A 109,233-nucleotide genomic window follows, 5' to 3' on the forward strand; every position below is an offset into this window, starting at 1 on the left:
TTGGCCGACCGCGCGAACAGGTTCTTCTTCACCGCCGTCTCGATCGAAGCCCGCGAGGCTTCGACCCAGAGCCCCCGGCCCGGCAGCTTGCGCGCCAGGTCGGGCGCGACCGAGCCGTCCGGCGCCGGCACGAAGCGGATCAGGCGAGATTCATCGAGAACCTGGCGGGTCACCAGGTCCTGACGGTCTCTATCGATCAGCGCCTCGTTCGGGGTCATGGACGGCTGCGGCTCCCATCAGTCTTGCGACGGCTCGAGGTCTTCAGCGAAGACCTCCGCATCAGCATCAACGGCTTCAACCTCGTATTCGGCGCCCTCTTCGCCGGCCTCGGCGAAAATTTCTTCCTCATACTCGGGCTCTTCGACCTGCGGCAGCTCCGAGGCGTCGATCCAGCCGGCGGCCACGCGGGCCTGCAGGATCAGCAGCTCGGCGTCCTGTTGCGACAGGTTGAAGCTCTCCAGCACGCCGGCGACCTTCACGCGCTCGCCGTTGCGGACTTCATAACCGCCGCGGATTTCGTCGGTGGCCAGGTCGGCCAGGTCCTCGACCGTCTTCACCCCGCCTTCGCCCAGGGCGACGGCGATGGCGCCGGTCACGCCCGGGACGTCCAGAACGGCGTCCTCGACGCCGAGGGCGACGCGCTTGGCGTCCAGCTCAGCGGCCTTGCGGTCCAGGAATTCGCGGGCGCGGGTCTGCAGCTCTTCGGCGGTCTCCTCGTCGAAGCCCTCGATCTCGGCGACTTCGTAGGATTCCACGAAGGCCAGGTCCTCGATGGTGGCGAAGCCTTCAGTGACCAGCAGCTGGGCGATGGTCTCGTCGACGTCCAGGGCTTCCTGGAACAGGGCGGTCCGCTCGGCGAACTCCTTCTGGCGACGCTCGCTGTCCTGCGACTCGGTGATGATGTCGATCTGCCAGCCGGTCAGCTGTGAAGCCAGGCGCACGTTCTGGCCGCGACGGCCGATGGCCAGCGACAGTTGCTCGTCCGGCACCACGACTTCGACGCGGTCAGCCTCTTCATCCATGACCACCTTGGCCACTTCGGCCGGGGCCAGGGCGTTGACGATGAAGGTGGGCTCGTCGTCGTTCCACTGGATGATGTCGATCTTCTCGCCCTGCAGTTCGGCGACGACCGCCTGAACGCGCGAGCCGCGCATGCCGACGCAGGCGCCGACGGGGTCGATCGAGCTGTCGTTCGACAGGACGGCCATCTTGGCGCGCGAACCGGCGTCGCGGGCGGCGGCGCGGATCTCGATTACGCCGTCATAGACTTCCGGCACTTCCTGGGCGAACAGCTTGGCCATGAAGCCGGGGTGGGCGCGCGACAGCATGACCTGCGGCCCCTTGGCCTCGGGACGGACGTCGTAGATGTAGGTGCGGACGCGGTCGCCGACGTTGAACACCTCGCGCGGGATCGACTGGTCGCGGCGCATGATGCCTTCGCCACGGCCCAGGTCGACAATGGTGTTGCCGTATTCGACGCGCTTGACCGTGCCGTTGACGATCTCGCCGACGCGATCCTTGAACTCTTCGTACTGGTTGGCGCGCTCGGCTTCGCGGACCTTGCCGGTCACGACCTGGCGAGCCATCTGGGTCTGGACGCGGCCGAACTCGAACGGCGGCAGGACCTCGACGTATTCCTTGCCGACCTCGGCTTCCGGGTCGCGCTTGGAGGCGTCGCGCAGACGCACCATGGCGCTGTCGTTGAACTCTTCCAGTTCGTCTTCCGGCTGCCAGTCGTCCGGCACGATGGTGACGTGGCGGGTCAGCGACAGTTCGCCGGTCTTGTGGTCGATCTTGGCGCGGATGTCGTGATGGGCGCCGTAGCGCGACTTGGCGCCCTTCTGGATCGCCTCCTCGATCGCCTCGATGACGATTTCCTTGTCGATGTTCTTCTCACGCGCGACGGCGTCGGCGATCGAGAGCAGTTCGAGACGGTTGGCGGAAATACCGGTGACGGCCATCAGGCTTTGTCCTTGGTCGAGGTCGGGGTGGTTTGTTCGTCTTCAGCCGCACCTTCCGGCAGGCCGTCGTCTTCAGGTTCGCCGCGCGCCGCGCGCAGGGCCGCGCCCCGCTTCAGCAGTTCGTCGGTCAGCACCAGCTTGGCGTCCGCAATCCATTCGAAGGGGATCAGGGCCGTGTCCTCCTCGCCGTCCAGATCGATGGCGACGTTGTCGCCCTCGGTCCCGGCCAGGATTCCCTTGAAGCGCTTGCGCCCCTCGACCATGCGGTCGGTTTCCAGGCGGGCCTCATAGCCTTCGAACAGGTCGAAATCGATCAGGCGGGTCAGCGGGCGGTCGATGCCGGGCGACGAGACCTCCAGCAGGTACTCGCCCGAGATCGGATCGGCGGCGTCGAACACTTCCGACACGGCGCGCGACAGGCGGGCGCATTCCTCGACCGAGATGTCATTGTCGATCACGCGCTCGGCCATGATCTGCAGACGGCGACGCAGGGTGCCGCCCATCAGGCGCACGCGCACGACGGCCAGCCCCAGGCTCTCGGCCACGGGGTCGATCATCTCCAGCAGGGCGCGGTCTTCAGCGGTCTTGGCGCGCAAGGGTCAGGTCCAAATACAAAAGCGGCGGTCCGTCCGGGCCGCCGCTTGAAACGACGCCGTTGGACGCCGGTCTAACGATGTGAGCGGTCATATAGGCGAAAGCGGGGGCCGTGTCAGCCCCCGCCGTCGTCGCAAAGGTTCAGAACTCCTCCCAGCCGTCTGAGACCACCACCAGAGACGGCTTGCGGGCGCCGCTGCGCAGGGCGGCCACCGTCTGGGCCACCGGCTGCGGAGCGCGGACCGGGGCCGGCTTCTTCGCGGCGACAGGGGCTGCGGCCTGGCCGGTGCGGAAGCGCGACACCGAGGCGGCCAGGACGTCGGCCTCCTGCGACAGCGAGTGGCTGGCGGCGGTCGACTGCTCGACCATCGCAGCATTTTGCTGAGTGACCTGATCCATCTGGTTCACGGCGGTGTTGACCTGTTGCAGGCCGGTGGCCTGCTCCTGGGCCGAGGCCGAGATTTCCGAGACCAGGCCGTCGATCTCGGCCACGCGGCTGACGATGCGCTGCAGGGCCTCGCCGGTCTGGCCGACCAGGGTCACGCCCGCCCCGACCTGCTGGCCCGAGGCCGAGATCAGGGTCTTGATCTCCTTGGCCGCCTCGGCCGAGCGCTGGGCCAGGGCCCGCACTTCCGAGGCCACCACGGCGAAGCCGCGGCCGGCGTCGCCCGCGCGAGCCGCCTCGACGCCCGCGTTCAGGGCCAGGAGGTTGGTCTGGAAGGCGATCTCGTCGATCACCCCGATGATGTTGCCGATCTGGGCCGAGGACTGCTCGATGGCGTTCATCGCCTCGACCGCGTCGCGGACGATGACGCCGCTCTTCTCGGCGTCGCCGCGGGCCGACTGGACCACGCCCGAGGCTTGCCGGGCGCCGTCCGCGGTGCGGTTCACCGTGGCGGTGATCTGGTCCAGGGCGGCGGCGGTTTCCTCCAGCGAGGCCGCCTGCTGCTCGGTGCGGCGCGACAGGTCGTCCGAGGCCTGGCTGATCTCGCTCGAACCCGAACGGATGGCCGCCACATTGTCGACGACCACGGCCACAGCCTGCTCCAGTTGGGCGATGGCGGTGTTGAAGTCGGTCTTCAGCTGCTCAGAACGGGCCGCCACCTGGGCGGTCATGCGGTGGGTCAGATCGCCGTTAGCCATGGCCTGCAGACCCTGGCCCAGGGCCGTGACGGCGATGCGGTCCTCCTCGGCGGTGCGGGCCTTCTCGGCCTCGACGCGCGCGCGCTCTTCCTCGGCGGCGGCGCGCTGGACCGCCGCTTCCGCTTCCAGACGCTCGTTGGCGATGGCCGCGTCGCGGAACACTTCCAGAGCCCCGGCCATGCGGCCGATCTCGTCATGACGCGCCAGTCCCGGAATGGCCGAAGCCTTGTCCCCGTCAGCCAGCCGCTTCATGCGGTCGGCCAGGGCCACGACCGGCCCGGCGACCGAACGCCCCAGCATCCAGCCGGCCACGCCCATGGCCACAGCCACGGCCAGGGCCATCCCGCCCAGGGTCAGGGCGGCGCCGGCCACGGCCGCGACGATCTGATCCGTATAGACGCCCGAACCGATGACCCAGCCCCAGGGTTTGAAGGCCTTGACGTAGGAGACCTTGGACGCCGGCTCTTCCTGCCCAGGCTTGGCCCAGCGGTAGTTGAGGAAGCCCGCGCCGTCTCGGCGGGCGATTTCGGTCATTTCACGGAACATGAAGACGCCGTCGGCGTCGGTCTTGGCGCTCAGGTCCTGACCTTCCAGCTGCGGGCTGAAGGGGTGCATGACCATGCGCGGCTGCATGTCGTTGACCCAGAAATAATCGTCCTGGCCGTAGCGCAGGGCGCGCAGGGTCGACAGGGCCGCCGCCTGGGCCTGGGGCCGCGTCATGACGCCCGCCTGTTCCTGGGCCTGATAGTGGGACACGACGCTATGGGCGACCTCGACCGTCTTCCTGGTCCGGTCGGCGATCTCGGCGCGCATCACGCCGTCGAGCTTCAACAAGGAGAGGCCCGTCACCAGAAGCAGGCCGGCCACCGCCAGCACCGACAGCAGGTTCACCCTGCCGCCGATCGTCAAACTACGCATCGTCATATCCCCTGACTGTCAGGGGGAGAATGAAGAACGCCGGTAAACGCAGCGGAAAACCGGCGGTGCGTAGAAATCCCTGCGTACAATTCCCTATTGCCGCGACGTCAAGATGGATGGCCGCAGACCGAGGGACGCCGACGACGAGGAGCGCAAGCCGCCCCTCGTCGTCTCAGCCGTGATCAGAACTCTTCCCAGCCGTCTTCAATGGGCTGCGCCTTAAGAGCGGCGCCGCCGCGGCCGACGGTCTTGAGGGCGGCGATGGTCTGGGCCACCGGCTCGGGCGTGCGGGCCACCGGCTGCGGAGCGCGGACCGGGGCCGGCTTCTTTGCGGCGACAGGCGCGGCGGCCTGGCCGGTGCGGAAGCGCGACACCGAGGCAGCCAGGACGTCGGCCTCCTGCGACAGCGAGTGGCTGGCGGCGGTCGACTGCTCGACCATCGCAGCATTTTGCTGAGTGACCTGATCCATCTGGTTCACGGCGGTGTTGACCTGTTGCAGGCCGGTGGCCTGCTCCTGGGCCGAGGCCGAGATTTCCGAGACCAGGCCGTCGATCTCGGCCACGCGGCTGACGATACGCTGCAGGGCCTCGCCGGTCTGGCCGACCAGGGTCACCCCCGCGCCGACCTGCTGGCCCGAGGCCGAGATCAGGGTCTTGATCTCTTTCGCGGCCTCGGCCGAGCGCTGGGCCAGGGCCCGCACTTCCGAGGCCACGACCGCGAAGCCGCGGCCGGCGTCGCCCGCGCGGGCCGCCTCGACGCCCGCGTTCAGGGCCAGGAGGTTGGTCTGGAAGGCGATCTCGTCGATCACCCCGATGATGTTGCCGATCTGGGCCGAGGACTGCTCGATGGCGTTCATGGCCTCGACCGCGTCGCGGACGATGACGCCGCTCTTCTCGGCGTCGCCGCGCGCCGACTGGACCACGCCCGAAGCCTGACGGGCGCCGTCCGCGGTGCGGTTCACCGTGGCCGTGATCTGATCCAGGGCGGCGGCGGTTTCCTCCAGCGAGGCCGCCTGCTGCTCGGTGCGGCGCGACAGATCGTCGGAGGCCTGCGAGATCTCGCTCGAACCCGAACGGATGGCGGCGACGTTGTCGACGACCACGGCCACAGCCTGCTCCAGTTGAGCGATGGCGGTGTTGAAGTCCGTCTTCAGCTGCTCCGAGCGCGACGCCACCTGGGCGGTCATGCGGTGGGTCAGATCGCCGTTAGCCATGGCCTGCAGACCCTGGCCCAGGGCCGTGACGGCGATGCGGTCCTCCTCGGCGGTGCGGGCCTTCTCGGCCTCGACGCGCGCGCGCTCTTCCTCGGCGGCGGCGCGCTGGGCCGCCGCTTCCGCTTCCAGACGCTCGTTGGCGATGGCCGCGTCCTTGAAGGCCAGCAGGGCGCCGGCCATTTCGCCGACCTCGTCCTTGCGGCCCACGGCGGGCACGATGATGGTCTTGTCGCCACCGGCCAGACGGCGCATGGCCGAGGTCATGGCCGCGATCGGCGTGGCGATCATCTTGGCCAGCCCCAGACCGAACAGGATCGACAGGGCCAGAGCCGAAAGGATGCCGACGCCCAAGGCGACCTTGGTGGCGGCGAAGGCCTGGCTCTGATCCTCGACCGCCGCCTTCTTACGATTGGCCTGGGCCTCAACGATCGCATCAAAGGCCGCGTCGACGGGTTCCATGAACTGGTCGGGGATCGCGCTTTCCGTCAGCGCCATGGCCTCCGCCCGCGTTTCCGGACGGCTGGCCAGACGCACCTCGGGATCAATGACTGCAGCCTGATAGGCGCTCACGGCCTTCACCAGATCATCGATACGCTCGCCGGCGCCCGGAAGATGCGCGGTCATGGCTCTCATTTCCGCGACGCCGTCACGGAAGCCGCCCTTGTGCCGCTCGATCCGCTCCAGGTGATCCGGCTTTCCGGTCAGGATATAGGCCAGGACGGCGCTTTCCTGCTGATCCACCGAGCGCTTGAGCTGGCTGGTCTTGGCGGTGACCGCCTCGGCCAGAGCCACCGTCTCCTTGGCCTTCTCCAGCGCGCTCACCTGCATGAAGACCACCACGCCGAGCGCGATGATCACCGCCACGATCAGGGCGAAGGCGCCCGCCAGCTTCCGCGAAATTCTTACGTTGTCCAGATTCACCGGGATTAGTCCTGTTACTGCACGCGCACCGGCGCGCGCCGACACGATGGATCAAGCTTGAAAAAGGTCAGGCGTCGCCGACGGCCCGGGGCGGCCGCGCGGAGGTCCCGTCAGAAGACGAGCGACGACGCGCCTCCCCTGACGAAATTTCAGCGAAAATCGTTGATACGGGTAAACGGCAGGCGAAGCGGCGCCTGCGGAATATCCCTTGCGTAATTTCCCGTAACGCCCGACGCCTCAGCATCGGACTTCAGACCGTTCAGGCGCGCCGGAACTCAAGGAAGATCGGCGTGGTGTCGCCCAGCTTCTTTTCCTCATAGCGAGTGACGACGTGGTCGGCCGGGACGGCGAACCAGTCTTCGCCCTCGGCCATGATCCGCGTCAGGCCAGGCGTGCGATCCAGCCGCTCCAGGGCCCATTCGGCATAGTCCAGCCAGTCGGTGACGAAACGCACGCGACCGCCGGGCTTCAGCAGGCGGGCGATCTCCACCGCCGTCTCGTCCTGCAGGAAGCGGCGCTTGTTGTGGCGCGCCTTGTGCCAAGGGTCGGGGAAGAGGATCATCACCCGGTCCAGGGAGGCGTCCGGCAGGGCCGTCATCACGGCGCGGGCGTCGTCGGCGTGCAGGCGCACGTTCTTCAGACCGCCCTCCTCCACATGACGCAGGGCCGAGGCCACGCCGTTGAGGAAGGGCTCGCAGCCGATCATCAGGGCGTCGGGGTTGCGCGTCGCCTGTTCCGCCAGATGCTCGCCGCCGCCGAAGCCGATTTCCAGCCAGACTTCCTTGGCTTCGGGCATCAGGGCGACCGGGTCAATCGCGCCCTTGGCAGGGTCCGGCACGGCGATCTGAGGCATCAGGGTGTCGAACAGGGCCGCCTGGCGCGCCTTGATCGGCCGCGACTTGATGCGCCCGAACGAGCGCAGCGGGCCGTGAGCCTGGGCCCACTCGGGGCGGTCGCTGTCGAAGACGGGCAGATCGGCGGGTTCGGACTTGTCGGTCATGCGCGCGCTCTAACCGTTTACGCCCGAAGGCGCAAAGGCGATCAGCCCCAGGGACCGCGCGGCGCGCTCGGCGCAGAGGGCGTCGTCGGCACGCTGGTCCGGGGCGCGCCGCCCGACGGGGCGGCTGCGACAGGAGCCGCCGCCGGGGGTCGGCTCATGCCCATCTTCGCCCCCATCTCCATCAGGGCGCGGACGCGGTTGCCGGTGGCCGGGTGGGTCGAGAACAGGTTGTCCGCGCCCTTCCCGTTCAGCGGATTGATGATGAACATATGGGCCGTGGCCGGATTGCGTTCGGCCGGAGCGTTCACCGCCCCCCGCGCATAGGCCTCGATCTTCTGCAGGGCCGAGGCCAGGGCCTGAGGGTCGTTGGCGATCTCGGCCCCGACGCGGTCGGCCTCGTATTCACGGGCGCGGCTGATGGCCATCTGCACCAGACCCGCCGCCATGGGCGCCAGCAGCATCAGGGCGATGGTCCCGATCATGCCGCCCGGCCGCTCGCGGTCGTCGCCGCCGCCGAAGAACATGGCGAAGTTGGCCAGCATGGCGATGGCCCCCGCCACTGTCGCCGTCACCGTCATGGTCAGGGTGTCGCGATTCTTCACATGGGCCAGTTCGTGCGCCATCACCCCGCGCACCTCCTCGCGCGTCAGCATGTCCAGCAGGCCGCTGGTCGCGGCCACGGCGGCGTTCTGCGGATTGCGGCCCGTGGCGAAGGCGTTGGGCTGGTCATTGGGAATGATAGTGATGGTCGGCTGCGGCAGCCCCGCGTCGGCCGCCATCTGCCTGATGTCCGCGACATAGGCGCGGACCACGGCGTTGGGATGGGTCTCATCCACCGGCTGCGCCTTGTACATCTTCAGCACGATCTTGTCGGCGTTCCAGTAGCTGAACAGGTTCATCCCCGCCGCCACGAGCAGGGCGATCATCATGCCGGTCGCGCCGCCGATCAGATAGCCGATCCCCATGAACAGGGCGGTCATCACGGCCAGCAGGGCGAAGGTCTTGAGATGGTTCATCGGGTCCGGGCGTCGTCAGGGGTGGCGAAGAAGTCCTGAACGTCTATGTGAGGCCCTGTATCCTCGCCCTCAAGGCAGTCCCCCTGTGACCGAACAGCCCACCCCGCCCCCCGCGGACGACGACGCCGCCGAAGAAGGCGCCCCCGCCTTCAACGCCGATGTCCCCCACGCCACGCCCGAGCGGCCCCTGAACGCGATCGCACGTCGCGCCCTCATGGAAGCGGCCGAACGTCGCAAGGCGGCCGAAGCGCCGGTGCTGGATACCGAGCACGGCGGCCCGCGCGGCCCCGAGCCGACCCGTTACGGCGACTGGGAGAAGAAGGGCCTGGCCGTCGACTTCTGAGCCGGACGCCGTTCGCCCGAGGGGAGAATAGTGAACGCTTCGGCCGAAACCGCATTAACCTTTGCGGCTGAAACAAGGAGCGTGGCCATGAAGGCAGTCGCATACATCGCCGTCGGCGCGGCCCTGCTGGCCGCCGGAACCGCCGAGGCCCATCAGCGCCAGGTGCGCCATAACGCCGCCTCCGGCTACGCCCAGCAGGCCTATGCCCATCGCGGCCCCATCGTCGAAAGCCGGGTCCAGACCTATTACAGCGACACCGGCTGGCAGGGCGGCTACGGCCCGGTCGAGGCCTATGGCTACGGCTACGGTTACGGCGGCGCCGGTTATCGCCCGCCCGTCGTCGTCGCCCCGCAACAGCAGCCGATCCGCCACGGCGGCTACGCCTACAGCGGCGTGTCCCGCTCCATGCCCTTCGGCTATGTCGTCGACGGCTATGGCCGCTATCCCTGGGCCCGCGGCGGCTACCAGCAGACCCAATACGCGCAGGGCCAATACCAGCAGGGCGGTTATGCCTCGGACTGTCGCTGCGGCCCGCCGCCTCAGCCGGTCCATTACCGTCCCGAGCCGGTCTATGTCAGCCAACCCCCGGTCTATGTCTCGCAGCCGCCCGTCTATGTGGAATCCCCGCCGGTCTATGTGCAGCCGGCCCCGGTCTATGTCGAACCGGCGCGCGTCCATGTCGCCCCGCCGCCCGTCTATGTGGCGCCCGCCGATGTCCGCGTCGCCCCGGCTCAGGTCGAGGTCGCCCGGCCCCAGGTCCATGTCGCCCCGCCGCGCGTCGAGGCCGCGCCTCCGGTGGTGAACTTCGAACAGGGATACTACGCCGTGCCCGACGCGCCGCCTCCCCCGCCCCCTCCGCCGCCGCACCATCACCGGTCGCCGACCGAGCGGCCCTATATGCAGGAGCCCGGCGAGCGGGGCTGATCAGGACAAAGGGCGGCCTCCGCGAGGAGGCCGCCCTTTTTGTTTCACGTGGATCAACAGGTTGCGCGCGATCAGATCAGCGCGATCTCGGCCGAAATGGCTTGCGCCGCCGCGCGCGGATCAGCCCCGGCGGTGATCGGACGCCCGACCACCAGATGGGTGGCGCCGGCTTGCAGGGCGCTGGCCGGGGTGGCCGCCCGCGCCTGATCATCCTGGGCCGCGCCGGTCGGACGCACGCCCGGCGTCACGATCAGGAAGTCCTCGCGGCCGGCCGCCAGGGCGATCTCGCGCACGCGCGCCGCCTCGTGCGGGCTGGAGACGACGCCGTGGATCCCGGCCTCCATAGCCTGCCGCACCCGAAGCTCGACCAGATCCGCCGCCGACAGGCTGTGATCGTCCGCCTTCAGGTCCGCCTCGGTCAGGCTGGTCAGGACGGTGACGCCCAAAATCTTGAGATCCGAGCCCGCCGCCCCGCGCGCCGCCGCCGCCATCACCTGCGGCCGGGCGTGAACGGTCAGCAGGTCGCAGCCCGCGCCCGCCAGAACCGCCGTCGCCTTCTCCACCGTCGCGCCGATGTCGTGCAGCTTCCAGTCGAGGAAGACCTGAGCCCCCGCCGCCTTCAGCTCGCGCGCCAGGCCCATGCCGTCCGAGGCGAACAGCTGCAGCCCGACCTTGTAGAAACCGACCGCGTCGCCGATCCGCTCGACCAGGGCGCGGGCCTCGTCCGTCGTCGGCACGTCCAGGGCGCAGATGACGCGGGGATCAAACGGGCGGTTGGCCAGGTCAATTGGATGGGCTTCGGACATTTCCGGCTCTCGGCGGGTTGCAGGCGCGCGCGGATGCCCCGATAGGTGAGACCAAGGGTCGCGGGTCGCGCGGCGGGATTTAAGGCGGGGGCAAGCAATGAACGCGGTCGATCTGGGGGTCAACCTGTTCGTGGCGCTGTTCGCCTTGCTGGACCCCATCGGCAATGTGCCGATCTTCGCCGCCGCCACCGCCGGGGCCTCGCTGCGCCAGCGCATCACCGTCTCGGCCATGATCTGCGCCTTCGCGGCGGTCTTCCTGGGCTTCTTCTTCTTCACGGGCCTGGGCCTGCTGCAGTTCTTCGGCATCTCCCTGGCCGCCTTCCGCATCGCCGGCGGCATCCTGCTGCTGCTGCTCGGCCTCGACATGGCGCGCGAGGACTTCCTCAAGATCTTCGCCGACGCCGACGCCGTGACCGACGCCAAGGACGTGCGCGGCTACGCCAAGCGCCGCTTCAAGCGCCTGATCGTGCCCTTCGCCATTCCGCTGATGATCGGCCCCGGCGCCATCTCGGCCATCATCATCAACGCCGGCGAGGCCCAGAAACTGGGCGCGGCGGGCACGGCCTCGTCGCTCGCAGCCATGGCCGCCGCCTGCGTCGTCACCTTCATCTGCTTCGCCTGCACCGGCCCGATCAGCCGCATCCTCGGCGACGTCGGCATGGCCATCGTGGTCCGCGTCCTGGGCCTGATCCTGTGCGCCCTGGCCATCCAGTTCATCATCGCCGGTCTGGGCGAAGCCATCCCCGGCATGTTCAGCCTGGGCGTCACCGCCCCCTACCCCGCCGGCGGTCACTAGGGACGTTAGAGGCGGTCCAGCCGTTTGGCGTGGCCGCCGACCATCTTTAACGCCAGGGCGTCGGGCAGCATCCCCCCGAGCGCCGCCAGCACATTATTGGCCACGCCCGGCGTGACGCGCGGCCGGTTGGCCTCGACCGCGTCCCAGCCAATGCGGGCCACGCGGTCGGCCTCCATCCACATCCATTTCGGATAGGCGCTCGAGACCTGTTCGCGCGAGCCGTTGACGTCGTGGAACTCAGTATAGGTGTAGCCGGGGCAGAGCGCCGTGACGTGAACCCCCGTCCTCCGGGTCTCCAGCCACAGGCCCTGCGAGGCCCTGATCAGGAAGCTCTTGATCGGGCCGTACAGGGTGTCCCCGCCGGTCGCCGGCATCTGACCCGCTAGCGAGGCGACGTTCAGCACCCGACCCCAGTTGCGTTCGACCATGCCGGGCAGCAGCAGGCGCGACAGCTCGACCGGCGCGGTCAGCATGACGCGGATCATGGCGGCGTGATCGGCCGGATCGGTCGCCAGAAAGCCCGTGGTGCGGCTAAAGCCGGCGTTGTTGACCAGGCCGTCGACCTTGAGGCCCCTCGCCGCAATGGCCGCGACCAGAGCGGCTGGCGCACCAGACTCGGCCAGGTCAGTCGTGATCACGCTGACGGTCACGCCGTGCTGCGCCGTCACCTCCTCGGCCAGGGCCTGCAACGGTCCCTCGCGTCGCGCCGTCAAGATCAGGTCGTATCCTCGCGCGGCGCAAACGCGGGCAAGCGCCGCGCCGATGCCGGCGCTGGCCCCCGTGATCAGGATGGTTCGGCGATGCTCCCCCAAGCGACGCGCGTCAGGCGGCGACGGGACAGGAGGAATGCGGCGCGAAGTCGCGCAGCGAGGCCGGGTCGGCCTCCAGCAGGTCGGCGATGGTGATCTTGGACAGGGCCGCGCCCGCGGCCTGATCGGCGGCGGTCAGGGCCTTGGCCACCTGACGCGGGATATGCTCGCCCACCGGGCAGCCCTTGGCCCCCGCGGGGGTCGAACCCAGATGGGCGCAGCCGTTCACCGCCTTCAACACCTCGTCCAGGCGGATGGTCTCGGGCTGACGCAGCAGCCAGGATCCGCCCGAGGCGCCCGGCCGCGTGGCGATCAGGCCCGCCTTGGCGAGCAGGGCCGTCACCCGGCGGATGACCACCGGATTGGTCGGCACCGAGGCGGCCAGTACGGCGCTGGGCGCGGCGTCGGCGGCCGAATAGGCGCCCTTGTGGGCCAGATAGGCCAGGGCGTGTGCGGCGACGGGGAATCTTTGGCTGTCAGACATCTTGATCAATGCTCCAGACCGGAAGGTAGGGCTTCCGCCGCCGTTTCACAAATCCAACCGCAACAAAAACTGTTTTAATTATCGCCAAGCTTCACGCCCCGGCCTTCCGGGCGAAGCTCCAGGCCGCGTCCGACAGGGGCTCGACCTGGGCCGCCATGGTCCTGGCGTGGGCGCTGGCGGCGGTGCCGTCGCGCACCCGACCGGCGATTCCCTGACAGATGGCCGCCAGCCGGAACAGGTTGTAAGCGAACAGCCAGTCCAGGTTCTGGAGCGGCGCCGTCCCGGTCTTTGCGGCGTAGCGTTCGACCGTCTCCTCGACCGAGGGAATGCCCAGGGCCTTCAGGTCCGCCCCCGCCAGACCATTCCTCAGCGACGCCGGAATAACCCAGGCGATCAGCAGGTAGGAGAAGTCGGCCATCGGGTCGCCCAGGGTCGACAGCTCCCAGTCCAGCACCGCCCTCACCTGCGCCGCGTCGGGGGCGAGGATCATGTTGTCGAGGCGAAAATCGCCATGAACGATCCGCGTCGGTCCCTCCGGCGGCAGGCTGTCGGGAAGGAAGGCGATCAGCCGGTCCATGGCCGGGATCGGCTCGATCTCCGAGGCGCGATATTGCTTGGTCCAGCGCCCGACCTGACGGCCGAAGTAGTTGCCCGGCTTGCCGTAGTCGCCCAGACCGATGGCGGCCGGCTCGAAGGCGTGCAGCGCCGCCAGCGTATCCGTCTGCGCCTCATAGATGGCCCGACGCTCGGCCGGGGCCAGCCCGGGCAGCTTCAGGTCCCAGAAGACCCGCCCCTCGATCTTGTCCATGACATAGAAGATCGAGCCTATGACGGTTTCATCCGCACACAGAACATAGGGCCGCGCCACCGGAAAGCCCTTGGCGTGCAGGGCCGAGATGACGGTGAACTCGCGGTCCACGGCGTGCGCGCTGGCCAGCAGGGTCCCCGGCGGCTTGCGGCGCAGGACATAGGTCCGGCTCGGCGTGGTCAGTTCATAGGTGGGGTTCGACTGGCCGCCCTTAAACTGGCGGATCGTCAGCGGCCCGGCGTAGCCCTCGACGTTTGCGGTCAGCCAGGCGTCGAGCGCCGCCTCGTCGAGGCGATAGCGCTCGTCCACCTCGCGCGTGCCGGAAAAGGCCGATTGCGCATCCAGACTGTCGGTCATGGTTCGTCTCCCTCGCCGGCGCTCTGCGGCGCGCGTGCGATCATTCGGCGGCGATGATGGCGGCCTTCACCGCCCCGCGCCAGCCCTTCAGCAGCCGCGCCCGTTCCTCGTCGCCCATGCGCGGCCACCAGACGGCGGGGGCCTCAAGCGGCGCGGTCCACAGTTCGCTGGTAAGGCCGACGCCGAAGGCCGCCAGCCTGGCCGCCCCCATGGCCGTCATCTCCTGGAAGGCCGGACGTTCGACTTCGACCTGGCAGATGTCGGCGACGAACTGCATGGCGAAGGCGTTGGCTGTGACCCCGCCGTCGACCTTCAACCGCGTCAGCGGCGGCGCCCCGTCCGCCTTCAGGGCGTCCAGCAGATCGCGCGTCTGATAGGCCAGACTCTCCAGCGCCGCGCGAACGAAGTGGGCCGGGCCGCTGTCGCGGGTCAGGCCGATGACCGTCCCCCTCGCCTCGGGCTGCCACCAGGGCGCGCCCAGGCCGGTGAATCCGGGAACCAGATAGACCCCGCCATTGTCCTTCAGCGTCTGGGCCATGGCCTCGGACTGGCGCGAGTCCGAGATGACCTTCAGCCCGTCGCGCAGCCACTGGATCGCCGACCCGGCCGAGAAGATGGAGCCTTCGAGGGCGTAGGCGACCTGACCATCGGCGGCGTAGCCCAGCGTGCCCAGCAGCCGCGAGGTCGAAGCCACCGGCTGATCCCCGACATTGGCGACCAGAAATGCCCCGGTGCCGTAGGTGATCTTGGCGTCCCCGGCCGCCAGCGCCCCATGCCCGACCAGGGCCGCCTGCTGATCCCCCGCCGCCCCGTGGATCGGCAGGGCCCGCCCAAACAGGCTGGCGTCGCAGTCGCCCAGATGATCGGCGCAGCCCCGAATCTCGGGCAGGGCCTCAATCGGCACATCGAACAGGTCGCAAAGATCAGACCGCCACTGCAGCGTCTTCAGGTCCATCAGGCTGGTGCGGCTGGCGTTGGTGGCGTCGGTGACGTGGCTGGTGCCCACTCCCCCTTCTCTGGCCGTCAGCTTCCAGATCAGCCAGGCGTCGATGGTGCCCAGCTTGACCTCGCCCTTGACCGCCCGCTCGCGCGCGCCCGGCACGGCGTCCAGCAGCCAGGCGTATTTCGAGGCCGAGAAATAGGGGTCGAGGATCAGGCCGGTGGCGCCCTGCACCGCCGCCTCATGCCCGTCCGCCGCCAGCCGCGTGGTCACGTCCGCCGTGCGCCGGTCCTGCCAGACGACGGCCCGGTGCAGCGGCTCGCCCGTCGTCGCATCCCACAGCACCGAGGTCTCGCGCTGGTTGGTGATGCCGACAGCGGCGAAGCGACCGACGCCGCCGGCCTTGCGCACTACCTCGCGACAGGTCTGCAGGGTCGCGCGCCAGATCTCGGCCGCGTCGTGCTCGACCCAGCCCGACTGCGGGAAATGCTGCGCCAGTTCGATCTGGCTGACCGCGACGGCGGAGAAGCCCCCTTGAGGCGTGACTTCAAACGCGATGGCCCGCGTCGAGGTCGTGCCCTGGTCGATGGCGAGGATGAGACGGGTCATGGCGCGCGGCTTCTCCAGGTTTCGACCAAGGCGAGTGCTGAACTCAGAAGGCTGTCAAACTCGGCCACACCTCCACGCCAGGTCTGCTCGAATTCCTGATCGTCGTTGCTGTCCACCGAACGGGCGGTCACGACAACCGCGTCGGCGGCGGGCGGATCAATCACAATCTGAAAGCAGTCAAAAGGCGCGCGGCCGCCGATGTAGAAAAATCTGGCTGGCGCCTCCGCCCATTCCTTGACCACGGTCCAGCCATTCTCGGCGGCCCGGCGGTCCAGTTGCGCGTCTATGATCGAATAGGGGTCCATGACGGCGATCCTGCGGGGTGCAGGCCGTATCGACAAGCGAGCAGATGGGGGTATTGGCATCCTATGCACACGCCCTCCTTCTCCGGCGTCCTCGACGCCGCCCGCCAGATCGCCCCCGCCGCCGTGCGCACGCCGCTGATCGAGCATCCGGCCCTGAACCAGGCCGTCGGCGGGCGCGTCCTGATGAAGGCCGAGACGTTTCAGGTCGCGGGCGCCTTCAAGTTTCGCGGGGCCTACAACCGCATCAGCCGCCTGACGGACGCGGAGAAAACGCGCGGCGTCGTGGCCTATTCCTCGGGCAACCACGCCCAGGGCGTGGCGGCGGCGGCGCAGGCCGTCGGCACCCGCGCCCTGATCGTCATGCCGTCCGACAGTCCGACGGTGAAAGTCGAGGGCGTGCGGGCCTTTGGCGGCGAGGTGCGCTTCTACGACCGCTGGAGCGAGAGCCGCGAGGCCATCGGCGCCGAGATCGCGGCGGAACGCGGCTCCATCCTGGTCCCGCCTTTCGACGATCCCTTCATCATCGAGGGCCAGGGCACGGTGGGCCTGGAGATGCTGGAGCAGGCCGGGATCGAAATGGACCAGCTGCTCTGCGGCGCCTCGGGCGGCGGGTTGATCGCGGGGCTCAATCTGGTCATGGCCGAACAGAGCCCCGACACCCGCGTCATCGTCGTCGAGCCCGAGGCCTTCGACGACACCCGCCGCTCGCTGGAGGCCGGAAAGCGCGTCGCCTGTCCGCAAGGAGCCCCCTCCATCTGCGACGCCCTGATGGCCCCCATGCCGGGCGAGATCACCTGGCCGATCAACCGACGCCTGGCGGGCGCCGCGACCGTCACCGACGCCGAGGTGGCCGAGGCCATGCGTTTCGCCTTCCGCTGGCTGAAGCTGGTCATCGAGCCGGGCGGCGCCGTGTCCCTGGCCGCGCTTCTGTCCGGCAAGGTCGCAGCCAGGGGCCTGACCACCGGGATCATCCTGTCCGGCGGCAACGTCGATCCGGGCCTGTTCAGCGCCGTCATCGAGGGGCGGCTCAGCGCATAAATCGTCATCCCGGACGCCCGCAGGGCGATCCGGGACCGCCCAAGACGCCGCCGTCCGCGCTTCCGGCGGTCCCGGATCATCGCTAACGCAATGTCCGGGATGACGCAGGATGCGCCTCTTGCGCCCGCCCCCGACGCAGGCAAGGCTGCATCAAACGGAGGGGCCCGATGACAAAGCCGAGCGATCTGCCATCCCTGATCGGACAGGAGGTCGGCGTCAGCCGCTGGATCGAGGTCGATCAGGCCCGCATCGACGCCTTCGCCCGCATCACCGAGGACGAGCAGTTCATCCACGTCGACCCGGAACGGGCCAGGGCGACGCCTTTCGGCGGAACCATTGCTCACGGCTTCCTGACCCTCAGCCTGGCCTCGGCCATGAGCTATGACGCCGTCGCGCCGCTGGACGGCGTGGTCATGGGGGTCAACTACGGCTTCGACAAGCTGCGCTTCCTCGCTCCCGTTCCGGCCGGATCGAAAGTGCGCGGCCGCTTCAAGCTGCTGTCCGCCGAAGACAAGGGAGGCGGCCGCTGGCTGCTGAAGCACGAACTCACCGTCGAGATCGAGGGTGGCGACAAACCCGCCCTGATCGCCGAATGGCTGGGCATGCAGATGGTGAAGGCCTGAATCTCACCCGTTTCCGGTGCTGGACAAGGACAGGATAACGGCGCTCCAGTAACCATAGTCCGGGCACGGTCAGATCGAGGGAGGCTGGACAGTGCACCTTCACGGCGTTTCCGTCTTCGACGGCCTGTCCTTTCTGGTCGCCGTCTTCGCCGCCTGGACGGCGCTGGACCTGTTCCAGCAGGTGCGGTCCCACCAGGGCGGCGAGCGCCTGGCCTGGCTGGGCACTGCGGCCACGGCCATGGGCGGCGGCGTCTGGTCGATGCATTTCATCGCCATGCTGGGCTTCGATCCGGGTTCGCCGGTCCGCTATGACCTGACGCTGACCGTCATCTCCTTCCTTCTGGCGGTCGCCGGATCCAGCCTCGCCTTCCTCATCGCGGCAGGACGCGCAAACTCTCCTCGCATGATCCTGGCGGGCCTGGTCATGGGCGCCAGCATCTGCGCCATGCACTATGTCGGCATGGCGGCCCTGCAGACTTCGGCCGTCCTGACCTATGCGCCCGGCCTGGTCGCCGTGTCGGCGGCTGTCGCTCTTCTGGCCTCGATCGCCGCCTTGTTCGCAGTCAATCAGGACCGCTCACGGCTGTGGCGGCTGACGGCGGCCCTGGTCCTGGGCATGGCTGTGGTCGGGATGCACCATGTGGCCATGGCGGCCCTGACGGTCGCGCCGAGCCAGACCGCCGCCACGCTCGCCCCCCCCGGCGCCCCGCCCCTGCTGCTGGCCGTCGGCGTCGCCGGGGTGACGATCCTCATCCTGTTTCTGGCCCTGGCGGTCGCCATGGTGGACCAGCGCGACAAGCTGATCGCCATCATCGACGCGGGCGGGGTCGGCTACTGGGAGCTGGCCCTTCCACGGCAGGACCTCTGGCTGTCCGGCCGGGCGCGCAAATACCTCGGCCTGGCCCGCGGCGAGCCCTTTTCGGCGCGCGACCTCCCCCGCAAGCTGAAGCCCGAGGACATGGCACGACGAACGGAAACCCTGGAGCGCGCCCTCAGGGGAGAGGGCGACTACGCCGCGGAATATCAGATCCGCGACAGCGGCCGGTGGCTTCAGGTGCGCGGTCGGCTGATCCGCTCGCGGTCGGGCAAGCCGATCAAGCTGGCCGGGGTCATCACCGACGTCACCGACCGCCATCAGGCCTTCGCCGCCCTGGCCACCAGCGAGCATCGCCAGCGCCTGCTGATCAATGAGCTGAACCACCGGGTGAAGAACACCCTGGCCACCATCCAGTCGATCGCCGCCCTGACCGCGCGCCGCTCCAGCAGCGTCGAGGACTTCATGCGCCTGTTCGAGGCGCGGCTGATCGCCCTGTCGGACACCCATAACCTGCTGACCGCCAACGGCTGGGAAAAGGCGCGGTTAAGCGATCTGCTGGTTCAGGAATTCCGCCCCTACGCCGAGGATCGCCTGCGCATGACAGGGCCGGACGTGACCCTGGGCGCCGAACAGTCCCTGTCCATGGGCCTGATCCTGCATGAACTGGTCACCAACGCCGCCAAATACGGTCCGCTGAAATGTCCAAACGAGGCGGCGGGCTGGGTCGAGGTCCGTTGGAGCGGCCTTGACGACGGCGGCCTGGTCTCGCTGGACTGGATCGAGCACGGCGGCCCGGAGGTCGAGCCGCCGACGCGCACAGGCTTCGGCTCGCGCCTGATCGACACCAGCATCCGCACGACGCTCGCCGGGTCGGCGACCATGGACTATGCTCACGGTCGCCTGCATTGCCGCCTGACCTTCCGGCCCGGCGGCGCGCCGAACGCCTAGGGCTCGCCCAGGCAGCGCAGGGCGACTTCCAGATTGCGCAGACCGTCTTCGCCCGAAACCGCCGCCGTCTCGCCGCTGCGGATGGCGTGGACGAAGGCCTCGTGCTCCTTCTTGAGCGGCTCGGCGGGCCACGAGTTCAGCATCCGCGTCGAGTAGGAACCGTCCGGCTGCTGGCCGAAATACTCCGTCACCTGACGGGTGATTAGGTCGGCGACGATGAAGCGGTTCTTGGTGGCGACCTGCAGGGTGCGGGTCTTGTAGGGCGTGACCCAGTTGGTGGTGATGTGGGCGATCACGTCATTGGCCATGCGGAACTGCAGCAGGGCCGAGTCCTCGCGCGAGGCGTGGGTGTGGCCCAGCAGCGACTGGACCTCGACGACCTCGGAGCCCGTCAGGTGGCGGATGATGTCGATGTCGTGCACGGCCAGGTCGATGACCACGCCAACCTCGCCCATGCGCGGCGGGAAGGGGCCGACGCGGGTGATCTGGATGGAGATAATCTCGTCGCCGTCGATGGCGCGCTTGACCGTGTCCACCGCCGGGTTGAAGCGCTCGACATGGCCGACCATCAGGACGCGGTTGTTGGCCTTGGCCGCGTCGATCATGGCCTGGGCGTCGGCGGTCGTGGCCGCGATGGGCTTTTCGACCAGGACATGCACGCCCGCGTTCAGCAAGGCCACGCCCAGCTCGGCGTGGAAGCGGTTCGGCGTGGCGATGACGGCGGCGTCCAGACCGGCGGCGACAAAGGCCTGAGCGGTCGTCACAGCGGTCGCGCCGTAAGCCTCGGCCACGCCCTCAGCCGTCACCGCGTCGGGATCAAACACGGTCGTCAGCTCGACGTCGCGCAGTTCGGACAGGACGCGGGCGTGGTTGCGGCCCATGACGCCGGCGCCGGCGACGCCGATCTTGAGGGGAGTGTGCTGGGTCATGAGGATCAGGCCTTGAAGCTGGCGACGGCGGCGATGATGCGATCCTGGGTCGCTTCGTCCAGATCCGAGTGCATCGGCAGGCTGATGACGCGCTCCATCAGGCGTTCGGTCACCGGCAGGCCCTGCGGTCCGCGCGGATACATCTCATAGGCGGGCTGCAGGTGCAGCGGGATCGGATAATAGACCGCCGTGGGGATGCCCTCGGCCTTCAGGTGGGCGGCCAGACCGTCGCGGTCCTCGTGCTCGATGGTGTATTGCGCCCAGTTCGAGACATTGCCCGTCGGCACGTCCGGCACGGCCGCAACGTGGGGACGCAGGCCCTCGTTGTAGCGAGTGGCGATGCGGTTGCGCCATTCTATCTCCTGACCGAAGACCTTCAGCTTCTCGATCAGGACGGCGGCCTGGATGGTGTCCAGACGGCTGTTCAGGCCGATGCGCATGTTCAGGTATTTGGGGTCGTGGTCGAAGGTCTTGTCCTTCAGGTCGACCGCCACCGCCTTGCCGTGGACGCGGATGGAATCGATCAGCTGGGCCAGTTCGTCGTCATTGGTCAGCACCGCCCCGCCGTCGCCGTAGCAGCCCAGCGGCTTGGCCGGGAAGAAGCTGGTGGTGGTGATGTCGGCCCACTTCAGCGGGTGCTCGCCGTTGATGGTGCAGCCAAAGCCCTGGGCCGAGTCCGAGATCAGCTTCAGGCCATGCTTGTCGCAGATCGCCTTGATCGCCGGATAGTCGGCGGGCTGGCCGAACAGGTCGACAGCGATGACCACGCGCGGCTTCAGACGGCCTTCCTTCAGCGTCGCCTCGATGGCGGCCTCCAGATGGGCCGGGCTCATGTTGTAGGTGGCCTCGTCCACGTCGATGAAGACCGGCTCGGCGTCAAACCAGGGCACCACCTCGGCGGTGGCGGCGAAGGTGAAGCTGGGCACGAAGACGGCGTCGCCGCGTCCCACGCCCCACGCCATCAGCGGCAGGGCCAGGGCGTCGGTGCCGTTGGCGCAGCCCAGGGCGTGCTTGGCGGCGCCGAAGGCGGCCAGATCGGCCTCGAACTGGCGCACCTGCGGGCCCATGACCCACGCGCCGCCGACGACGGCTTCCTGAACGGCGGCCTCGATCTTGCCGCCGAGGCGAAGCCGCTGGGCCTGAAGGTCGATGAAGGGAATGGTCATGAAGGGTCGCTCTCTCGGTAGGGGCCGCGCAGGCGGAACTCGGGTTCGGCGGGCGGGCGCGAAGGCGGATCAACTATCTTGAGCGCCTCCTACCAAAGCCCGGGGGCTCTCGACAAACCCGCGAGGGTCACTTCGCGTTGCCGGTTGCAACGAAAGCCATGCTTGGCAAAACTGGCGACCCTGCCTAAGCCCGGCTGACCATGACGCTTTCGAACGCACAGAACCGGGCCCGTGACTGGCTGTTCCACCAGGCCCTGCCGCTGTGGGCGTCGGCCGGGATCGACGCCGAGGGCCGTTTTTTCGAGAAGCTGGATTTCGACGGCCGCCCGATCACCCGCGTCCCCCGCCGCACGCGGGTGCAGGCGCGCCAGGTCTATGTCTTCGCCGAAGCCGCGGCGCTCGGCTGGCCAGAAGAGGAAAATGGGGGCGAAACGATCGCCCGACGCGGGCTGGACGCCCTGATCCGCGACCACCGCCGTGACGACGACCTGTGGGTGCGCGCCGTTGACGACGCGGGCGCCGTCATCGACGCCACGCCCGACCTCTACGACCTGGCCTTCGTCCTGTTTGCCTTGTCCGCCGCCCATCGCGTGCTGAAGGACGAACGCGCCCTGCCCCTCGCGCTTTCGACCCTCGCCGCCATCGAGGCGCGGATGGCCGATCCGGCCTATGGCGGCTGGCAGGAAGCCCTGCCTCCGGTCCTGCCGCGCCGTCAGAACCCGCACATGCACATGCTGGAGGCTGTTCTGGCCTGGCAGGTGATCGCCCCCGAGCCCGCCTTCGAGGCGGCGGCGCGCCGCGTGCTGGACCTGTTCGCCGCCCGCTTCTTCGACCGCGAACACCTGATGCTGGGCGAGTTCTTCACCGCCGACTGGGCCATCGCGCCCGGCGGCGCCGGTCAGGTCATCGAGCCCGGCCACCACATGGAATGGGTCTGGCTGCTGGATCAGGCCCGCCGCCTGGGCCTCGACGGCCACGACCGCAAGGCCGACGCCCTGTTCGCCTCGGCCCTCACCAACGGCTTCGACGCCCAGGGCATGGCGATCCGCGAGGTCGACCGCATCGGCGCGGTCCGCGACGACGGTCGTCGTCTATGGGCTCAGACCGAGGCCCTGCGCACCCTCCTCCTGCGCGGTCGCACCGACCACGCCCTGCGCCTGATCGAGGGCGTTTTCGCCACCCATCTGGCCACGGCGACGCCCGGCCTCTGGGTCGACAGCTACGACGCGCAAGGCCGCCCGCAGGACGCCTCGGTCCCCGCCTCGACCCTCTATCACCTGATGACCGCCTTCTCGGCCCTGCTGACGGAACCCGCATGAGCCGACCGGCTGCCTTCCTCGACCGCGACGGCGTCCTGATCGTCGACTGCGGCTATCCCCACCGCCCCGACCAGCTGGTGCTGATCCCCGGCGCCGCCGAGGCGGTGAAGCGGCTGAACGACGCGGGCTATGTCGTCGTCATCGTGACCAACCAGTCGGGCGTGGCGCGCGGCCTGTTCAGCGAAGAGACCATGCACGGCTTCAACGCCCTGCTGGTCGAGCGTCTGGCTGAAAGCGGCGCCCGCATCGACGCCGTCTACGCCGCCCCCCACCATGCCGAGGCCGTGGACGAACGCTACCGCCACCCCGACCATCCCGACCGCAAGCCCAATCCCGGCATGCTGCTGCGCGCCATGACCGAGCACGATCTGGACCCGGCCCGCTCGCTGATGATCGGCGACCAGCCCTCGGACATGGAGGCGGCGCGCCGCGCGGGCGTGGCCGGGCATCGCTTCCCCGAAGGCGGCGACCTCGATCAATTCGTCGCGGCCATCCTTTCGACCTGATCGCAATTCTTCATCTGGTGAATTACTCTGCCGCCAAGGTCAGAAGAAGCCGCCGGAGAAGACGCCCATGCCCGCCCATGCCTCGCCCTTCGCAGATCGCTACGTCGAGCGTCGCTGGACCTCGCCGGACGGCCTGAGCCTCTACGCCCGCGACTACGCCCCCGCCGAGGGTCCGGCCACGCTGCCCGTCATCGCCATCCACGGCCTGACCCGCAACAGCGCCGACTTTGGCGTCATCGCCGGGTTGATCGCTCAAACCGGCCGCCGCGTCCTGGCGGTGGACGTGCGCGGACGCGGCCTGTCCGACCGTGCATCCGACCCCATGACCTATACGCCCGACGTCTATGCCCGCGACGTCATCGCCCTGATGGAGCAGACCGGAATCGAGAAGGCGGTCTTCCTCGGCACCTCCATGGGCGGCCTGATCACCATGGCCCTGACGGCGATCAGGCCTCAGGGCGTCGCCGCCACCGTTCTCAACGACATCGGGCCGGAGGTGGCGTCCGAGGGTCTGGCCCGCATCGCCGAATACACCGGCCGCAAGATCGAGATCCACGACTGGGCCGACGCCGCCGCCTACGCCCTCGACATCAACGCCGTCGCCTTCCCCCATTACGACGACGCCGACTGGGACGCCTTCGCCCGCCGCATCTTCCGCGAGGGCGAGGATGGTCGACCGGTGCTGAACTACGACCCCGACATCTCGGTCCCGATCCGGGCGGCGGGGGCCGCAGCCCTGGTCCCCGACCTGTGGCCGGCCTTTATGGGCCTGGCGACCGGGCGCCCGACCCTGCTGGTGCGCGGCGGAACCTCGGACCTGCTCAGTGCAGACATCGCCGGCCGGATGCGCGAAGCGGCGCCGTCCATGGCCTATGTCGAGGTTCCCGGGATCGGCCACGCCCCCATGCTGGACGAGCCCGAGGCCCGCGCGGCGATCCTGACCTTCCTGGCGAGCTTAGCTAATATCCGCAGTCATTCCGGGGCGGCGAAGCCGAACCCGGAACCCAGGCGGTTGTGCAACCGGCATGGCCCGTGTTGATCTCGACCGTCTGGGCCCCGGACAGCCCTGCGGGCTTCCGGGGTGACGGCAAGAGGGGTCGCTCTAGCCCTATGCCTTCTTCACAAACTCCGTCCGCAGGACCAGGCCGCGCACCTTCTCGACATTGGCCTCGATCTCGTCGGGGTCGCCGGTTAGGCGGATGTTCTTGACCAGGGCGCCGCGCTTCAGCGTCACCCCGCCCGAGCCCTTGACCTTCAGGTCCTTGATCAGGGTCACGCTGTCGCCGTCGGCCAGGATGTTGCCGTTGGAGTCCTTGGTCACGTCGTCGGTCATGGTCGTCTCTTTCTCGTCATCCCGGCAGAAAGCCGGGGCGACGGTCCTACTCAATCGGGGACGTTATTGTCGAGTTCGTCGAGCCAGACCCGCGCGCTGCTGTCCGACGGCGCCCGCCAGTCGCCGCGCGGCGACAGCGAGCCCCCCGTCACCACCTTGGGCCCGTTCGGCACGGCCGAGCGCTTGAACTGGCTGGTCTGGAAGAAGCGGATCAGGAACTTGCGCAGCCAGGCCTTGATGGTGGGCAGGTCATAGGCGACCCGCTCGGCCTGCGGCAGACCGGCAGGCCAGGCGCCCGTCGCCGCATCGCCCCAGGCCTGATGCGCCAGATAGGCGACCTTGGACGGCTTCAGCCCGAAGCGGCTGATGTAGAAGAGGAAGAAATCGTTCAGCGCATAGGGGCCGACAATAGACTGCGTCGACTGGATCGCCCCGTCGGCGCCCGCCGGGACCAGTTCGGGCGAGATCTCCGTGGCCAGGATGGCGTGGAGCGTCGGGGTCGCCGCCTCGCCCACCAGACCGCGCTCGGCCACCCAGCGGATCAGATGCTGGATCAGGGTTTTCGCCACCCCGCCGTTGACGTTGTAGTGGCTCATGTGGTCGCCGACGCCATAGGTGCACCAGCCCAGGGCCAGTTCCGACAGGTCTCCGGTGCCCAGGACGAAGCCGTGGTTCTGATTGGCCAGACGGAACAGATAGTCGGTGCGCAGGCCCGCCTGCACGTTCTCGAAGGTGATGTCATGCACCGGTTCGCCATTCGAGAAGGGATGGCCGATGTCGCGCAGCATCTGTTCGGCGGCGGGACGAATATCGATCTCGGCCCCCGTCACCCCCAGCGCCTTCATCAGCGCCCAGGCGTTCGACTTGGTGCCGTCCGAGGTGGCGAAGCCCGGCAGGGTGAAGGCCAGGATGCCGGTGCGCGGCAGCTTCAACCGATCAAAGGCGCGGCAGGCCACCAGCAGGGCCTGGGTCGAATCCAACCCGCCCGAGACGCCGATCACCAGGGTCTTCGCCCCGGTCGCCGTCATCCGCCGCATCAGGCCCTGAACCTGGATGTTGAAGGCCTCGAAGCAGTCCTGATCCAGACGCGCCGCATCGTCCGGCACGAAGGGGAAACGGTCCAGCGGACGGATCAGGGCGTCGCCCGGCCCCTCTCCGGCCTCGAACGGGACCACCGTCGCGGCCTCGCCTTCCAGCCGGGCGCAGTCGGCGAAGGTGCCGTTGCGCAGGCGATCCAGACCGATGCGGTCCACGTCCACGTCGGCGACGGTCAGATGGCTTTCCAGCGCGAACCGCTCGCCCTCAGCCAGCCGCGCGCCCAGTTCGTGGATGGTCGCCTGACCGTCCCAGGCCAGGTCCGTGGTGCTCTCGCCCCATCCCGAGGCGGCGAAGACATAGGCCGACAGGGTGCGGCTGGACTGGCTGGCGCACAGCAGGGCGCGCTCGTCCGCCTTGCCGATGACGATGTTGGAGGCCGACAGGTTGCACAGGATGCGCGCCCCCGCGAGCGCCGCCCGCGTCGAGGGCGGCTGCGGCGCCCAGAAGTCCTCGCAGATCTCGACCGCGAAGACGAAGCCGGGCCGATTGCTTGCCTCGAACACCAGACCCGGCGCGAAGTCGACGCTCGTACCGTTCAGGACGATGGCGTCCTCGCTGCGGCTGGCGGCCGGCGCGAACCAGCGCTTTTCGTAATATTCGCGGTAGTTGGGCAGGTAGGTCTTCGGAACCACGCCCAGCACCTCGCCCCCGCCCAGCACAACCGCGCAGTTGAACAGGGCGTCGCCGTTGCGAAGCGGCGCGCCGATGACGGCGATCACGCCCGCTTCGTCCGCGACCTCGGCCAGTTCAGCGATCCGGCGCTCGACCTCTTCCAGCAGAGCCGCCTGCATCAGCAGGTCGTCGATGGCGTAGGCGCTCAGCGACAGTTCGGGGAAGACCAGCAGGTCCACGCCCTGCTCCCCCGCCTGACGGATCAGCCGTTCGTGCTCCTCGGCGTTGGCGGCCGGGTCGGCGACATGGACCACCGGGGTCGCGGCGGCGACGCGCACGAAGCCGTGGCGGCGCGGGGGGTGGAAGGGATGCGTCTTCGTCATCGATTTTTCGCTCCTTTCGAACGCGCTCGGTCCAAGGCCTCCGGCCGCGCGTCCCCTCCGCCGTCATCCCCGGCCTTGTGCCGGGGATCCATGGACTCGAGGTCGGCCGACAGCGCCCCCCCGTCAACCCCGACGTTTATGGATTCTCGGGACAAGCCCGAGAATGACGTAAGAAAAAGGCGTCGCAAGGATCGCGCGTGACCTGAGAACCGGCGTCGGCTAAGGCTCGCACCATGAGCGATACGCCCAAAAAAGGCTGGTTCCAGCGACTGAGCGCGGGTCTGTCCCGGTCTTCCAAGCAGATGACCGAACAGGTCGTCTCGACCTTCGTGAAGGAGCCCCTGTCCGAAGAGGCGCTGGAGCGTCTGGAAGAGCACCTGATCGAGAGCGACCTGGGGCCCGCCGCCTCGGCCCGCATCGTCGAGCGCTTCCGCGCCTTACGCTTCGGCAAGAGCTCGGACGAGCGCGAGATCAAGGAGGCCCTGGCCGAGGCCGTGGCCGCCGAGCTGACGCCGCGCCAGGCCACCTTCGATCCCCTGTCGGGACCCAAGCCCTATGTCGTCCTCTTCGTCGGGGTGAACGGCTCGGGCAAGACCACGACGCTGGGCAAGATCGCCTCGGACCTGACGGCCAGGGGCGCAAAGGTCATGATCGTCGCCGGCGACACCTTCCGCGCCGCCGCCCGCGAACAGCTGAAGGTCTGGGCCGAACGCGCCGGGGCCGATTTCGAGAGCCGCCGCGACGGCGCCGACGCCGCCGGTCTGGCCTTCGACGCCTATACGAAGGCGAAAGCCGAGGGCTATGACGTGGTCCTGATCGACACCGCCGGGCGCCTGCAGAACAAGTCGACCCTGATGGACGAACTGCTGAAGATCGTCCGCGTGCTCAAGAAGGTCGACGCCGAGGCCCCGCACGAGACCCTGCTGGTGCTGGACGCCACCGTGGGCCGCAACGCCCTGGAGCAGGAAAAGATCTTCGGCCGCACCGCCTACGTGTCGGGTGTGGTGATGACCAAGCTGGACGGCACGGCGCGCGGCGGGGTCCTGGTCCCCGTGGCCCAGGCCTCGGACGCCCCGATCAAGCTGATCGGCGTCGGCGAAGGCGTCGAGGACCTGCAACCCTTCGACGCGCGCGCGTTTTCCCGATCACTGGTCGGGCTTGAGGACTAAAGCGTATGAGTGAAGCCGTCGAAACCAAGCGTCCGCAGTGGATCCGTCAGGCCGTCGATTTCGGCGCCCTGATCGCCTTCATGGCCGCCTATTTCATCACCCGCGACATGATCAAGGCCACCTGGGTCCTGGTCATCGCCTCGATGATCGCCCTGGCCGTCGGCTTCATCATCGAGCGTCGCCTGGCGCCCATGCCCCTGATCACCGGCGGCTTCGCCCTGGTCTTCGGCGCCCTGACCATCCTCACCGACGACGACCTGTTCGTGAAGCTGAAGCTGACGGTGCAGAACGGCCTGCTGGCCGCCGTGCTTCTCGGCTCGCTGCCGTTGAACAAGTCCCCTTTCAAGGCCCTTCTCGGCTCGGCCATCAAGGTGACGGACGCCGCCTGGCGCACCCTGACCTTGCGCTACGGCCTCTATTTCCTGGCCGTCGCCATCGCCAACGAGGTCTTCCGCAGTCCGGCCGCCGTCACCGCCATCTGGTCGGCGCTGAACCTGGGGACGCCCGACCCCAACGGCGTCTGGACCGCCTTCCGCGGCGTCCTGTGGATCGCCGCCTCCATCTTCGGCCTGTGCCAGGTGCCGCTGATCATGAAGAACATGATCAAGGACGAGGAGCCCGGCCCCATATCGCCCGACACGGGACTTTAAGCTCCGTCATCCCGACCAAGCCCGCCAGGGCGCCGAGCCGGGACCGCTACAAGCGCAACCTTGGCCTGCGCGTGGCGTTCCTCTGCGGTCCCGGATAGCGGCTACGCTGCTTCCGGGATGACGATGACGTTGCGCCTCAAGTAGCGCGAAGCGCGGTAGGACCAGACAAAATGTCTTCAAACCGTCAGGCTTTCCGTCGTCAAAGCGTAAAGCGCGACTGTTAGCTGTCGCGCCATATCCGGCCCTCTCCTCGCGGCCGGAACGGGGATCGAAGACGATGGTCAAGTCGGGCAAGCAGGCGAAGATCAAGGGCGGGCTGGCGGAATCGCCCAGCCACCTGATGCACCGGGTTCTGCAGCTGGCCCTCGACATCTACGCCGAAGAGGCCGGTCCCGACGGCCTGACCCAGCGCCAGTTCGCCGTGCTGGAGGCGGTCTCGGTGCGCTCAGGCCTGACCCAGACCGATCTGGTCAAGGCCACCGGCATCGACCGTTCGACCCTGGCCGATCTGGTCGCCCGCATGACGACCAAGGGCCTGCTGGAACGCGAACGCTCGGCGCTGGACGCCCGCGCCAAGGCCGTGCGCCTCTCTGAGCTCGGTCAGGCCGCGCTGGAGGCCGCCCGCCCCCGCGTCGCCGCCGCCGACAAGCGCATCCTGGCCCTCCTGCCCAAGGCCCGCCGCGAGGGCTTCCTCGACCTGCTGACCAGCCTGACCGACGCCGCCGACGCCGCCCCCGAACAGGCCAGGGCCGAAGCCAAGATCGCCAAGAAGGCGGCCAAGGAGGCCCGCAAGGCCGAGAAGGCCGCCAAGAAGGCGCTGGACGGCGCCAAGCCGAAAAAGAAGAAGAAGGTCGTCGAACCAGCGGCTGACGCGGTTACGACCGACGCAGTGATCATCCCGCTCAAGGACGTGGCGAAAGCCTAGACCCGAATATCCAGCAGCGAGCCCGGCCGCTGATAGCGCGCGGTCGACGGGGCTTCCTGCGTCGACACCGACCGCACCGGCGTATCCGCGCGCGTCTCGACCGGAGCGGCGGCGGGCGTCGGCGCGCTCATGCCCATGGCCGCCCGGAAGAAGGCGGACTGGGAGGTTCTCAGCGCATGGGCCGCGCCGCCTGCGGGGGGCGGAAAGGCCGGACGGTCTGAAGGAATCGCGGACATGGACCGACGATCCGCCCAAAGACTCTAGATATGGTTAATGCGCGATTCACCCTGTTTCACGCGGGCGGGCTTTAGCGAACCGGCGCCTTCAGGGCATCGACCATCTTCTGCAGATCGGCGTCGGTCAGCACCGGCCCCGACGACTTGGCCACGATGGTCCCGTAGGCGTCCACGGCAAAACTCTCGGGCACGCCCGAGACCCCCAGGTCCAGCCCCGCCCGCCCCTCGCGGTCCACCAGGACCAAGGCGTAGGGATCGCCCAGTTCGTCGAGGAAAGCGCGCGTGGCGACCGGCTCGTCCTTGTAGGCCACGCCGATGACATTGATCCCCTGCGCCTTCAGCTTCATCAGCTGCGGGTGCTCCAGTCGGCAGGGCGCGCACCAGCTGGCGAACAGGTTGACGATCATCGGCTTGCCGACGCCCGCCGTCTTCAGGTCCAGCCGCTGATCGGTCTCGACCTCGCCCTGCAGGATGGGCAGGACCGTCTCGGGAATGGGCTGGCCGACCAGGGCGTCGGGCTTGTATTCGCGCCCCTCGCCCGGCGCGCCGGACATCGTGTTCAGTTGCACCATCAGGAAGACGCCCAGCGCCGCCAGGGCCGCGATGGGGATCAGGGCGAACCAGCGGTTCATTTGCGGGCCTCTTCCAGACGGGTCAGCTCTCGCTTCCAGCGTCGGGCGGCGAGCAGGGCGCGCAGCGAAATGGCGGCGAGAGCGACCGCGCTGATGGCCCAGGACGACCAGACGAAGACGCCGTAGGGGCTCATGTCGAGATCCAGCATCGGCGGCTCCTTAGGCTTCCAATCAGGCTTCTTGGGCGGCGCGGGCGCGCAGCGTCAGGACGCGGCGACGACGCACCTCGGTGCGGATCGAGGTCAGCCAGATGGCCCCGAACAGCATCCCATAGGCCGCCATCATGGTCAGCAGGGGCGCAAGGTAAGCCGGGTCCAGACTGGTCCCGCCCGCGCGCAGCAGCGAGGCCGGCTGATGCAGGGTGTTCCACCAGTCGACCGAAAACTTGACGATAGGCAGGTTGATCAGCCCGACCAGGCCCAGGACCGCCGCAGCGCGCCCGGCCTTGGCCTCGTCGTCGATCGAGGCGCGCAGGGCCATGTAGCCGAGGTAAAACAGGAAGAGGACCAGCACCGAGGTCAAACGCGCGTCCCAGACCCACCAGGTCCCCCACATGGGCTGGCCCCACAAGGAGCCGGTGATCAGGGCCAGACCCGTCAGCACCGCGCCCGGCAGGGCGGCGGCGCGCGCCGCGGCGTCGGCCAGCGGATGACGAAACACCAGGGCGAAGAAGCTGGAGACGCCCAGGGCCGCATAGGCGCCGAGGCCCAGGGTCGCGGCGGGGACATGGATGAACATGATCCGCACCGTGTCGCCCTGCTGATAGTCGGCGGGCGCGGCGAAGCTGAGCCAGATCCCCGCCGCCAGCAGCACGACGGCCAGCCCCCACAGAACCGGGGTGAGCGGGCGGGTGAAGCGCATGAAGCGGTCGGGATTGGCGAGGCCGAACATGGTCCGCCGATTACGCGGCGCGACGGGGAACGGCAAGCGCCCCCCGCGCGTGGCCCTTGGTTGCTATCAGAGCTTGAGCCCGTGCTCGCCGGCCAGGGCCTCCAGCTTGACCATGGGACGCGGGCCCCAGTGGGCGATGACTTCCGAGGCGGCCAGCGACCCCAGGGCGCCGGCCTCAGCCAGCGACAGGCCGCGCGCGAGACCCAGCAGGACGCCGGCGGCGTACTGGTCGCCCGCGCCTGTGGTGTCGACCACCTTGTCGACGGGGAAGGCGGCGACCTCGACCCGTTCGTCGCCACGGAAGATGACCGAGCCCTTTTCGCCGCGCGTCACGGCGGCGACCTCGACGATGCGGCCCAGGTGGGCGGCGGCGTGGTCGAAGTCCTCGGTCTCGAACAGGGCGTGCAGTTCGCCTTCATTGGCCAGGACGATGTCCGCCGAGGCCTCGATGAAGGCCAGCAGCTCGGCGCGCCAGCGGTGGACGACAAAGCTGTCCGACAGGGTGATGGCGACCTTGCGGCCCGCCGCATGGGCGGCGGCGGCGGCGGCCTCGAAGGCGGCGCGGGCCGGGGCCGGGTCGAACAAATAGCCTTCCAGATAGACGATCTCGCTGGCGCCGATCAGCTCGACGTCGATGTCGGCGGTCGTCAGCTGGTTGGCCGCGCCCAGGAAGGTGCACATGGTGCGCTGGGCGTCGGGCGTGACGTTGATCAGGCAGCGGCCGGTGCCGAAGCCCGAGCCCGCGCCGCCTTCCAGCACCGGGGTGTCAAAGTGGACGTGGGCGGCGCGGATGTCGTGGGTGAAGACCTCGCCGAGGGTGTCCCTGGCCACCTTGCCGATATAGGCCGCGCGACCGCCGAACGAGCCGACGCCCGCCACCGTGTTGCCGGCCGACCCGCCCGAGGCCTCGACCCCCGCCGCCATGGCGTCATAGAGGGCCGCGCTTTGGGCCTCGTCCACCAGCTGCATCGAGCCGGGCGTCAGGCCTTGGGCCTCGAGGAAGGCGGGCTCGCACGGGCTCAGCACGTCGACGATGGCGTTGCCGACGGCGCAGACGTCGAAGCGGGCGGTGGAGATGGCGTTCTGGGTCATGCGCGCCCCATAGCGGGACAAGGGCCGCGACGCCAGCGCCGGGCTTTTCGACGCCGCCGAAAACAGCCTATGCAGGTCGCCTCCGAGGAGCAATCGCATGACCGAAGTCGCCGTCCTGACCCCCGACCCCGCCGACCCCTCCTACGCGGGGCAATGGCCGGGCGTGCTGGACCGACTGGCGGCGGCCCTGGCCACGGCGGGGATCAAGGCGCGTCCGACGCCCTGGACCGATCACATCGAGAACGCCCACGGCCTGATGGACTTCCCGCTAGTCCTGCCCCTGATCGTCTGGGGCTACCACCGCGACCATGAGCGCTGGATGCAGGCCTGCGCGACCTGGGCCGACGCGGGCGCGCCCCTGGCCAATCCGGCGGAAGTCCTGCGCTGGAACTCGGACAAGCGCTACCTGGCCCGGCTGGCGGAAAAGGGCGTGGCCATCCCGCCGACCATCTGGACCGACCACGCCAGCCCCGCCGTGGTCGAGGCCGCCTTCGCCGCGACCGGCGCCGAACAGCTGATCGTCAAGCCGACCGTGTCCGGCGGCGCCTGGCGCACGCTCAAGGTCGCGGCCGGCGACCTGCTGGAGGACGTCCTGTCGGACGCCCCGCAGGGTGGGGCCATGATCCAGCCCTTCCTGCCGACCATCGCCACGGCCGGCGAGACCTCGCTCCTCTTCTTCGGCGGCGAACTCAGCCACGTGGTCAACAAGCGCCCGGCCCACGCCGACGAGTTCCGCATCCAGGTCCAGTACGGCGGTCAGTACCAGCGGCTGGATCAGGCCCCCGAGGGCGCGCTGGCCCTCGCCGAGCGGACGCTGGCCGCCATCGACGAGCCCCTGCTCTACGCCCGCATCGACATGGTGCCCGACGCCGACGGCCAGTGGCTGCTGATGGAGGCCGAACTGATCGAGCCCGACTTCTATCTCGGCGCCGCGCCTGAAGCCGGCGCCCGCTTCGGCCGCGCCGTGGCGGAGCGGCTGGGGCTCTAACAGCCCGTCCCCTCTTCTTCCGTCATCCTCCGGCGAGCGTAGCGAGACCGGGGGACCCAGCGGCGCCGAAGGCGATCTTCACGACAAGCGCGGCGTGCGGAGCTTTCGCCCTCCGGGCGCCGCTGGGTCCCCCGGTCTCGCTACGCTCGCCGGAGGATGACGACAGAAGTCAAACGCCCACAAAGCTTGCCCGCGACGGGCACAGGTCCGCGATGACGCAGGCCCCGCACTTGGGCCGCTGCGCCAGGCAGGTGTAGCGGCCGTGCAGGATCAGCCAGTGGTGGGCCTTGGGCAGCCAGGCCTCGGGCACCACCTTGTGCAGTTGCTGCTCCACCTTGTCCGGCGTCGCCGCATTGGCCAGACCCAACCGGTGCGAGACGCGGAACACGTGGGTGTCCACCGCGATGGCCGGCTCGATGCCCAGTTCGTTCAGCACCACGCTGGCGGTCTTGCGCCCCACGCCGGGCAGGGCCTGCAGATCGGCGCGGTTCAGCGGCACTTCTCCGCCGTGCTGCTCGACCAGCATCCGCGCTGCGGCGATGACGTTCTTCGCCTTGGTGCGATAGAGGCCGATGGAGGCGATCAGGGGGATCAGCCCCTCCTCGCCCAGGGCCAGCATCTTCTGCGGCGTGTCGGCCACCGCGAACAGGGCCTTGGTCGCCTTGTTGACCCCTACGTCGGTCGCCTGGGCCGACAGGGCGACGGCCACGACCAGGGTGTAGGGATTGACGAAGTCCAGCTCGGTCCTGGGATCGGGCATGACCCCCGACAGCCGGGTGAAAATCTCCTCCACCCGGTCCTCGTCCGGCGGCCAGCCGATCACCGCCCCGACCGGCGCCTTCTTCGGCGCGCGCGACCGCTTGCCCGGCGGCGGGCTGAGGGCGGCGCGGACAGCCTTGGACGGGGGACGTTGGCGGACGGTCATGCTCCCGCTTCGCCTTCCGCGAACGCGGCGTCAACCGAACGGAATCGACACGGTGCGACAAAATCGCGCAGACGCCTCTTGATTTATGGACGCTTCTGTCCATTTTACGCGCCGAAATCGAAGCGAGCTGTCTCCCCATGGCCCTCCCCGCCACTCTCAAGAAACGCCTGCCCCTGATCGTCGGCGGCGTCGTCGGCCTCGCCCTGATCGCCGGCGGCGTGGTCTGGTGGCAGGGCAAGCAGCGCTGGGAGGCGACCGACAACGCCTTCGTCCAGGCAGACACCGTCTCGGTCAGCCCCCGCATCAGCGGTTCGGTGATCGAGGTCCTGGTCAGGGACAACCAGCGCGTCGAGGCCGGTCAGGTCCTGGCCCGTCTGGACGACGCCGACGCCAAGGCGGCGCTGGCCCAGGCCCAGGCCAATCTGTCGGCCCTGACCGCCGCCGTGGCCAATGTCGACGCCCGCGCCGAACAGGAACAGGCCAATATCGCCGCTCGCGCCGCCGCCGTGACCCAGGCCGACGCCCAGGCCAAGCTGGCCCGCGCCGAGGTCGATCGCTACGGCAAGCTGGCCGCCGAGGGCTGGGTGTCGCAGCAGCGCATCGAGACCCAGCGCGCCACCGCTGAAACCGCCCGCGCCTCGGTCGCCCAGGCCCAGGCCGCCCTGACCGCTGAACAGCGCACCGCCGCCGTCCTCGGCTCGACCCGCAGCCAGAGCGTCGCCGCCGTCGAGCAGGCCCGCGCCCTGGTCGAACAGGCCCAGCTGACCCTCGACCGCACCGTCATCCGCGCCCCCGTCGCCGGCGTCGTCGGCGCTCGCGGCGTGCGCGTCGGCCAGGTGGTGCAGGCGGGCGGGCAGATGATGTCCATCGTGCCGGTGCAGGACACCTATGTGGTCGCCAACTTCAAGGAGACCCAGGTCGGCCGCATGCGTCTGGGCCAGACGGTCGAGATCAAGGCCGACGCCTTCCCGGGCCAGGCCATCGTCGGCCGCGTCGACAGCTTCGCCCCGGCCACCGGCTCTGAGTTCGCCCTGATCCCGGTCGAGAACGCCACCGGCAACTTCACCAAGATCACCCAGCGCGTCCCCGTCCGCATCGTCGTCGACCGCCGCGCCTCGGGCGAGCCCGTCACCCTGCGCCCCGGTCTGTCCGTCGAGGTCAAGGTGGATCTCAAGAGCCAGGGCGGCGCCGCCTTCGCCGACGCCCATCTGGGCGAGGTCGAGACCGCCTCTCTGGACGCGGGCCGGTGAGAGACGGCGTCCTTCCTGCGGACGCCCCAGCGGTCGCCGACAAGCCCGAGATCAACTGGACCGTCCTTCTGCTCGGCTTCGCCGGCATGGTCATCGGCCAGTTCATGGCCATCCTGGACATCCAGATCGTCGCCGCCTCCCTGCCCCAGATCCAGGCCGGGGTCGGCGCCTCGGCCGACGAGATCAGCTGGATCCAGACCGCCTATCTGATCCCCGAGGTCGTGATGATCCCCCTGTCGGGATACCTGTCGCGGCTGTGGGGCACGCAGAAGCTGTTCCTGGCCTCCTGCACCGGCTTCCTGATCATGAGCGTGGTCGTGGGCCTGTCGTCCTCGGTCGAGATGATGATCTTCTTCCGCGCGCTGCAGGGCTTCCTCGGCGGGGCCATGATCCCGACCGTCTTCGCCGTGGCCTTCACCGCCTTCCCGCCCGAGAAGCGCGTCACCGCCAGCGTCATCATGGGTCTGATCGTCACCCTGGCCCCGACCGTCGGCCCGACCCTGGGCGGCCACCTGACCGAGGCGCTCAGCTGGCGCTGGCTCTTCTTCATCAACGTCTTTCCGGGCGTTCTGGTCCTCTTCCTGGTCAGCCGCTACGCCCATTTCGACAAGGGCGACCCGTCGCTGGCCAAGGGCTTCGACTGGTGGGGGCTGGGCCTGATGGCGGCCTTCCTGATGAGCCTGCAATTCGTGCTGGAAGAAGGCGCCAAGAACGACTGGTTCGCCGACGACCACATCCTGCTGCTCAGCCTGGTCGCGGCCATCTGCGGCCCGGCCTTCATCTGGCGCTCGCTGACCTACTTCAATCCGATCGTCGAGCTGCGCGCCTTCGCCAACCGCAACTTCGTCGTCGGGGTCGTCATGACCTTCATCGTCGGCGCGGCCCTGTTCGGCGGCACCTTCCTGCTGCCCCTCTTCCTCGGCCGGGTGCGCGAGTATTCGGCGGCCGAGGTCGGCACCACCATGGTCGTCTCGGGGCTGGCCATGTTCCTCACCGCCCCCTTCGCCGGGCGGCTGGTGCGCGCCGTCGACCCCCGCATCCTGATGTTCCTCGGCTTCATGCTGTGCGCCTGGGGGATGTGGGACGCGAGACTGGTGACCGGAGACTGGGGCTTCTGGGAGTTCGCCGGGGTTCAGGCCGTGCGCGGCTGCGGCGTCATGATCGCCATGATCGCCTCGCAGCAGGTGACCATGTCCACCCTGCCGCCGCACATGGTCAAGAACGCCTCGGGTCTGGTGAACCTGTCGCGCAACGTCGGCGGCGCCTTCGGCCTGGCCATTCTCAACACCTCCCTGACCCAAAACTCGGCCCTGCACATGGTCGAGCTGACCAGCGCCATCAACCAGTCTGACACGGCGGCGCGCAACATGATCGCCGGCATGGCCCAGCGCTTCTCGGCCTCCATCGACCCCCAGGCCGCCGCGATGAAGGCCTTCTACGGCATGCTGCAGAAGCAGGCGACGACCCTGGCCTTCGGCGACGCCTTCGCCCTGCTGGCGGTGGCCTGCGCCTGCGCCGCCTTCGTCACCCTGCTGTCCAAGCCCGGCAAGCCCGATCCCTCGGCCGGCCCGTCCGAGGTCCACTGATGCCCCGCGCCCCCGGTCAGGTCGACGAACACAAGAGCGAAGCCATCCTCCAGGCCGCCTCGGACCTGTTCGTGGAAAAGGGGGCGGGCGCCTCGATGACCGAGATCGCCCGACGCGCCGGCGTGTCGAAACAGACGCTCTACAACCGCTTTCCGACCAAGCTCGACATCGCCCGCGCCCTGGCCGCCCGGCGCTCGGACGCGGTGACGGCGCCGCTGAAATCCGGAGCCGCGCCCGAAGAGGTTCTGAGCGCCATCGCCGAGACCCTGATCCGCAAGATCTGCAGCGAGGGCAAGGGCGCTTCCCTGCGCGGCGTGGCCCTGATGTCGCCCCAGGCCCCTGAACTGGCTCGCGCCATCTACGACGCCGGGCCGGGCGAAAGCGTGCGCCGCATCGCCGCCTGGCTGGCCGAGCAGGAACGACTGGGCCTGTTGTCCGTGCCCGATCCCGCCGCCGCCGCCGAGATGTTCGCCGGCATGGTCCTGGGCCACGGCCACCTGCGGTCGGTCCTGGGCCTGCCGCACCCGCATCAGGACGACGTCCCGGGTCGCGCCCGCGAGACGGCCCGCCGCTTCATCCGCGCCTTCGCTCCGACCTAGGCGCCAACCCGAGCGCGGCGTTTGGCCCTTTCGCCGGATCGGCGTAAAGCGCCGAGGTCTTTCTGCCCCCCTCGCGGAGTTCCCCCATGCTGATCCACCTGTCGTCCTGGCCCGAGATCGACGCGCGCCTGAAATCCGGCGCCGCCCTGTCCAAGACGGTGATCGTGCCGATCGGCTCGAACGAGCAGCACGGCCCGACCGGCCTTCTCGGCACCGACTGGCTCTGTCCCGAGATCATCGCCCAAGCCGCCGAGAAGGGCGACGAGCGCCTGATCATCGCTCCGACCTTCAACATCGGCATGGCCCAGCATCACCTGGCCTTCCCCGGCACCATCTCCTTGCGCCCCTCGACCTTCATGGCCGCGATCACCGACTGGGTGTCGTCGCTGGCCCGTCACGGCTTCGAGCGCATCTATTTCCTCAACGGCCACGGCGGCAACGTCGCCACCATCGAGGCCACCTTCTCGGAAATCTACGCCGAGTGGTCCTTCGTCGAGGAGCAACCTCCGTTTGTCCTGAAGCTGCGCAACTGGTGGGACCTGCCCGGCGTGCACAAGCTGTGCGAGGAGATCTTCCCCGTCGGCCACGGCGCCCACGCCACCCCGTCCGAGATCGCGGTGACCCAGGCCGCCTATCCCGACCACATCAAGATCGCCGACTACAGCCCCAAGATCGCCCCCATGGGCCCGATCCGCGACGCGCTCGACTACCGCGCCCGCTTCCCTGACGGTCGCATCGGCTCGGACCCGGCCCAGGCCAGCCCCGAGAAGGGCCAGCGCATCATCGACGCCTCCATCCCGGCCCTGATCCAGGACGTTTCGGCCTTCGCCGCCGAAGTCCTGCCCTGAAGCTAGGGGGCCTGATCCGCTTGCCCCGCGAGCGGAACAGGCCCAGGCTCACCGCATGAACCCCATTGCTCGCGCCGCCCGCACCGCCCGCGTCGGACAGGAGACCGCCGAGGCCTCGGCCCAGGTCATCGCCCGGCGTCTGGCCATCATGGGCGAGGCCCTGGCCGACCCCCTGCGCGCCGATCACGCCGAGCTGGGGCGGATGGGCGTGGAAAAGGTCGAGGCCCTGACAGCCTCGGCCGGGGCCGTGGCCACAGGCGCCCTCGATCTGGCCGATCAGGGCCGCCGCATCGCCGACCGCGAAAGCGTCGAAGCCTCGGCCCATCTGGCGCGGCTGGCCCGCGCCGACAGCCTGGCCGGCGCCGCAGCCCTGCAGGCGGCCTGGGGCATGGGCGTCTGGTCGCGCGCCCTGTCCGACAGCTGGACCATGGGCGAGTCTATGCTGAAGCTTCAGGCCGAGGCCCTGTCGCCGATCCACGCCGCCGTCGTGGCCAACGCCGAACGCCTGAAACCCTGATTCAAGGCGGCGTGATGGAACGCCGTCCCGCCGCCCGTGTTGCTTGCGTGTCCAGCAAGGAGTCCGACATGGCCGAAGACCCCAAGAAGACCGATCCCCATCCCGGCATGATGGGCGACGGCACCGAGGAACAGAACCTCAACCAGCCCGGCGACCCGTCCAAGCGGATCACCGAGGAAGAGGTCGACGACGCCTTCACCAAGGACCCCAAGATCGTCCCGAAGGAATAGCGTCCCCGCCCTCTATCCGCCGTCACCCAACTCCCCGTCATCCTCGGGCTTGACCCGAGGATCGAGCGCTCCGCGCGCAGTCGGCGTCAGGCTGAAGACGGGGCGATGGTCTTCCTGCCACCAAAACGGAGCCGACGGCTCGATCCTCGGGTCAAGCCCGAGGATGACGGCAGAGGTGCGGGAAAGCCTCAGGCCGTCCGGATGATCCCGCCCCTGGCCTCGACCGGCCAGGGCGTCAGCTTGCCGCCCGCGCACGGTCCGCCGACGCAGGCGCCCGACAGCGGCTCGAACACCGCTCCGTGCCAACCGCACAGGATCAGCGACCCGTCCGGCGTCAGATAGCGGTCCAGTTCCATGGCGATGGGGAAGCCCGCGTGCGGACAGCGGTCGACCCAGCCCGCGACCGCGCCGTCCTTCTTGACCACGAAGCCGTGGAAGAAGGCCTCGCCGATCTGCAGCACGAAACCGCGCGAGCCGGGATCGGCAATGTCGTCTTCCGCGCACAGGGGCACGTTCGGCGGCGTTTTCCAGACGCGCTTACGCTCTTCGGCGACGGGCTGGTCCGTCATCCCCACACCCGCTCATCCCCGCGGAGGCGGGGACCCAGTACTTTGGCCAGAAGTGCTTTGGCCAGAGACGGCGCACGTTGAATAGAGATGGGCATGGGTCTGAGAAACGGCTCGAACTGGGTCCCCGCCTCCGCGGGGATGAGCGGAAAAATGCGGGCTGACTATTCGCGTTCGGGCTTGAGCGGCCGGGTCAGCAGGGCCTCGATGGCGGCGTCCACCGTGGTTTCGCCCGCCAGGACGGCGGCGACGGCCTCGCAGATGGGGGTCTCGACGCCCAGCTTGCGCGTCAGCTCGCGCACCGCGGGCGCGCTCTCGTAGCCCTCGGCCACCGACCGCTTGCCGGCCAGGGCCTGCTCCACGCTCATCCCCTGACCCAGGGCCAGACCCAGACTCATGTTGCGCGACTGCGGGCTGGAGCAGGTCAGGACCAGATCGCCCAGACCGCACAGGCCGGCGACCGTCTCGGCCTTGCCGCCCAGGGCCTGGGCCACGCGGACGATCTCGGCGAAGCCGCGGGTGATGACGGCGGCGTGGGCGCTGCGGCCCAGTTCGCGGCCCTCGACGATGCCGCAGGCGATGGCCAGGACGTTCTTCAACGCCCCGCCCGTCTCGGCCCCGATCAGGTCGTCGGCCAGATAGGGACGGAAGACCGGCCCCGACAGGGCCGTGGCCAGGGCGACCGCCATGTCCTCGTCCTCGCAGGCGATGGTGACGGCGCTGGGCAGGCCGCGCGCCACCTCGGCGGCGAAGCTGGGGCCCGACAGGACGGCAGGGGTCGCCGAGGGGATGGTCTCGGCCAAGACCTCGGTCATCAGCTTCAGCGAGCCGCGCTCGACGCCCTTGGCGCACAGGACGATGGGCAGGCCGGGCCGGGCATAGGGTGCAAAAGCCGTCAGCGTCGCGCGCATATGCTGGGCCGGCGGCACCGCCAGAATCAGATCGCAGTCGGCCAGATCGGCCAGGTTCGAGGTGACGTTGATGGCCGAGTCCAGCTCGATCCCCGGCAGGAAGGCGTCATTGACCCGCCGCGTGCGGATGCTCTCGATGACCTCCGGCTCACGCGCCTGCAGCACGACCGCCAGGCCCGCCGCCGCCGCGCTCTGCGCCAGGGCCGTGCCCCATGCGCCGCCGCCAATCACGCCTGCCGTATGAAATTCCATGTCTTCTCCGGTCCCCCGACCACCGCTCGAACGCCGGCAGATCAAGCCTTGGCGCCCTTGCGGCCCGTTTTCTTGTGCACAGGATCGGCGTTCGCGCGCGCCTCGTCCAGAGGCCATCGCGGCCGGGCGGCGACATCAATGTCCGAGGTCAGGCCTTTTTCCAGCCGCTCCGCCCCCGCCAGGGCGATCATGGCCGCGTTGTCGGTGCAATAGACCATGGGCGGCGCCAGGAAGCTGAAGCCGTGCCTGGTCGCCAGATCCTCCAGCGTGCGCCGGATCGTCTTGTTGGCCGCCACGCCCCCAGCGACGACGAAATGCAGAACCTCATGCTGCTCTGCATACGCGACCATGGCCCGCTCGGTCCGCTCGGCCAGCTGACGCGCGATGGCCTTCTGCACCGCATCGGCCAGATCGGCCTTGTCCTGCTCGCTCGTACAGGTCTGGGCCAGCCGCGAGGCCGCCGTCTTCAGGCCCGAGAAGGAGAAGTCGCAGTCCTTGCGTCCCAGCAGGGCGCGCGGCAGGTCAAAGCGCGACCCGTCGCCGGACGCCGCCAGCTTCTCCAGCGCCGGCCCGCCGGGGTAGCCCAGCCCCATGGCCTTGGCGATCTTGTCGAAGGCCTCGCCCGCCGCGTCGTCGATGGTGGTGCCCAGCCGGCTCATGTCGCCGATGCCGCGCACCTCCAGCAACTGACAATGCCCGCCCGAGACCAGCAGCAGCAGGAAGGGATAGGCGGTCTCCGCCCCCAGCCGCGCCGACACCGCATGGCCTTCCAGATGGTTGACCGCGATCAGCGGCAGGTCGCGCGCCAGAGCCACGGCCTTGCCGTAGCTCAGCCCCACCATGACCCCGCCGACCAGTCCCGGCCCGGCGGTCGCCGCCACCCCGTCCAGCGCCGCGTAGTCGATCCCGGCCTCAAGCATGGCCCGGCGCGCCACGCCATCGATCATCTCGACATGGCTGCGGGCGGCGATTTCCGGCACCACCCCGCCAAAGGCCGCGTGCTCGTCGATCTGGCTGTGAATGACGCTGGACAGGACCTCGGCCCCGGCCGCCGACAGGCGCACCACCGAGGCGGCGGTCTCGTCGCAGCTGGTCTCCAGACCCAGCACGGTCAATCCGTCCGACCGCCGTTCGGTTGCCCCCGTCGTTCCGCTGCTATAGTCCGCGCCAGTGTTCATCGGGTCGAGGTAGCGGCCCGGTTCCCCTTTCGCAACGGCTGCGCGACCTCATGACCCCGCTTCTCCGCATCGGCACCCGCCGCTCCAGGCTGGCCCTGGCCCAGTCCGGCATGATGCAGCGCGCCATCGGGCGCGCGCTGGGCGTCGCCGAGGCCGACATCGAAACCCTGGTCCCCCTGGTCGAGATCGTCACCACCGGCGACCGGATTCAGGACCGCCGCCTGCTCGAAGTCGGCGGTAAGGCCCTCTTCACCAAGGAGATCGAGGAGGCCCTGCTCGACGGCCGCGTCGACGTCGCCGTCCACTCGATGAAGGACGTCCCCGCCGAACAGCCCGAGGGCTTGGCCATCGCCGCCGTCCCCGAGCGCGAAGACGCCCGCGACGGCTTTATCAGCGAGCATTTCGCCAGCTTCGCCGACCTGCCCCACGGCGCCCGCCTGGGCACCGCCTCGCTGCGTCGACAAGCGCAAGCCCTGGCCCTGCGCCCCGACCTGCAGATCGAGATGCTGCGCGGCAATGTCGACACCCGGCTGAAGCGGCTCAAGGACGGCGACTTCGACGCCATCCTCCTGGCCTGCTCGGGCCTGAACCGTCTCGGCTTCTCCGAGGTCATCCGCGAGCGTCTGTCGCTGGACGCCTTCCTGCCCGCGCCGGGCCAGGGCGCCCTGGCCATCCAGACCCGCGAAGGCGACGCCGACGCCTACTGGACCCACGCCCTCAACCACGACCTGACCGCCCTGGCCGTCGCCGCCGAGCGCGGCGCCATGACCGCGCTGGAAGGCTCGTGCCGCACCGCCATCGGCGCCTACGCCCTGATCGAGAACGGGACCCTGCGCCTGACCACGGAAATGCTCAGCCCCGACGGCTCGGCCCGCTGGCGCCGCGTCGGGGAAATCTCGGGCGTTTCGTCCTCAACCGCCCTCGACCACGCTCGCGCCCTCGGCCTGCGTCTCGGCGGCGAGGTCCAGGCCGAGGCCGGCGACCAGAAGATCGACCTCTAGGCCATGCGGCCGATCCGCCGCATCTGGATCACCCGCGCCCAGCCCGGCGCCGCGCGCACCGCCGCCCGGCTGACGGCGCTGGGCTTCGAGCCTGTAGTCGCCCCCCTGCTAGCCATTCGCCCCCTGCCCGACGCCCTCGACGCCGCGCCTGACTTCGCCTCGGTCGCGGCCCTGGCCTTCACCAGCCCCAACGGCGTCTCCGCCTTCGCCGCCCTGACGCCGGACTTGCGCGACCTTCCGGTCTTCGCGGTCGGCGACGCCACCGCCGAGGCCGCCCGCGACGCCGGCTTCACCGACGCCCGCTCGGCCGCCGGCGACATCCACGCCCTCGCCCGCCTCATCGCCGCCAGCCCGATCCACGGCCTGATCCTCGCCCCCGGCGCCCGCGAGCCCGCCGGCGACCTGCCCGCTCTCCTGCCCGAACACGCCGTCCGACGCCTGCCGGTCTACGCCGCCGAGGAGACCGACGCCGACACGCCCGCCGATTTCGACGCCGTCCTGCTGCATTCCCCCCGCGCCGCCCGCGCCTTCGCCCGCATCGCGACACCCGAGACCGCCGCAAACCGCCTCGCCGTCTGCATTTCCGCCGCCGCTGCGGCCCCGCTGACGGCCTTCAGCTTCACCGAAATCCGCACCGCCGACGCCCCGGATGAAAACTCCGTGCTGACAGCGCTTGGCAAGTCCGCCGGACCCGTATAAAGACCCGACCTCGCGCGGCCACCGACACTCGTCAGGCCGCCGACCGGAGCCGCTTTAGCTCAGCCGGTAGAGCACATCATTCGTAATGATGGGGTCAGGTGTTCGAGTCACCTAAGCGGCACCACTCTCTTCAGACAGCCTGAATCGTTTTGACCCGACCGCCTCGGGCCAGCCTGCGTGCGCGCCGTATTGCGCCGCTGCTCTTCATCGTATCATACTACTAATTGATCCGAGAAGGGTGCGAGGCGGGGAATGACGACGTTCAAGGCGGGTGCGGCAGGCTTCAATCGACGGCGACTGCTGATGGGCGCCGCGGCCACGGCGGCCTTCGCGGGCGCAGGGCCGATGGTCCTGGCCCAGCCGACCGTCGTTCCCCTGCCGCGCACCGGCGACGAGGCCGAGCCCAAGCTCTGGTACCGCAGTCCGGCCGAGGCCTGGGTCGAGGCCCTGCCGGTCGGCAACGGCCGGCTGGGCGCCATGGTCTTCGGCGGGGTCGCCCGCGAGCGACTGCAACTGAACGAGGACAGCCTGTGGGCCGGCGGCCCCTATGATCCCTCCAGCCCCGACGCGCTCGAGGCCCTGCCCGAGGTGCGCCGCCTGATTTTCGAGGGCCGCTATCCGGAGGCGCAGGCTCTGGCCCAGGCCCGGATGATGGCCCGGCCGATCCGGCAGATGAGCTATCAGACCATCGGCGACCTGCTCCTGACCTTCGGCGTCCGATCGGGCGCGAGCGGCTATCGGCGTGAGCTGGATCTGGATCAGGCCCTGGCCACGACGGAGTACCGCCTGGACGGCGTCGGCTATCGCCGCGAAGTGTTCGCTTCACGCCCCGACGACGTCATCGTCGTGCGGCTGACCGCCGACCGCCCGGGCGCGCTGAGCTTCGACGCCGGCTTCGAGACGCCCCAGGCGGGCGACGCCGCCGTCGAGGACGGGGATCTGGTCCTGACCGGCCGCAACGGTTCCCAGTTCGACATCCCCGCCGCCCTGAGATTCGAAACCCGGGTTCGCATCCTGCCGCGCGGCGGGCGCGCGTTCGGCAAGGACGGCGCCCTGCGCGTCGAAGGCGCCGACGAGGCCCTGATCCTGATCGCCATGGCCACCAGCCACGTGGGACCCAAGGACGTCAGCGGCGATCCGCGCGCCCGGACCCTGGCCGCCCTGGCGAGGCTGGATGCGGACTTCGACCGGCTGAAGGCGCGTCATCTGGCGGACTATCAGCCCCTGTTCCGGCGCGTCGGTTTCGCCGTCGGGACCACCGAGGCCGCGCAAAGGCCGACCGACCAGCGGGTCGCCAGTTCCGCCACCCTGGACGATCCGGCCCTGGCCGCCCTCTACTTCCAGTACGGCCGCTACCTGCTGCTGTCCTGTTCGCGCCCGGGGACCCAGCCGGCCAATCTTCAGGGCCTGTGGAACGACAAGACCAGCCCGCCGTGGGGCTCGAAATACACGATCAACATCAACACCGAGATGAACTACTGGCCCGCCGAGCCCCTGGCCATGCAGGAGTGCGTCGAGCCCCTGATCGCCATGGTCAAGCAGATGGCCGAGACCGGCGCCGTCACCGCCCGCGTCAACTACGGCGCGCGCGGCTGGGTCTGCCATCACAACACCGACCTGTGGCGCGCCACCGCCCCCATCGACGGAGCCCGCTTCGGTCTGTGGCCCATGGGCGGCGCCTGGCTGTGCGAACACCTGTGGGACCACTATGACTACGGTCGCGACAAGGCCTATCTGGCCGAGGTCTATCCGGTGATGAAGGGGGCGGCCCAGTTCTTCCTCGACACCCTGGTCGAACACCCGGACGGCTCGGGTCTGGTCACCTGTCCGTCGCTGTCGCCGGAAAACCTGCACCCGTTCGGGGCCGCAGTCTGCGCCGGTCCCGCCATGGACAGCCAGATCCTGCGCGACCTGTTCGCCCATGTCGCCGAGGCCTCGCAGATCCTGCGCAAGGACGCCGCCTTCCGCCGCGAGGTGCTGGCCGCCCGCGCCCGCCTGCCCGCCGACCGCATCGGCAAGGCCGGTCAGCTTCAGGAATGGCTGGACGACTGGGACATGGCGGCGCCCGAGCCGCACCACCGCCACGTCTCGCACCTCTACGCCCTCTTCCCCAGCTGGCAGATCTCACGCCGCGACACGCCGGCTCTGGCGCGAGCGGCGCAGACTTCTCTGGAGCAGCGCGGCGACCTGTCCACCGGCTGGGCCATCGGCTGGCGCATCAACCTGTGGGCGCGCCTGGGCGACGGCGACCGAACCCACCGCGTGCTCAGGCTGCTGCTGGGCCCGGAACGGACCTACCCCAATCTGTTCGACGCCCATCCGCCCTTCCAGATCGACGGCAATTTCGGCGGAACCAACGGCATGGCCGAGATGATCGTCCAGTCGCGCCCGGGCGAGATCGAGATCCTGCCCGCCCTGCCCTCCGCCTGGCCGAAGGGCTGGCTGCGCGGCGTCCGGGCGCGCGGCGGCTTCGGCCTCGATGTCGCCTGGGCTGACGGACGACCGACCGAGGTCGTGTTACGCGGCGCGCCGGGCGACGAAACGCGCGTCCGCCACGCCGACCTTGTCCGCACCGTGAAGATCCCGCCGGGCGGCGAGACGCGCCTGGACTTCGCCTGACGCGACGACAGCGCACTTGAAGGTATAAGCATATCTTTATATGTCTGTCGGCCTCACCGTCTTGCAGGAGCCTGCCTTGGCCCGTTCGTCGTTTCTGTTCACCTCCGAGAGCGTCTCGGAAGGCCACCCCGACAAGGTCGCGGACCAGATCTCCGACTCCATCGTCGATCTGTTCCTGTCCAAGGACCCCGAGGCGCGCGTGGCGTGCGAGACCCTGACGACGACCAATCTGGTGGTTCTGGCCGGCGAGATCCGCGGCGAGGGCATCATGGACACGGAAGGCAACTGGGCGCCCGGCGTCGAGCAGGAGATCGAGGACACGGTGCGCGGCGTGGTGCGCGACATCGGCTATGAGCAGGACGGCTTCCACTGGAAGACCTTCCGCTTCAAGAACAACCTGCACCCGCAGTCGGCTCACATCGCCCAGGGCGTCGACGCCGGCGAGGACAAGGACGAGGGCGCCGGCGACCAGGGCATCATGTTCGGCTACGCCTCGAACGAGACGCCCGAGCTGATGCCGGCCACCCTGCAGTACAGCCACAACATCCTGAAGGCTCTGGCCGACGCCCGCCATTCGGGCCAGGAGCCGGGCCTGGAGCCCGACGCCAAGAGCCAGGTCACGCTCTTCTACGAAAACGGCCGCCCGGTGCGCGCCACCTCGATCGTCGTCTCGACCCAGCACAAGGACGGCCTCAGCCAGGCGCAGGTCGCCGCCATCGTCAAACCCTATGTCGAGAAGGTGCTGCCGCGGGGCTTCATCACCAACGAGACCGAGTGGCACATCAACCCGACCGGCACCTTCGTCATCGGCGGGCCTGACGGCGACGCCGGCGTGACCGGGCGCAAGATCATCGTCGACACCTACGGCGGCGCAGCCCCGCACGGCGGCGGCGCCTTCTCGGGCAAGGACCCGACCAAGGTCGACCGTTCGGCCGCCTACGCCTGCCGCTACCTGGCCAAGAACGTGGTCGCCGCCGGCCTGGCCGACCGCTGCACCATCCAGATCAGCTACGCCATCGGCGTGTCCAAGCCCCTGTCGGTCCACGTCGACCTGCACGGCACGGGCAAGATCGACGAGGCGGTGCTGGAAGCCGAGCTGCCCAGGCTGATCGGCGGCGCCTCGCCGCGCGCCATCCGCGAGCACCTGGGCCTGAACAAGCCCATCTATCGCCGCAGCGCCGCCTATGGCCACTTCGGCCGCACGCCCGACGCCGACGGCGGCTTCAGCTGGGAAAAGACCGATCTGGTCGACAAGCTGAAGGCCCTCGTCTGAGCCCCGCAGCCGCCTGAATGAGAAAGGGCGTCGCGGCTTCGGTCGCGGCGCCCTTTTCGCATCCGGCGCCCGCAACACAATCATGCCCTTGCATCAGGCGGCGTCTGGTCCTTTAAGCGCGCCAGACACGCCTCCCCGCGTTTTCCCGAAAGGAAGTTTCGACCGATGACCTCGCCCGCCCCCAAGAAAGTCGTCCTCGCCTATTCGGGCGGGCTGGACACGTCGATCATCCTGAAGTGGCTGCAGGAAGAATACGGCGCGGAGGTCATCACCTTCACCGCCGACCTGGGCCAGGGTGAAGAGCTGGCCCCCGCCAAGGAAAAGGCGCTGAAGCTGGGCATCAAGCCCGAGAACATCTTCATCGACGACCTGCGTGAAGAGTTCGTGCGCGACTTCGTCTTCCCCATGTTCCGCGCCAACGCCCTCTATGAAGGCCAGTACCTGCTCGGCACCTCGATCGCGCGTCCGCTGATCGCCAAGCGCCAGATCGAGATCGCCCGCCAGCTGGGCGCCGACGCCGTCTGTCACGGCGCCACCGGCAAGGGCAACGACCAGGTCCGCTTCGAGCTGGGCTACTACGCCCTCAACCCCGACATCCACGTCATCGCCCCCTGGCGCGAGTGGGAGTTCCGTTCGCGCGAGGCCCTGCTGGACTTCGCCGAGAAGCACCAGATCCCGATCTCCAAGGACAAGCGCGGCGAGGCTCCCTTCTCCGTCGACGCCAACCTTCTGCACTCCTCGTCCGAGGGCAAGGTGCTGGAAGACCCGGCCGTCGAGGCCCCCGAGTTCGTGCACCAGCGCACCATCTCGCCGGAAGCCGCCCCTGACGCGGCCACGGTCATCGAGATCGGTTTCGAGAAGGGCGACGCCGTCTCGATCAACGGCGAGGCCATGAGCCCGGCGACCCTGCTGACCGCCCTGAACCAGTACGGCCACGACAACGGCATCGGCCGTCTGGACCTGGTCGAGAACCGCTTCGTCGGCATGAAGTCGCGCGGCGTCTATGAAACCCCGGGCGGCACCATTCTGCTGGCCGCCCACCGCGGCATCGAGTCCATCACCCTGGACCGCGGCGCCATGCACCTGAAGGACGAACTGGCGGTCAAATACGCCCACCTCGTCTACAACGGCTTCTGGTTCTCGCCCGAGCGCGAGATGCTGCAGGCCGCCGTCGACAAGAGCCAGGAGAAGGTCTCGGGCACGGTCAAGGTCAAGCTCTACAAGGGCAACGCCACGGTCATCGGCCGCGAAAGCCCCTACAGCCTCTACGATCAGGACCTGGTGACCTTCGAGGAAGGCGTCCAGGCCTATGACCACAAGGACGCCGCCGGCTTCATCAAGCTGAACGCCCTGCGCCTGCGCGTCCTGGCCAAGCGCGACGCCCGCACCCAGGGCTAAGCCCTAACGACTAGGGCCGGGCGATCCTCAGGATCGCCCGGCTGCGGTCGTCCGTGACCCAGATCGAGCCGTCGGCGGCGACCGCCATGACCACCGGTGAGCCGCGCGGCTGACGCCCCGCCACCCGGTCCCAGCCCGGCGTCAGCACCCTGCCCTTCACGCTCGGCGCCCCGGCCGGATAGGCCAGCGATCCACGCGGATAGATGGCGTAACGCCCGCCCACATCGGTCAGCGGCACGCCTTGCGCATCCGTCTCCACCGCCGTGATCCGTCCCGCCGTGCGCCGATAGCCGTGCCAGGTCATCAGCAGCCGCCCGCGCAGTTCCGGGAACATCGCCCCCTCGTAATAGATCATGTCCAGCGGCGCCGCGTGCGGCGGCAGCAGGGCGACGGGCCGATCCCGCTCGCCACAGCGCGCCTGACGCGCCGGCCAGCCCGGCAAGGGCGTCTGCAGATCGACGCAATAGGGCCAGCCGTAATGCCCGCCCTGACGCAGCACATTGACCTCGTCGAATGGATGCTCGGGCGTGGCCAGATCGACCGAGTTTTCGGCCTGCAGCACCGTCCCCGACGGATGCCGCACCAGGGCGATGGAGTTCCTCAGCCCACTGGCGAAGACCCTGCTCTCCTCGGCCCAGCGCCCCTCCCCCTCATGGGCGCCCAGATAGGCGTGGCGTCGCACCTGAGCGGTGACGGCCTCCTCGACGCAGGCCCCGCGTGCATCCGCCTTGGACTTGCCCGCCGCGTCCAGACAGCGGTCGCTGGGCGCCCCGACATTGACCAGCAGGTCGCCGTTCCCGTCGAAGACGAAGCTCGACAGCGGGTGGCGGTTGTCGTGCAGCCGGTTGTCCGGCAGGTCGCCGATCACGGTCCGCACGCTGGCCGCCGGGTCCGCCGCCTCGGGGTCCAGGGTCAGGATGCGGTTCATCTCGGACACATAGATGCGTCCGTCCGGCCCGCGCGCCACGGTGTGCGGCATCGACAGGCCCCGCGCCAGACGCCGCCATTGCGCCGCGCCGTCCGCGTTGAACGACAGCCGCCACACCGCCCCCCTGCCGGCCTCCCAGCCGCCCAGGTCGGTGACCAGCCAGTCGCCGTCGGCCAGTTGCATCAGGCCGCGCGGCATCCTCGGCCCCTCGTGTCCCGCGCCCTGCCAGACCAGACCCAGGCACAGGCCGGGCGCCGTCCGCACCGTGGTCGCGGGCCGCCCGGCGCAGTCGCCGGACGTCGCATAGGCCCGCGCCGGGCTGCCTGTCTGGGCGTCCGCCGGCGCCCCGCCGGACAACAGACCCGCCGCAACGGTCAGGCCGAGCAGAAAAAAAGATCGTTTCATGCCCCCATGCTGACGCTTGCTCTCGGCGTCTGACAAGGCCAACTTCGCCTTCAACCGAACCCTCGGTCTTGTCTTGCGGCGAGTATCGCACTCCCGCCCTGCCGGAGCCTTCCTTACATGTCCCTGCGTCTGACCCTCGCCGCCGCCGCGGCGACGCTCGCCTTCGCCGCGCCCGCCTTCGCCCAGGACGCCGCCCCGGCCGCCCCCGCCGAGGCCGCCGCCCCCGCCAAGCCCAAGTCCCCCGCCGAGCTCGAGATGGAGGCCAAGGCCGAGGCCTTCCAGGCCCGCATGGAAAGCCTGCAGACCGAACTGAGCGCCGTGGTCGACGGCCCCGACGGCGGCGACGAAGCCAAGCGCATGGCCGCCGCCGACACCATCCTGGCCAGCTACCAGCCCGATTTCGACGCCTTCGCCTCGGCCTTCGAGACCTTCCTCGACGGTCAACTGGCGGCGTCCACAGACGAAGCCGAACGCCAGCAGCTGACCGACGCCCGCGGCAAGGTCGGCACGGCCATTCGCGGCATCGCCCCGCAGATCCGCGTCGCGGTCCAGCAGGCGATCACGGCGGCCGCCGCCGCTCCGGCCGCCACGGTCGTCGCGACGCCCAACTGAGGTCAGAACGGGGGGCGGTCCGGCTTCAGGTCGAGGCCGCCCCTGCCTTACCGCGATTTCACTTGAGGCCGGGCGGCGTTCGGCGGACCTTGCGGCGTCCGCTCAAGGAGCCCCGTGATGATCCGCGCCCTGTCGCTCGCCGCCGCCCTCGCCCTGCTGCCCGTCTCCGCCGCCGTGGCGCAGGAGGCCAAGACCTCCGCCGAGGTTCAGCTGGAATCCGCCGCCGCCGACTTCGAGAAGAAGATGGAGGAGTTCGGCGAACGCGCCGAAGCCATCGAGGCGGACGCATCTCTGGGCGATACGGCCAAGGGCCTGCGCATCGCCGCCCTGTGGTCCGAGTACCAGCCCCACGTGACCGCCTTCACCGGCGTCGCCGCGCAACAGGCGAACCTGATCGCCCAGCAGGCCCTCGCCGATGTGGACATCGAAGCCGTCGTGGCCGAGGCCATGGCCGGCGTCGCCCCCCTGGTTCAGGGCCTGGCGGTCAACAGCGCCTGGGCCCAGCCCGACCCCGACCAGATGGTGACCTACGGCCTCATGGCCGACTACGCCGTCGGCCAGTCGCTGGACGCCATCGAAGAGGTCCACGAGGCCTTCGACGCCCCGCTCGCGCCTCCGGCTCCGCCCGCGCCGCCCGCCGAGGCCTGATCCCGTCCGACAAGGCTTGACCTGACCCGTCCCCCGCCGGAAAGGGGACGCCATGGCCGCGCTTCCTGTCGATCCGCATCTCTACGCCGCCTTCCTGGGCGTCATGGCCGTCATGGCCATCACCCCGGGCCCGGCCAACCTGTTCGCCGTGGCGACGGGCATGGAGAAGGGCCGCGCCTCGGCCCTGATCGGCGTGGTCGGCATGAACGCCGCCACCCTGGTCTGGTTCGCCGCCGCCGCCCTGGGCCTCGGCGCCCTGGTCGCCGCCTTCCCCCAGGTCTTTCGCATTATCGCCGTCCTCGGCGCCCTCTATGTCGCCTGGCTGGGGATCAAGGCCCTGCGCGGCGCCTTCGCCACCGCCGCTGAACCGGATCATGTCGAGGTCAGGCGGGGGCGCAGCGCCCTGATCGACGGCTTCACCGTCCAAATCGCCAATCCCAAGGCCATCCTCTTCTTCACCGCCGTCCTGCCGCCCTTTCTCGACGTGCACCGCCCGGTCGCGCCCCAGCTGGCCCTGTTCGCCCTGGCCACCATCGGCATGGACGTCCTGTCGATGAGCGCCTACGGCCTCGGCGGCGCCGCCCTGGCCAACCGGATGAACCAGCCCCGCTTCAAGCGCGGCTTCGGCATCTTCGTCGGCGCCCTGCTGATCCTTGCGGCGATACTGATCGTCACCAGATTGCACGGATAGGCGTCTGTGTCGCAGCCTCAGGAACTTGGCTGTTCACCTGTCGTTCAGCACCAAGGACGTTCAGTGAACGCTCAAGGAGAACCTCCCATGAGAAATCTTCGTAAGACGTCGGTTCTGGTCGCCCTCGCCGGGGCTCTGGCCCTGGGCGCCTGCGCCACCGCCACCCCCTATCAGCCGGCCGGCCTCAACGGCCAGCGCGGCGGCTACGCCGAGCAGCGTCTGGAAGCCAATCGCTACGCCGTCAGCTTCTCGGGCAACTCGGTCACCTCGCGCGATCAGGTCGAGATGTCCCTGCTGCTGCGCTCGGCCGAGCTGACGGTCGAGAACGGCTACGACTGGTTCGCCACCGTCACCCGCGCCACCGACCGCGACACCCGCTTCTACACGACGCCCGATCCCTTCTACTACGACCGCTACGGCCCCTACTGGGGTCCGTCGTGGCGCTTCTACCAGCGCGGCTACTGGAGCACCTGGGATCCCTACTGGGGTCGCGACCGCGACATCCGTCAGGTCGATCGCTATGAGGCCACGGCCGAGATCGTCATGGGTCGCGGACCCAAGCCCGCCGGCGACGTCAACGCCTTCGACGCGCGCGAGGTCATCAACAACCTCGGGCCGCGCGTGACGCGGCCGGCTCCCAGGTAAGACGCAAGGGCGCTATCGCTCGCCGCGCGGCGGCTCGCTGCTTAAGCGAAGACTTCCGCGCTAAAAAACGCCCGCCTCATCGCTGAGGCGGGCGTTTCTGTCTGTGATCACGGCCTCAAGTAGCCCGAAGGGCGGTAGGCCCCAAAAAAAAATCAGCCGACCCGAGGCGTCTTGAGCCGGCGCTTGTTGGCGTGGGTGGCCGGCGCCGAGCCCAGGTCCTCCGGCACCTCGCCCTTGAAGTAGAAGCGCTGCCAGGCCTCCTTGGCCGCGTCCGGGTCGCCCGAGGCCAGGCGGGTGTTGAAGTCGGTGCGGGCCCGGTTCCAGGCGTCGAACTGGCCCCTCATGCCGGGGTTGGAGTCCAGCGAGCGGATCACCGGCTCGAAGGCCTCCACCTTGCGATGCTCGATCGGCAGGATGAAGCAGAAGGGCTCGCCCTTCTCGAACCGCACCTTGCCCGGCCGGGTGAAGATCCAGTTCATGGTGAAGGGGAAGGGCAGCCAGTCGGTCTCGATCAGGCCCGTCAGCGGCTGGATGCCGTCCTTGACGTGGTTGGGCGAGCCTTGCGCCAGCATGCCCCAGCCCGGCGGGGTCCTGAACAGATACTGCGGGTGCATGGTCAGCACCCCGCGCGAGAAGTGCGAGGTGACGAAGTGGTCCATCTCCGGCTGGTGCCGGTCGGGCGTGATCTTGATGTCGGACTGGGCCGGCCCGCCGTTCCACTCGGCGGTGAAGCCGAAGGGACAGAGGATCTCCCACCCCGTGGTGTTGGCCATGTTCAGCGGCAGACAGCGATAGGGGTGCCGGCTGGCGAAGGCGTCCATCCAGTTGCGCGACTGGCGGCCCGGCACCAGGTCGCACGGCCGGGCGGTCATCGGATAGCATTCCAGTTCCAAGACGCGGGCTCCCAAACAGGTCGAACAGGGGGTAACGATATCGTCTTCTCCCCTATCGCCCCCCCCGCCCGTCCGACAAGGCCGAGATGACCGACACCGCCCCTGAACTGACTGTTCCGTCCTATGACCGCGCCCGCCTGCTGGCCTGGATGGCCGACAACGCGATCACGCAGACCACCCACGACCACCCCGCCGTCTTCCCGGTGGAGGAAGGTCTGGAGCTCAAGGCCGACCTGCCCGGCCTCCACACCAAGAACCTCTTCCTCAAGGACAAGAAGGGCCGGCTGTGGCTGATCTCGGCGGCCCAGGACACGGTCATCGACCTGAAGCGCGCCCATCGGACCCTCGGCTCCGACCGCCTGTCCTTCGGCAACGAGGTGCTGATGTGGGAGACCCTCGGCGTGCGCCCCGGCTCGGTCACGGCGCTCGGCCTGATCAACGACGTCAATCGCCGCGTCACCTTCGTCCTGGACCAGCGCCTGTGGGAGGCCGACATCGTCAACTTCCACCCCCTGACCAATACAGCGACCACCGCCCTGTCTCAGGCCGACTTCCGCCGCCTCCTGAGCCTGCTGGACCGCGCGCCCCTGGTGGTGGATTTCGACGCCCTGGACTGAGTCGCTAGACGTCCATGCGCGCGGCCAGAGACCGGGCCTGCAGGGACTGGATGGCGCGCTTGATCGCGTCGAACACGGGGCCGGCGTCCTGCTCCATCTCGGCGTAGGCCCGCTCGAACGCGCCATCCAGACTATCGAGCAGGGCCAGCTGATCGCGCCCTCGTTCCGTGATCGCGATCAGGTTCACCCTCTGGTCGGCGGGATCGGGCTGGCGGCTGACCAGCCCCAGGGTCACCAGCTTGGGGATCTTCTGCTGCAGCAGCTGGTGCGAACGGTCCAGCGCCCGCCCCAGATCGGCGACCGAGACCGGACCCAGCATGGCGATGGCGCTCAACAGCGACGACGACTTGACCGGAATGACCAGGCCGGCGCGCTTGAACACCTCGGCCGACTGCTGCTCGATCAATTCGCTCAACTGCTCGCTGAGGCGGCCCAGATAGGTCCGGTTCAACTCGATCATTCGCCTGACGTCTCCTCAATCCAGGCGACGATAGGCGGCCGTTTCGCCGGACTTCCACACCCGTTCCAACCCGACCACGGCGCCGTTCGTCCGCACCAGACGAAAGCGGTAGTCATCCGTGCCCTGAACCGCAAACAGATCCTTGCCGATCGGGTCCAGCGCCAGAACAAAGCGCTCGCGCCAATGATAGGCCAGGCCGCCGGACGTGCGCACCAGGGCCCGCCCCTCATAGGTCCCCGCCGCCTCATCCAGATCGCGGGGGCTGGGCCTCTGGCCCGTCATCGCCCATTCGACCGGAACCAGCGCCCATTTGGCGTCCGCATCCTCGGCCTCCGCCCGGCTCTGCAGCAGGAATTTCTGCGCCGCCAGCAGGGCGTCCGAGGCCGGGACGATCAGGTCGGGGGTCACCCCGACCCCCTCGAAATCCTGACCCTTGATCGGATCGCGGATCTGGCCGAAGGGCACCTGCAGCATGAAGCGGTCGTCGATCGGCGCCCGGGTGACGGGATGGGCGCCGCCGGCGGTCTGCTCGCCGATCACGGTCGCCCGGCCGAGGCGCTGCAGCGAGAACGCCATCCATTCCGCCGAGGAAAAGGAGGTCGAACCGGTCAGGACCACGACCGGCATGTCCGCAAACCTCGGGCCCGACACGGCGGCCAGGTTCCACTGGCTGCGCGCCACCTGAACCCCTTTTTCGTTGTAGTTGTAGTCGAAGAACAGCTGATCCTTGCCCGCCGGATAGAGGTAGCTCATCAGGAACTGGGCCATCTCCAGAACCCCGCCGTTGTTGTAGCGCAGGTCGAAGATCAGCCCCTTGGCCCCTTCGGCGAAGCGCATGGCCCCCACCGCCGCCTCCTGGCCGTATTGCGGGTCGGCGAAGAAGTCGAAGCGGATATAGGCCAGGTCCCCGTCCAGCCTTCGGGCTTCACGGAAACCGAAATTGGCCGCGCGCTCGATGTCGCGTCGCGCCTGGGTGCTGCTCTCCCCGCCCGCCTTGGCCTGACGGTCGGCGGCGACCTCGTCGGGATCAAAGGACACGCTGAAGTGCAGGTCCTCGCTGGCCTTGACCAGACCCTGCGACAGGCTCTCGGCGAACGGCCTGGCCTCGATCGGCCCGGCCTGAACCCGCCGGTCCAGTTCGGCCGAGATGGCGGGGATGCGGTCGGGAAAAACGTAGTTCTGCTTCAGCGCCGTCTCCAGGCGCGCCACCACCTCTCTTTGCGCCCCCTGATCCAGGGTCTGCGCCCGGACGGACGCGGGGGTCAGCATCACCAACGCCACCAAGGAGAAAAAAGCGCGTGACGTCATCATCGATTCAATCCTGAAATATATTGCGCAATATGTTGTATAAATCCCGATTGTCAAATCGACGCTCCCTCTCGGCGTCTTCCGGCTTCCGCTTGCGGAACGCCGCGTTTCCCGGAATCGCCCTGTCTCCCCGGCGTCGCCCCGCCTAGTATCGTCGTTATTTCGCCCTGCGCTCGCGCGGCGCGAGCGATGTTCGTGGCCTCAGACCCTCAAAGGGAGACGGTGCATGCGACTGTTGTCGAAAGCCCTCGCCGTGGGCGGCGTCGGTCTGGCCCTGACCGGATCGACCGCCCTGTCGCCTCTGCCCGCCTCGAGGCCGGGGACGCTCAACGCGATCTGCGGTCCGGCGGCGGGCGGCGCCCTGGCCGGCGCCCTGCTGATCGGCTCGGCGGTCGCCGCCCCGCGGGTCAGGCCCAGACCCGTCAGGCCCAGACGAATTGGACTCTGTTTTTCAACGCCGGACCGGCGCCCCTTGCGGCCAGACGCCTCAGGCCTCTCACTTGGCGCTTGATGAGGAGGCATCCCGACGCCATCTGATCCGTTACGATTCTTCGACCCTGATGCGGACCCGATCATGACCTTCGCCGATCCCAAGCTTTCCGACGACCTGATCAAGGACGGCACCGACGCCAGCTTCATGGCCGACGTGGTCGAGGCCTCGAAACATCAGCCGGTCATCGTCGACTTCTGGGCCACCTGGTGCGGTCCGTGCCGCACCCTCGGCCCCGCTCTGGAGAAGGCCGTGCGCGGCGCCGCCGGCGCGGTGAAGATGGTCAAGATCGATGTGGATGCGAACCCGGCCTATGCGGGCCAGCTGCGGGTCCAGTCGATCCCGACCGTCTACGCCTTCGTCAACGGCCAGCCGGTCGACGGCTTCCAGGGCGCCATTCCCGAAAGCCAGATCAAGGCCTTCATCGACAAGCTGACCGGCGGCGCCGGGGTCAACACCGACGTCGAACAACTGTTGTCGCTGGGCGAGGAATCCCTGTCGCTGAACGACCTCGGCGGCGCGGCCCAGGCCTTCGCCCACGTCCTGACCATGGAGCCGGACAACCAGAAGGCCATCGCCGGCATGGCCCGGGTCTATCTGGCCGAGGGCGACGCCGAACAGGCGCGCCAGACCATCGCCATGGCCCCCGCCGATTCCGCCGACCCCATGGTGCAGAGCGTGCGCGCCCAGCTGGCCCTGGCCGCCTCGGCCCCGACCGGCGCCAACGCCGACCTGGAGGCCAGGATCGCCGCCGATCCCAACGATCATCAGGCCCGCTACGACCTGGCCCTGGCCCTGGCTTCGACGGGCGACCTGAACGGCGCCGTCGATCAGCTGCTGGCCATCGTCAAGGCCGACCGTGAGTGGAACGATCAGGCGGCGCGCAAGCAGCTGCTGACTGTCTTCGAGGCGGCGGGCGCGACCAGCGAGGTCGCCCGCGACGGCCGCCGCCGCCTGTCGTCGATCCTGTTCGCCTGATCGGAGACCGGCGATGGCCCAGGGCTATATCAAGGCGATCGAGCTGCCCCAGGTGATCCCGGTCTTCCCCCTGCCGGGGTCGATCCTGCTGTCGCGCGGCCAGTTGCCGCTGAACGTGTTCGAGCCGCGCTATCTGAACATGGTCGACGACGCCATGGCCGGGGACCGGGTCATCGGCCTGATCCAGCCCATAGGCGGTCTGGGCGTCCAGCCGCCGCTGGCCCGCGTCGGCTGCGCCGGGCGCATCACCAGCTTCAACGAGACCTCGGACGGCCGCTATCTGATCACCCTGACCGGGATTTGCCGCTTCAACGTGGCCGGAGAGTTGCAGGTCAAGACGCCCTATCGTCAGGTCCGCGCCGACTTCGCGCCGTTCGAAGCCGATCTGCGCGCGCCCGATCCCGCCGCTGATTTCGACCGTCACGGCTTCCTCGACGCCCTGCGCCCCTATCTGGAGCACCGGGGCCTGAACGTGGACTGGGAGACCGCCGAGGCCGCGCCGCAGGAGGCCCTGATCAACAGCCTGGCCATGGCCCTGCCCTTCGAGGCCCCCGAAAAGCAGGCCCTGCTGGAAGCCGAGACCCTTGACGCCCGCGCCGAGGCCCTGACCGCCCTCCTGCGCATCGAGGCCGCCGCCAACGATGACGACGACGGCCCGGCGATGCAGTGAAGTCGCGCACGCGGTTGGCGCCGGACACATCAGAACGCTAAGAGGCAACAGCCGCGCGGCGGAAATTTGGGCGCAAAACGCCCTCAAGCAGTGAGCGCCCGCGGCGCGAACGATAGGGCCCTAAAATTATGAGCGACGCCTTCAACACCCCCGTCTCGGTCGATCCCCGCCTGCTGGAGGTCCTGGTCTGCCCGGTCACGCGCGGCCGCCTGACCTATGACCGCGAGCGCAACGAACTGATCTCGGCCGGCGCCAAGCTGGCCTTCCCCATCCGCGACGGCGTGCCGATCATGCTGGCCGAGGACGCCCGCTCGCTGGACTGACCCTTACGCCGCCCTTAGGCGGCGCCCCGCTTTCCTCATCGCGCCCTTACGCCGCCCGGGTGTCTTCTTCGCCTCATGAAGGAGACCCCCATGAGCCGCCGCGCCCTGCTGAACCAGTCCCTGAAGCCTGCCGCTCCGCCCACGGTCTGGCGCATGACCCAGACCGTTCTGGCCCTCTATCTCGGCTGCACGCCCCGCAACCAGGGCCGCCCGCGATGATGAGCGGCTATCCCGACGCGCGGCCCGCTTCGCCCCACCGTCATCGCGCCTATGGCGTCGTCGCCCGCGACGGCGGCTGGTGCGTCACCCTGGACGACTGCGCCACCCGCCCCTTCAAGGACCGCGAAGCCGCCCTGCGCATCGCCCGCCAGCTGCAGCGCCAGGCCGACCGCCTGCACCACATCGAGCCACGCCCATGACCGCGCCTGTCCTGTTCGAGATCCGTCGCCTGGGCCGGGTCTGGCGCCTGGCCTCCTCAGACGGCCTCTTCTTCGGCCTGTTCCAGACCCGCGCCTCGGCCCTGCGCTGCGCGGTGGAAGAGGCCGACCGCCGCGACGACGCCGACGTCCTTCTGCACACCCACGACTAGGTGATCCTTCCTCCCCACTCGTGGGGAGGGGGACCGCGTAGCGGTGGAGGGGCCGGCGGCGCCAAGCTCGACCGAGCCCCTCCGTCTCGTCGGCTGCGCCGCCGATCCCACCTCCCCATTGCATGGGGAGGAGAGCCCTCAAGCAGCGAGCGCCCGCGGCGCGAGCGATAGGGCCTCTTCGCTTTAGAGGCTCTCGCCGCGCAGGAGGCGGGGCAGATCCCCCGTCGCGCCCCCGGCCTCGTGCATGAAGGCGCGGCGCAGGGGGGCGATGCGGTTCACCGCCGCCATGCCCAGGTCGCGGGCCAGCCGCACCGGCGCAATGTCGTTGGAGAAGAGCCGCACGAAACCGTCGAAGCCCGCCGCCAGGGCCGCATTGTCAAACCGACGCCAGCGGGCGTAGCGCTCCAGCACCAGCTCCGAGCCGATGTCCTCGCCGATGCGCACGGCGTCGGTCAGCACCTCGGCCAGGGCGGCGGCGTCCTTCAGGCCCATGTTCAGCCCTTGCCCCGCCACCGGGTGCACCCCGTGGGCGGCGTCGCCGAGGATGGCGATGCGCGGCGCGGTCAGCTTCTCGGCCAGTTGCAGCGACAGCGGATAGACGAAACGCGGCCCGACCACCTCGACCCCGTCCAGGAACTCGCCGAAGCGACGCATCAGGTGGGCGTGAAAAGCCTCGTCCGAGGCCGCCTTCAGGGCCTCGGCCCGGCGCGTGCTCTCGGTCCAGACCAGACTGGCGCGCTGCTCGGTCAGGGGCAGGATGGCGAAGGGGCCGTCCGGCAGGAAATACTCATGGGCGACATTGCCATGATCGCGGCCCAGCTTGACCGTCGCCACCACGCCGCTCTGGCCGTAGCCCCAGCCGAAGGTGTCGATGCCTGCCGCCTGGCGCACGGTCGAGCCGCGCCCCTCGGCGCCGACGACCAGAGGCGCCTTGAGGCTCGATCCGTCCTTCAGCCGCACCGTGGCCAGCCCTGGCCCGACCTCGACCCCGGCCACGGCGGCGGGGGCCCGGACCTCGATCCCGGCGGCGGTCACCGCCTCGGCCAGAGCCGTGCGGATGCGGCGGTTCTCCAGCATGTAGCCCAGGGGCTCGCCGCCGTTGCGGTCGCCGATCTCATCGGCGTCAAAGCGGATATAGGCTGGCGACGGCGGACGGCTGGCGGCGCCCGGGCGCTTGCCGTCCGTCACCAGAATCCGATCCATGCGGCAGGCGTGGGGCCGCAGGCTTTCGCCCAGACCGAGCGCGTCCAGCATCCGGAAGGTCGAATATGCGATGGCGGTCGAGCGCCCGTCGAAGGTCGGCGCCAGCTGGGCGTCGAACGGCTGGGGATCGACCAGCACCGGCTTCAGTCCGCCCTGCGCCGCCGCCAGGGCGAACGTCGCCCCCGCCAGTCCCGCGCCCGCGATGATGATGTCGTAGTCCGTTTGAGCCATGCCGCCTGTGTCGCGCCGATGGCCGTCCGCGTCCAGAGGCGACGAGCGGGGCCAGACGTCGCGGCGACCGGATCGTCGCCTGGTAAACAGCCCCTTAACCCTGTCGCGCGACAAGGGAGACCTAGTCTTCTGAGGTTCGCCTTCATGTCCGTCGCCCTCGCGCTCGGCCAACGCGCCTGGTCCACCGCCCGCATCGTCTGGGGCGCGCCCTTCGCCGTGCGGTTCCGCGGCGTGCTGCAAGCCCTGCTGGCCAGCCTGCTGCTGGTGGCCATGATCTCTTGGAACCCGGCCGACCCCAGCCTCAACGCCGCCTCGACGCAAGGCGCGACCAACTGGCTGGGCGGAACCGGCGCGACCTTCGCCGACCTGATGATGCAGTCCCTGGGGCTGGCCGCCTGGCCCGCCGTCCTGCTGCTGATCGCCTTCGGGCTGGCGGTGGCCATCGGCGACGCCCTTCAACACCGGCTGCAGCCCACGGCCTTCAAGGTCTTCTGCGCCATCGCCGGGGTCCTGCTGCTGTCCGCCGCCCTCTCGGCCCTGGCCGCGCCCGCTAAATGGCCGCTGGCCGCCGGCCTGGGCGGTCTGTGGGGCGACGGCGTGACCGGCCTGTCGGCGCAAGGGCTGGCCGCCCTGCACATCCCGGCCGGGCGCTGGATCGCCGGGGGCCTGTTCCTGATGCTGGGTCTGTGGAGCCTGGGCTACGCCGTGGGCCTACGCCTGCGCGACTTCACTGACACGGCCGGCTGGGCCGCCGAACAGCACGCCGCCCATCGCGCAGACCGCCCCGCCAAGGTCAAGACGCCGTCCAGGGCCGGGCTCAAGGGTGACGCCCGGATCGTGGCTGAAGCCGCCGCTCCGGCCCGCAAGCCGCGCCACCGCCTGCCTGAAGCCGAGCCCGATTTCGAACCAGAAGCCATGCCCGCCGCCGGGCCCGCCGTCGACGACAACCCCTATGCGGCCGATCCCTACGCCGACGACGAGGCCGCCGCCTACGCCCCGCCGTGGGAAGACGCCGCCCCCGCCGCGCCGATCGCCCCGCCCTCGGCCCGCGCGCCGAAAACGGTCGAGCCCCGCGTGGCGGCGGTCAAGGCGCCCAAGCCGCGCGACACCGCCGACCAGCAAACCTTCGACTTTGAGCCCGGCGAGGGCTTCGACCTGCCCTCGCTCGGCATCCTCACCAAGCCCGGCCAGCGCGGCGGCGCCGTGGACGAGGAGTCGCTGAAGCAGAACGCCAAGATGCTGGAAGGCGTGCTGCAGGAGTTCGGCGTGCGCGGCGTGATCGACCAGATCCGCCCCGGCCCCGTCGTCACCCTCTATGAACTGGTGCCCGCCCCCGGCGTGAAGCACGGTCGCGTCGTGGCCCTGGCCGACGACATCGCCCGCTCCATGTCCGCCCGCGCCTGCCGCATCTCGGTCGTGCAGGGCCGCAACGCCATCGGCATCGAACTACCCAACGCCAAGCGCGAGACCGTCTTCCTGCGCGACCTGCTGGCGTCCGGTGAATACGACAAGAAGAGCCACCTCCTGCCGCTGGCGCTCGGCGAAACCATCGGCGGCGAGCCTTACGTGGCCGACCTGGCGCGCATGCCCCACCTGCTGATCGCCGGCACCACCGGCTCGGGCAAGTCGGTCGGGGTCAACGCCATGATCCTGTCGATCCTCTATCGCCACACGCCGGCCGAGTGCCGCTTCATCATGATCGACCCCAAGATGCTGGAGCTGTCGGTCTATGACGGCATCCCGCACCTTCTCGCGCCGGTCGTGACCGATCCCAAGAAGGCGGTCGTGGCCCTGAAGTGGACCGTGCGCGAGATGGAGGACCGCTATCGCCGGATGTCCAAGCTCGGCGTCCGCAACGTCGCCAGCTACAACGAGCGCGCCCGCGAAGCCCAGGAAAAGGGCGAACATTTCGAACGCACCGTCCAGACCGGCTTCGACGAGCAGGGCCGCCCGGTCTACGAGAGCGAGAAGATCCGCCCCGAGCCCATGCCCTATCTGGTCGTGGTCATGGACGAGATGGCCGACCTGATGCTGGTCGCCGGCAAGGACGTGGAAGGCGCCGTCCAGCGCCTGGCCCAGATGGCCCGCGCCGCCGGCATCCACCTGATCATGGCCACGCAGCGCCCGTCGGTGGACGTCATCACCGGCACCATCAAGGCCAACTTCCCAACCCGCATCTCCTTCCAGGTCACCTCCAAGATCGACAGCCGCACCATCCTGGGCGAACAGGGCGGCGAGCAGCTGCTGGGTCAGGGCGACATGCTCTACATGGCCGGCGGCGGCCGCATCACCCGCCTGCACGGCCCCTTCGTCGGCGACAACGAGGTCGAGGAGGTGTGCAAGCATCTGCGCCTCCAGGCCGAGCCCGACTACCTCGACCTGATCACCGACGAGCCGGACGGCGACGGCGACGGCGCCATGGGCGGCGACGGCGACGGCATGTCGGGCGACGACCTCTACGACCGCGCCGTGGCCGTGGTCACTCGCGATCGCAAGGCCTCGACCTCCTACATCCAGCGCCGCCTGCAGATCGGCTACAACCGCGCCGCCACCCTGATCGAGCGCATGGAGCAGGAAGGCGTCGTCAGCCCCGCCAACCACGCCGGCAAGCGCGACATCCTGGCCGGGCCTCCTCCGATGTAGTCTCGGCTGCGCCGAGGGCGGCGGCTTCGTCGCCGGGCGCTATCGCTCGGCTCGCGGAGCCTCGCTGCTTCAGCGCCGAAAGCCGGTCACAAAACGGAACCGCGCGCCCTCTGCACCCGTTGGAACCCCTCACGTCCTCAAGCAGCGAGCCGCCGCGCGGCGAGCGTTAGGACCCTAAAAACAATGAACACCGCTTCATCGGGCCGCCGAAATATGGTCAGGCTGGCGTCATGGGGTCGCCGTCTGCCTGCGGCTTGATGACCATCCGATCACCATCCCGAACGGGAGAAGACAAGACATGACCCTTTCACGCCGCGCCTTCGGCTTCAGCGCCGCCGCCTTGGCGATCATCGCCGCCGCGCCCGCCTCGGCCCAGTCCAACCTGTCGGCCGAAGATCAGGCCACCCTGCGTCAGGCCCAGGCCTATCTGACCGCCCTGACGGCGGCGCAGGGCAACTTCGTCGAGACCGGCCCCGGCGGCCAGCAGCGCTCCGGCAAGTTCTGGCTGCAGCGTCCCGGCAAGATGCGTTTCGAATACAGCGAGCCGGCGGGCCTGCTGGTCGTGGCCGACGGCAACAACGTCAAGCGCTACGACCCGCGCCTCAACGTCTTCCGCCAGGTGCCGCTGCGGGCCACCCCGCTGTCGACCTTCCTGGCGCGCGAAGTCCGGCTGGATCAGGGCGTGCGCGTCGACCGCGTCACCCGCATGGCGTCGGGCGCCTTCGCCATCACCGCCCGCGACGCCTCCAAGCCCAACGAGGGCTCGGTCATCCTGGCCTTCGCCGGGTCGCCCCTGCGCCTGCAGGAATGGACCATCACCGACGCGCAAGGGTCGCGCACCCGCATCCAGCTGACCTCGCTGCAGCCCGCCTCGGGCCTGGCCGCCAGCCTGTTCCAGCTGCGCGATCCCACGCGCCGCCCCAGCCGCAACTAGGCGTCGCAACCAGAGCGGAGCGTCGCAGGAACGGCACAACCTTGACTCATTTTCTTGATTTGACTTTTTTCGTTCGTGTGACATTCTGACCACAGAACGGCGGCGGCCGTTCTGTCCGCCATGGAATCATCCCCTCCCGGCGGCGAGAGAGACGAACTGAACAGCGCCCGGACCCGTTCCGGGCGCTTTTTTCATGGCCCATCCGCGCTTTTGGCCGTGCTAAGGCCGGGCCATGACCCTTCGCATCGTCACCTGGAACATCAACTCGGTCCGTCTGCGCGTCGACCAGATCGCCCGCTTCGTCGCCGAATACGCGCCCGACGTCCTGTGTCTGCAGGAGATCAAATGCACCGAGGACCAGTTCCCGCGAGAAGCCTTTGAGCAGATGGGCCTGCCCTATCTGAAGATCCGCGGCCAGAAGGGCTGGCACGGCGTGGCCATCGCCAGCAAGCTGCCCATCCTCGACGGCGAAGGCCCTGCGCTCGACGTTTGTCGCGAAGGTCACGGCCGCTGCGTCTCGGGCCTGATCGGCGGGGTCGAGGTGCAGAACTTCTACATCCCGGCCGGCGGCGACATTCCCGACCGCCAGCTGAACCCGAAGTTCGATCACAAGATGGACTTCTATGAGCGGCTGACCGCAGAGATGAAGACCCGCGACCGGCAGCGGCCCCTGGTCCTGGCCGGCGACTTCAACATCGCGCCGGGCGACAACGACGTCTTCAATCACAAGTTCATGCTCAAGGTCGTCAGCCATACGCCGGGCGAGATCGAGACCCTGCGCCGCCTGCAGGACGCCGGCGGCTTTGCGGATGTCGTGCGCGACCAGATCCCGGACCCGGTCAAGCTGGCCAGCTGGTGGAGCTATCGCGCCAAGGACTTCCGGGTGTCGAACCGGGGCCTGCGGCTGGACCATCTGTGGACCTCGCCGGGCCTGACGCCCGCCGTGGTCAAGGGCAGCGCCCGCATTCTGGACACGGTGCGCGAATGGGAACGGCCCAGCGACCACGCTCCGGTCGTGATGGATCTGGACGTCTGACGCCGCAACACCGGCCCTAGAACGGGAAAAAGATGGGGATGGCGATCATGGCCGCCGCCCAGGTGATCAGGTTCAGGGGCAGACCGACCCGCACGAAATCCAGGTAGCTGTAGCCGGCCATCTGATAGACCAGCACATTGGTCTGATAGCCGAAGGGGGTGGCGAAGGCGGCCGAGGCGGCCATCATCACCGCCACCAGGAAGGGGCGCGGATCGACCCCCAGGCTCTCGGCCAGGGCCACCGCGATCGGGGTCACCAGCACCGCCACCGTGGCGTTGGACAGAAGCTCGGTCGCGAACAGGGTCACGCCGTAGAGGACGATCAGGGCGCCCAGCGGCCCGAACGGACGGATCACCTTGATCAGCAGGCCCGCGCCCTGGGCGGCCAGACCCGTCACCTCGATGGCCGTGCCGACCACCACCATGCCGGCGATCAGCAGCAGGATGTCGGGCTTCAGCCCCGAATAGGCTTCGTCCGGCGTCAGCACCCCCAGCAGGATCAGGGCCACCGCCCCGGCGAAGGCGGCCGCCGCGATGGGCGCGATCCCCAGCCCCGCCGCCGCCACCACCAGGACAAAGACCGTCAGGGCGATCAGCGCCCGCTTCCATTGCAGGGGACGGTCGGCCGAGGCGTACATCTCGACGTCGCCCAGGTGGGCGTCGCCGGTGCCGTCGCGCTGGTTGCGGCTTTCCCCCAAATGCAGCAAGGATGGCCAGGCGAAGGGCAGGCGCCAGCGACCGAGACGCAGCCGACGTCCGCCCGCCTGAGCTTCCGCCAAGGCCAAGGCCTCGGCCTGCTGACGCTCACGTTCAGCCTCGGCCTCTTCCTCAGCCGTGGCCGAGCGGCCCAGTTGTCGGGCGCCAAAGAAGTAGAGCCACAACCCGCCGACCAGGGCGATGACCAGGCCCACGGGCGTGATCTCGAACAGGCTGAACACCGGCTGTCCCGCATTGCGCGCCATGTCGTTGACCAGCAGGTTGGTCGAGGTGCCGATCAGGGTCAGAAGACCGCCCAGGACGGTCACATGGCTGAGCGGCATCAGGAAACGCTTGGGCGACAGCTTCAGCGACCTGGCCATGTCGCGCACCACGGGCGCGGCCAGAACCACCACCGGCGTATTGTTCAGAAAGCCGCCGACCGAGCCGCACAGGCCGATCACCGCCCAGATGCCGACCGCGCCGAAACGTCGACACAGGGCTGTGGCCTTGCGGATCATCAGGCCCAGCAGGCCCGAAAGCTCGATGGCGTAGGCGATGACGAACAGCCCGGCCAGGGCGATGACCGCGGGGCTGGCGAAGGCGCTCTGGACCTCGACCGGGCGCACCACGCCGAGCAGCAGCAGCGCCGCCGCCCCGCTGAGGGCCACCACGTCGGACCGCATCCGCCCGTGGATCATCACCCCGACCACGGCGACCAGGACAATGAGTGCGATGATCTGATCCAGCGTCACGCGCGCGCGGACCCTCCCCGGCCCTCGCCCCCGCTGCGGATGCCGGTCGTTCGGCTGGGGGCGCCCTTCAGCGTTTCTCGTGTTAGGCTGGTTCCATGCCGATCACAACGACCCGTCTCGTCGCGCCCGTCGCTGTCCTCGCCGCCCTGCCGCTGCTGGTCTGGTGTCAGCGCCCCCCCGAGCCCGAGCCAGCGGCGGCGCCCCCCGCCCCTTCACCCGCGCCGACGGTCGTGATCGACTCCACCTTGAACCGCGCCGCCTTTCTGGCCGCCCTGACCGAGGCCGGTTCGGCCCTGGCCGAGGGCCGTGACCGCGACGCCGCCCTGAGCGGCCGCACCGTGTCGGTTCGCCTGCCCTTCGGCTGCGGCGGGATGATCCGCGACGCCGGCTCTGCGGTGCCCGGCCTGCCCCGCCTGATCCGCAACCCCGACGGCGGCCTGACCCTGACGGTCACGCCCGAAGACCTGAAGGCCAGGGTTCTGGCCAGCGGCGCCGGGCCCGCGCTGGAAGCGGGTCTGGATCAATGGGAGGCTGTCGAAGGCTTCTGGATCGCACGGCCATGGAGCGGGCTGGACGCCTGCCCCGCGACAGCGACTGCGACGCCTGTCGTTGCGCCCGCAATGCAGCCCGACGCGGCCAAGGTCGAAGCCGAGGCGTCAAAATCCGCCAAGCCCGGCGAGACGCCGCCGCCGCCTGTGGTGGTCCCGCCGGAACGCACGGCGGGGCTGGCGGCCGTTATCGAAGCCGACGGCTCACGCCTGGGCCGACGCCAGGGTCAGGCCTACGCCCATGTCATTCGGGGAGAAAAGGGCGCAGCAGCCACGCCGGCGCCGGGCGGGTATGCGCTGCGACTGGAGGGACGGCTGACGACCTTCGCCGACGGCAAGGCCGTGAAGTGCGCCCAGAAGGACGCCGAGAGCCGGCCGGTCTGCGTCGCCGCGCTGCGGCTGGACCGGCTGGCCTTCGAGGATGGAGCCACGGGCGCCCTTCTCAGCGAATGGCGCCCGCGTTGAGCTGAACTCAGCCCGGCTCGGTTTTAGGCGGCGCCGAGCAGCTTGGCGCCGGCCAGAACGCTCAGCAGGATCAGGGTGACGCTGCCGGTGAAGACGACGACGGCTTCAAACGACAGGCCGTGGGCGCGGGGATGCACGAGTTTCATGATGAGGTTCCTTGTCGGCGGGGAGATCCGAACCCCTCGAACATGGACCCTCGCGCCCCTGTGGACAAACCACGGTTAGGCTAGGTCGCGTGAGTTCCGATCACCCGACAGGATCGACGTGGGCCTCGGCCTCGATCCAGTTGAGGAAGCGCCGCAGCTTGGGCTCGTCGGCGCGCTCAGGCAGGACCACGGCCCAATAGGCCAGGTTGTTGGTCAGGGCGTGATCGACGGGCTGGATCAGTCGCCCTTCCTTGAGGTCGTCCGCCGCCAGGGGCGCCGAGGTCAGGGCCACGCCGCGGCCCGACAGGGCGGCCTCCAGCGCCAGATGGCTGTGGCTGAAGACGGGGCCGCGCAGGTTGTGGACGCGCGGATCGACCACGCCGGCGCTTTCGAACCAGGCCTTCCAACCCATGCGGTCCGAATAGGGCATGTCGTGCCAGCTTTCGTGGATCAGAACCGCGTCCAGCAGGTCCGCCGGGGTGTTGACCTTGCGCGCCGCCGCCAGCGACGGGGCGCAGACCGGGATCAGGCGTTCGCTCATCAACCGACGCGCCGTCTGGCCGGGATAGGGCCCTTCGCCGTAACGCAGGGCCACGTCGGCCTCGCCGTTGGACAGGTCGGCGATGCGGTCTTCGGCGAAGACGATCAGATCCAGGTCGGGATTGTCCTCGCTGAAACGGTGCAGGCGCGGCGACAGCCACTTGCCCGCCAGCGACGGCAGGGCCGAGATCCGCAGTTGGCGGGAACGCCCAGGGCGCACGGCCTCCAGCGCGCTTTCCAGCCGCTCGAAGGCGTCGGCCACGCCCTGGGCCAGACGGCGCCCGTCGGCGGTCAGGACCACGGAACGGTTGAAGCGGTCGAACAGGCGCAGGCCCAGCCGCATCTCCAGCGCCTTGATGTGGCGACTGACGGCGCCGGGGGTGACGCCCAACTCCTCGGCGGCCTCTCGGAAGCTGCCCAGGCGGGCGGCGGCGTCGAAGGCCCGAAGCGCCACCAGAGGCGGGGTCGGACGACGCTCGCTCATCAGTTCGTCAGGCCAAGGTCAGGGCTGCAGGCGGTAGCCGCCCGCGTCGGTCAGCAGCAGGCGCGCCTGGCCCGGCTCGGGCTCGATCTTCTGACGCAGTCGATAGATGTGGGTTTCCAGGGTGTGGGTGGTGACCCCGGCGTTGTAGCCCCAGACCTCGGTCAGCAGCTCCTCACGCGACACGGGCTTGGCCCCGGCGCGATAGAGGTACTTGAGGATGTTGGTTTCCTTCTCGGTCAGCCGGACCTTCTTGCCCTTGTCGTCCAGCATCATCTTCGAGGCCGGACGGAACTCGTAGGGACCGATCTGGAAGACGGCGTCCTCGGACTGCTCGTGGCTGCGCAGGTGGGCGCGGATGCGGGCCAGCAGGACCGCGAAACGGAAGGGCTTGGTGACGTAGTCGTTTGCGCCCGAGTCGAGGCCGAGGATGGCGTCGGAGTCCGACGACTGGGCCGTCAGCATGATGACCGGGGTCGAGACGCCCGCCTTGCGGATCAGACGACAGGCCTCGCGGCCGTCCATGTCGGGCAGGTCGACGTCCAGCAGGATCAGGTCGGCACGGACCTCGCGCGCCTGACGCACCCCGTCGGTTGCGGTCGAGGCCTGGACGGGACGAAACTCCTCGTGCAGGGCCAGTTGCTCGGCCAACGCCTCGCGCAGGTCGTCGTCGTCGTCGATGATCAGGATCGTCTTGGGGGTCGCCATGTCTAGAGAATGGCGAGGCTTGAGGGGTTCGCCAAGGGTGCTCCGCTATTTCATCGCTTTAAGAGGGCTTTAGGAGCGTATTTCGTTCCCCGAACAGGGCCGAACCGACCCGGACATGGGTCGCGCCGAGGCGAATGGCGGTTTCATAGTCGCCGCTCATGCCCATCGACAGGACCGACAGGCCGTTTCGGGCGGCGATTTCGGCCAGCATCCTGAAATGCGGTTCGGGCGCTTCGTCGGCGGGCGGGATGCACATCAGGCCCTCCACGCTCAGGCCGTGGACGTCACGCGCGGCGGCGATCAGGGCGTCGGCGTCGTCCGGCAGCACCCCCGCCTTCTGCGGTTCGGCGCCGGTGTTGACCTGGACCAGGACGCGGGGGCGTCGGCCCGTCTTGGCCATGGCGGCGGCCAGAGCGGCGGCCAGCTTGTCGCGGTCCAGGGTCTCGATGACGTCGAAGACTTCAACCGCCTCGACCGCCTTGTTGGTCTGCAGCGGGCCGATCAGGCGCAGTTCCAGATCGGGAAGGGCGGCGCGGCGCCCGGCCCAGTGGCTTTGCGCCTCCTGCACCCGGTTCTCGCCGAAGACGCGCTGGCCGGTCGCCAGGGCCGCGTCCAACGCCTCGGAGCCTTGCGTCTTGGACACGGCGGTCAGGATCACGGAGGCCGGGTCGCGGCCCGCCTCGACGCAGGCCTGAACGATGCGTTCCCGCACGGCGGCGAAACGATCATGGATGGACGGAACGGCGGAAGCGGGATTAGAGGCGGTCATGACCCTGTCCGAGGACGCGCGCACGCTGTGGCAGACGGCGACGGCTCTAGCCCGTGCGGCGGCGGCTGTCAGCCCGCCGAAACGTCCCCTGCCCCCGTTGCTCTTCTTCACCGACCCGACGCGAACGCCCCGGCCTTGGGAAACGGCGGCCCGCCTGCCTGCCGGGGCCGGCGTCGTCTTCCGCCATTTCGGCGCGGCGGACGCGCTGGAAACCGGCCTGCGGCTGCGGGCGGCGACCAGGGAGGCGGGCGTGCGTCTGCTGGTCGGGCTGGACGCTGATCTGGCGGAGCGGATCGGCGCCGACGGGGTGCATTTGCCGGAACGGGCGCTGTCAGCGGCCTACGCCCTGTCGGGACGCCGTCCCGACTGGCTTCTGACCGGAGCGGCGCATTCGATTGAGACCGTAAAGGGCGCGCGCGATCTGGACGCCCTGGTGCTGTCGCCCGTCTTCCCGGCGGGCGGCGCCTCGGCCGGCAAGCCCGCGCTGGGAATCGACGGCTTCAAGGCTCTGGCGGCGCTCGCCCCCTGCCCCGCCTACGCCCTGGGCGGGATCAGCGCGGCCAATGCCGCTGATTTGCTGGAATTGGGCGCGTACGGCATCGCCGGCGTGGACGCCGTGCAGACCGCTTTCAGGTCCTAGAGCCGGACCCGATCAGAACTTGAAGATGGTTTCCAGACGGACGCGCGGCGCGGCGCGGCGGTCGGCGGCGCTTTCAGGGGCGCGGGCCGGGTCGACCTCGGGCGAAGCCAGGTTGGCGGCGGCGCCGACGCGCAGGCGCGGGCTGAGGCGATAATAGGCGCCCGCCTCGACATCGCCCCAGTCAGTCTCGCGGCCGACAGGCTGATTCAGGTTGAAGTTCAGGCCCCAGCGGCCGCTGTCGTTCCAGCGCAGGCCGCGGCGTGGCGGCGTCGCGGTCGAATGCGGGGTCTGGGCGGCTTCGGTCAGGGACACGGCCGGAGCCCGGCGGGCCTGGGCCGAGGCGTCATGAGCCGTCCCGGCGATAGCCAGGGCGCCCACAGTCGCAGCGATGATCGCAACGAAACGCATCTTCCAACCCTTGAGACCGGCTTGAACGCCGATCCTTGTTTCCTGAACCCGAGCCGAAGCTCGAGACCACAGCGATTAGACACCGCCGGTCCACCCGGTCAACGAAACGTAGTCATCCACAGGTCGTTCCGCACGACTCTTGCGAGTCCTGTGGCGCTGACACCACGCCAATAAGTCGACTTAGCGCCCCTTGAACACGGGTTCGCCTTGTCATCGCCCCTTTCGCCCGTGTTATAGAGCGTAGCTGCGGCGCAGACGTGCGCGGATTTTACGGGCGCGCGCCCGGGGTTCGCACCACGCTTGGCCACGAACCTTTACGGAGACCTCGGAATGGCATTTGTTCGCGGCGCTGCGGTCGCCCTGATCGCGTCGGGACTGCTGCTGGGCGGCTGCTCCAGCCTGCCTTTCGTCGGCGGCAAGGATAAGGCCCCCAAGGCCGACGCCCAGCTCGGCATCGGCGTGAACGCCTACCTGTGGCGCGCCACCCTGGACACCCTGTCCTTCATGCCCCTGACCAACGCCGACCCGTGGGGCGGCGTGGTGAATTACGACTGGTACGTCAATCCGCAGGCGCCGAACGAGCGCTTCAAGGCCACCGTCTTCATCCTGGATCGTCGCCTGCGCGCCGACGCCCTGAACGTGTCGGTGACCAAGGAAGTCAAGGACGCCGCCGGCGCCTGGACCGCCGCCCCGGTCGCGGCCCAGACGGAAACCGATCTGGAAAACGCCATCCTGACCAAGGCGCGCCAACTTAATCTCGCCAACGCGGCTCGCTAAGAGCCCCCTCTCCGCTTTCGCTCCCCAACGCAGACCTCAGGGCCGCCTCAAGCTTCGCGCCTGAGGCGATACCTCAGGATACGCCGTGGCCACTCGTTACGAGCCCAAGACCGCCGAACCCCGCCAGCAGGCCCGCTGGGCGGCCGCTGACGCCTTCTCCGTGTCCAACGACGACACCGGCCGTCCGAAGTACTACGTGCTTGAGATGTTCCCCTACCCCTCGGGCAACATCCACATGGGCCACGCCCGCAACTATGTGATGGGCGACGTGGTGGCGCGTCACAAGCGGGCGCAGGGCTTCGACGTCCTGCATCCGATGGGCTGGGACGCCTTCGGGATGCCGGCCGAGAACGCGGCCATGGAGCGCGGCGTCCACCCCGGCGACTGGACCTGGTCCAACATCGCCGCCATGCGCGACCAGCTGAAGCTGCTGGGCCTGTCCCTGGACTGGAGCCGCGAGTTCGCCACCTGCGATCCGGCCTATTACGGCAAGCAGCAGGCCTGGTTCCTGGAACTGTACAAACGCGGCCTGGTCTATCGCAAGGATGGCGTGGTCAACTGGGATCCGGTCGACAACACGGTCCTGGCCAATGAACAGGTCATCGACGGGCGCGGCTGGCGCTCGGGCGCCCTGGTCGAGAAGCGCAAGCTGAACCAGTGGTTTCTGCGCATTACTCAGTACGCGGATGATCTGATCGACGGCCTGTCCGAGCTGGAAGGCCGCTGGCCCGACAAGGTCCGTCTGATGCAGGAAAACTGGATCGGCCGATCCAAGGGTCTGCAGATGAAGTGGGCCTTCGCGTCCGGCGCCGCGCCCGCCGGTCATGAGGCGGTCGAGGTCTACACCACCCGTCCCGACACCCTGTTCGGCGCCAGTTTCGTCGGCCTGGCCCCCGACCATCCGATCTCCAAGCAACTGGCCGAGGCCAATCCCGAGATCGCCGCCTTCGTCGCCGAATGCCGCAAGGGCGGCGCTTCGCAGGCCGAGATTGAACAGGCCGAAAAGATCGGCTGGGACACCGGTCTGAAGGTCGTCCATCCCTTCACCGGGGCCGAGATCCCGGTCTGGATCGCCAACTTCATCCTGTCGGAGTACGGCACGGGCGCCGTCTTCGCCTGCCCGGCCCACGACCAGCGCGACCTCGACTTCGCCCGCAAGTACGACCTGCCGGTGATCCCGGTCGTCCGTCCCGAAGGCGCCGGCGACGACTTCGCCGTGACCAATGAGGCCTATACCGGCCCCGGCTCCATCTTCCATTCGGACTTCCTGAACTGCCTGGATATCGAGGCCGCCAAGGCCGAGGCCATCGCCCGCATCGAGGCGGCGGGTCAGGGCGAGGCCAAGACCATCTATCGCCTGCGCGACTGGGGCGTCAGCCGCCAGCGCTACTGGGGCTGCCCCATCCCCATCATCCACTGCGAGACCTGCGGTCCGGTGGCGGTTCCCGCCGACCAGCTGCCGGTCGAGCTGCCCAAGGACGTGACCTTCGACGTGCCCGGCAATCCGCTGGACCGCCACCCGACCTGGAAACACGTCGCCTGCCCGACCTGCGGCGGCGAAGCCCGTCGCGAGACCGACACGCTCGACACCTTCGTCGATTCCAGCTGGTACTTCGCCCGTTTCGCCGATCCCAAGGCTGAGGCCCCGATCAACAAGGCCGCCGCCTCGAAATGGCTGCCGGTCGATCAGTATATCGGCGGCATCGAGCACGCGGTCCTGCACCTGCTCTACGCCCGCTTCATCACCCGCGCCCTGTCGGATGCGGGCCTGATGGACGTGAAGGAGCCGTTCGCCGGTCTGTTCACGCAGGGCATGGTGGTCCACGAGACCTATTTCGAGGGCCATGAGGCCAGCGGCAAGCCGCGCTGGATCGAGCCCTCGGACGTGCGCATCGAGACGGTGGACGGCCAGCGCGTCGCCACCCGCCTGTCCAACGGCGCCGCCCTGACCATCGGCGACATCGAGAAGATGTCCAAGTCCAAGAAGAACGTGGTCGCGCCCCAGGACATCATCGAGGCCTATGGCGTCGACGCTGGCCGCCTGTTCGTCCTGTCCGACAGCCCGCCCGAGCGCGACGTGCAATGGTCGGCCGGCGGCGTCGAGGGCGCGAGCCGCTTCGTCCAGCGCGTCTGGACCGAGTTCGACGGCTTCGACCCAGCGTCCCCCGCCAATCCCGACGTGGACGCCAGCCTGATCCGCGAGACGCACAAGACCATCAAGGCCGTCAGCGAGGGCGTTGAAGGCTTCCGCTTCAACTCGGCCATCGCCAAGCTCTACGCCTTCCTGGCGACCGTTCGCCAACACGACAAGGCCGGGGCCGAGGCGAAGAAGACCGCGCTCAGCACGCTTGCCCGTCTGATCGCGCCGTTCACGCCTCACCTGGCCGAAGAAGCCTGGGCGCGCCTGGGCGAAGAGGGCATGGTTCTGGACGCCCCCTGGCCCGTGTTTGACGCGGCCCTAGCCGCCGACGACGAAGTGACCCTGCCCGTCCAGATCGGCGGCAAGCGTCGCGGCGAGGTCGTCCTGCCGCGCGGCTCGGACAATGCGACGGTTGAAGCCGCCGCTCTCGCCAATCCGACGGTTCAGGCCTACCTTGCCGCCAACAACCTCAGCGTCCGCAAGGTGATCGTGGTGCCCGACCGTATCGTCAATCTGGTGGCCGGCTGATGCGTCGCGCCCTCGCCCTCATCGCCGTCGCGGGCGCAACCCTGCTTTCGGGCTGCGGCTTCACGCCGATGTATGGTGAAATGGGCGTGGGCGCGGGCCTGTCGCGCATCGCCGTGACCACGCCGGAAAATCGTCTGGGATACCGACTGCGCGAGCAGCTGGAGGACGCCTTCGGCCGCGACGGCTCGGCCCAGCCCCTCTATCGTCTGACGACCGAGGTCCAGCAGGAACGGCGCCCCCTGGGCCGGCGCATCGACGACACAGCCAGCCGCTATGAGCTGACGGTCAAGGCCGACTGGACCCTGACCCCGGTCAGCGGGGGCGCTCCGGTCAAGGGATCTCAGACCACCACCACCACCTACGCGGCCGCCGATCAGCCCTATGCCGCCATCGCCGCCCAGCAGGATGGCGAGGACCGCGCCGCCGCCGATCTGGCGCGCCTGATCCGGCTGGACATGATGCGCGCCCTGGCGGGCCAGTGAGGCCTGTTCTGAAGGGCCTAGCCGAGGGAGTGGCCGCGTGATCCTGGCCAAGCGGCCCGAGGTCGACCGCTTCCTGAGGTCGCCGGACGCCGGCATCCGCGCCGCCGTCATCCACGGCAAGGACCGCTCGGGCGTATCCGAGCGTGCCCTGACCCTGTGCAAGGCCATCACGCCCGACCTGAACGACCCGTTCAACGTCACCTTCCTGACCGAGGCCGACATCGACGGCGATGCGGTCAAGCTGGAGGAGGCCCTGACGGCGCTGTCCATGATCGGCGGGCGCCGCCTGGTGCGCATCCGCCTGTCGGACGGCAAGGCCGGGGTCGACAAGGCCATAGCCGCCGCCCTGACGGTCCACGCCGAGGGCGGCTACAATCCCGAGGCCATGCTGGTCGTCGAGGCCGGGGCGCTCGGCCGTGAATCCGCCCTGCGCAAGGCCGCCGAGAAGTCGTCCGGCGCCGTCGGCATCGCCTGCTACGAGGACGAGGTCGGCGACGTGGCCCGGATGACGCGCGAGGCCCTGGGCGCCGACAAGGTGGGCCTGACCGCCGACGCCCTGGAGCGTTTTGTCGGCCGCCTGCCCCGCGAACGCGGCCTGATGCGTCAGGAGATCGAGCGTCTGGTCCTCTATATCGGCCCCGGTTCCGGCCGGACCATCGACACGCCCGAACTGGAAGACCATCTGGGCGTCGAGCCTGACGCCTCCCTGTCCGACGCCGCCCTTCAGGCCTTCGGCGGACGCCCCGCGCCGGCCCAGTCGGGTCTGCGCCGCGCCCTGGCCGAGGGCGAAAGCGCCGTCATGGCCGTGCGCATGGCCGCCATCCACCTGGGCAAGCTGCGCCGGATCAATGTGCTTCTGGCCTCCGGCGCCGGTCCCAAGGAGGCGGCCAAGGCCGCCGGCGTCTTCTGGAAACAGGAGGCCGAGATCCTGCGTCAGGTCCGCGCCTGGCGGCTAGAATTGCTCGACGAGGTGCAGGACAGCGTCAACACGGCCGACGTCGCCACCAAGACCACGGGCCTGCCCGAGGCCCTGATCGCAGAGCGCCTGCTGCTGGAAATCGCCGCCCGCGCCAGGCGCATCGGGCTTTAATCAAACGCCTGTTTTCTTCTCACCCAAGGGAAGAAGGGAGCCGTCACTAGGCTAGGCCTTCTAAATCAGCCCCGCTTCGACGCCTTGCGGAAGGCGGGCTTGTTCGCCGCCGCAGCCTGACGCTGCATCACCTTTTCCGCCCCGCGCGCCCCGCCCTTGGTCCCGGCCGGTCCCGCCTGGGTCCCGGCCTTCTTGGCCGCAAGGGCGCGTTTCAGGGCTTCGGTGGCGCTGGTCTTGTCGGTCGGTTCAGTCATGGCCGCACCCTAGCACGACCTGACCCAAAAGGCCCGTCAGCCGCGCATCAGGCGACGGCACAGGTCGTCGAGCTGTTCCAGGGTGCCGTATTTGATGGTGATCTCGCCCTTGCCGCCCTTGTCGCTCAGCAGGACCTTGAGGCCCAGGGCGTCGGCCAGGTCCTGCTCCAGGGCGGCGACGTCGGCGGCGCCCTCCCCGCTCAGCGCCGGCTTGGCCTTGGACGGCTTCGGTCCCTCGGCGGCGCGGCGGGCCAGGGCCTCGGTCTGACGCACGTTCAGGCCCTTGGACAGGACCTGTTCGGCCAGGGCCTCGGGGTTGGGGGCCGTGATCAGGGCGCGGGCGTGGCCGGCCGAGAGCCGGTTCTCCATGACGTGGTCCAGCACGCTGTCGGGCAGTTGCAGCAGGCGGATCGTATTGGCCACATGGCTGCGGCTCTTGCCCACCACGCCGGCCAGGGCGTCCTGGGTGCGGCCGAAGCGCGACATCAGCGAGCCGTAGGCCAGGGCCTCCTCGACCGGGTTCAGGTCGGCGCGCTGGACGTTTTCGATGATGGCCACCTCCATCACCTCCACGTCGTCCATGGCCCGTTCGATGATCGGCACGGCCTTGAGGCGCGCCGCCTGGGCCGCGCGCCAGCGACGTTCGCCGGCGATGATCTGCCACATGCCGTCCTCGCCCGGCTGGGGGCGGACCAGGATGGGCTGCAGCACCCCCTTGTCGCGGATCGAGGCGGTCAGCTCTTCCAGGTTCTCGGCGCTGAAGTATTTGCGGGGCTGGTCGGGGTTGGGCTTCAGGCTCTCGATCGGCACGGCGCGCACGCCCGTCGGCTGAGCGCCGCCGTCCACCGGCGCGCTCTCGGCGACGTTTTCTCCCAGAAGGGCCGACAGGCCGCGACCCAGACCACGTTGACGTTCGGACAAGATGCTGATTCCGTTCTACTTAATCGGGAAAGCCGCCGATCAGGCGGCGAGCGCCTGACGACGCTGGCGTTCACGGGCCACAAGTTCGCGCGCCAGCTTCAGATAGGCCTGGCTGCCGGTGCATTTCAGATCATAGATCAGCACCGGCTTGCCGAAGGACGGCGCCTCGGACACCCGCACATTGCGGGGGATGACGCTGTCATAGACCTTGTCGCCGAAGTGGGCGCGCACGTCGGCCGCCACCTGGCCCGACAGGGCGTTGCGGCGGTCGTACATGGTCAGGACCAGGCCCTGGATCTCCAGCGCCGGATTGAGGCTCTGCTTGACCATGTCGATGGTCCGCATCAGCTGGGTCAGGCCCTCCAGGGCGAAGAACTCGCACTGCAGCGGCACCAGAACCGCATCGGCGGCGGCCATGGCGTTCAGCGTCAGCAGGTTCAACGACGGGGGGCAGTCGATCAGCACATAGTCATACCGGGAATGACCCTCCCCGCCCTGCGCCGCCAGGGCGTCGCGCAGACGATAGGAGCGGCGATCCGCCTGGCTCAGTTCGATCTCGACGCCCGACATGTCGGCGTCGGCGGGAACGATGAACAGGCCCGGCACGGCGGTTTCCACCGCCGACAGGTCGATGGGGCGGCCGTCGACGATGACGTCATAGATCGTCGCTCGGCGTGTTTCACGTGGAACACCCAGACCCGTCGAGGCATTGCCCTGCGGGTCCATGTCGACGATCAGCACCTTTTCGCCGATGGCGGCCAGGGCGGTGCCCAGGTTGATGGCGGTCGTGGTCTTGCCCACCCCGCCCTTCTGGTTCGAGACCGCCAGGACGCGAGTTTGTTTCTGGTGATCAACGGGCACGGCGCAGACTCCGGACAGAAACGATACGGCCGCGCGGGTCGCTGCGCGAGACGGAAAGGTCGCTCTCAAAATGCCAGAGCTTGGCCGCGTCTTTCAACTCGACTTCGGCCTTCTCGCCCTTCAGAAACAGGCCTTGTGCACCGCGTTGGAAGTAGGGTTGTGCATAACCCAGCAATTTCTCCATCGCCGCCACGGCTCGCGCGGTGACAATCTCGACCTCGACCCTCTGCTCCTCGGCCCGGCCGTTGATCACCGTGGCCGGCAGATCAAGGGCGTCGACGATGGTCTGCAGGAAGCGGCAACGCTTGCCCAGGCTGTCGATCAGCCAGACATGGGCCCCCGGCCGCCCCTTCAGCAGGATGGCCAGGACCACGCCCGGGAAGCCGGCGCCGGCCCCGAGATCGGCCCAGGTCTTCGCCTCGGGCGCCAGGCTCAGCAACTGGGCGCTGTCCCAGGCGTGGCGGTTCCAGAAGTCGGGGATGGTGTCCGGACCAACGAGGTTCATCACCTCATTGGCCTCGGTCAGCATGACGAGGAAGGTCTGCAAGTCGACGATATTGGCGTCGGTGGCGCCCGTCTGGGCGCGGAAGGTCTCAATAGCGTCTGACATCAGGCGACGACCGCCGCCAGATCGGCGTCCACGCCCCTGACCTTCTTCACATGGGCCAGAAGCGCCGTCAGCGCCCCCGGGGTCATGCCCTCGATGCGCCCGGCCTGCCCCAGGGTCAGGGGCCGGATCAGAGCCAGCTTCTCGCGCACTTCATTCGACAGGGCGCCAATGGCGGCATAGTCGAGGTCAGCAGGAAGCGACAGCCCCTCCTCCCGGCGCAGAGCCTCGGCATCCTGGACCTGGCGATCCAGATAACCGGCGTAGACGGCGTCGATCTCGATCTGCTCGCGCACAGCCGGCGCCCAATCAGCGATCTCGGGCCGGACGGCGACGAACTGATCCAGGGCCACATTCGGGAAGGACAGCAGGTCGCGGATCGAACGACGCTGGCCGTCGGCGTTGACGGTGATGCCCAGGGCGCCCGCCTCCTTGGGCGTGAACCGTGTTTCACGTGAAACACGGTTCGCCCGGTCCAACTGCTCGGCCTTGTCCAGCCATACTTTCGCGCGATCTGCGCCGACGATCCCGGCCGCAATGCCGACCGGCGTCAGCCGCTGATCAGCGTTGTCGGCCCGAAGCGTCAGGCGGTACTCGGCCCGGCTGGTGAACATGCGATAGGGCTCGGTGACCCCGCGGGTCACCAGGTCGTCGATCATGACCCCGATATAGGCCTGGTCGCGGCCTAGGATAATCGGATCCGAACCGGCGGCGGCGCGGGCGGCGTTCAGCCCGGCGATCAGGCCTTGCGCCCCCGCCTCCTCATAACCGGTCGTGCCGTTGATCTGGCCGGCCAGATAGAGGCCGGGCCGTTTCTTGACCTCCAGCGCCGGGGTCAGTTCGCGCGGATCGACATAGTCGTATTCTATGGCGTAGCCGAACCGGAAGACCTCGACCGCTTCCAGGCCGGGCATCGTCTTCAGAAATGCAAGTTGCGTGGCGTCCGACACCGAGGTCGAGATGCCGTTGGGATAGACGGTCGGGTCGTCCAGACCCTCGGGCTCCAGGAAGACCTGGTGGCTGGTCTTGTCGGCGAAACGGACCACCTTGTCCTCGATCGACGGGCAGTAACGCGGGCCGCGCCCCGACAGCTTGCCGCCATAGACGGCGCTTTCGCCCAGATTTTCGGCGATGATGCGGTGGGTTTCTTCGGTCGTATGGGTGACGCCGCAGGCGATCTGCGGCACCTCGATCTTGTCGGTCAGGAAGCTGAAAGGCACGGGCTCGTCGTCCGCCGCCTGCATCTCCAACCGCTCCCAGGCGATGGTCCGGCCGTCCAGACGCGCGGGCGTGCCGGTCTTCAGACGGCCCATCATCAGGCCCGCGCCATAGAGGTCGGCGGCCAAACCCGTCGACGGCGCCTCACCGAAGCGACCGGCGGCGATCCGCTCCTCGCCGCGATGGATGACGCCGTTGAGGAAGGTGCCGGTCGTCAGAACCACGGCTCCGGCGCGCAGCTCAATCCCCTCCCCGGTCGTCACCCCGACCACGCGGTCGCCGTTCAGGATCAGGGCCTCGGCCGTGCCCGCCATCAAGGTCAGGTTCGGCGTCTGGGCCAGCTCGGCCTGCATGGCCTCACGATACAGACGACGGTCGATCTGGCTACGCGGGCCGCGTACGGCGGCGCCCTTGGAACGGTTCAGCAGACGGAACTGGATGCCCGAGACGTCGGCCAGACGCCCCATGACGCCGTCCAGGGCGTCGATCTCGCGCACCAGATGGCCCTTGCCCAGACCGCCGATGGCCGGGTTGCAGCTCATCTCGCCGACGGTTTCCAGCTTCTGGGTCAGCAGCAGGGTGCGGGCGCCGGCCCGCGCCGAGGCGGCCGCGGCCTCACAGCCGGCGTGTCCGCCGCCGATGACGATGACGTCGAAGGTGTTGGAGGGGGAGGAAGTCATGGCCGAGGACATAGTCCATCCAGCCCGATATCGCCACAGCCCCGACACCGATGTTTCACGTGAAACACCGAAGTTCTGTGGCTATTTACCGATGCAGAAGGTGGAGAAGACCTCGCCCAGGATGTCCTCGACCCCGATGGCGCCGGTGACGCGGGCCAGGGCGTCCGCCGCCCGGCGCAGGTCGTCGCCCGCCATTTCCGGCGCCAAGTCGAGCGCGCGGCGCCCGGCCTCGACCGCCGCCAGGGCCTCGACCAGACGGCGCCGATGGCGCTCGCGCGTCACCGCCGGGAAGTCGGCGCCCGACAGGTCGCGAGCGAGCCGAGCGGCGATCCAGTCGTGCAGTTCGGACAGCCCCTGCCCGGTTGTGGTGCTGATGGACAGGGCTTCGAGGCGGTCGTCGGGCGCGGCGGCGCCGAGGTCGGCCTTGTTGAGAATCTGCAGGTCGTCGGCCCACGCAAACGCGGCGGCGGGATCATCCCCCTGCCCCCCATCCTGCCCCACGCCGGGCGCCCGGACCCAGAGGCGCAGATCCGCTTCCTGCGCCCGCAGCCGCGCCCGGCGGATGCCCTCGGCCTCGACCAGGTCGTCGCTATCGCGCAGACCGGCGGTGTCGGACAGGGTGACGGCGTAGCCGCCGATCATCAGTTCGGCGTCGAGGACGTCGCGGGTGGTGCCGGCGATAGGGGTGACGATAGCCGCCTCGCGCGCCGTCAGGGCGTTGAACAGCGACGACTTGCCCGCATTGGTCTCGCCGATCAGGACGATGCGATAGCCCTCGCGCACCCGCCGTCCCCGATCGGAATCCGCCAAGGCGGCGCGCAGATCGGCGGCCAGCTGGTCCAGAACCGGACCGGCGGTGCGCGCCAGATTGTCGGGCACTTCCTCGTCGGGGAAGTCGATCTCGGCCTCGACCAAGGACAGGGCCTTCAGCAGATCACGGCGGAATCCGGCGTAGGCGGCGCTGAGGGCGCCGTCGAGCTGGCCGAGAGCCTGGGTCTTCTGGGCGGTCGTCTCGGCGTCGATCAGGTCGGCCACGGCCTCGGCCTGGGCCAGGTCCATGCGGCCGTTCTGGAAGGCGCGACGGGTGAACTCGCCCGGTTCGGCGGGGCGAACGTCCAGGGCGATCAGGGCGCGGCTGGCGGCCTCGATCACAGCGCGACCGCCGTGCAGATGCAGTTCGGCCGAGTCCTCTCCGGTGTAGGAATTGGGTCCCGGGAAGCGCAGGACCAGGGCCTGATCCACCATCTCGCCGTCGTGGCAAAGCGTCCGCAGCGACGCCAGACGCGGCGTCAGCCCCCCTGCCCCCAGAGCGGCCAGGGCGCCGTCCACGCCCGGCCCGGACAGGCGCAGGATGGCGATGGCGCCCCGCCCCGGCGGAGTGGCCAGGGCGAAGATGGTGTCGGTGTTGGAACTCAAGTCGTCAGCCCTTGGGCGCGCCCGTGACGGCGGCTTCCATCAGACGACGGAACTGGTCCTGGGCCTGAACGCCGAAGCTGGTCCAGGTCTTCATCAGTTCGTCGGGCTGCATGGCCGCCATGTTCGCGTCCATCCGCTTCTGCATCTCGGCGACCAGATGGTCGTTGAGCGGCGTCACATCCGGCAGGCCGAGGAAGGCGCGGGCCTCGGCCGGGGTGCAGTCGATCTCGATGTTCAGCTTCATAACGCCCTCGCGTGTTTCACGTGAAACATGCCCTCAAGCAGCCGCCCGCCGTGCGGGCGGCGCTAGGGCCGGAATTATGTGTTCATGGACTGGAAGAAGTCGCCGTTGTTCTTGGACTGACGCAGCTTGTCGAGCAGGAACTCGATCGCGTCCTGCGGGCCCATGGGGTTGAGGATGCGGCGCAGGACATAGGTCTTGGCCAGTTGATCCTTCGGCGTGATGAGGTCTTCCTTGCGGGTGCCGGACTTGAGCACGTCGATGGCCGGGAAGATGCGCTTGTCGGCCACCTTGCGGTCCAGGACGATTTCCGAGTTGCCCGTGCCCTTGAACTCTTCGAAGATGACCTCGTCCATGCGGCTGCCGGTGTCGATCAGGGCCGTGGCGATGATGGTCAGCGAACCGCCCTGCTCCACATTGCGCGCGGCGCCGAAGAAGCGCTTGGGCCGCTGCAGGGCGTTGGCGTCGACGCCGCCGGTCAGCACCTTGCCCGACGACGGAACGGTGGCGTTGTAGGCGCGGCCCAGGCGGGTGATGGAGTCCAGCAGGATAACCACATCCTTCTTGTGCTCGACCAGACGCTTGGCCTTCTCGATGACCATTTCGGCCACGGCGACGTGGCGGGTGGCCGGCTCGTCGAAGGTCGAGGCGACGACCTCGCCCTTCACCGTGCGCTGCATGTCGGTGACTTCTTCGGGGCGTTCGTCGATCAGCAGAACGATCAGGAAGACCTCCGGATGGTTCTTCTCGATCGACTTGGCGATGTTCTGCAGCATGACCGTCTTGCCGACGCGCGGCGGGGCGACGATCAGGCAGCGCTGGCCCTTGCCGAGCGGGGCGACGATATCGATGACCCGGCCCGAGCGGTCCTTCAGCGTCGGGTCCTGGATTTCCATGTGCAGACGCTCTTCGGGATAGAGCGGCGTCAGGTTGTCGAACAGGACCTTGGTCTTGACCATCTCCGGATCTTCGAAGTTGATCGTATCGACCTTGAGCAGGGCGAAGTAGCGCTCGCCCTCGCGCGGGCCGCGCACGGCGCCGTGCACCGTGTCGCCCGAGCGCAGGCCGAAGCGGCGGATCTGCGACGGCGAGACATAGACGTCGTCCGGGCCCGGCAGATAGTTGGCGTCGGGGCTGCGCAGGAAGCCGAAGCCGTCGGGCAGGATCTCCAGCACGCCCGAGGCGATGATCTCGACCTCTTCGTCGGCCAGGGTCTTCAGGATGGCGAACAGCAGGTCTTGCTTGCGCAGGTTGCCGGCGTTCTCGATGTCCAGGCCCTCGGCGAAGGCGACCAGATCCTCCGGCGTCTTCTCGTTCAGTTCCTGCAGGGTGATGCGGCCGTTGGGGACGATCGGCTCGCCGTCCTCGTCCTCGTCGTCGGCCGTGGTGTCGACGCCGGTGTCGTCGTTGACGATTTCCGCGACCGCTTCGATCTCGACTTCGGGTTCCGGCGCGGGCTCTGCAGCGGCCTTCGAGCCGCCCAGGGTCAGCGTCTTGCGCGGACGTTCCGCAACAGTTTCAACGACTTCCGGAGCCTGGTCGTTGTTTTCGGGCGTGTCGGTCATGGCGTGCTCGCTCACGCGCTCGGACGCGAGAGGCGTCGAGGGCGGTTCGTCTGTCGATGTCGCGGCCTTGCGGCCAGAGGGAGGGCGACGGGGTCCCGCAGGGTCAAACCGGCAGGCGTCGCAAGAAGAGAGGGACCGCCCTGCGGATCACAATGGGATCACGCCGAACGGTTCACCATGAGCGGAACCACGAAAGGGCCGACCGCGTCAAGCACAGCCCTTTCAAAAGAACTCGCGCTCAAACAGCAAGCGACCGCGTCGCGAGCGCTAGCGCCCTAGAACGTCCACTCCAGCGTGACGGACAGAACCATGATGATGGCCAGAACAAAGGGAATCTCGTTGGTCATGCGCCAGAAACGACCCGAATATTTCGAGGTCCCGGCGGCGATCTTCTTCCTCTGACCGGCCAGGAAACCGTGCCAGGCCGCCAGGAGGAAGACGCCGGTCAGCTTGGTCACCATCCAGGGCTGATGGGCGAAGGACCAGTCCGCGCCCTCGCCGCTGCGCAGCCACAGAAGCCAACCGCCGAAGATGAAGGCCAGGATCATGGCCGGATTGATGATGATCCGCAGCAGACGCGTCTGCCACAGACGCAGCAGGGCCTGCATTTCGCCGCGCAGCGGCTCGGGCCTGGCGTTCTGCTCCGCGTCATAGGCAAACAGGCGCGGCAGGAAGAGCATCCCGGCCATCCAGGCGATCACCGCCAGGATGTGAAGCCCGCGCGCGAGGTTGTAATAGTCCATGAGGCTCCCCCTCGACCGGTCAGGCCGCCTTTGAACAACCGCCGGGGCAGGCTTTCAAGTGGGCGCATGGTCCACCCCTGGACGCGCCCTGCGGCGCTATGCCCGAGGTTTCCAGCGCCGCCTCGACGGCCTGGGCCAGGGCGGCGATGAAGGCCGGCTCCACACCGACGGCAGGCGCCCGCAGATAGGGGGCGCAGCCGACCTGTTCGGCAAGTTCGGCGTATTCGTGATCCAACTCGACCAGGGTCTCGATATGCTCAGACACAAAGGCGATGGGCACGACCACGGCGCCGACGCCGTCCCGGCCCGCCTGTTCAATGGCCTCGGGCGTCGACGGGCCCAGCCATTTCAGCGGCCCGACCCGGCTCTGATAGCAGATGGCCCAGTCGCTCAGACCCATGCGGGCGACGACGGCGGCCACGGTGGCCTCGACCTGGGCCTGATAGGGATCGCCGGCGGCGACCAGCTTCTCCGGGATGCCGTGAGCCGAGAACAGCACGCGGACCGGCCGGCCCTCGGCCTTGTCCATGGTCTCGCGGATCAGACGGACCTGGGCCTCGATAAGGCCCTCGGCGTCGGGATAGCAGCAGACGGCATGAAGCTCACCCGGCCCCTTGTAAGCCTCGCGCCAGGCCTTGAGCGAAGACGCCGTCGTGGTGGTCGAAAACTGCGGATAGAGGGGCAGAAGGACGACATGATCGGGCTGGAACTCGGCCACCGCCTTCGCCGTATCCTCGGTCAGGGGATGCCAGTAGCGCATGGCGATGAAGACCTCGGTCTCGTCGCCGGGCGCCCCGTCGGCCAGGGCTTCGGACAGGGCCGCCGCCTGTTTCAGCGTCTCGGGCAGCAGGGGCGAGCCGCCGCCCATCCGGGCGTAGTTGGCTTGGGCCGACTTTTCGCGCCGCGACGAGATCAAGCGCGCAAGAGGCGTGCGGACGATGCCCGGCAAACCGATGATGGCCGGATCGTTGAACAGGTTGAACAGGAAGGGTTTGACCGCGTCCGGCCCGTCCGGCCCGCCGAGATTGGTCAGGACGACGGCCACGCGCCGGTTCGGACGACGGGTCTCGGCGGTCATGGTCCCAGACATGATCATTGGGCTCCGATCCGACGCAGGACCTGCTCGACATGGGCGATCGGCACGTCCGGCAGGATGCCGTGACCCAGGTTGAAGATCCACGGACCCTGGCCCCAGGCCTCGAGCAGTTGATCGACGCGGCGATCCAGCAAGGAACCGCCGGCGCGCAGCAAGAGGGGATCGAGCGCGCCCTGGATGGGCTTGATGGCCTGGACGCGCTTGCCGACTTCCAGAGGACAGGCGGTGTCCAGCGCCACGGCCTGGACGTCGCACTCCGCCGCGTAACGCTCCGCAAGCGCCGCAGAGCCTCTTGGGAAGCCGATGAGCGGCACGGTGACCCCCAAAGCCCGGGCGCGGGCCACGAGCGCCTGGTGAGGCTTCAGGACCAGACTTTCGAACAGATCGTCGGGCAGGCCCTCGGCCCAGCTCTCGAAGATCTTCAGCACCTGGGCGCCGGCGTCCTGCTGCATCTTCAGATAGTGGGCGGTGGCCTCGACCAGAACCTCCAGAAGCGCCTCGACCTTTTCGGGTTCGGCATAGGCGTAGGTGCGAGCCTGAGCCCGTTCGCCCTTGCCGATCGTGCGGGCCTCGCCGTCCAGCATATAGGTGGCCACGGTCCAGGGCGCCCCGGCGAATCCGATCAGGGCCTTGGACGGGTCCAGTTCAGCGCGCACCAGGCTGAGGGTCTGGCCCACCGACTTCAGGGCCTCCCCCGCCCTGGAGGCCAGCTCCCGCATCTGTTCCACCGACGGCAGGGCGCCCAGGCGCGGACCTTCGCCAGCCTCGAACCAAACCTTCTGTCCCAGGGCGCCGGGGATCAGCAGGATGTCGGCGAAGACGATGGCCGCATCGAAGCCGAACCGACGCATGGGCTGAAGCGTCGCCTCGGCCGCCATCTCCGGGTTCATGCAGAAGGCGATGAAGTCCGGCGCCTTGGCGCGCAGCTCGCGGTACTCCGGCAGGTAGCGCCCGGCCTGACGCATGAACCACACGGGCGGACGGGTCGTAGTCTGGCCCTGGAGAGCCTGGATCAGAAGAGGAGTGCTCATGCCTTGGGCTTTAGGATGCACACCCCCAAGCCTCAATCCCTATTCAAGAATAAGAATTGATAGAAAATTGGAGGATGGAAGCAGGGTGCTGAACTGCGGGGATAGAATTCGGATTCCCCTTCGATCGACAGGTTTCTCCCCGTTTTCGAAAGAATGAATTCCGGGGAGGGCCCGATGGGGTGTTCATAGCGGGGATAACCCGCTTCAGGCCCGGTATGACGGGAGTCCGGTCTGGGCGCCGTTGTGGGAAAGGCGCCGGGCGCCAAATTTGGACAAGGCGCCTTATCCCCTGGTGAGGATAGAAATTCGGCGCCTGTATGAACGACTCCAGGCGCCGTTTCGCGATCGGCGCCCGCGATCCCCGCTCGCGACCGGCGTTGGAGCTTGCTAGAGGATTCGGCGCCCAATCGGCGCCCTGTCGGCGCCCAGGCGATGTCGAACGGCGCCCCGGCTTTTGCACAGGCTTCGGGGACAGAGTCCGACGCGATCCGGGCGCGAAGGATGAGGAGACGATCAGAGCCATGAGCCCCGCCCGCCCGTCGCCGCGCCTCGCCACCTATTTCCATGTCCATCTGGTCTCGGACTCGACCGGCGAGACCCTGAACGCCATGGCCAAGGCCGTGATCGCCCGGTTCGACGGCGTCATTCCCATCGAACACATCTACGCCCTGGTTCGCTCGTCCAAGCAGATGGAGCGGGTGCTGGAGGAAGTCGCCGGGGCGCCCGGCGTGGTGCTGCACACCCTGGTCGACCGCGAACTGCGCGAACAGCTGGAAGAAGGCTGTCGTCGCCTGCAGACGCCGCAGATCGGGGCCCTGGATCCCCTGGTCGGGGCGCTGTCCGGCTATCTGGGAACGAACATCTCGACCCGCGTCGGGGCCCAGCACGCCCTGGACCACGGCTATTTCAACCGCATCGGCGCCCTGGATTTCGCCATCGCCCACGACGACGGCCAGGGCACGCTGGAACAGCTGGAGCATGCCGACGTGGTCCTGTGCGGCGTCAGTCGGACCTCCAAGACCCCGACCTGCATCTATCTGGCCAATCGGGGCATCCGCGCCGCCAATGTGCCCTTGGTGCCGGGTCAGGAAGACGGCGAGCGACTAACAAGGTTGAAGAACCCCCTGGTCATCGGCCTGACCGTGTCGCCGGATCGACTGGTTCAGATCCGCCGCAACCGACTGGAGGGGCTGAACGCCCACCACGCCTCCGACTATGTCGACCACGACGCCGTGCGCGAGGAAACCGTCAAGGCGCGGCGCGCCTTCGAGCGACGCGGCTGGCCGACCATCGACGTGACCCGCCGCTCGGTCGAGGAGACCGCCGCGGCCATCATCAACCTTCTGAGCGAGCGGCGGACGCGCCGCGTGGGGACTGCCTGGTGAACAACGACGGCGAACGGCTGATCCTGGCCTCCAAGAGCGCGGCGCGACGCGCGGTCCTGACCGATGCGGGGGTGCCCTTCACGGTTCAGGTGGCCGATGTGGACGAGGAGGCGCTGAAGACGCCGGGCGTCGATCCGGTCGCCCTGGCGGTCGAACTGGCCCGGGCCAAGGCCCTCGCCGTGTCCCGCCACGACGCCGACGCCTGGGTTCTGGGCGCCGATCAGACCCTGGCCTTTGACGGCGGCCTGGTCTCCAAGGCCCCGACGCTGGCGGCGGCGCGCGAACGCCTGATCGCCATGCGCGACCGCACCCACCAACTGCATTCCGGCGCGGCTCTGGCTCGCAACGGCCAGGTGGTCTGGTCGGGCGTGGACACGGTCGAGATGAGGATGCGCGACTTTTCCGACACCTTCCTCGACGCCTATCTGGCGGCCGAGGGCGAGGCCCTGCTGGCCTGCGTCGGCTCTTACCGGCTGGAGGGCCTGGGCTCGCAGTTGTTCGAGGCGGTCGAGGGCGACTATTTCACCGTCCTGGGCCTGCCGCTATGGCCGGTTCTGGCCGAACTGCGACGCGCCGGAGTGATCGTCTCGTGAGCCCCTCCCCTTCCCGCTCGAACCGCATCACCGGCGCCGCCATGCTGGCGGGCATCGCCGGCCAGCCGGTGGCCCATTCGCTGAGCCCCGTCATCCATAACGCCTGGCTTCAGGCCGGTGATATCGACGCCGCCTATATGCCGTTCGCGCCCAAGGACGCCGCCGGATTCGACGTCCTGGTCGCCGCCGGGCGCGCTGGTCTGGTGCAGGGGCTGAATGTCACCGCGCCCTTCAAGGAACAGGCCTTCGCCCTGGCGGATGAAGCCAGTAAGGCGGCCCAGGCGACCGGTTCGGCCAACATCCTCGTGTTCGACAACGGCCATGTTCGCGCCGACAGCTCGGACGGCGTCGGCGTCCTCTACGCCCTGGCCGAGCAGGCGCCGGGCCTGAACCTGAAAGACGCCGTCGTGGTCATGCTGGGCGCCGGGGGCGCCGCCCGCGCCGGAGCAGGCGCCCTGATCGAGGCCGGGGCGAGCATCCGCATCCTCAACCGTTCGCGCGACCGCGCCGAGGCTCTGGCCGCCGATCTTGGGGCCTCGGTGAGCGTGGCCGACGAGACCGCTCTGGCCACCGCCGATCTGGTCATCAACGCCCTCAGCGTTCAGCCGAGCATTGACCTGTCGGTGCTGAAGCCGACCGCCGTGGTCATGGACATGACCTACAAGCCCGTCGTCACCGACTTCCTGGCGGCGGCGCGAGCGCGCGGGCTGACCACGGTGGACGGTCTGGCCATGCTGATCGGTCAGGCGGCCCCCTCTTTCACCGCCCTGTTCCGGCGCCCGCCGCCGTCGCTGGATCTGCGCGCCTTGCTGCTGGCCCATCTGGGAGAGGCCGCGTGATCATCCTCGGCCTGACCGGCTCCATCGGCATGGGCAAATCGACCACGGGGCGGATGTTCGCCGACGAAGGCGCCCTGCTGTGGGACGCCGACGCCGCCGTCCATCGCCTCTATGCGCGCGGCGGGGCGGCGGTCGAGCCCCTGGGTCAGGCCTTCCCCGGCGTGGTCGTCGACGGCGCCGTGGACCGCGCCCGTCTGGCCGAGGCGCTGGGTCGTGACGAGACCGCCTTCAAACGTTTGGAGGCCATTGTTCATCCCCTTGTGGCCCAGGACCGGGCTCAGGATCTGGCGGCGGCGCGGGCCGAGGGGGTGCGGCTGGCCGTGCTCGACATTCCCCTGCTGTTCGAGACCGGCGGCGAGGCCTTCGTCGATGCCGTGGTCGTGGTCACCGCCGATCCTGAAGTTCAGGCGGCGCGGGTCCTGGCCCGCCCCGGCATGACCCGCGAGCGTTTCGAAGCCATCCTGTCTCGCCAGACGCCAGACGCCGAGAAACGCCGCCGCGCCGACTTCCTGGTCGATACCGGTCGAGGTCTGGACGCGGCCCGCGAACAGGTGGCTCAAATCGTGGGGACAGTTCTTGATCCCGCGTGGACGCCTCCGCGCCGGGGCTGAAGCCGCCCTTCCGTTGCGATGCGGCTTGCCCCATTAAGGGGCCATGGCCCGCGAAATCGTTCTCGACACCGAAACCACCGGCTTCGATCCCAAGACGGGCGACCGTCTGATCGAGGTCGGCTGCATCGAGATCCACGACCTGCTGCCGACCGGGCGCACCTTCCACCGCCTGGTCAATCCCGAGCGTCTGATCCCGCCGGACGCCATCCGGGTTCACGGCATCACCGACGAACATGTCAAGGATGCGCCGAAATTCCACGAGATCGCGGCTGATCTGCTGGAGTTCATCGGCGACGCGCCCCTGATCGCGCACAACGCCAACTTCGACCGCAACTTCATCGATTTTGAATACAGCCGTATCGGTCAGAAGCCGCCGGCCCAGGAACGCTGGATCGACACGCTTCAGCTGGCGCAAAAGCGGTTTCCGGGCATGCCCAACTCGCTGGACGCCCTGTGCAAGCGGTTCAAGATCTCGCTGGTCGACCGCACCCTGCACGGCGCCCTGATCGACTCCCGCCTGTTGGCCGAGGTTTATCTGGAGCTGCGCGGCGGCAAGGAACGGGCGCTGGACCTGACCACGGCCCGCAGCCCGCAGGCGATGGCGGCGGCCGCCTCGGTCAGTCATGGCGCAAGGCCCCACCCCCTGCCCTTCCGCTCAACCGAGGCTGAGCAGGCGGCGCATCTGGCCTTCCTGAAGTCGACGCTGAAGGACCACAGCCTGTGGGCCGGCTACGGCGTGACCGTCGAGGTCGAGGCCAAGGACGAGGCGGCGGCCTAGAGCCCCGAACCTCAAATAAGAAGGGGCGCCCCTTCGGACGCCCCCTCAATCCTTCGCTCAAGCAGCGAGGCACCGCGCGCCTCGCGTTAGCGGTCTTCTTGAAACTATGCCTGACCGGCGTCGGCCGGACCGCTGGCGATCTGCTGCTGGCGGGCGACATAGATGGCGGCGAAGTCGATCGGGTCGACCATGAAGGGCGGGTAGAAGCCGCCGTCCGAGGTGGCCTGGGCGATGACCTGACGGGCGAAGGGGAAGAGGTAGCGCGGGCACTCGATCAGCAGCATGGGCTCGATGTCCTGGGGCGAGACGCCGCTCAGGGCGAACAGTCCGCCGTAGACGAGTTCCACGTGAAACACCGGGGCCTTGTCCTCGCCGGTGGCCTTGACCGACAGCTTGAGGTCCAGCTCGAACAGGCCGTCCGGGCGACCGGCGGCGTTCATTTCCACGCCCATGTCGATGGCGGGCTTGCCCTCGATGCGCAGGCTGTCGGGCGCGCGCGGGTTTTCGAAGGACAGGTCGCGGACGTATTGCGCCAGGATGCGGAAGCCGGGACCGGCGGGCTGGCCCTGGCCTTCCATCGGCTCGGTCTGGCCGTTGGCGGCGGTGTCGGCGGGGGCGGTGGCGTCGGTCATGAAGGTAAGCCGTCAGTCTGAAATCGTGGGACGCCGGACCGCTCCGGGCCCGGGGTGAAGGGCCCGCGACTACCACGGCGAGGCTATTGGCCGCAACGGCGAGACCGGCGTTCCGGACGCCGCCCGCCTTGCGCCCGGCGGGATCGCCCCCTAATCCTCACAGCAACAGATGCGCGCCCCTCGTCCCATGATGGGCGCGCGCCAATCAGGTGAAGCCCGTGCCCGTCCAATTCCAGATCGTCATGTTCGCCATCGTCGCCGCGGTGCTGCTGTTCATGCTCTACAACGTCCTGGGCAAGAAGGTCGGGCGCCAGCCGCAGGAAGACGCCCGTCTGCCCCAGGCCTCGCCCGTAGGCGGCCCCGCGCCGACACCGGCCACGCCGGGACTGGACGCCGCGACCGCCGCCGCCGTGGCGGGACTGAAGGCGCGCGACCCGGCCTTCGACCCGGCCCGCTTCATCGAGGGCGCGCGTCAGGCCTATGAGACCATCGTGCGCGGCTACGCCTCGGGCGACCACGAGGCGCTGCGGCCGCTGCTGACCCCCTCGGTCATGACCTCGTTCGAGGCCGGCATCGCCGCCCGTGAAGCGCGTGGCGAGCGTGAGCAGGTCGAGTTCCTGCACCCGCCCCGCGCCGACCTGGAGCTGGCTACGGTCAAGGACGACCGCGCCGTCGCCAAGGTCCGCTTCCTGGCCGAGATGCGCAGCATCGTGACCCCCGCCGAGGGCGAGGCGACGACCGACGAGCGCCGCACCGCCGAACTGTGGACCTTCGAGCGCGCCCTAGGCGCCGCCGATCCCAACTGGGCCCTGGCCCGCGTCGAGGCGGCCAGCGCCTGATGCGGGCCTTGGCGCCCGCCCTGCCGTTCGACCGGTCGGGCGCGGCCCGGCTTGGCGCCCTGTCCCTGCTGCTGTTCGCGGCGGCCTGCGCCTCGACCCCGCCGGTGGCGCCGCCGACGAGTCCCGCTCCTGGCCCGGGACCGATCACGCCGCCGACCGCAGTCGAGGGGTTGAGCCTGACCGCCCTGCCCGGCTGGGCCGAGGAAGATCATTTGGCCGCTTTCAGCGCCTATGTCGCCGGCTGCATCCGCGCCCGGGGCGGGGCGGCCGAAGCCGTCTGCGCCCGCGCCCGCGACCTGGCCGCGCGCCGGGCCAGCCCCAGCGACGCCCGCGCTTTCCTCGAGACGAATTTCGTTGCCACCGAAGCCCGCACCGACGACGGCCGCGCCGGCCTGCTGACGGCCTATTTCGCGCCGGAGTATCCGGCCCGTCGTTCGCCCGACGACGAGTTTGACGCTCCGGTGCTCAGCCGCCCGGCCAACCTGTCCGAGGTCGGCGACCGCGCCGCCATCGAGGCGGGGTCGGCCCAGTCTCAGGCCCTGGCCTGGATGCGGGCCGAGGACCTCTTCTTTCTGCAGATCCAGGGCTCGGGGACCCTGAGCTTCCCGGACGGCGCCCGCCTGCGCGCCGCCTACGCCGCCGACAACGGCAAGCCCTTCGTCGGCATCGCCCGGCCCATGGCCGAGCGCGGCCTGCTGCCCGCCAATGGAACCTCGGGCGACGCCATTCGCGGCTGGCTGTCGGCCCATCGCGGAGCCGAAGCGCGTGCGGTCATGGCGCTGAACCCGCGCTATATCTTCTTCGTCGTCAGCCCCGACGACGGCAAGGAGGCGACCGGCGCCGCCGGCGTCCCCCTGCCCGCGCGCCGCTCGGTGGCCGTGGACCCCTCGCGCTGGACCTATGGCGAGGCCGTCTGGATCGAGGCCGACGGCGGCAATCTGATCGGGGCCAGGGCCAGCTATCGCGGCCTCGTCATGGCCCTCGACACCGGCTCGGCCATCCGCGGCCCCGTCCGCGCCGATCTCTATATCGGCCGCGGCGACGCGGCGGGTCAGGAAGCCGGGTCGGTGCGCCATCCGCTCAGGATGTGGCGGCTGACGCCGAAAGGGTAAGGCGGGGAGGTCAGCGTCTGCTATCACCCGTGGCGGAAATGGCCGCTTGCTTGCAGCCGCATTACCCGGCGCGATGGAAGACAAGCAACGCGACATTCAGGGCTAGCAAAGCCCACCCTCCGAGAAGACCGCAACGAAAAGCGAGTACCAGAGCGCGATCGCCTCCACGGTAAAACGATAGCTTGGCTCCCAGCAGCTCGAATATATAACTGTAAGATGGCCTTCGGCGCTCGCGTATCATCAGCGCAAGAAACGATACCGCAAACACGCCACAGGCCAAACCTGCCGCAATCATCACAATCGTACTGAAGGTTTCAACTTGTGCCATAGGCCAGCTTGAGGGCCTCGCCCGTATGAGATCAAGGTCCGCCTTCCACCCTCAGCCGTCATTCTGGGGCGCGCAGCGAGCCCGGAACCCAGGCGGTTGAGGCGTCCGCGATCCCGCCATGGGTTTCGGCGCCTGGACCCCGGATCGTCCCTTCGGGCCGTCCGGGGTGACAGAGGGCGGAGGGGCGGGTTCCGGTCGTCGGTTGGTCCCTACCGCCGCTTCAGGCTGCCCAGGACGCCGCGCAGCAGTTCGCGGGTGATGGTCGAGCCGGCGGTGCGCAGGACCGACTTGGTCAGGGCCTCCATCGGGGTCTGGCGGCTGGAGGTCCGGGCGCGCGGGGCGGCGCGTTCGCGGGCCGGAGCGGGGGCCGAACGGGCGGCCTTTTCGGCGGCCTTGGCCTGGGCTGAGGCGGCGGCGGTTTCGGCCTCGATGCGCTCGGCCTGGGCGCGGCGGGCCTTCAGGACCTCCTCGGCGGACTCGCGGTTGACCGCCGTGTCATAGGTCCCGCGTACCGGGCTGGCGGCCATGACGGCGGCGCGTTCGGCCTCGGTCGCCGGACCCAGGCGCGAGTCCGGCGGACGGATTTTCGTCTGGGCCACCACGGTCGGGGCGCCCTTGTCGTCCAGGGTCGAGACCAGGGCCTCGCCCACCCCCAGGGCCTGGATGGCCTCGGCCGTGTCGAAGGCGGGGTTGGTGCGGAAGCTCTGGGCGGCGGCGCGCAGGCCCTTCTGTTCGGCCGGGGTGTAGGCGCGAAGCGCGTGCTGCACCCGGTTGCCCAGCTGGGCCAGGACGGTGTCGGGAATGTCGGCCGGGTTCTGGGTGACGAAATAGACCCCGACCCCCTTGGAGCGGATCAGGCGCACCACCTGCTCCACCTTTTCCAGCAGACCCTTGGGCGCGTCGTTGAACAGCAGGTGAGCCTCGTCGAAGAAGAAGACCAGGCGCGGCTTCTCCGGGTCGCCGATCTCGGGCAGTTGCTCGAACAGCTCGGACAGCAGCCACAGCAGGAAAGCCGCATACAGGCGCGGACTGTTCATCAGGCGGGTGGAGTCCAGCACATTGACCTGGCCCCGCCCGTCCAGCGAGGTGCGCATCATGTCTTCCAGCCGCAGGGCCGGTTCGCCGAAGAAGGCGGTTCCCCCCTGCTGCTCCAGTTGCAGCAGGGCGCGCTGGATGGCGGCGATGGAGGTGGGCGAGACATTGCCGACCTCGCGGCCGATGGCCTGGGCGTTCTCGCCGACATAGGCCAGCAGGGCGCGCAGGTCCTCGAGGTCCAGCAGCAGCAGGCCCTCCTTGTCGGCGACGTGGAAGGCGACCGTCAGGACCCCCTCCTGCACGTCATTCAACTCCAGCATCCGGGCCAGGAGGGTCGGACCGACGTCGGACACGGTGGCGCGGATCGGGTGGCCCTTGACGCCGTACAGGTCCCAGAAGACGACCGGCGCCGCCTTGCCGGTCAGGGTCAGGCCCATCTTGCCGGCGCGCTCGGCGAACTTTTCGACATTGCCCGCCTGGCTGATGCCCGACAGGTCGCCCTTTACGTCGGCGCAGAAGACCGGGACGCCGGCGTCGGAAAAGCCCTGGGCCATGATCTGCAGGGTCACGGTCTTGCCCGTGCCGGTGGCGCCGGCCACCACGCCGTGGCGGTTGGCGCGCTTGAACAGCAGGTTCTCGGCGGCGCCCTCGAAGGACTGGCCGAGGAAGAGGGCGGCGGGGGCGTCGGTCATGTCGGGCGGTCTCCAGCGTCTGGGCGCATGGTTATCTGACCGGGCCGGGGCCGCAAGGCGGAACCGTGTGGCTTTACAGCGATTGACGCTCTCCCCGACGCCGCCGACAGTCACGCTCATGAAACTGCCCATCTCGGTCCCGACCTCCTCGGTCGCGCGCAACGCCCTGGTTCTCATCGCCGTCGTGGCGGGCGGGGCGGCGCTCTACTGGCTGAGGGACATCCTGACGCCCCTGGCCATGGCCATCTTCCTGTTGATCATGATCGACGGGGTGAAGCGGGCCATCGAGCACCGCACGCCTGTGCCTCCGCGCTTCGCCGGCGCGGCGGCCCTGACCGTCGTGGTGCTGGGCTTTCTGCTGTCGATCTGGATCATCGTCGACGGGGCGGCGAGCTTCTTCACGGATGCGTCAGGGGTGTCGGCGAGCATCGGTCCGCGACTGGATCACATCATCGCCGACGTCAGCGGCCTGGTCGGGGTGTCAGATCCGCCGACGCTGAACGAGCTGATCGCGGGAATCGACCTGCGTGGCTGGCTGACCCAGGCGGCCCTGCAGGCCCAGGGCGTGGCCTCGGGCGCCTTCTTCGTCATGGTCTATCTGGGCTTCCTGCTGGCCTCGCAGGCGGGCTTCCGCAAGAAGATCGTGGCCATGTTCCCCGATCGCGGCGCGCGCAACGAGGCGCTGGAGGTGTTCAGCCGGGTGCGCGGCGGGGTCGAGGGTTATCTGTGGGTTCAGGCCGTGACAGGGGCCATGATCTGCGCCGTCGCCTGGGCCTTGATGCGGGCCGTGGGGCTTCAGAACGCCGAGTTCTGGACCTTCGTCATCTTCATCGTCGGCTTTATTCCCGTGCTGGGCGGCGCCATCGCCGGCTGCGCTCCGCCCCTGTTCGCCCTGGTGCAGTTCGAGAGCTACTGGCCGGCCCTGATCCTGCTGGTCGGACTGCAGGCCCTGCTGTTCATCGTCGGCAACATGATCCAGCCGCGCATGCAGGGCGATAACCAGAATATCGATCCGGTGGTGGTCCTGCTGGCCCTGGCCCTGTGGGGCAAGATGTGGGGCGTGCCGGGCATGTTCCTGTCGACCCCGCTGGCGGTCATGGCCATGGCCATCCTGGCCGAGTTCAAGGGCTCGCGCTGGATGGCGGTCCTGCTGTCCGGCGACGGCGAGCCCTATGCCGCGCGCAAGGCCCCCGTGCGGCCGGAAGGCGGAGGCGGTTGGTTCAGGCGTCTGCTTGGGCGCGGCAAGCCGCCGCACGAAAAAGATCCGATTGAGGGCTGATCCTGCCCTTGATCCGCCACAACCGCCCACTATCTCTCCAATCAGACGACGCGGCCCCCCTCCCCCCTCCGGCCGCGAAGTCCAGAGGACCGGCGCTCCCTCCCCCTCCTGCGCCGGACCCAAGCAGGCCGTCGAGCGTTTCGCTCGACGGCCTTGTTCTTTTCAGGCCCATGTTTTCGGTATGACGCTTCGTCTGATCCGGGCCGAATTGGGGCGGTTGTTGTCGTGTTTTAGGCTTGAGCGACCGAAATTCGCCCAACTGTGGGCCTCTGGCGCAACATGGTGCGCTGCACACTGAAATTCAGGGTCTTAGCCGCCTCAGCCGGCCTAGCCAGTTTCGCCAGCGGCGCTAAGGTGGCGCGGTCAAATCCCTGCGGCTTCAGGCCGTGCTGTTCGAGACCACACCATGTCCGCCGCTCCGCGCACAGTTTCCGCCACGCCAGCTGTACTGGAGGCGCTGGAAGCGGCTTACGCGCGGATTGTCGACGGCCCGCCGGGCGCCGCAGAAAAGTCGTTCCTGGCCCAGGCCTTCGACGACTACGCCGCTGACGAGACCCCTGAACTGGGCGGCGACGATCTGGCCGCCCTTCTGGCTTCGGCCTGGCGCGCGGCACTGACCCGCAAGGCCGGCGAACCCGCCCGCGTCACCGTCAGCCCCCTGGTCGGCGCCGACGGCGCCCCGACCGGTTATGACAGCGTCCTGATCTTGCAGGACGACGCCCCCTTCCTGGTCGACAGCGTGCTCGGCGAACTGGCCGACGCCGGGGTCACGGTGCGGGCCCTTTTCCACCCGATCGTCGAGCTTGAGGCCGGCCGTCGCGACTCCCTGATCATCGTCGTCATCGATCCCCTGCCCCAGGAACGCCGCGACGCCCTGGGCGAGGGCCTGGCGCAGGCCATGGCCGATGTGCGCGCCGCCGTGACCGATCACGCCGCCATGGTCCAGCTGATGCGCGACGCCGTCGAGCAGCTGGAGGCCGCGCCGCCCGCCGGCGTCGATCCGGCCGTACTGGAAGAGAACATCGCCTTCCTGCGTTGGGCCAAGAGCGACCACTTCGTCTTCCTGGGCGCCCGCGACTACGCCTATCCCCGCAGCGCCGACGGCGGTTATGCGGCCGAGGCCCCGCTGGAGGTGTCGGATCAGGGCCTGGGCATTCTGAACGATCCCGAGCGCCGGGTGCTGCGCCGCGCTTCCGAGCCCGCCGTCCTGACCCCGGCCATGCAGCGCCAGCTGAATGAGAGCGAGCCGGTCACCGTGGCCAAGGCCAATATGCGCTCGCGCGTGCATCGCCGCGCCTACATGGACTACGTCGGGGTCAAGCGTTACGGCGCGGACGGCAAGGCTTCGGGCGAGACGCGCTTCGTCGGCCTGTTCACCGCCGAGGCCTATGACAAGATGGCCAAGGAGGTGCCGCTGATCCGGCGCAAGGTCGCCAATGCGCTGGAACGCGCCGGCAAGACCCCCGGCAGCCACAACTACAAGCGCCTGAAGAACATCCTCGAGAACTATCCCCGCGACGAGCTGTTCCAGATCAGCGAGGACGAGCTGCTGGATACGGCGCTCGGCATCCTGCACCTCTACGACCGTCCGCGCATCCGTCTGTTCTCGCGCCGCGATCCGTTTGATCGTTTCGTTTCGGTTCTGTGCTTCATCCCGCGTGAACGCTTCGACGCCGGCCTGCGCCAGCGCATCGGCGGCATCCTGGCGAAGGCCTGGGGCGGTCGGGTCTCGGCCTGGTATCCGCAGCTGACGGACCAGCCGCTGACGCGCGTCCACTACATCATCGGCGTCGAGCCGGGCGCCCACCTGAACCCCGACCCCAAGGCCCTGGAAGCCGAGGTGGCCGAGGCCGGCCGCAGCTGGATCGACCGTTTCGAGACCGCCCTGCGCGCCGCCGACGTGGATGAGGTCGCCGTCGGGCCGACCAGCGCCAAATGGGCCGACAGCTTCGGCGTCTCCTATCGTGATCGCTACGACGCCGCCGAGGCCGTGGCCGATCTGGAGCAGTTCGACCGCCTGAACGACGGCTCGATGGGCGACGGCGTCCATTCCGAGCCGGTGGCTGTCCGCGCCTTCCGCACGGCGGACGAGACCTCGCTGCAGTTCCGTTTCAAACTGTATCGTCGCGGCTCGGCCGTGCCGCTGTCCGACGTCCTGCCGATCCTGGCCGACATGGGTCTGAAGACGCTGGAGGAGTCGGACCATGTCGTCCGCACGACCGGCGACGCCCCCATCTACATCCACGACTTCCTGCTGGAAGATCCGCGCGGCGAAGGCCTGAGCTTCGCCGACATCAAGGCCCCGTTCGAGGCCGCCTTCTCGGCGGTCTGGACCGGCCGAACCGAGAGCGACGGCTTCAACCGTCTGGTGCTGGAGCTGGGCGTGGACTGGCGCGAGGCGGCCCTGATCCGCACCCTCGCCCGCTATCGTCAGCAGACCGGCCTGGACCCGTCGCAGGCGGTGCAGGAAACGGCCCTGCGCGAATATCCGACCGTCGCGCGCGCCATCCTGTCGCTGTTCAAGGCCAAGTTCGATCCGGCCCACGGCGGCACGGTCGCCGAGCGCGAAGCCCTGGTGGCCGAGCTGAACGACAAGATCCTCGCCCTGCTGCAGGACGTGAAGAGCCTGGATCACGACCGGGTGCTGCGCCGCATCGCCCTGCTGATCGACGCGGTCAAGCGCACCAACTTCTATCAGGTCGACGCCGAGGGAACGCCGAAGCCCCACATCTCGATCAAGATCGCCTCGCGCGAGCTTGAGGATCTGCCCCTGCCCAAGCCCTTCCGCGAAATCTTCGTCTGGGCCCCGCACATCGAGGGCGTCCACCTGCGCTTCGGCCCGGTGGCGCGCGGCGGTCTGCGCTGGTCGGACCGTCGGGACGACTTCCGCACCGAGGTCCTGGGTCTGGTGAAGGCCCAGCAGGTCAAGAACTCGGTCATCGTCCCGGTCGGCTCCAAGGGCGGCTTCTATCCCAAGCAACTGCCGGTCGGCGGCGACCGCGACGCGGTCCAGGCCGAGGCTATCCGCGCCTACAAGACCTTCCTGTCCGGCCTGCTGGACATCACCGACAACATCGTGGGCGAAGGCGCCCCGGTGCGTCCGGCCAATGTCGTGGCCTGGGAAGGCGACGATCCCTATCTGGTCGTGGCCGCCGACAAGGGCACCGCGACCTTCTCGGATATCGCCAACGGCGTGAGCCAGTCCTACGGCTTCTGGCTGGACGACGCCTTCGCGTCGGGCGGCTCGGCCGGCTACGATCACAAGGAGATGGGCATCACGGCGCGCGGCGCCTGGGAGGCGGTCAAGCGCCACTTCCGCGAGATGGGCAAGGACATCCAGTCCGAGCCCTTCACCGTGGTCGGCGTAGGCGACATGTCCGGCGACGTCTTCGGCAACGGCATGCTGCTGTCCAAGGCGATCAAGCTGGTCGCCGCCTTCGATCACCGCGACATCTTTATTGATCCCAACCCTGACACCGCCAAGTCCTTCGCCGAGCGTCAGCGCCTGTTCGAGACGCCGCGCACCAGCTGGCAGGACTATGACAAGAGCCTGATTTCGGAAGGCGGCGGCGTCTTCTCTCGTTCCGCCAAGACCATCACCCTGACGCCGCAGATCAAGGAACTGCTGGATATCGAGGCCGACACGGTCGACCCCACCACCCTGATGCAGGCCATCCTCAAGGCGCGCGCCGAGCTGCTCTACTTCGGCGGCATCGGCACCTACATCAAGGGCGCCGGCGAGACGAACGCCCAGGCCGGCGACAAGGCCAACGACGCCATCCGCATCAACGGCGGCGAGGTCCGGGCCCTGGTCCTGGGCGAAGGCGCCAACCTGGGCGCGACCCAACTGGGCCGCATCGAGGCGGCGCGCGCGGGCATGCGCCTGAACACCGACGCCATCGACAACTCGGCGGGTGTGGACTCGTCCGACCATGAGGTGAACATCAAGATCCTCACCGGCGGGGCCATCGCTTCGGGCCATCTGAAGGCCGAGGACCGCAACGCCCTGCTGAAATCGATGACCGACGAGGTCGGCCTCAAGGTCCTGGCCCACAACTACGACCAAACCCTGGCCCTGACCCTGCAACAGGCCGAAGGCGCCGAGGCCCTGGACGCTCAGCAGACCTTCATGCAGCACCTGACCGCCCTGGGTAAGCTGAACCGCGCGGTGGAATACCTGCCCGATGACGCCCGCATGGCCGAGATGAAGCTGCAGGGCGCGGCCCTGACCCGTCCCGAACTGGCGGTGCTGACGGCCTATTCCAAGCTGGAGCTGTTCGACGAGATCGTCGGCTCCTCGGCGCCGGACGACGCCTTCTTCGAGCGCCTGCTGGTCCACTACTTCCCGGCGCCCCTGGCGAAGTTCGAAGAGGACATGAAGGGCCACCGTCTGCGTCGCGACATCATCGCCACCGTGCTGTCGAACGAGATCGTCAACATGGCCGGGCCGACCTTCCCTGATCGCCTGCGGGCGGCGGCGGAATGCGACACCGCGGCCATGGTCACGGCTTTCGAGACGGCGCGTCAGGTCTTCCGCCTGGATCAGGCCTGGAAGGCGGTGTCGGCCCTGGACCTCAAGATCCCGGCCGAGGCCCAGACGGCCCTCTATCAGGAGATCGCCAAGGTCCTGCGTCGCCAGACCTACTGGCTGGCCCGTCGCGCCGCCCGCACCGAAACCACGGTCGGCGGCATGATCGCCGCCTATCAGCCGGCCGCCGACGCCCTGCGCGCCGCGGGTCCGGCTGTGCTGTCGCGCTTCGAGCAGCAGCAGTTCGAGGCCCGCGTCGCCACCTTCGTCGGCCTGGGCGCCCCCGAAGACCTGGCCCGCGACATCGCCCTGCTGCGGCCCATGGTGGCCACGGCCGACATCGGCGATCTGGCCAATGAACTGGGATGGAGCGCGCCGGCCATGGCGCGCCTCTATCACCAGGTCGGCGCCGCCTTCGACTTCGACCGCCTGCGCGTGGCGGCGGGCTCGATCCCGTCGGGCGATCACTTCGATCGTCTGGCCGTGCGCCGACTGATCCAGGACCTGATGGCCGAGCAGCAGCAGCTGACCCGCGCCGTGGCCAAGGCCTCGGCCGAGACGGCGGGCGCCAGCGAGGAAGCCGCCGAGACGGCCGTTGACGCCTGGATCGGCGCTCGCATCGGTCAGGTCGAATCCCTGCGCGGTTCGGTCGACGAGATCGAGACCTCGGGCACGGGCTGGACCTTCGCCAAGCTGACCATCGCCAACGGGGCCATCAGAGAGGTTCTGGGAAGCTAAGGTTTCCCAAGGGGCGCTATCGCTCGCCGCGCGGCGGCTCGCTGCTTGAGCGCAGTCGCGTGATGTCTGCCTGAAGAGGCCCGTTCGGTTCGTCGTTCGCGACGAGGCGGGCGGGCCTTGGCGTTTGGGGCGGCTTGGCGTTAGGTGGTCGCCGCTGTTCAGAGATCCGCAAGGCGAGCCGACACCATGCCCAGGAAGTTCCTCGTCGTCGTGGACGACAGCCCCGAGTTCGGCGCGGCCCTCGGCTACGCTGCTCGCCGGGCCAAGTCGACCGGCGGGCGTGTGGTGCTGCTGCGCGCCCTGCCCGGCGGCTCGGATGAGCACTGGTCCGGCGTCCGCGACGAAATCCGCCGTCAGCAGCGCGAGGAGGCCGAGGCCCTGCTGAACCGTCTGGGAGAGGAAGCCGCCGAGAAGTCCGGCGCCCCGCCCATCTTCATCATTGAGGAAGGCGACCCCCAGGGCGCCATCCGCAAGACCGTCGGCGCCGACCCCGACATCAAGATCCTGGTCCTGGCGGCGGGATCCGGCTCGCGCGGGCCAGGCCCCCTGGTTTCGGCCGTGCTGAAACAGGGCGGCGCCTTCACCGGCCGCAAGCTGCCCGTGACCATCGTGCCGGGCGAACTGACCGAGGCGGACATCGAGGACCTGGCGTAATTCTAAGGGTCGCTATCGCTCGGCTCGCGGAGCCTCGCTGCTTGAGCGACGATGCTGCGTTTCTCCCTCCCCTTCATGGGGAGGGTGGCTGAGCCCGTAGGGCGAGGCCGGGTGGGGGCGCTCGGCAAATCAGAAGCCACGCCAGCATCACCTTGCCCTCCCCACCCGATCGACGCTTCGCGCCGACCACCCTCCCCATGAAGGGGTGGGAGAAGGCTTGCGAACTTCTCTGTCGAGGTCCATCTCCCGGCCATGTTCATCCAGACCGAACCCACGCCGAACCCCCATGTCCTGAAATTCCTGCCGGGCCGCGACGTGGCGCCGGAAGGCGTGCTGGAATATCGCACCATCGACGAAGCGACGGCCTCGCCCCTGGCCGAAGCCCTGTTTGAGGTGGAAGGCGTCGAGGGCGTCTTCTTCGGCGCCGACTATGTCTCGGTGACGCGCGGGGCCCAGGCTCCGGACTGGAGCGCGATGAAGGCCCCTATCCTGTCGGTCATCATGGACCACTTCGTCTCGGGGGCGCCGCTGACGCGCGGCGTCGAGGCTTCGAACGAGGATGCCGGCGAGGACACGGAGATCATCGCCGAGATCAAGGGTCTGCTCGACAGCCGCATCCGCCCGGCCGTGGCCCAGGACGGCGGCGACATCCTGTTCGACCATTTCGACGAGGAAACCGGGGTCCTGCGCCTGCGCATGCGCGGCGCCTGCTCGGGCTGTCCCTCCTCCTCGGCCACCTTGAAGGCGGGCGTCGAACAGATGATGCGCCACTACATCCCCGAAGTGACCAGCGTGGAGCAGGTCATCTAGGCAAGGGGCGCTATCGCCCGCCGCGCGGCGGCTCGCTGCTTGAGCGCAGGTAGGGCGCGCGCGAAGCGCCAGGCCGCGTCGGGTCGGGAGATCCCGAAGGGTCGACGACCGCGGCCCTGCATAAAGCCGCGTCGGGTCGAGAAGGTGGAGCCTTCTGACCGCGGCTCCACAAGAATGTTGTTTCACATGAAACACTATCGTCCGAACGGGCCGTGGGGCATGATCGCCGAATGGCCCGTTTCACATCTGATGATGACGCCGGAGCCGAGGGGCGCGCCCTCGGCGAAGCCCTGTCCGCCCTGCGCCGCGAACGCGGCCTGAGCCAGGCCGAGGCCGGCACGCGGATCGGCATGACCAGCCAGGGCTGGGGCCTGTACGAGGCGGGCAAGCGCCCCGGTCTGTTCCGCCCCGACGTGCAGCGGCGCCTGACCGCCGCTCTCGACGCCACGCCCGAGGATCTGGCGCTTCTGGTCGGCGCCGCCCCTGCCCCGCGGCCGGGGCCGTCTGCAACCGGCCTTGAGTCTCGCGGGCGCGCCTTCAAGGCGGCGGCGACGCAGGAACGGCGGCGGCTTCAGCTGTCCACCGACGACCTGACGCCCTGGGCGGCGGCGGGCACGGTGCTGGAATATGCGCCGGGGCGATGGCCGCGCCGCGATCAGGGCTGCGTCATCGAGATGGCGGACGGCTCGCTGCGGGCGCGGCTCTATGTGCGCTCGGACGAGACCGAACTGGTGGTGCGCGGCGCCGGCGCCCTGCTGACGATCGAGCGGATTCCACGGGCCCTGACCCGTGCGGTCGGCGCGGTCGTCGCCCGCCTGGATGAGTGATGAAACGAAACGGTTGTGTTTCATCGCGTCCTGTGAAACTCTCCCTTCAGGATCAGGGAGACGCCGTTCATGCCTCGCCGCACCCAGGACATCGACGCCGTCGTGGGCGCGCGGATGGCGGCGCGCCGATCCGCCCTGGGTCTGTCGCAGACGGCGCTGGCCGCCCAACTAGGGGTCAGCTGTCAGCAGGTTCAGAAGTACGAAAAGGGCGCCAACCGTGTTTCGGCCTCGCGCCTGCATCAGGTGGCGACGGCTCTGGGCTGTTCCGTGGCCGACTTCTTTCCAACGCGAGGCGACGACCCGGTGGCGGGTCGGCGCGACCTGACCGCGACGATGGACGGCCGCGCCCTGGCCGAGGCCTTTCACCGCATCGCGGACCCGGCGCTGCGTCAGGCGGTGACGCGGGTGGTCGAGGCGCTGGCGTCGGCCTGATCACCCCGATAGGAAGGCCGCGATGAGAGTTCTGATCGTGGATACAGCGCTCGGCGCCTGTACGGCCGCCGTGGTCGAGGACGGGCGCCTGCTGGGCCTGCGCACCGAACTGATGACCAAGGGCCATCAGGAGCGGCTGGCCGGCATGACCCGCGACGCCGTGGTCGAGGCCGGAGACGGCTTTGGCGCCGTTGACCGGATCGGCGTCACCGTGGGGCCGGGCTCCTTCACCGGCCTGCGCGTCGGTCTCGCCTTCGCCCAGGGTCTGGGCGCGGCGCTGGACCGTCCGGTCGTCGGCGTCTCGACGCTGGACGCCCTCGCCGTCTCGGCCCCGACTCAGGGGCTGGTCGCTGCGGTCATCGACGCGCGCCGGGGGCAGGTTTATGCGCGGCTATTCCGCGACGGCGTCGCGCTAGGCGAGGCCGAGGCCCTGGCGCTGGAAACGGCGACGGATCGCATTCTCGAGGCGGCGGCCGGCTCCATCCCGACCCTGGTTGGCTCCGGCGCCCAAATCCTGAGCGAGACCTTCCCTGATCGTTTCGCCGAGGCGGTGCTGACGCCTCTGGCGGCGCCGACGCCTGAGGCCCTGGCTAGCCTGACCGCCGCCGCCGATCCGACGACGGCCCTGCCCCGCCCGCTCTACCTGCGCGCGCCCGACGCCACCCCGCCCAGTCGCTTGCCGGGCCAGCCGCGCCCGCCCGCCGCATCATGACTGGCCCCTCGTGACCGACGCCCTCGCCGCCCTCCACGCCGAGGCCTTCGAGACGCCGTGGGACGCCGCCTCCCTGTCGGCCCTGCTGGCCGCGCCCGGTGTCTTTGCGGTCGAGGAGCCCGACGGCTTCATCCTGATCCGCGTGGTCGCCGACGAGGCGGAGATCCTGACCCTGGCCGTGCGGCCATCCGCAAGGCGCGGCGGGCTCGGCCGACGTCTGGTCGAGGCCGCCGTGGTCCGAGCGGCGGCGCTGGGGGCCGAGCGCATGTTCCTGGAAGTGGCCGAGGACAATGTCGCTGCCCGCGCCCTCTACGCCAGGACGGGGTTCACCGAGGCGGGGCGTCGGCGCGGATATTATGCGCGTGCGGATGGAAGTCGTGAGGACGCCCTGGTGCTGGCGCTGAACTTTTCTCGATAGCTTCCATAAGGCGACGGCTCAGCCTATCCTCCGGCCCATGGAACGGATCGAGAAACTTTGCGCCGACCGCGGCATGCGTATGACCGAGCAGCGGCGCGTGATCGCCCGCGTGCTGTCGCAGGCCGAGGATCACCCTGACGTCGAGGAGCTGTATCGCCGCGCCTCGGCCATCGATCCGCATATCTCGATCGCCACCGTCTATCGCACCGTGCGCCTGTTCGAAGAGGCGGGCGTGGTCGAAAAGCACGACTTCGGCGACGGCCGCAGCCGCTACGAAGAAGCGGGCGACGACCACCACGACCACCTGATCGACACCAAGACCGGCGAGGTCATCGAGTTCTTCGACGCCGAGATCGAGCGTCTGAAGACCGAGATCGCCAAGCGCCTGGGCTTCGAACTGGTCGGTCACAAGCTGGAGCTCTACGGCCACTCGATCGAGGGCGTCGAGCCGAGCGAGCGCGAAGGCCTGATCTACAAGCGTCACGCCGCACGCGTGGAGCCCACCGACAACTGAGGCTGCGTCCGCTCGTCTTGCCGTCGCCGCCTTCGGCGATCATAAGCCGGGCATGACCGATACGCTCGAAAAGCCCGTGGAAACGGCGGATGGCGTGGCTGTTTCAGCTACGCCCAAACGCCTCTTCATCAAGACCTACGGCTGTCAGATGAACGTCTATGACAGCGAGCGCATGGCCGACGTTCTGCGCCCTCTGGGCTATGCGCCGACAGACGCGCCCGAGGGGGCCGACTTCGTCATCCTCAACACCTGCCACATCCGCGAACGGGCCGCCGAAAAGGTCTATTCGGAACTGGGCAAGCTGAAGCAGATGCGCGAGCGCAAGGTCGCGCGCGGCGACGGCGGCATGACCATCGCGGTCGCCGGCTGCGTCGCCCAGGCCGAGGGCGAGGAGATCATGAAGCGCCAGCCGGCGGTGGACCTGGTGGTCGGCCCCCAGGCCTACCACCAGCTGCCGGAATTGCTGACCCGCACGGCGCGAGCGCGCGGCGAGCGCATCGGCGCCGACTTCGCTCCGCATGAGAAGTTCGACGCCCTGCCCACCGCTCGCGGCGGCGAGGGCCCGACCGCCTTCCTGACCGTGCAGGAGGGCTGCGACAAGTTCTGCACCTTCTGCGTCGTGCCCTATACGCGCGGCGCCGAGTGGTCGCGCCCGGTTTCTGCCGTCCTGGCCGAGGCCCGCGCCCTGGCCGACCGAGGCGTGCGCGAGGTCACCCTGCTGGGCCAGAACGTCAACGCCTATGACGGCGAGGGGCCGGACGGAAAGCCCTTCACCCTGGCCCGGCTGGCCTACGCCCTGGCCGAGATCCCTGGTCTGGACCGCATCCGCTACACGACCAGCCACGCCAACGACATGAGCGACGACCTGATCGCCGCCCATGCCGATCTGGACGCCCTGATGCCCTATCTCCACCTGCCGGTGCAGGCCGGGTCTGACCGGGTGTTGCGGCTGATGAACCGCAAGCATGGCCGCCAGAAATACATCGACCTGATCGCCCGCATCCGCGACGCGCGGCCCGACATGGCCATCGCCGGCGACTTCATCGTCGGCTTCCCCGGCGAGACGGATCGCGACTTCGAGGAGACCCTCGATCTGGTGCGCCAGGTCACCTATGCGGGCGCCTTCAGCTTCGTCTATTCGCCGCGTCCCGGCACCCCTGCCGCCACCATGCCGGGTCAGATCGAGGAGAAGGTCGGGCTGGAACGCCTGCAGCGGCTCCAGGCCCTGTTGTTCGAGCAGCAGACCGCCTTCAACGCCGCCCAGGCGGGCAAGACGTTGAACGTGCTGTTCGAAAAGAAGGGACGTTATGCGGGTCAGGCCATCGGTCGTTCGCCCTATCTGCAGGCCGTTCACGTCGAGGACGCGGATCATCTGCTGGGCCAGATCGTTCCGGTACAGATCATCAGCGGCGCCCAGAACAGTCTGAACGGGCGGTTGGCCGACCCAAGCACTATCTAGATCGGTATTGCAGCGACGTCCCTCAAGCAGCCTCGTCCCGCTGGACGAGGCGTTAGGGACACAAGAGAATGGTCCCTCAAGCAGCCTCGCTCCGCGAGCAAGGCGATAGGGGCCCTAAAACGCTCTCAAGCAGCCCCGCTCCGCGAGCGGGGCGCTAGAGCAACAAAGATGGAGCCTTAATGGCGCGAGAGTCCGAATTCCTGTCCCTGAGCGATCAGGCGCTGCGAGCCGTGATCGGCCCCAACAGCCGCCACGTCGCCCTGATTGAGGACGCCTTCAAGGTGCTGGTCGAGGCGCCTGGCGGGGGCGTGTCGATCAACGGCTCGGCGCGGGATCGGGCCCAGGCGAAACGCGTGGTCGAAACCCTGGCCAAACGGGCCGACGCAGGCGCCGAGATCACCGAGGCCGATGTGCGGATGGCGCTCGGCGCCGCGGTGACGCAGCCGCGCGCAGATCAGGGCCGGGTGGTGCCGGACGCCGTGGCCCTGCCGGTCGGGCGGCGCGGGGCCATCGCGCCCAAGACGGCGGCTCAGGCGCGCTATCTGGACCTGCTCAGCCGCTGCGAGCTGACCTTCGGCGTCGGTCCGGCGGGCACAGGCAAGACCTTCCTGGCGGCGGCCTATGGCGCCAGTCTGCTGCGGCGCGGCCAGGTGGACCGCCTGGTCATCACCCGTCCGGCCGTTGAGGCGGGCGAGAAGCTGGGCTTCCTGCCGGGCGACCTGAATGAGAAGGTCGACCCTTATCTGGCTCCGAT

General features: G+C 69.0%; 113 protein-coding genes and 1 tRNA gene (2 of these 114 running past the window's edge). 64 read left to right on the forward strand and 50 right to left on the reverse strand.

From position 1 onward, the window contains the following. From ACFYLW_RS13980 to htpX, 7 genes are all read right to left on the reverse strand, one after another. Positions 1-218: the beginning of an RNA-binding protein gene (locus ACFYLW_RS13980; protein ID WP_312066185.1), read on the reverse strand. 487 nt of this gene lie to the left of the window's left edge; 218 of the gene's 705 nt are visible here — the first part of the coding sequence; the start codon lies at positions 216-218; its stop codon lies off the left edge, out of view. Positions 219-236: 18 nt separating this feature from the next. Beyond that, on the reverse strand, positions 237-1,961 hold the full coding sequence (nusA, locus tag ACFYLW_RS13985; RefSeq protein ID WP_312066187.1) for a transcription termination factor NusA: 1,725 nt from the start codon (positions 1,959-1,961) through the stop codon (positions 237-239). Further along, positions 1,961-2,557 (reverse strand): ribosome maturation factor RimP, encoded by a 597-nt coding sequence (gene rimP / locus ACFYLW_RS13990; protein WP_312066188.1) that lies wholly within the window; start codon positions 2,555-2,557, stop codon positions 1,961-1,963. Before rimP ends, nusA begins: the two co-directional genes overlap by 1 nt. 139 nt (positions 2,558-2,696) lie before the next feature. Further along, entirely contained in the window at positions 2,697-4,616 is a 1,920-nt protein-coding gene (locus ACFYLW_RS13995; RefSeq protein WP_313471839.1) for a methyl-accepting chemotaxis protein, read from the reverse strand. Between the two features lie 182 nt (positions 4,617-4,798). Next, positions 4,799-6,751, reverse strand: coding sequence for a methyl-accepting chemotaxis protein (locus tag ACFYLW_RS14000; RefSeq protein ID WP_312064413.1), 1,953 nt, complete (start codon positions 6,749-6,751; stop codon positions 4,799-4,801). 259 nt (positions 6,752-7,010) lie between these two features. Beyond that, positions 7,011-7,751 (reverse strand): tRNA (guanosine(46)-N7)-methyltransferase TrmB, encoded by a 741-nt coding sequence (gene trmB, locus ACFYLW_RS14005; protein ID WP_312064414.1) that lies wholly within the window; start codon positions 7,749-7,751, stop codon positions 7,011-7,013. A gap of 41 nt (positions 7,752-7,792) precedes the next feature. Beyond that, positions 7,793-8,767: a zinc metalloprotease HtpX gene (gene htpX, locus ACFYLW_RS14010; protein ID WP_312064415.1), complete on the reverse strand. Its 975-nt coding sequence runs from the start codon at positions 8,765-8,767 to the stop codon at positions 7,793-7,795. An 85-nt stretch (positions 8,768-8,852) separates the two neighbouring features. Here htpX and ACFYLW_RS14015 point away from each other — a divergent pair, with 85 nt between their 5' ends. Together ACFYLW_RS14015 and ACFYLW_RS14020 are read left to right on the forward strand one after the other, a co-directional pair. Beyond that, a complete protein-coding gene (locus ACFYLW_RS14015; RefSeq protein ID WP_312064417.1) occupies positions 8,853-9,110 on the forward strand; it encodes a DUF1674 domain-containing protein in 258 nt (85 codons plus the stop codon). An 87-nt stretch (positions 9,111-9,197) separates the two neighbouring features. Next, positions 9,198-10,034: a hypothetical protein gene (locus ACFYLW_RS14020; RefSeq protein WP_312064418.1), complete on the forward strand. Its 837-nt coding sequence runs from the start codon at positions 9,198-9,200 to the stop codon at positions 10,032-10,034. Between the two features lie 71 nt (positions 10,035-10,105). Here ACFYLW_RS14020 and pyrF read toward each other — a convergent pair whose 3' ends face one another. Then, complete coding sequence (pyrF, locus tag ACFYLW_RS14025) at positions 10,106-10,840, reverse strand: orotidine-5'-phosphate decarboxylase (RefSeq protein WP_312064420.1); 735 nt, start codon at positions 10,838-10,840, stop codon at positions 10,106-10,108. A 97-nt stretch (positions 10,841-10,937) separates the two neighbouring features. Between pyrF and ACFYLW_RS14030 the strand changes: the two genes are divergently transcribed. Then, a complete protein-coding gene (locus ACFYLW_RS14030; RefSeq protein ID WP_312064421.1) occupies positions 10,938-11,636 on the forward strand; it encodes a MarC family protein in 699 nt (232 codons plus the stop codon). A 5-nt stretch (positions 11,637-11,641) separates the two neighbouring features. Here ACFYLW_RS14030 and ACFYLW_RS14035 read toward each other — a convergent pair whose 3' ends face one another. The 5 genes from ACFYLW_RS14035 to ACFYLW_RS14055 all read right to left on the reverse strand — a co-directional run bounded on the left by ACFYLW_RS14035 (position 11,642) and on the right by ACFYLW_RS14055 (position 15,948). Beyond that, positions 11,642-12,448 (reverse strand): SDR family oxidoreductase, encoded by an 807-nt coding sequence (locus tag ACFYLW_RS14035; RefSeq protein ID WP_312064423.1) that lies wholly within the window; start codon positions 12,446-12,448, stop codon positions 11,642-11,644. Positions 12,449-12,458: 10 nt separating this feature from the next. Next, entirely contained in the window at positions 12,459-12,929 is a 471-nt protein-coding gene (locus tag ACFYLW_RS14040) for an Rrf2 family transcriptional regulator (RefSeq protein ID WP_312064424.1), read from the reverse strand. A 91-nt stretch (positions 12,930-13,020) separates the two neighbouring features. Continuing rightward, complete coding sequence (locus ACFYLW_RS14045; RefSeq protein ID WP_312064426.1) at positions 13,021-14,094, reverse strand: phosphotransferase family protein; 1,074 nt, start codon at positions 14,092-14,094, stop codon at positions 13,021-13,023. A 40-nt stretch (positions 14,095-14,134) separates the two neighbouring features. Then, the gene (gene glpK / locus ACFYLW_RS14050; protein ID WP_312064428.1) at positions 14,135-15,643 is read right to left on the reverse strand and encodes a glycerol kinase GlpK; all 1,509 of its coding nucleotides are present in this window, start codon (positions 15,641-15,643) and stop codon (positions 14,135-14,137) included. Next, complete coding sequence (locus tag ACFYLW_RS14055) at positions 15,640-15,948, reverse strand: hypothetical protein (protein ID WP_312064429.1); 309 nt, start codon at positions 15,946-15,948, stop codon at positions 15,640-15,642. The genes glpK and ACFYLW_RS14055 overlap by 4 nt, the downstream gene beginning before the upstream one ends. A 63-nt stretch (positions 15,949-16,011) precedes the next feature. Between ACFYLW_RS14055 and ACFYLW_RS14060 the strand changes: the two genes are divergently transcribed. The 3 genes from ACFYLW_RS14060 (at position 16,012) to ACFYLW_RS14070 (ending at position 19,374) form a co-directional block, all read left to right on the forward strand. Beyond that, positions 16,012-16,986 carry a threonine/serine dehydratase gene (locus ACFYLW_RS14060; RefSeq protein WP_312064430.1) on the forward strand — a complete coding sequence of 325 codons (975 nt, stop codon included), beginning with the start codon at positions 16,012-16,014 and terminating at the stop codon, positions 16,984-16,986. Positions 16,987-17,153: 167 nt separating this feature from the next. Continuing rightward, complete coding sequence (locus ACFYLW_RS14065; RefSeq protein WP_312064431.1) at positions 17,154-17,609, forward strand: MaoC family dehydratase; 456 nt, start codon at positions 17,154-17,156, stop codon at positions 17,607-17,609. Between the two features lie 91 nt (positions 17,610-17,700). Then, positions 17,701-19,374: an MHYT domain-containing protein gene (locus ACFYLW_RS14070; protein WP_313471840.1), complete on the forward strand. Its 1,674-nt coding sequence runs from the start codon at positions 17,701-17,703 to the stop codon at positions 19,372-19,374. On the opposite strand, the gene ACFYLW_RS14075 is transcribed toward ACFYLW_RS14070, so the two are convergent. Both ACFYLW_RS14075 and ACFYLW_RS14080 read right to left on the reverse strand, forming a co-directional pair. After that, a complete protein-coding gene (locus ACFYLW_RS14075; RefSeq protein ID WP_292084753.1) occupies positions 19,371-20,303 on the reverse strand; it encodes a Gfo/Idh/MocA family protein in 933 nt (310 codons plus the stop codon). The genes ACFYLW_RS14070 and ACFYLW_RS14075 overlap by 4 nt on opposite strands. Positions 20,304-20,308: 5 nt before the next feature. After that, positions 20,309-21,469, reverse strand: a complete 1,161-nt coding sequence (locus tag ACFYLW_RS14080) for a DegT/DnrJ/EryC1/StrS aminotransferase family protein (protein WP_312064434.1) — start codon at positions 21,467-21,469, stop codon at positions 20,309-20,311. 200 nt (positions 21,470-21,669) lie between these two features. Between ACFYLW_RS14080 and ACFYLW_RS14085 the strand changes: the two genes are divergently transcribed. From ACFYLW_RS14085 to ACFYLW_RS14095, 3 genes are all read left to right on the forward strand, one after another. Continuing rightward, positions 21,670-22,788, forward strand: a complete 1,119-nt coding sequence (locus tag ACFYLW_RS14085) for an AGE family epimerase/isomerase (RefSeq protein ID WP_312064436.1) — start codon at positions 21,670-21,672, stop codon at positions 22,786-22,788. Further along, on the forward strand, positions 22,785-23,294 hold the full coding sequence (locus ACFYLW_RS14090; RefSeq protein ID WP_312064438.1) for an HAD family hydrolase: 510 nt from the start codon (positions 22,785-22,787) through the stop codon (positions 23,292-23,294). Before ACFYLW_RS14085 ends, ACFYLW_RS14090 begins: the two co-directional genes overlap by 4 nt. Positions 23,295-23,361: 67 nt before the next feature. Next, positions 23,362-24,333: an alpha/beta hydrolase gene (locus tag ACFYLW_RS14095; RefSeq protein WP_312064440.1), complete on the forward strand. Its 972-nt coding sequence runs from the start codon at positions 23,362-23,364 to the stop codon at positions 24,331-24,333. Between the two features lie 69 nt (positions 24,334-24,402). Here the strand turns inward: ACFYLW_RS14095 and ACFYLW_RS14100 are convergent, their stop codons facing one another. Both ACFYLW_RS14100 and ACFYLW_RS14105 read right to left on the reverse strand, forming a co-directional pair. Further along, positions 24,403-24,627: an alkylphosphonate utilization protein gene (locus ACFYLW_RS14100; protein ID WP_312064442.1), complete on the reverse strand. Its 225-nt coding sequence runs from the start codon at positions 24,625-24,627 to the stop codon at positions 24,403-24,405. 50 nt (positions 24,628-24,677) lie between these two features. After that, positions 24,678-26,720 carry an NAD(+) synthase gene (locus ACFYLW_RS14105; RefSeq protein WP_312064444.1) on the reverse strand — a complete coding sequence of 681 codons (2,043 nt, stop codon included), beginning with the start codon at positions 26,718-26,720 and terminating at the stop codon, positions 24,678-24,680. A gap of 233 nt (positions 26,721-26,953) precedes the next feature. Between ACFYLW_RS14105 and ftsY the strand changes: the two genes are divergently transcribed. The 3 genes from ftsY (at position 26,954) to ACFYLW_RS14120 (ending at position 29,464) form a co-directional block, all read left to right on the forward strand. Further along, positions 26,954-27,889 carry a signal recognition particle-docking protein FtsY gene (gene ftsY, locus ACFYLW_RS14110; protein WP_312064446.1) on the forward strand — a complete coding sequence of 312 codons (936 nt, stop codon included), beginning with the start codon at positions 26,954-26,956 and terminating at the stop codon, positions 27,887-27,889. A 5-nt stretch (positions 27,890-27,894) separates the two neighbouring features. Beyond that, positions 27,895-28,539: a septation protein IspZ gene (locus tag ACFYLW_RS14115; protein WP_312064448.1), complete on the forward strand. Its 645-nt coding sequence runs from the start codon at positions 27,895-27,897 to the stop codon at positions 28,537-28,539. A 277-nt stretch (positions 28,540-28,816) separates the two neighbouring features. Continuing rightward, a complete protein-coding gene (locus ACFYLW_RS14120) occupies positions 28,817-29,464 on the forward strand; it encodes a MarR family transcriptional regulator (protein WP_312064450.1) in 648 nt (215 codons plus the stop codon). On the opposite strand, the gene ACFYLW_RS14125 is transcribed toward ACFYLW_RS14120, so the two are convergent. From ACFYLW_RS14125 to ACFYLW_RS14145, 5 genes are all read right to left on the reverse strand, one after another. Further along, entirely contained in the window at positions 29,461-29,700 is a 240-nt protein-coding gene (locus tag ACFYLW_RS14125) for a hypothetical protein (RefSeq protein WP_312064452.1), read from the reverse strand. The two genes, ACFYLW_RS14120 and ACFYLW_RS14125, sit on opposite strands and share 4 nt — an antisense overlap. A gap of 71 nt (positions 29,701-29,771) precedes the next feature. Then, positions 29,772-30,332: a DsbE family thiol:disulfide interchange protein gene (locus ACFYLW_RS14130; protein WP_312064454.1), complete on the reverse strand. Its 561-nt coding sequence runs from the start codon at positions 30,330-30,332 to the stop codon at positions 29,772-29,774. Continuing rightward, a complete protein-coding gene (gene ccmD, locus ACFYLW_RS14135; protein ID WP_312064456.1) occupies positions 30,329-30,481 on the reverse strand; it encodes a heme exporter protein CcmD in 153 nt (50 codons plus the stop codon). Before ccmD ends, ACFYLW_RS14130 begins: the two co-directional genes overlap by 4 nt. Positions 30,482-30,503: 22 nt before the next feature. After that, on the reverse strand, positions 30,504-31,223 hold the full coding sequence (locus tag ACFYLW_RS14140; RefSeq protein WP_312064457.1) for a heme ABC transporter permease: 720 nt from the start codon (positions 31,221-31,223) through the stop codon (positions 30,504-30,506). A gap of 66 nt (positions 31,224-31,289) precedes the next feature. Continuing rightward, entirely contained in the window at positions 31,290-32,315 is a 1,026-nt protein-coding gene (locus ACFYLW_RS14145) for an adenosine kinase (protein WP_312064459.1), read from the reverse strand. 97 nt (positions 32,316-32,412) lie between these two features. Between ACFYLW_RS14145 and ACFYLW_RS14150 the strand changes: the two genes are divergently transcribed. Further along, complete coding sequence (locus tag ACFYLW_RS14150; protein ID WP_312064461.1) at positions 32,413-33,303, forward strand: transporter; 891 nt, start codon at positions 32,413-32,415, stop codon at positions 33,301-33,303. 169 nt (positions 33,304-33,472) lie between these two features. On the opposite strand, the gene nth is transcribed toward ACFYLW_RS14150, so the two are convergent. Next, positions 33,473-34,228: an endonuclease III gene (gene nth, locus ACFYLW_RS14155; protein ID WP_312064463.1), complete on the reverse strand. Its 756-nt coding sequence runs from the start codon at positions 34,226-34,228 to the stop codon at positions 33,473-33,475. A gap of 137 nt (positions 34,229-34,365) precedes the next feature. Here nth and ACFYLW_RS14160 point away from each other — a divergent pair, with 137 nt between their 5' ends. The 6 genes from ACFYLW_RS14160 to ACFYLW_RS14185 all read left to right on the forward strand — a co-directional run bounded on the left by ACFYLW_RS14160 (position 34,366) and on the right by ACFYLW_RS14185 (position 39,258). Then, positions 34,366-35,478, forward strand: a complete 1,113-nt coding sequence (locus ACFYLW_RS14160) for an HlyD family secretion protein (protein ID WP_313471843.1) — start codon at positions 34,366-34,368, stop codon at positions 35,476-35,478. Further along, on the forward strand, positions 35,475-37,064 hold the full coding sequence (locus ACFYLW_RS14165) for a DHA2 family efflux MFS transporter permease subunit (protein ID WP_312065430.1): 1,590 nt from the start codon (positions 35,475-35,477) through the stop codon (positions 37,062-37,064). The genes ACFYLW_RS14160 and ACFYLW_RS14165 overlap by 4 nt, the downstream gene beginning before the upstream one ends. Then, positions 37,064-37,663, forward strand: a complete 600-nt coding sequence (locus ACFYLW_RS14170) for a TetR/AcrR family transcriptional regulator (RefSeq protein WP_312065429.1) — start codon at positions 37,064-37,066, stop codon at positions 37,661-37,663. Before ACFYLW_RS14165 ends, ACFYLW_RS14170 begins: the two co-directional genes overlap by 1 nt. A gap of 86 nt (positions 37,664-37,749) precedes the next feature. After that, positions 37,750-38,511, forward strand: a complete 762-nt coding sequence (locus tag ACFYLW_RS14175) for a creatininase family protein (RefSeq protein WP_312065428.1) — start codon at positions 37,750-37,752, stop codon at positions 38,509-38,511. A gap of 55 nt (positions 38,512-38,566) precedes the next feature. Continuing rightward, positions 38,567-39,028, forward strand: a complete 462-nt coding sequence (locus ACFYLW_RS14180) for a phasin family protein (RefSeq protein ID WP_312065427.1) — start codon at positions 38,567-38,569, stop codon at positions 39,026-39,028. Between the two features lie 14 nt (positions 39,029-39,042). Beyond that, a complete protein-coding gene (locus tag ACFYLW_RS14185; RefSeq protein ID WP_312065426.1) occupies positions 39,043-39,258 on the forward strand; it encodes a hypothetical protein in 216 nt (71 codons plus the stop codon). Positions 39,259-39,446: 188 nt separating this feature from the next. Here ACFYLW_RS14185 and ACFYLW_RS14190 read toward each other — a convergent pair whose 3' ends face one another. The 3 genes from ACFYLW_RS14190 to tsaD all read right to left on the reverse strand — a co-directional run bounded on the left by ACFYLW_RS14190 (position 39,447) and on the right by tsaD (position 42,165). Beyond that, positions 39,447-39,827, reverse strand: a complete 381-nt coding sequence (locus ACFYLW_RS14190) for a Rieske (2Fe-2S) protein (RefSeq protein ID WP_292084783.1) — start codon at positions 39,825-39,827, stop codon at positions 39,447-39,449. Between the two features lie 161 nt (positions 39,828-39,988). Further along, the gene (locus ACFYLW_RS14195; protein ID WP_312065425.1) at positions 39,989-40,987 is read right to left on the reverse strand and encodes an NAD(P)H-dependent glycerol-3-phosphate dehydrogenase; all 999 of its coding nucleotides are present in this window, start codon (positions 40,985-40,987) and stop codon (positions 39,989-39,991) included. Between the two features lie 41 nt (positions 40,988-41,028). Next, a complete protein-coding gene (tsaD, locus tag ACFYLW_RS14200) occupies positions 41,029-42,165 on the reverse strand; it encodes a tRNA (adenosine(37)-N6)-threonylcarbamoyltransferase complex transferase subunit TsaD (protein ID WP_312065424.1) in 1,137 nt (378 codons plus the stop codon). Between the two features lie 50 nt (positions 42,166-42,215). Here tsaD and hemC point away from each other — a divergent pair, with 50 nt between their 5' ends. From hemC to ACFYLW_RS14230, 6 genes are all read left to right on the forward strand, one after another. Beyond that, on the forward strand, positions 42,216-43,166 hold the full coding sequence (gene hemC / locus ACFYLW_RS14205) for a hydroxymethylbilane synthase (protein WP_312065423.1): 951 nt from the start codon (positions 42,216-42,218) through the stop codon (positions 43,164-43,166). 3 nt (positions 43,167-43,169) lie between these two features. After that, positions 43,170-43,865 (forward strand): uroporphyrinogen-III synthase, encoded by a 696-nt coding sequence (locus ACFYLW_RS14210; protein WP_312065422.1) that lies wholly within the window; start codon positions 43,170-43,172, stop codon positions 43,863-43,865. 48 nt (positions 43,866-43,913) lie between these two features. Beyond that, positions 43,914-43,989, forward strand: a tRNA-Thr gene (locus ACFYLW_RS14215). Positions 43,990-44,117: 128 nt separating this feature from the next. Beyond that, entirely contained in the window at positions 44,118-46,484 is a 2,367-nt protein-coding gene (locus tag ACFYLW_RS14220) for a glycoside hydrolase family 95 protein (RefSeq protein ID WP_313471844.1), read from the forward strand. Between the two features lie 76 nt (positions 46,485-46,560). Beyond that, on the forward strand, positions 46,561-47,757 hold the full coding sequence (metK, locus tag ACFYLW_RS14225; protein ID WP_312065419.1) for a methionine adenosyltransferase: 1,197 nt from the start codon (positions 46,561-46,563) through the stop codon (positions 47,755-47,757). A gap of 165 nt (positions 47,758-47,922) precedes the next feature. After that, complete coding sequence (locus ACFYLW_RS14230) at positions 47,923-49,155, forward strand: argininosuccinate synthase (protein ID WP_312065418.1); 1,233 nt, start codon at positions 47,923-47,925, stop codon at positions 49,153-49,155. A gap of 10 nt (positions 49,156-49,165) precedes the next feature. Here the strand turns inward: ACFYLW_RS14230 and ACFYLW_RS14235 are convergent, their stop codons facing one another. Then, the gene (locus ACFYLW_RS14235; protein WP_313471846.1) at positions 49,166-50,488 is read right to left on the reverse strand and encodes a PQQ-dependent sugar dehydrogenase; all 1,323 of its coding nucleotides are present in this window, start codon (positions 50,486-50,488) and stop codon (positions 49,166-49,168) included. A 117-nt stretch (positions 50,489-50,605) separates the two neighbouring features. Between ACFYLW_RS14235 and ACFYLW_RS14240 the strand changes: the two genes are divergently transcribed. The 4 genes from ACFYLW_RS14240 to ACFYLW_RS14255 all read left to right on the forward strand — a co-directional run bounded on the left by ACFYLW_RS14240 (position 50,606) and on the right by ACFYLW_RS14255 (position 53,084). Further along, on the forward strand, positions 50,606-51,100 hold the full coding sequence (locus tag ACFYLW_RS14240; protein WP_313471847.1) for a hypothetical protein: 495 nt from the start codon (positions 50,606-50,608) through the stop codon (positions 51,098-51,100). Positions 51,101-51,217: 117 nt separating this feature from the next. Next, the gene (locus ACFYLW_RS14245) at positions 51,218-51,748 is read left to right on the forward strand and encodes a hypothetical protein (protein WP_313471848.1); all 531 of its coding nucleotides are present in this window, start codon (positions 51,218-51,220) and stop codon (positions 51,746-51,748) included. A gap of 52 nt (positions 51,749-51,800) precedes the next feature. Further along, positions 51,801-52,439 carry a LysE family translocator gene (locus ACFYLW_RS14250; protein WP_313471849.1) on the forward strand — a complete coding sequence of 213 codons (639 nt, stop codon included), beginning with the start codon at positions 51,801-51,803 and terminating at the stop codon, positions 52,437-52,439. A gap of 87 nt (positions 52,440-52,526) precedes the next feature. Continuing rightward, positions 52,527-53,084, forward strand: coding sequence for a CC0125/CC1285 family lipoprotein (locus ACFYLW_RS14255; RefSeq protein ID WP_292084800.1), 558 nt, complete (start codon positions 52,527-52,529; stop codon positions 53,082-53,084). 152 nt (positions 53,085-53,236) lie between these two features. Here the strand turns inward: ACFYLW_RS14255 and ACFYLW_RS14260 are convergent, their stop codons facing one another. Further along, the gene (locus ACFYLW_RS14260) at positions 53,237-53,977 is read right to left on the reverse strand and encodes a DUF6065 family protein (protein WP_312065941.1); all 741 of its coding nucleotides are present in this window, start codon (positions 53,975-53,977) and stop codon (positions 53,237-53,239) included. Between the two features lie 86 nt (positions 53,978-54,063). Between ACFYLW_RS14260 and ACFYLW_RS14265 the strand changes: the two genes are divergently transcribed. After that, positions 54,064-54,594 (forward strand): prolyl-tRNA synthetase associated domain-containing protein, encoded by a 531-nt coding sequence (locus ACFYLW_RS14265; protein WP_390183199.1) that lies wholly within the window; start codon positions 54,064-54,066, stop codon positions 54,592-54,594. Positions 54,595-54,598: 4 nt separating this feature from the next. Here ACFYLW_RS14265 and ACFYLW_RS14270 read toward each other — a convergent pair whose 3' ends face one another. Together ACFYLW_RS14270 and ACFYLW_RS14275 are read right to left on the reverse strand one after the other, a co-directional pair. Next, positions 54,599-55,054, reverse strand: coding sequence for a MarR family winged helix-turn-helix transcriptional regulator (locus tag ACFYLW_RS14270; protein ID WP_292084803.1), 456 nt, complete (start codon positions 55,052-55,054; stop codon positions 54,599-54,601). A gap of 15 nt (positions 55,055-55,069) precedes the next feature. Then, complete coding sequence (locus tag ACFYLW_RS14275; RefSeq protein ID WP_312065944.1) at positions 55,070-56,323, reverse strand: S41 family peptidase; 1,254 nt, start codon at positions 56,321-56,323, stop codon at positions 55,070-55,072. A gap of 265 nt (positions 56,324-56,588) precedes the next feature. Here ACFYLW_RS14275 and ACFYLW_RS14280 point away from each other — a divergent pair, with 265 nt between their 5' ends. The 7 genes from ACFYLW_RS14280 (at position 56,589) to ACFYLW_RS14310 (ending at position 59,412) form a co-directional block, all read left to right on the forward strand. Next, positions 56,589-56,873 (forward strand): hypothetical protein, encoded by a 285-nt coding sequence (locus ACFYLW_RS14280; protein WP_312065945.1) that lies wholly within the window; start codon positions 56,589-56,591, stop codon positions 56,871-56,873. A 63-nt stretch (positions 56,874-56,936) separates the two neighbouring features. Next, positions 56,937-57,830: a thioredoxin gene (gene trxA / locus ACFYLW_RS14285; RefSeq protein ID WP_312065947.1), complete on the forward strand. Its 894-nt coding sequence runs from the start codon at positions 56,937-56,939 to the stop codon at positions 57,828-57,830. Between the two features lie 13 nt (positions 57,831-57,843). Continuing rightward, entirely contained in the window at positions 57,844-58,500 is a 657-nt protein-coding gene (locus ACFYLW_RS14290) for an LON peptidase substrate-binding domain-containing protein (protein ID WP_292084806.1), read from the forward strand. 128 nt (positions 58,501-58,628) lie between these two features. Next, on the forward strand, positions 58,629-58,823 hold the full coding sequence (locus ACFYLW_RS14295) for a Trm112 family protein (RefSeq protein ID WP_292084807.1): 195 nt from the start codon (positions 58,629-58,631) through the stop codon (positions 58,821-58,823). Positions 58,824-58,913: 90 nt separating this feature from the next. After that, positions 58,914-59,042 carry a hypothetical protein gene (locus ACFYLW_RS14300; protein ID WP_296178511.1) on the forward strand — a complete coding sequence of 43 codons (129 nt, stop codon included), beginning with the start codon at positions 58,914-58,916 and terminating at the stop codon, positions 59,040-59,042. After that, positions 59,042-59,242 (forward strand): hypothetical protein, encoded by a 201-nt coding sequence (locus ACFYLW_RS14305; RefSeq protein WP_312065948.1) that lies wholly within the window; start codon positions 59,042-59,044, stop codon positions 59,240-59,242. The genes ACFYLW_RS14300 and ACFYLW_RS14305 overlap by 1 nt, the downstream gene beginning before the upstream one ends. Then, complete coding sequence (locus ACFYLW_RS14310) at positions 59,239-59,412, forward strand: hypothetical protein (protein ID WP_292084810.1); 174 nt, start codon at positions 59,239-59,241, stop codon at positions 59,410-59,412. The genes ACFYLW_RS14305 and ACFYLW_RS14310 overlap by 4 nt, the downstream gene beginning before the upstream one ends. Positions 59,413-59,595: 183 nt before the next feature. Here ACFYLW_RS14310 and ACFYLW_RS14315 read toward each other — a convergent pair whose 3' ends face one another. Beyond that, the gene (locus tag ACFYLW_RS14315) at positions 59,596-60,846 is read right to left on the reverse strand and encodes a UbiH/UbiF/VisC/COQ6 family ubiquinone biosynthesis hydroxylase (protein WP_312065949.1); all 1,251 of its coding nucleotides are present in this window, start codon (positions 60,844-60,846) and stop codon (positions 59,596-59,598) included. A 144-nt stretch (positions 60,847-60,990) separates the two neighbouring features. On the opposite strand from ACFYLW_RS14315, the gene ACFYLW_RS14320 reads away from it, so the two are divergent. The 3 genes from ACFYLW_RS14320 to xth all read left to right on the forward strand — a co-directional run bounded on the left by ACFYLW_RS14320 (position 60,991) and on the right by xth (position 65,459). Further along, positions 60,991-63,489, forward strand: a complete 2,499-nt coding sequence (locus ACFYLW_RS14320; RefSeq protein WP_313471850.1) for a DNA translocase FtsK — start codon at positions 60,991-60,993, stop codon at positions 63,487-63,489. Positions 63,490-63,787: 298 nt separating this feature from the next. After that, a complete protein-coding gene (locus ACFYLW_RS14325; protein WP_292084817.1) occupies positions 63,788-64,423 on the forward strand; it encodes an outer membrane lipoprotein carrier protein LolA in 636 nt (211 codons plus the stop codon). 232 nt (positions 64,424-64,655) lie between these two features. Beyond that, positions 64,656-65,459, forward strand: a complete 804-nt coding sequence (gene xth / locus ACFYLW_RS14330) for an exodeoxyribonuclease III (RefSeq protein WP_312065902.1) — start codon at positions 64,656-64,658, stop codon at positions 65,457-65,459. A gap of 16 nt (positions 65,460-65,475) precedes the next feature. Here xth and ACFYLW_RS14335 read toward each other — a convergent pair whose 3' ends face one another. Beyond that, on the reverse strand, positions 65,476-66,909 hold the full coding sequence (locus ACFYLW_RS14335) for an SLC13 family permease (RefSeq protein WP_312065904.1): 1,434 nt from the start codon (positions 66,907-66,909) through the stop codon (positions 65,476-65,478). 95 nt (positions 66,910-67,004) lie between these two features. Here ACFYLW_RS14335 and ACFYLW_RS14340 point away from each other — a divergent pair, with 95 nt between their 5' ends. Next, positions 67,005-67,922 carry a hypothetical protein gene (locus ACFYLW_RS14340; protein ID WP_312065906.1) on the forward strand — a complete coding sequence of 306 codons (918 nt, stop codon included), beginning with the start codon at positions 67,005-67,007 and terminating at the stop codon, positions 67,920-67,922. A 23-nt stretch (positions 67,923-67,945) separates the two neighbouring features. On the opposite strand, the gene ACFYLW_RS14345 is transcribed toward ACFYLW_RS14340, so the two are convergent. From ACFYLW_RS14345 to ACFYLW_RS14360, 4 genes are all read right to left on the reverse strand, one after another. Continuing rightward, positions 67,946-68,068 (reverse strand): hypothetical protein, encoded by a 123-nt coding sequence (locus tag ACFYLW_RS14345; protein WP_312065908.1) that lies wholly within the window; start codon positions 68,066-68,068, stop codon positions 67,946-67,948. Positions 68,069-68,168: 100 nt separating this feature from the next. Continuing rightward, positions 68,169-69,092 carry a transcriptional regulator GcvA gene (gcvA, locus tag ACFYLW_RS14350; RefSeq protein ID WP_312065910.1) on the reverse strand — a complete coding sequence of 308 codons (924 nt, stop codon included), beginning with the start codon at positions 69,090-69,092 and terminating at the stop codon, positions 68,169-68,171. A gap of 18 nt (positions 69,093-69,110) precedes the next feature. Then, positions 69,111-69,797: a response regulator transcription factor gene (locus ACFYLW_RS14355; RefSeq protein WP_114818220.1), complete on the reverse strand. Its 687-nt coding sequence runs from the start codon at positions 69,795-69,797 to the stop codon at positions 69,111-69,113. Between the two features lie 58 nt (positions 69,798-69,855). Further along, positions 69,856-70,566, reverse strand: coding sequence for a YggS family pyridoxal phosphate-dependent enzyme (locus tag ACFYLW_RS14360; protein ID WP_313471851.1), 711 nt, complete (start codon positions 70,564-70,566; stop codon positions 69,856-69,858). Between ACFYLW_RS14360 and ACFYLW_RS14365 the strand changes: the two genes are divergently transcribed. Further along, positions 70,565-71,206 carry a thiamine phosphate synthase gene (locus tag ACFYLW_RS14365; RefSeq protein WP_312065914.1) on the forward strand — a complete coding sequence of 214 codons (642 nt, stop codon included), beginning with the start codon at positions 70,565-70,567 and terminating at the stop codon, positions 71,204-71,206. The two genes, ACFYLW_RS14360 and ACFYLW_RS14365, sit on opposite strands and share 2 nt — an antisense overlap. Before the next feature lie 12 nt (positions 71,207-71,218). Here the strand turns inward: ACFYLW_RS14365 and ACFYLW_RS14370 are convergent, their stop codons facing one another. After that, positions 71,219-71,614: an NtrZ family periplasmic regulatory protein gene (locus ACFYLW_RS14370; RefSeq protein ID WP_292084827.1), complete on the reverse strand. Its 396-nt coding sequence runs from the start codon at positions 71,612-71,614 to the stop codon at positions 71,219-71,221. 330 nt (positions 71,615-71,944) lie between these two features. Between ACFYLW_RS14370 and ACFYLW_RS14375 the strand changes: the two genes are divergently transcribed. The 4 genes from ACFYLW_RS14375 to holA all read left to right on the forward strand — a co-directional run bounded on the left by ACFYLW_RS14375 (position 71,945) and on the right by holA (position 76,631). Beyond that, positions 71,945-72,391, forward strand: a complete 447-nt coding sequence (locus tag ACFYLW_RS14375; RefSeq protein WP_292084829.1) for a DUF3576 domain-containing protein — start codon at positions 71,945-71,947, stop codon at positions 72,389-72,391. A gap of 85 nt (positions 72,392-72,476) precedes the next feature. Further along, entirely contained in the window at positions 72,477-75,059 is a 2,583-nt protein-coding gene (gene leuS / locus ACFYLW_RS14380) for a leucine--tRNA ligase (protein WP_312065102.1), read from the forward strand. Next, complete coding sequence (gene lptE / locus ACFYLW_RS14385) at positions 75,059-75,541, forward strand: LPS assembly lipoprotein LptE (RefSeq protein WP_312065101.1); 483 nt, start codon at positions 75,059-75,061, stop codon at positions 75,539-75,541. The genes leuS and lptE overlap by 1 nt, the downstream gene beginning before the upstream one ends. Before the next feature lie 37 nt (positions 75,542-75,578). Next, the gene (holA, locus tag ACFYLW_RS14390) at positions 75,579-76,631 is read left to right on the forward strand and encodes a DNA polymerase III subunit delta (RefSeq protein ID WP_312065100.1); all 1,053 of its coding nucleotides are present in this window, start codon (positions 75,579-75,581) and stop codon (positions 76,629-76,631) included. Between the two features lie 65 nt (positions 76,632-76,696). Here holA and ACFYLW_RS14395 read toward each other — a convergent pair whose 3' ends face one another. The 11 genes from ACFYLW_RS14395 to hemE all read right to left on the reverse strand — a co-directional run bounded on the left by ACFYLW_RS14395 (position 76,697) and on the right by hemE (position 87,264). Then, complete coding sequence (locus tag ACFYLW_RS14395) at positions 76,697-76,885, reverse strand: hypothetical protein (RefSeq protein WP_292084835.1); 189 nt, start codon at positions 76,883-76,885, stop codon at positions 76,697-76,699. A 36-nt stretch (positions 76,886-76,921) separates the two neighbouring features. Then, entirely contained in the window at positions 76,922-77,806 is an 885-nt protein-coding gene (locus ACFYLW_RS14400) for a ParB/RepB/Spo0J family partition protein (protein ID WP_312065099.1), read from the reverse strand. Positions 77,807-77,845: 39 nt separating this feature from the next. Continuing rightward, positions 77,846-78,667 carry a ParA family protein gene (locus ACFYLW_RS14405; RefSeq protein WP_312065098.1) on the reverse strand — a complete coding sequence of 274 codons (822 nt, stop codon included), beginning with the start codon at positions 78,665-78,667 and terminating at the stop codon, positions 77,846-77,848. Beyond that, entirely contained in the window at positions 78,657-79,277 is a 621-nt protein-coding gene (gene rsmG, locus ACFYLW_RS14410) for a 16S rRNA (guanine(527)-N(7))-methyltransferase RsmG (RefSeq protein ID WP_312065097.1), read from the reverse strand. Before rsmG ends, ACFYLW_RS14405 begins: the two co-directional genes overlap by 11 nt. After that, positions 79,277-81,172 (reverse strand): tRNA uridine-5-carboxymethylaminomethyl(34) synthesis enzyme MnmG, encoded by a 1,896-nt coding sequence (gene mnmG, locus ACFYLW_RS14415; RefSeq protein WP_312065096.1) that lies wholly within the window; start codon positions 81,170-81,172, stop codon positions 79,277-79,279. The genes rsmG and mnmG overlap by 1 nt, the downstream gene beginning before the upstream one ends. A gap of 81 nt (positions 81,173-81,253) precedes the next feature. Beyond that, positions 81,254-82,588: a tRNA uridine-5-carboxymethylaminomethyl(34) synthesis GTPase MnmE gene (gene mnmE / locus ACFYLW_RS14420; RefSeq protein ID WP_312065095.1), complete on the reverse strand. Its 1,335-nt coding sequence runs from the start codon at positions 82,586-82,588 to the stop codon at positions 81,254-81,256. Positions 82,589-82,592: 4 nt separating this feature from the next. Next, the gene (locus tag ACFYLW_RS14425) at positions 82,593-82,832 is read right to left on the reverse strand and encodes a DUF6489 family protein (protein WP_105564219.1); all 240 of its coding nucleotides are present in this window, start codon (positions 82,830-82,832) and stop codon (positions 82,593-82,595) included. A 74-nt stretch (positions 82,833-82,906) separates the two neighbouring features. Continuing rightward, entirely contained in the window at positions 82,907-84,394 is a 1,488-nt protein-coding gene (gene rho, locus ACFYLW_RS14430; protein ID WP_312065094.1) for a transcription termination factor Rho, read from the reverse strand. Positions 84,395-84,669: 275 nt separating this feature from the next. Beyond that, complete coding sequence (locus ACFYLW_RS14435; protein WP_312065093.1) at positions 84,670-85,137, reverse strand: CopD family protein; 468 nt, start codon at positions 85,135-85,137, stop codon at positions 84,670-84,672. Between the two features lie 19 nt (positions 85,138-85,156). Further along, on the reverse strand, positions 85,157-86,227 hold the full coding sequence (gene hemH, locus ACFYLW_RS14440; RefSeq protein WP_312065106.1) for a ferrochelatase: 1,071 nt from the start codon (positions 86,225-86,227) through the stop codon (positions 85,157-85,159). Positions 86,228-86,229: 2 nt separating this feature from the next. Continuing rightward, a complete protein-coding gene (gene hemE, locus ACFYLW_RS14445) occupies positions 86,230-87,264 on the reverse strand; it encodes a uroporphyrinogen decarboxylase (RefSeq protein ID WP_312065092.1) in 1,035 nt (344 codons plus the stop codon). A gap of 521 nt (positions 87,265-87,785) precedes the next feature. Between hemE and ACFYLW_RS14450 the strand changes: the two genes are divergently transcribed. Genes ACFYLW_RS14450 through dnaQ form a run of 5 tightly spaced genes read left to right on the forward strand, consistent with a single transcriptional unit; the run spans position 87,786 to position 91,470 of the window. Then, complete coding sequence (locus tag ACFYLW_RS14450; RefSeq protein WP_292084851.1) at positions 87,786-88,649, forward strand: pyruvate, water dikinase regulatory protein; 864 nt, start codon at positions 87,786-87,788, stop codon at positions 88,647-88,649. Next, on the forward strand, positions 88,643-89,242 hold the full coding sequence (locus ACFYLW_RS14455) for a Maf family protein (protein WP_312065105.1): 600 nt from the start codon (positions 88,643-88,645) through the stop codon (positions 89,240-89,242). The genes ACFYLW_RS14450 and ACFYLW_RS14455 overlap by 7 nt, the downstream gene beginning before the upstream one ends. A 41-nt stretch (positions 89,243-89,283) precedes the next feature. Then, complete coding sequence (locus ACFYLW_RS14460; RefSeq protein ID WP_312065104.1) at positions 89,284-90,081, forward strand: shikimate dehydrogenase; 798 nt, start codon at positions 89,284-89,286, stop codon at positions 90,079-90,081. Continuing rightward, positions 90,078-90,692, forward strand: a complete 615-nt coding sequence (gene coaE, locus ACFYLW_RS14465) for a dephospho-CoA kinase (protein ID WP_312065091.1) — start codon at positions 90,078-90,080, stop codon at positions 90,690-90,692. The genes ACFYLW_RS14460 and coaE overlap by 4 nt, the downstream gene beginning before the upstream one ends. A gap of 43 nt (positions 90,693-90,735) precedes the next feature. Then, positions 90,736-91,470, forward strand: a complete 735-nt coding sequence (dnaQ, locus tag ACFYLW_RS14470) for a DNA polymerase III subunit epsilon (protein WP_312065090.1) — start codon at positions 90,736-90,738, stop codon at positions 91,468-91,470. Between the two features lie 104 nt (positions 91,471-91,574). On the opposite strand, the gene secB is transcribed toward dnaQ, so the two are convergent. Then, positions 91,575-92,102 carry a protein-export chaperone SecB gene (gene secB, locus ACFYLW_RS14475; protein WP_390183200.1) on the reverse strand — a complete coding sequence of 176 codons (528 nt, stop codon included), beginning with the start codon at positions 92,100-92,102 and terminating at the stop codon, positions 91,575-91,577. A gap of 218 nt (positions 92,103-92,320) precedes the next feature. Here secB and timA point away from each other — a divergent pair, with 218 nt between their 5' ends. Next, positions 92,321-92,941: a TIM44-related membrane protein TimA gene (gene timA / locus ACFYLW_RS14480; RefSeq protein ID WP_313471852.1), complete on the forward strand. Its 621-nt coding sequence runs from the start codon at positions 92,321-92,323 to the stop codon at positions 92,939-92,941. Continuing rightward, positions 92,941-94,053 carry an MltA domain-containing protein gene (locus ACFYLW_RS14485; protein WP_313471853.1) on the forward strand — a complete coding sequence of 371 codons (1,113 nt, stop codon included), beginning with the start codon at positions 92,941-92,943 and terminating at the stop codon, positions 94,051-94,053. Before timA ends, ACFYLW_RS14485 begins: the two co-directional genes overlap by 1 nt. A gap of 537 nt (positions 94,054-94,590) precedes the next feature. Here ACFYLW_RS14485 and ACFYLW_RS14490 read toward each other — a convergent pair. Then, complete coding sequence (locus ACFYLW_RS14490) at positions 94,591-96,108, reverse strand: helicase HerA-like domain-containing protein (protein ID WP_312063830.1); 1,518 nt, start codon at positions 96,106-96,108, stop codon at positions 94,591-94,593. Between the two features lie 118 nt (positions 96,109-96,226). On the opposite strand from ACFYLW_RS14490, the gene ACFYLW_RS14495 reads away from it, so the two are divergent. The 11 genes from ACFYLW_RS14495 to ACFYLW_RS14545 form a co-directional block, all read left to right on the forward strand. After that, complete coding sequence (locus ACFYLW_RS14495) at positions 96,227-97,387, forward strand: AI-2E family transporter (RefSeq protein ID WP_312063831.1); 1,161 nt, start codon at positions 96,227-96,229, stop codon at positions 97,385-97,387. Between the two features lie 406 nt (positions 97,388-97,793). Next, positions 97,794-102,653 (forward strand): NAD-glutamate dehydrogenase, encoded by a 4,860-nt coding sequence (locus ACFYLW_RS14500; protein ID WP_312063833.1) that lies wholly within the window; start codon positions 97,794-97,796, stop codon positions 102,651-102,653. Between the two features lie 186 nt (positions 102,654-102,839). Continuing rightward, positions 102,840-103,307, forward strand: coding sequence for a universal stress protein (locus tag ACFYLW_RS14505; protein WP_312063835.1), 468 nt, complete (start codon positions 102,840-102,842; stop codon positions 103,305-103,307). Between the two features lie 252 nt (positions 103,308-103,559). Then, positions 103,560-104,117: a NifU family protein gene (locus ACFYLW_RS14510; protein ID WP_312063836.1), complete on the forward strand. Its 558-nt coding sequence runs from the start codon at positions 103,560-103,562 to the stop codon at positions 104,115-104,117. Positions 104,118-104,347: 230 nt separating this feature from the next. Further along, positions 104,348-104,944 carry a helix-turn-helix transcriptional regulator gene (locus tag ACFYLW_RS14515; RefSeq protein WP_312063837.1) on the forward strand — a complete coding sequence of 199 codons (597 nt, stop codon included), beginning with the start codon at positions 104,348-104,350 and terminating at the stop codon, positions 104,942-104,944. A gap of 69 nt (positions 104,945-105,013) precedes the next feature. Further along, a complete protein-coding gene (locus tag ACFYLW_RS14520; protein WP_312063838.1) occupies positions 105,014-105,376 on the forward strand; it encodes a helix-turn-helix transcriptional regulator in 363 nt (120 codons plus the stop codon). A gap of 22 nt (positions 105,377-105,398) precedes the next feature. Continuing rightward, complete coding sequence (gene tsaB / locus ACFYLW_RS14525; RefSeq protein ID WP_312063839.1) at positions 105,399-106,088, forward strand: tRNA (adenosine(37)-N6)-threonylcarbamoyltransferase complex dimerization subunit type 1 TsaB; 690 nt, start codon at positions 105,399-105,401, stop codon at positions 106,086-106,088. A gap of 10 nt (positions 106,089-106,098) precedes the next feature. Next, complete coding sequence (gene rimI / locus ACFYLW_RS14530; protein ID WP_312063841.1) at positions 106,099-106,506, forward strand: ribosomal protein S18-alanine N-acetyltransferase; 408 nt, start codon at positions 106,099-106,101, stop codon at positions 106,504-106,506. Between the two features lie 37 nt (positions 106,507-106,543). Continuing rightward, on the forward strand, positions 106,544-107,020 hold the full coding sequence (locus ACFYLW_RS14535) for a Fur family transcriptional regulator (protein ID WP_312063842.1): 477 nt from the start codon (positions 106,544-106,546) through the stop codon (positions 107,018-107,020). Between the two features lie 52 nt (positions 107,021-107,072). After that, a complete protein-coding gene (miaB, locus tag ACFYLW_RS14540) occupies positions 107,073-108,479 on the forward strand; it encodes a tRNA (N6-isopentenyl adenosine(37)-C2)-methylthiotransferase MiaB (RefSeq protein ID WP_312063843.1) in 1,407 nt (468 codons plus the stop codon). Positions 108,480-108,658: 179 nt separating this feature from the next. After that, positions 108,659-109,233, forward strand: partial view of a PhoH family protein gene (locus ACFYLW_RS14545; RefSeq protein WP_292084874.1) — the 5' portion only. Its footprint extends 418 nt past the window's final position; the window shows 575 of its 993 coding nt (coding positions 1-575); its start codon is at positions 108,659-108,661; its stop codon lies off the right edge, out of view.

Origin of the sequence: Brevundimonas sp. NPDC007368, from assembly GCF_042869015.1 — a bacterium.
Taxonomy (GTDB): Bacteria; Pseudomonadota; Alphaproteobacteria; order Caulobacterales; family Caulobacteraceae; genus Brevundimonas.

What these genes read in the sequence shown, in the direction of transcription:
- nusA (WP_312066187.1), bottom strand. Translation starts at nt 1,961, where the DNA reads ATGGCCGTCACCGGTATTTCCGCCAACCGTCTCGAACTGCTCTCGATC.
- ACFYLW_RS13995 (WP_313471839.1), bottom strand. Translation starts at nt 4,616, where the DNA reads ATGCGTAGTTTGACGATCGGCGGCAGGGTGAACCTGCTGTCGGTGCTG.
- trmB (WP_312064414.1), bottom strand. Translation starts at nt 7,751, where the DNA reads ATGACCGACAAGTCCGAACCCGCCGATCTGCCCGTCTTCGACAGCGAC.
- htpX (WP_312064415.1), bottom strand. Translation starts at nt 8,767, where the DNA reads ATGAACCATCTCAAGACCTTCGCCCTGCTGGCCGTGATGACCGCCCTG.
- ACFYLW_RS14020 (WP_312064418.1), top strand. Translation starts at nt 9,198, where the DNA reads ATGAAGGCAGTCGCATACATCGCCGTCGGCGCGGCCCTGCTGGCCGCC.
- pyrF (WP_312064420.1), bottom strand. Translation starts at nt 10,840, where the DNA reads ATGTCCGAAGCCCATCCAATTGACCTGGCCAACCGCCCGTTTGATCCC.
- ACFYLW_RS14030 (WP_312064421.1), top strand. Translation starts at nt 10,938, where the DNA reads ATGAACGCGGTCGATCTGGGGGTCAACCTGTTCGTGGCGCTGTTCGCC.
- ACFYLW_RS14040 (WP_312064424.1), bottom strand. Translation starts at nt 12,929, where the DNA reads ATGTCTGACAGCCAAAGATTCCCCGTCGCCGCACACGCCCTGGCCTAT.
- ACFYLW_RS14045 (WP_312064426.1), bottom strand. Translation starts at nt 14,094, where the DNA reads ATGACCGACAGTCTGGATGCGCAATCGGCCTTTTCCGGCACGCGCGAG.
- glpK (WP_312064428.1), bottom strand. Translation starts at nt 15,643, where the DNA reads ATGACCCGTCTCATCCTCGCCATCGACCAGGGCACGACCTCGACGCGG.
- ACFYLW_RS14055 (WP_312064429.1), bottom strand. Translation starts at nt 15,948, where the DNA reads ATGGACCCCTATTCGATCATAGACGCGCAACTGGACCGCCGGGCCGCC.
- ACFYLW_RS14060 (WP_312064430.1), top strand. Translation starts at nt 16,012, where the DNA reads ATGCACACGCCCTCCTTCTCCGGCGTCCTCGACGCCGCCCGCCAGATC.
- ACFYLW_RS14065 (WP_312064431.1), top strand. Translation starts at nt 17,154, where the DNA reads ATGACAAAGCCGAGCGATCTGCCATCCCTGATCGGACAGGAGGTCGGC.
- ACFYLW_RS14075 (WP_292084753.1), bottom strand. Translation starts at nt 20,303, where the DNA reads ATGACCCAGCACACTCCCCTCAAGATCGGCGTCGCCGGCGCCGGCGTC.
- ACFYLW_RS14080 (WP_312064434.1), bottom strand. Translation starts at nt 21,469, where the DNA reads ATGACCATTCCCTTCATCGACCTTCAGGCCCAGCGGCTTCGCCTCGGC.
- ACFYLW_RS14085 (WP_312064436.1), top strand. Translation starts at nt 21,670, where the DNA reads ATGACGCTTTCGAACGCACAGAACCGGGCCCGTGACTGGCTGTTCCAC.
- ACFYLW_RS14090 (WP_312064438.1), top strand. Translation starts at nt 22,785, where the DNA reads ATGAGCCGACCGGCTGCCTTCCTCGACCGCGACGGCGTCCTGATCGTC.
- ACFYLW_RS14095 (WP_312064440.1), top strand. Translation starts at nt 23,362, where the DNA reads ATGCCCGCCCATGCCTCGCCCTTCGCAGATCGCTACGTCGAGCGTCGC.
- ACFYLW_RS14100 (WP_312064442.1), bottom strand. Translation starts at nt 24,627, where the DNA reads ATGACCGACGACGTGACCAAGGACTCCAACGGCAACATCCTGGCCGAC.
- ACFYLW_RS14105 (WP_312064444.1), bottom strand. Translation starts at nt 26,720, where the DNA reads ATGACGAAGACGCATCCCTTCCACCCCCCGCGCCGCCACGGCTTCGTG.
- ftsY (WP_312064446.1), top strand. Translation starts at nt 26,954, where the DNA reads ATGAGCGATACGCCCAAAAAAGGCTGGTTCCAGCGACTGAGCGCGGGT.
- ACFYLW_RS14115 (WP_312064448.1), top strand. Translation starts at nt 27,895, where the DNA reads ATGAGTGAAGCCGTCGAAACCAAGCGTCCGCAGTGGATCCGTCAGGCC.
- ACFYLW_RS14120 (WP_312064450.1), top strand. Translation starts at nt 28,817, where the DNA reads ATGGTCAAGTCGGGCAAGCAGGCGAAGATCAAGGGCGGGCTGGCGGAA.
- ACFYLW_RS14125 (WP_312064452.1), bottom strand. Translation starts at nt 29,700, where the DNA reads ATGTCCGCGATTCCTTCAGACCGTCCGGCCTTTCCGCCCCCCGCAGGC.
- ACFYLW_RS14130 (WP_312064454.1), bottom strand. Translation starts at nt 30,332, where the DNA reads ATGAACCGCTGGTTCGCCCTGATCCCCATCGCGGCCCTGGCGGCGCTG.
- ccmD (WP_312064456.1), bottom strand. Translation starts at nt 30,481, where the DNA reads ATGCTGGATCTCGACATGAGCCCCTACGGCGTCTTCGTCTGGTCGTCC.
- ACFYLW_RS14140 (WP_312064457.1), bottom strand. Translation starts at nt 31,223, where the DNA reads ATGTTCGGCCTCGCCAATCCCGACCGCTTCATGCGCTTCACCCGCCCG.
- ACFYLW_RS14145 (WP_312064459.1), bottom strand. Translation starts at nt 32,315, where the DNA reads ATGACCCAGAACGCCATCTCCACCGCCCGCTTCGACGTCTGCGCCGTC.
- ACFYLW_RS14150 (WP_312064461.1), top strand. Translation starts at nt 32,413, where the DNA reads ATGACCGAAGTCGCCGTCCTGACCCCCGACCCCGCCGACCCCTCCTAC.
- nth (WP_312064463.1), bottom strand. Translation starts at nt 34,228, where the DNA reads ATGACCGTCCGCCAACGTCCCCCGTCCAAGGCTGTCCGCGCCGCCCTC.
- ACFYLW_RS14160 (WP_313471843.1), top strand. Translation starts at nt 34,366, where the DNA reads ATGGCCCTCCCCGCCACTCTCAAGAAACGCCTGCCCCTGATCGTCGGC.
- ACFYLW_RS14170 (WP_312065429.1), top strand. Translation starts at nt 37,064, where the DNA reads ATGCCCCGCGCCCCCGGTCAGGTCGACGAACACAAGAGCGAAGCCATC.
- ACFYLW_RS14175 (WP_312065428.1), top strand. Translation starts at nt 37,750, where the DNA reads ATGCTGATCCACCTGTCGTCCTGGCCCGAGATCGACGCGCGCCTGAAA.
- ACFYLW_RS14180 (WP_312065427.1), top strand. Translation starts at nt 38,567, where the DNA reads ATGAACCCCATTGCTCGCGCCGCCCGCACCGCCCGCGTCGGACAGGAG.
- ACFYLW_RS14185 (WP_312065426.1), top strand. Translation starts at nt 39,043, where the DNA reads ATGGAACGCCGTCCCGCCGCCCGTGTTGCTTGCGTGTCCAGCAAGGAG.
- ACFYLW_RS14190 (WP_292084783.1), bottom strand. Translation starts at nt 39,827, where the DNA reads ATGACGGACCAGCCCGTCGCCGAAGAGCGTAAGCGCGTCTGGAAAACG.
- ACFYLW_RS14195 (WP_312065425.1), bottom strand. Translation starts at nt 40,987, where the DNA reads ATGGAATTTCATACGGCAGGCGTGATTGGCGGCGGCGCATGGGGCACG.
- tsaD (WP_312065424.1), bottom strand. Translation starts at nt 42,165, where the DNA reads ATGAACACTGGCGCGGACTATAGCAGCGGAACGACGGGGGCAACCGAA.
- hemC (WP_312065423.1), top strand. Translation starts at nt 42,216, where the DNA reads ATGACCCCGCTTCTCCGCATCGGCACCCGCCGCTCCAGGCTGGCCCTG.
- ACFYLW_RS14210 (WP_312065422.1), top strand. Translation starts at nt 43,170, where the DNA reads ATGCGGCCGATCCGCCGCATCTGGATCACCCGCGCCCAGCCCGGCGCC.
- ACFYLW_RS14220 (WP_313471844.1), top strand. Translation starts at nt 44,118, where the DNA reads ATGACGACGTTCAAGGCGGGTGCGGCAGGCTTCAATCGACGGCGACTG.
- ACFYLW_RS14230 (WP_312065418.1), top strand. Translation starts at nt 47,923, where the DNA reads ATGACCTCGCCCGCCCCCAAGAAAGTCGTCCTCGCCTATTCGGGCGGG.
- ACFYLW_RS14235 (WP_313471846.1), bottom strand. Translation starts at nt 50,488, where the DNA reads ATGAAACGATCTTTTTTTCTGCTCGGCCTGACCGTTGCGGCGGGTCTG.
- ACFYLW_RS14240 (WP_313471847.1), top strand. Translation starts at nt 50,606, where the DNA reads ATGTCCCTGCGTCTGACCCTCGCCGCCGCCGCGGCGACGCTCGCCTTC.
- ACFYLW_RS14245 (WP_313471848.1), top strand. Translation starts at nt 51,218, where the DNA reads ATGATCCGCGCCCTGTCGCTCGCCGCCGCCCTCGCCCTGCTGCCCGTC.
- ACFYLW_RS14250 (WP_313471849.1), top strand. Translation starts at nt 51,801, where the DNA reads ATGGCCGCGCTTCCTGTCGATCCGCATCTCTACGCCGCCTTCCTGGGC.
- ACFYLW_RS14255 (WP_292084800.1), top strand. Translation starts at nt 52,527, where the DNA reads ATGAGAAATCTTCGTAAGACGTCGGTTCTGGTCGCCCTCGCCGGGGCT.
- ACFYLW_RS14265 (WP_390183199.1), top strand. Translation starts at nt 54,064, where the DNA reads ATGACCGACACCGCCCCTGAACTGACTGTTCCGTCCTATGACCGCGCC.
- ACFYLW_RS14270 (WP_292084803.1), bottom strand. Translation starts at nt 55,054, where the DNA reads ATGATCGAGTTGAACCGGACCTATCTGGGCCGCCTCAGCGAGCAGTTG.
- ACFYLW_RS14275 (WP_312065944.1), bottom strand. Translation starts at nt 56,323, where the DNA reads ATGCTGACCCCCGCGTCCGTCCGGGCGCAGACCCTGGATCAGGGGGCG.
- ACFYLW_RS14280 (WP_312065945.1), top strand. Translation starts at nt 56,589, where the DNA reads ATGCGACTGTTGTCGAAAGCCCTCGCCGTGGGCGGCGTCGGTCTGGCC.
- trxA (WP_312065947.1), top strand. Translation starts at nt 56,937, where the DNA reads ATGACCTTCGCCGATCCCAAGCTTTCCGACGACCTGATCAAGGACGGC.
- ACFYLW_RS14290 (WP_292084806.1), top strand. Translation starts at nt 57,844, where the DNA reads ATGGCCCAGGGCTATATCAAGGCGATCGAGCTGCCCCAGGTGATCCCG.
- ACFYLW_RS14295 (WP_292084807.1), top strand. Translation starts at nt 58,629, where the DNA reads ATGAGCGACGCCTTCAACACCCCCGTCTCGGTCGATCCCCGCCTGCTG.
- ACFYLW_RS14300 (WP_296178511.1), top strand. Translation starts at nt 58,914, where the DNA reads ATGAGCCGCCGCGCCCTGCTGAACCAGTCCCTGAAGCCTGCCGCTCCG.
- ACFYLW_RS14305 (WP_312065948.1), top strand. Translation starts at nt 59,042, where the DNA reads ATGAGCGGCTATCCCGACGCGCGGCCCGCTTCGCCCCACCGTCATCGC.
- ACFYLW_RS14310 (WP_292084810.1), top strand. Translation starts at nt 59,239, where the DNA reads ATGACCGCGCCTGTCCTGTTCGAGATCCGTCGCCTGGGCCGGGTCTGG.
- ACFYLW_RS14315 (WP_312065949.1), bottom strand. Translation starts at nt 60,846, where the DNA reads ATGGCTCAAACGGACTACGACATCATCATCGCGGGCGCGGGACTGGCG.
- ACFYLW_RS14320 (WP_313471850.1), top strand. Translation starts at nt 60,991, where the DNA reads ATGTCCGTCGCCCTCGCGCTCGGCCAACGCGCCTGGTCCACCGCCCGC.
- ACFYLW_RS14325 (WP_292084817.1), top strand. Translation starts at nt 63,788, where the DNA reads ATGACCCTTTCACGCCGCGCCTTCGGCTTCAGCGCCGCCGCCTTGGCG.
- xth (WP_312065902.1), top strand. Translation starts at nt 64,656, where the DNA reads ATGACCCTTCGCATCGTCACCTGGAACATCAACTCGGTCCGTCTGCGC.
- ACFYLW_RS14340 (WP_312065906.1), top strand. Translation starts at nt 67,005, where the DNA reads ATGCCGATCACAACGACCCGTCTCGTCGCGCCCGTCGCTGTCCTCGCC.
- ACFYLW_RS14345 (WP_312065908.1), bottom strand. Translation starts at nt 68,068, where the DNA reads ATGAAACTCGTGCATCCCCGCGCCCACGGCCTGTCGTTTGAAGCCGTC.
- gcvA (WP_312065910.1), bottom strand. Translation starts at nt 69,092, where the DNA reads ATGAGCGAGCGTCGTCCGACCCCGCCTCTGGTGGCGCTTCGGGCCTTC.
- ACFYLW_RS14355 (WP_114818220.1), bottom strand. Translation starts at nt 69,797, where the DNA reads ATGGCGACCCCCAAGACGATCCTGATCATCGACGACGACGACGACCTG.
- ACFYLW_RS14365 (WP_312065914.1), top strand. Translation starts at nt 70,565, where the DNA reads ATGACCCTGTCCGAGGACGCGCGCACGCTGTGGCAGACGGCGACGGCT.
- ACFYLW_RS14360 (WP_313471851.1), bottom strand. Translation starts at nt 70,566, where the DNA reads ATGACCGCCTCTAATCCCGCTTCCGCCGTTCCGTCCATCCATGATCGT.
- ACFYLW_RS14370 (WP_292084827.1), bottom strand. Translation starts at nt 71,614, where the DNA reads ATGCGTTTCGTTGCGATCATCGCTGCGACTGTGGGCGCCCTGGCTATC.
- ACFYLW_RS14375 (WP_292084829.1), top strand. Translation starts at nt 71,945, where the DNA reads ATGGCATTTGTTCGCGGCGCTGCGGTCGCCCTGATCGCGTCGGGACTG.
- lptE (WP_312065101.1), top strand. Translation starts at nt 75,059, where the DNA reads ATGCGTCGCGCCCTCGCCCTCATCGCCGTCGCGGGCGCAACCCTGCTT.
- ACFYLW_RS14395 (WP_292084835.1), bottom strand. Translation starts at nt 76,885, where the DNA reads ATGACTGAACCGACCGACAAGACCAGCGCCACCGAAGCCCTGAAACGC.
- rsmG (WP_312065097.1), bottom strand. Translation starts at nt 79,277, where the DNA reads ATGTCAGACGCTATTGAGACCTTCCGCGCCCAGACGGGCGCCACCGAC.
- mnmG (WP_312065096.1), bottom strand. Translation starts at nt 81,172, where the DNA reads ATGACTTCCTCCCCCTCCAACACCTTCGACGTCATCGTCATCGGCGGC.
- ACFYLW_RS14425 (WP_105564219.1), bottom strand. Translation starts at nt 82,832, where the DNA reads ATGAAGCTGAACATCGAGATCGACTGCACCCCGGCCGAGGCCCGCGCC.
- rho (WP_312065094.1), bottom strand. Translation starts at nt 84,394, where the DNA reads ATGACCGACACGCCCGAAAACAACGACCAGGCTCCGGAAGTCGTTGAA.
- ACFYLW_RS14435 (WP_312065093.1), bottom strand. Translation starts at nt 85,137, where the DNA reads ATGGACTATTACAACCTCGCGCGCGGGCTTCACATCCTGGCGGTGATC.
- hemH (WP_312065106.1), bottom strand. Translation starts at nt 86,227, where the DNA reads ATGTCTGGGACCATGACCGCCGAGACCCGTCGTCCGAACCGGCGCGTG.
- hemE (WP_312065092.1), bottom strand. Translation starts at nt 87,264, where the DNA reads ATGAGCACTCCTCTTCTGATCCAGGCTCTCCAGGGCCAGACTACGACC.
- ACFYLW_RS14450 (WP_292084851.1), top strand. Translation starts at nt 87,786, where the DNA reads ATGAGCCCCGCCCGCCCGTCGCCGCGCCTCGCCACCTATTTCCATGTC.
- ACFYLW_RS14460 (WP_312065104.1), top strand. Translation starts at nt 89,284, where the DNA reads ATGCTGGCGGGCATCGCCGGCCAGCCGGTGGCCCATTCGCTGAGCCCC.
- dnaQ (WP_312065090.1), top strand. Translation starts at nt 90,736, where the DNA reads ATGGCCCGCGAAATCGTTCTCGACACCGAAACCACCGGCTTCGATCCC.
- secB (WP_390183200.1), bottom strand. Translation starts at nt 92,102, where the DNA reads ATGACCGACGCCACCGCCCCCGCCGACACCGCCGCCAACGGCCAGACC.
- ACFYLW_RS14485 (WP_313471853.1), top strand. Translation starts at nt 92,941, where the DNA reads ATGCGGGCCTTGGCGCCCGCCCTGCCGTTCGACCGGTCGGGCGCGGCC.
- ACFYLW_RS14490 (WP_312063830.1), bottom strand. Translation starts at nt 96,108, where the DNA reads ATGACCGACGCCCCCGCCGCCCTCTTCCTCGGCCAGTCCTTCGAGGGC.
- ACFYLW_RS14495 (WP_312063831.1), top strand. Translation starts at nt 96,227, where the DNA reads ATGAAACTGCCCATCTCGGTCCCGACCTCCTCGGTCGCGCGCAACGCC.
- ACFYLW_RS14500 (WP_312063833.1), top strand. Translation starts at nt 97,794, where the DNA reads ATGTCCGCCGCTCCGCGCACAGTTTCCGCCACGCCAGCTGTACTGGAG.
- ACFYLW_RS14505 (WP_312063835.1), top strand. Translation starts at nt 102,840, where the DNA reads ATGCCCAGGAAGTTCCTCGTCGTCGTGGACGACAGCCCCGAGTTCGGC.
- ACFYLW_RS14510 (WP_312063836.1), top strand. Translation starts at nt 103,560, where the DNA reads ATGTTCATCCAGACCGAACCCACGCCGAACCCCCATGTCCTGAAATTC.
- ACFYLW_RS14515 (WP_312063837.1), top strand. Translation starts at nt 104,348, where the DNA reads ATGGCCCGTTTCACATCTGATGATGACGCCGGAGCCGAGGGGCGCGCC.
- ACFYLW_RS14520 (WP_312063838.1), top strand. Translation starts at nt 105,014, where the DNA reads ATGCCTCGCCGCACCCAGGACATCGACGCCGTCGTGGGCGCGCGGATG.
- tsaB (WP_312063839.1), top strand. Translation starts at nt 105,399, where the DNA reads ATGAGAGTTCTGATCGTGGATACAGCGCTCGGCGCCTGTACGGCCGCC.
- ACFYLW_RS14535 (WP_312063842.1), top strand. Translation starts at nt 106,544, where the DNA reads ATGGAACGGATCGAGAAACTTTGCGCCGACCGCGGCATGCGTATGACC.
- miaB (WP_312063843.1), top strand. Translation starts at nt 107,073, where the DNA reads ATGACCGATACGCTCGAAAAGCCCGTGGAAACGGCGGATGGCGTGGCT.